General features: G+C 49.3%; 118 protein-coding genes, 1 tRNA gene and 2 pseudogenes (2 of these 121 running past the window's edge). 65 read left to right on the forward strand and 56 right to left on the reverse strand.

Going from position 1 to position 115,343, the window contains the following annotated elements; translation table 11 throughout:
* Positions 1-170, reverse strand: partial view of a 16S rRNA (cytosine(967)-C(5))-methyltransferase RsmB gene (gene rsmB / locus HZB31_10355; GenBank protein ID MBI5848328.1) — the start only. Its footprint begins 1,135 nt before the window's first position; only the first 170 of its 1,305 coding nucleotides appear in the window; the start codon lies at positions 168-170; its stop codon lies off the left edge, out of view.
* Positions 171-306: 136 nt separating this feature from the next.
* Here rsmB and def point away from each other — a divergent pair, with 136 nt between their 5' ends.
* From def to HZB31_10410, 11 genes are all read left to right on the forward strand, one after another.
* Positions 307-816, forward strand: a complete 510-nt coding sequence (def, locus tag HZB31_10360; GenBank protein ID MBI5848329.1) for a peptide deformylase — start codon at positions 307-309, stop codon at positions 814-816.
* 6 nt (positions 817-822) lie between these two features.
* Positions 823-1,755 (forward strand): methionyl-tRNA formyltransferase, encoded by a 933-nt coding sequence (locus tag HZB31_10365; protein MBI5848330.1) that lies wholly within the window; start codon positions 823-825, stop codon positions 1,753-1,755.
* A complete protein-coding gene (locus tag HZB31_10370) occupies positions 1,742-2,269 on the forward strand; it encodes a DUF116 domain-containing protein (GenBank protein ID MBI5848331.1) in 528 nt (175 codons plus the stop codon). Before HZB31_10365 ends, HZB31_10370 begins: the two co-directional genes overlap by 14 nt.
* Positions 2,203-3,135, forward strand: a complete 933-nt coding sequence (lipA, locus tag HZB31_10375; protein ID MBI5848332.1) for a lipoyl synthase — start codon at positions 2,203-2,205, stop codon at positions 3,133-3,135. Before HZB31_10370 ends, lipA begins: the two co-directional genes overlap by 67 nt.
* A gap of 16 nt (positions 3,136-3,151) precedes the next feature.
* Positions 3,152-4,450 carry a homoserine dehydrogenase gene (locus HZB31_10380; protein ID MBI5848333.1) on the forward strand — a complete coding sequence of 433 codons (1,299 nt, stop codon included), beginning with the start codon at positions 3,152-3,154 and terminating at the stop codon, positions 4,448-4,450.
* Positions 4,451-4,466: 16 nt separating this feature from the next.
* Positions 4,467-4,712: a sulfurtransferase TusA family protein gene (locus tag HZB31_10385; GenBank protein ID MBI5848334.1), complete on the forward strand. Its 246-nt coding sequence runs from the start codon at positions 4,467-4,469 to the stop codon at positions 4,710-4,712.
* A complete protein-coding gene (gene moeB, locus HZB31_10390) occupies positions 4,712-5,515 on the forward strand; it encodes a molybdopterin-synthase adenylyltransferase MoeB (GenBank protein MBI5848335.1) in 804 nt (267 codons plus the stop codon). Before HZB31_10385 ends, moeB begins: the two co-directional genes overlap by 1 nt.
* A 4-nt stretch (positions 5,516-5,519) precedes the next feature.
* On the forward strand, positions 5,520-5,927 hold the full coding sequence (locus HZB31_10395) for a M67 family metallopeptidase (protein MBI5848336.1): 408 nt from the start codon (positions 5,520-5,522) through the stop codon (positions 5,925-5,927).
* 255 nt (positions 5,928-6,182) lie between these two features.
* Positions 6,183-7,025 (forward strand): zinc metalloprotease HtpX, encoded by an 843-nt coding sequence (gene htpX, locus HZB31_10400; GenBank protein ID MBI5848337.1) that lies wholly within the window; start codon positions 6,183-6,185, stop codon positions 7,023-7,025.
* A gap of 148 nt (positions 7,026-7,173) precedes the next feature.
* Complete coding sequence (locus HZB31_10405) at positions 7,174-8,052, forward strand: phosphoribosylaminoimidazolesuccinocarboxamide synthase (GenBank protein ID MBI5848338.1); 879 nt, start codon at positions 7,174-7,176, stop codon at positions 8,050-8,052.
* Between the two features lie 59 nt (positions 8,053-8,111).
* The gene (locus tag HZB31_10410; GenBank protein MBI5848339.1) at positions 8,112-9,029 is read left to right on the forward strand and encodes a radical SAM protein; all 918 of its coding nucleotides are present in this window, start codon (positions 8,112-8,114) and stop codon (positions 9,027-9,029) included.
* A gap of 127 nt (positions 9,030-9,156) precedes the next feature.
* On the opposite strand, the gene HZB31_10415 is transcribed toward HZB31_10410, so the two are convergent.
* From HZB31_10415 to ribD, 3 genes are all read right to left on the reverse strand, one after another.
* Positions 9,157-12,117, reverse strand: a complete 2,961-nt coding sequence (locus tag HZB31_10415; GenBank protein MBI5848340.1) for a PAS domain S-box protein — start codon at positions 12,115-12,117, stop codon at positions 9,157-9,159.
* A gap of 189 nt (positions 12,118-12,306) precedes the next feature.
* Complete coding sequence (locus HZB31_10420) at positions 12,307-13,059, reverse strand: hypothetical protein (GenBank protein ID MBI5848341.1); 753 nt, start codon at positions 13,057-13,059, stop codon at positions 12,307-12,309.
* 99 nt (positions 13,060-13,158) lie between these two features.
* Positions 13,159-14,244: a bifunctional diaminohydroxyphosphoribosylaminopyrimidine deaminase/5-amino-6-(5-phosphoribosylamino)uracil reductase RibD gene (ribD, locus tag HZB31_10425; GenBank protein ID MBI5848342.1), complete on the reverse strand. Its 1,086-nt coding sequence runs from the start codon at positions 14,242-14,244 to the stop codon at positions 13,159-13,161.
* Positions 14,245-14,359: 115 nt separating this feature from the next.
* Here ribD and HZB31_10430 point away from each other — a divergent pair, with 115 nt between their 5' ends.
* From HZB31_10430 to HZB31_10565, 28 genes are all read left to right on the forward strand, one after another.
* Positions 14,360-14,743 carry a DUF948 domain-containing protein gene (locus HZB31_10430; protein ID MBI5848343.1) on the forward strand — a complete coding sequence of 128 codons (384 nt, stop codon included), beginning with the start codon at positions 14,360-14,362 and terminating at the stop codon, positions 14,741-14,743.
* Positions 14,740-15,048 (forward strand): YtxH domain-containing protein, encoded by a 309-nt coding sequence (locus HZB31_10435; GenBank protein ID MBI5848344.1) that lies wholly within the window; start codon positions 14,740-14,742, stop codon positions 15,046-15,048. The genes HZB31_10430 and HZB31_10435 overlap by 4 nt, the downstream gene beginning before the upstream one ends.
* A gap of 1 nt (position 15,049) precedes the next feature.
* On the forward strand, positions 15,050-15,394 hold the full coding sequence (gene hypA / locus HZB31_10440; protein MBI5848345.1) for a hydrogenase maturation nickel metallochaperone HypA: 345 nt from the start codon (positions 15,050-15,052) through the stop codon (positions 15,392-15,394).
* Between the two features lie 2 nt (positions 15,395-15,396).
* Positions 15,397-16,044, forward strand: a complete 648-nt coding sequence (gene hypB / locus HZB31_10445; GenBank protein MBI5848346.1) for a hydrogenase nickel incorporation protein HypB — start codon at positions 15,397-15,399, stop codon at positions 16,042-16,044.
* 14 nt (positions 16,045-16,058) lie between these two features.
* Entirely contained in the window at positions 16,059-18,446 is a 2,388-nt protein-coding gene (gene hypF / locus HZB31_10450; protein ID MBI5848347.1) for a carbamoyltransferase HypF, read from the forward strand.
* Positions 18,443-19,516: a hydrogenase formation protein HypD gene (gene hypD, locus HZB31_10455; protein ID MBI5848348.1), complete on the forward strand. Its 1,074-nt coding sequence runs from the start codon at positions 18,443-18,445 to the stop codon at positions 19,514-19,516. The genes hypF and hypD overlap by 4 nt, the downstream gene beginning before the upstream one ends.
* Before the next feature lie 10 nt (positions 19,517-19,526).
* Positions 19,527-20,537, forward strand: a complete 1,011-nt coding sequence (gene hypE, locus HZB31_10460) for a hydrogenase expression/formation protein HypE (GenBank protein MBI5848349.1) — start codon at positions 19,527-19,529, stop codon at positions 20,535-20,537.
* Between the two features lie 10 nt (positions 20,538-20,547).
* Positions 20,548-21,447, forward strand: coding sequence for a SurA N-terminal domain-containing protein (locus tag HZB31_10465; protein ID MBI5848350.1), 900 nt, complete (start codon positions 20,548-20,550; stop codon positions 21,445-21,447).
* 18 nt (positions 21,448-21,465) lie between these two features.
* Entirely contained in the window at positions 21,466-21,900 is a 435-nt protein-coding gene (locus HZB31_10470; GenBank protein ID MBI5848351.1) for a hypothetical protein, read from the forward strand.
* Between the two features lie 24 nt (positions 21,901-21,924).
* Positions 21,925-22,650: a pyridoxine 5'-phosphate synthase gene (locus tag HZB31_10475; protein ID MBI5848352.1), complete on the forward strand. Its 726-nt coding sequence runs from the start codon at positions 21,925-21,927 to the stop codon at positions 22,648-22,650.
* Between the two features lie 15 nt (positions 22,651-22,665).
* Entirely contained in the window at positions 22,666-23,043 is a 378-nt protein-coding gene (acpS, locus tag HZB31_10480; protein MBI5848353.1) for a holo-ACP synthase, read from the forward strand.
* On the forward strand, positions 23,040-24,605 hold the full coding sequence (locus HZB31_10485; GenBank protein ID MBI5848354.1) for an NAD(P)H-hydrate dehydratase: 1,566 nt from the start codon (positions 23,040-23,042) through the stop codon (positions 24,603-24,605). Before acpS ends, HZB31_10485 begins: the two co-directional genes overlap by 4 nt.
* Entirely contained in the window at positions 24,598-25,275 is a 678-nt protein-coding gene (pgeF, locus tag HZB31_10490; protein MBI5848355.1) for a peptidoglycan editing factor PgeF, read from the forward strand. The genes HZB31_10485 and pgeF overlap by 8 nt, the downstream gene beginning before the upstream one ends.
* Before the next feature lie 92 nt (positions 25,276-25,367).
* Positions 25,368-25,841 (forward strand): CBS domain-containing protein, encoded by a 474-nt coding sequence (locus tag HZB31_10495; GenBank protein MBI5848356.1) that lies wholly within the window; start codon positions 25,368-25,370, stop codon positions 25,839-25,841.
* The gene (gene tsaE, locus HZB31_10500) at positions 25,813-26,253 is read left to right on the forward strand and encodes a tRNA (adenosine(37)-N6)-threonylcarbamoyltransferase complex ATPase subunit type 1 TsaE (protein ID MBI5848357.1); all 441 of its coding nucleotides are present in this window, start codon (positions 25,813-25,815) and stop codon (positions 26,251-26,253) included. Before HZB31_10495 ends, tsaE begins: the two co-directional genes overlap by 29 nt.
* The gene (locus HZB31_10505) at positions 26,228-27,079 is read left to right on the forward strand and encodes an NAD(+)/NADH kinase (GenBank protein ID MBI5848358.1); all 852 of its coding nucleotides are present in this window, start codon (positions 26,228-26,230) and stop codon (positions 27,077-27,079) included. Before tsaE ends, HZB31_10505 begins: the two co-directional genes overlap by 26 nt.
* Before the next feature lie 4 nt (positions 27,080-27,083).
* Complete coding sequence (locus HZB31_10510) at positions 27,084-27,806, forward strand: uracil-DNA glycosylase (GenBank protein ID MBI5848359.1); 723 nt, start codon at positions 27,084-27,086, stop codon at positions 27,804-27,806.
* Positions 27,807-27,851: 45 nt separating this feature from the next.
* Entirely contained in the window at positions 27,852-28,796 is a 945-nt protein-coding gene (locus HZB31_10515; GenBank protein MBI5848360.1) for a peptidylprolyl isomerase, read from the forward strand.
* An 80-nt stretch (positions 28,797-28,876) separates the two neighbouring features.
* The gene (locus HZB31_10520; GenBank protein MBI5848361.1) at positions 28,877-30,121 is read left to right on the forward strand and encodes a cobalamin B12-binding domain-containing protein; all 1,245 of its coding nucleotides are present in this window, start codon (positions 28,877-28,879) and stop codon (positions 30,119-30,121) included.
* Positions 30,122-30,222: 101 nt separating this feature from the next.
* Positions 30,223-30,444, forward strand: coding sequence for a NifU family protein (locus HZB31_10525; protein ID MBI5848362.1), 222 nt, complete (start codon positions 30,223-30,225; stop codon positions 30,442-30,444).
* A gap of 11 nt (positions 30,445-30,455) precedes the next feature.
* Positions 30,456-31,634: an N-acetylmuramoyl-L-alanine amidase gene (locus HZB31_10530; protein MBI5848363.1), complete on the forward strand. Its 1,179-nt coding sequence runs from the start codon at positions 30,456-30,458 to the stop codon at positions 31,632-31,634.
* Positions 31,624-32,235 carry a hypothetical protein gene (locus HZB31_10535; GenBank protein ID MBI5848364.1) on the forward strand — a complete coding sequence of 204 codons (612 nt, stop codon included), beginning with the start codon at positions 31,624-31,626 and terminating at the stop codon, positions 32,233-32,235. Before HZB31_10530 ends, HZB31_10535 begins: the two co-directional genes overlap by 11 nt.
* Positions 32,225-33,820: a D-aminoacylase gene (locus HZB31_10540; GenBank protein MBI5848365.1), complete on the forward strand. Its 1,596-nt coding sequence runs from the start codon at positions 32,225-32,227 to the stop codon at positions 33,818-33,820. Before HZB31_10535 ends, HZB31_10540 begins: the two co-directional genes overlap by 11 nt.
* Positions 33,784-34,482, forward strand: coding sequence for a gamma-glutamyl-gamma-aminobutyrate hydrolase family protein (locus HZB31_10545; GenBank protein MBI5848366.1), 699 nt, complete (start codon positions 33,784-33,786; stop codon positions 34,480-34,482). Before HZB31_10540 ends, HZB31_10545 begins: the two co-directional genes overlap by 37 nt.
* Positions 34,469-35,536 carry an AI-2E family transporter gene (locus HZB31_10550; protein ID MBI5848367.1) on the forward strand — a complete coding sequence of 356 codons (1,068 nt, stop codon included), beginning with the start codon at positions 34,469-34,471 and terminating at the stop codon, positions 35,534-35,536. Before HZB31_10545 ends, HZB31_10550 begins: the two co-directional genes overlap by 14 nt.
* The gene (locus tag HZB31_10555; GenBank protein ID MBI5848368.1) at positions 35,511-37,091 is read left to right on the forward strand and encodes an ABC transporter substrate-binding protein; all 1,581 of its coding nucleotides are present in this window, start codon (positions 35,511-35,513) and stop codon (positions 37,089-37,091) included. The genes HZB31_10550 and HZB31_10555 overlap by 26 nt, the downstream gene beginning before the upstream one ends.
* A 29-nt stretch (positions 37,092-37,120) precedes the next feature.
* Positions 37,121-38,020 carry an ABC transporter permease gene (locus HZB31_10560; protein MBI5848369.1) on the forward strand — a complete coding sequence of 300 codons (900 nt, stop codon included), beginning with the start codon at positions 37,121-37,123 and terminating at the stop codon, positions 38,018-38,020.
* Positions 38,004-38,816, forward strand: coding sequence for an ABC transporter permease (locus tag HZB31_10565; protein MBI5848370.1), 813 nt, complete (start codon positions 38,004-38,006; stop codon positions 38,814-38,816). Before HZB31_10560 ends, HZB31_10565 begins: the two co-directional genes overlap by 17 nt.
* Positions 38,817-38,991: 175 nt before the next feature.
* Here the strand turns inward: HZB31_10565 and HZB31_10570 are convergent, their stop codons facing one another.
* The 12 genes from HZB31_10570 to trxA form a co-directional block, all read right to left on the reverse strand.
* Positions 38,992-39,462, reverse strand: coding sequence for a hypothetical protein (locus HZB31_10570; GenBank protein MBI5848371.1), 471 nt, complete (start codon positions 39,460-39,462; stop codon positions 38,992-38,994).
* Positions 39,463-39,647: 185 nt separating this feature from the next.
* Positions 39,648-40,571, reverse strand: coding sequence for a potassium channel protein (locus HZB31_10575; protein MBI5848372.1), 924 nt, complete (start codon positions 40,569-40,571; stop codon positions 39,648-39,650).
* A 156-nt stretch (positions 40,572-40,727) separates the two neighbouring features.
* On the reverse strand, positions 40,728-41,567 hold the full coding sequence (locus tag HZB31_10580; protein MBI5848373.1) for a hypothetical protein: 840 nt from the start codon (positions 41,565-41,567) through the stop codon (positions 40,728-40,730).
* A 35-nt stretch (positions 41,568-41,602) separates the two neighbouring features.
* Positions 41,603-42,268: a metal-dependent transcriptional regulator gene (locus tag HZB31_10585; protein ID MBI5848374.1), complete on the reverse strand. Its 666-nt coding sequence runs from the start codon at positions 42,266-42,268 to the stop codon at positions 41,603-41,605.
* A 27-nt stretch (positions 42,269-42,295) separates the two neighbouring features.
* Positions 42,296-42,916 carry a ribonuclease HII gene (locus HZB31_10590; GenBank protein ID MBI5848375.1) on the reverse strand — a complete coding sequence of 207 codons (621 nt, stop codon included), beginning with the start codon at positions 42,914-42,916 and terminating at the stop codon, positions 42,296-42,298.
* Between the two features lie 6 nt (positions 42,917-42,922).
* Positions 42,923-43,273: a 50S ribosomal protein L19 gene (rplS, locus tag HZB31_10595; GenBank protein ID MBI5848376.1), complete on the reverse strand. Its 351-nt coding sequence runs from the start codon at positions 43,271-43,273 to the stop codon at positions 42,923-42,925.
* Positions 43,270-44,013: a tRNA (guanosine(37)-N1)-methyltransferase TrmD gene (trmD, locus tag HZB31_10600; GenBank protein ID MBI5848377.1), complete on the reverse strand. Its 744-nt coding sequence runs from the start codon at positions 44,011-44,013 to the stop codon at positions 43,270-43,272. Before trmD ends, rplS begins: the two co-directional genes overlap by 4 nt.
* 41 nt (positions 44,014-44,054) lie before the next feature.
* Positions 44,055-44,552, reverse strand: a complete 498-nt coding sequence (rimM, locus tag HZB31_10605) for a 16S rRNA processing protein RimM (GenBank protein ID MBI5848378.1) — start codon at positions 44,550-44,552, stop codon at positions 44,055-44,057.
* Positions 44,553-44,670: 118 nt separating this feature from the next.
* Entirely contained in the window at positions 44,671-44,907 is a 237-nt protein-coding gene (gene rpsP / locus HZB31_10610) for a 30S ribosomal protein S16 (protein MBI5848379.1), read from the reverse strand.
* A gap of 61 nt (positions 44,908-44,968) precedes the next feature.
* Positions 44,969-46,288: a signal recognition particle protein gene (gene ffh / locus HZB31_10615; GenBank protein ID MBI5848380.1), complete on the reverse strand. Its 1,320-nt coding sequence runs from the start codon at positions 46,286-46,288 to the stop codon at positions 44,969-44,971.
* A complete protein-coding gene (locus HZB31_10620; GenBank protein MBI5848381.1) occupies positions 46,288-46,812 on the reverse strand; it encodes a TlpA family protein disulfide reductase in 525 nt (174 codons plus the stop codon). Before HZB31_10620 ends, ffh begins: the two co-directional genes overlap by 1 nt.
* A 34-nt stretch (positions 46,813-46,846) precedes the next feature.
* A complete protein-coding gene (trxA, locus tag HZB31_10625; protein MBI5848382.1) occupies positions 46,847-47,176 on the reverse strand; it encodes a thioredoxin in 330 nt (109 codons plus the stop codon).
* A 140-nt stretch (positions 47,177-47,316) separates the two neighbouring features.
* On the opposite strand from trxA, the gene HZB31_10630 reads away from it, so the two are divergent.
* From HZB31_10630 to proB, 10 genes are all read left to right on the forward strand, one after another.
* Positions 47,317-48,096 (forward strand): hypothetical protein, encoded by a 780-nt coding sequence (locus HZB31_10630; GenBank protein MBI5848383.1) that lies wholly within the window; start codon positions 47,317-47,319, stop codon positions 48,094-48,096.
* A 19-nt stretch (positions 48,097-48,115) separates the two neighbouring features.
* Positions 48,116-48,394 (forward strand): twin-arginine translocase subunit TatB, encoded by a 279-nt coding sequence (gene tatB, locus HZB31_10635; protein ID MBI5848384.1) that lies wholly within the window; start codon positions 48,116-48,118, stop codon positions 48,392-48,394.
* Entirely contained in the window at positions 48,395-49,165 is a 771-nt protein-coding gene (gene tatC, locus HZB31_10640) for a twin-arginine translocase subunit TatC (GenBank protein MBI5848385.1), read from the forward strand.
* Positions 49,158-49,436 carry a hypothetical protein gene (locus HZB31_10645; GenBank protein MBI5848386.1) on the forward strand — a complete coding sequence of 93 codons (279 nt, stop codon included), beginning with the start codon at positions 49,158-49,160 and terminating at the stop codon, positions 49,434-49,436. Before tatC ends, HZB31_10645 begins: the two co-directional genes overlap by 8 nt.
* 41 nt (positions 49,437-49,477) lie before the next feature.
* Positions 49,478-51,127 (forward strand): HEAT repeat domain-containing protein, encoded by a 1,650-nt coding sequence (locus tag HZB31_10650; GenBank protein ID MBI5848387.1) that lies wholly within the window; start codon positions 49,478-49,480, stop codon positions 51,125-51,127.
* Positions 51,117-52,520 (forward strand): HD-GYP domain-containing protein, encoded by a 1,404-nt coding sequence (locus HZB31_10655; protein MBI5848388.1) that lies wholly within the window; start codon positions 51,117-51,119, stop codon positions 52,518-52,520. The genes HZB31_10650 and HZB31_10655 overlap by 11 nt, the downstream gene beginning before the upstream one ends.
* Positions 52,521-52,609: 89 nt before the next feature.
* Positions 52,610-52,927 (forward strand): 50S ribosomal protein L21, encoded by a 318-nt coding sequence (rplU, locus tag HZB31_10660; protein ID MBI5848389.1) that lies wholly within the window; start codon positions 52,610-52,612, stop codon positions 52,925-52,927.
* A 1-nt stretch (position 52,928) separates the two neighbouring features.
* The gene (gene rpmA / locus HZB31_10665) at positions 52,929-53,192 is read left to right on the forward strand and encodes a 50S ribosomal protein L27 (GenBank protein MBI5848390.1); all 264 of its coding nucleotides are present in this window, start codon (positions 52,929-52,931) and stop codon (positions 53,190-53,192) included.
* Positions 53,193-53,252: 60 nt separating this feature from the next.
* On the forward strand, positions 53,253-54,266 hold the full coding sequence (obgE, locus tag HZB31_10670; protein MBI5848391.1) for a GTPase ObgE: 1,014 nt from the start codon (positions 53,253-53,255) through the stop codon (positions 54,264-54,266).
* Positions 54,224-55,360, forward strand: a complete 1,137-nt coding sequence (gene proB / locus HZB31_10675) for a glutamate 5-kinase (GenBank protein ID MBI5848392.1) — start codon at positions 54,224-54,226, stop codon at positions 55,358-55,360. The genes obgE and proB overlap by 43 nt, the downstream gene beginning before the upstream one ends.
* On the opposite strand, the gene HZB31_10680 is transcribed toward proB, so the two are convergent.
* From HZB31_10680 to mdh, 5 genes are all read right to left on the reverse strand, one after another.
* Entirely contained in the window at positions 55,311-55,883 is a 573-nt protein-coding gene (locus tag HZB31_10680) for a DUF4416 family protein (protein MBI5848393.1), read from the reverse strand. The genes proB and HZB31_10680 overlap by 50 nt on opposite strands.
* Positions 55,883-56,404, reverse strand: a complete 522-nt coding sequence (locus HZB31_10685) for a TlpA family protein disulfide reductase (protein ID MBI5848394.1) — start codon at positions 56,402-56,404, stop codon at positions 55,883-55,885. The genes HZB31_10680 and HZB31_10685 overlap by 1 nt, the downstream gene beginning before the upstream one ends.
* A gap of 18 nt (positions 56,405-56,422) precedes the next feature.
* Positions 56,423-58,864, reverse strand: a complete 2,442-nt coding sequence (locus HZB31_10690; protein MBI5848395.1) for an ATP-dependent Clp protease ATP-binding subunit — start codon at positions 58,862-58,864, stop codon at positions 56,423-56,425.
* Between the two features lie 226 nt (positions 58,865-59,090).
* Positions 59,091-59,828 (reverse strand): nucleoside-diphosphate kinase, encoded by a 738-nt coding sequence (locus HZB31_10695; protein MBI5848396.1) that lies wholly within the window; start codon positions 59,826-59,828, stop codon positions 59,091-59,093.
* 43 nt (positions 59,829-59,871) lie between these two features.
* Positions 59,872-60,801 carry a malate dehydrogenase gene (mdh, locus tag HZB31_10700; GenBank protein MBI5848397.1) on the reverse strand — a complete coding sequence of 310 codons (930 nt, stop codon included), beginning with the start codon at positions 60,799-60,801 and terminating at the stop codon, positions 59,872-59,874.
* Positions 60,802-60,941: 140 nt separating this feature from the next.
* Between mdh and HZB31_10705 the strand changes: the two genes are divergently transcribed.
* On the forward strand, positions 60,942-62,039 hold the full coding sequence (locus HZB31_10705; GenBank protein ID MBI5848398.1) for an inositol-3-phosphate synthase: 1,098 nt from the start codon (positions 60,942-60,944) through the stop codon (positions 62,037-62,039).
* Positions 62,040-62,048: 9 nt separating this feature from the next.
* Complete coding sequence (locus tag HZB31_10710; protein MBI5848399.1) at positions 62,049-62,621, forward strand: CDP-alcohol phosphatidyltransferase family protein; 573 nt, start codon at positions 62,049-62,051, stop codon at positions 62,619-62,621.
* Between the two features lie 29 nt (positions 62,622-62,650).
* Here HZB31_10710 and HZB31_10715 read toward each other — a convergent pair.
* The 3 genes from HZB31_10715 to miaB form a co-directional block, all read right to left on the reverse strand.
* Positions 62,651-62,725: transfer RNA gene (locus HZB31_10715), tRNA-Gly, on the reverse strand.
* Positions 62,726-63,175: 450 nt separating this feature from the next.
* Complete coding sequence (gene mtaB, locus HZB31_10720) at positions 63,176-64,414, reverse strand: tRNA (N(6)-L-threonylcarbamoyladenosine(37)-C(2))-methylthiotransferase MtaB (GenBank protein MBI5848400.1); 1,239 nt, start codon at positions 64,412-64,414, stop codon at positions 63,176-63,178.
* Positions 64,415-64,430: 16 nt separating this feature from the next.
* Positions 64,431-65,732, reverse strand: a complete 1,302-nt coding sequence (gene miaB / locus HZB31_10725; GenBank protein MBI5848401.1) for a tRNA (N6-isopentenyl adenosine(37)-C2)-methylthiotransferase MiaB — start codon at positions 65,730-65,732, stop codon at positions 64,431-64,433.
* Positions 65,733-65,825: 93 nt separating this feature from the next.
* On the opposite strand from miaB, the gene secA reads away from it, so the two are divergent.
* The 5 genes from secA to HZB31_10750 all read left to right on the forward strand — a co-directional run bounded on the left by secA (position 65,826) and on the right by HZB31_10750 (position 72,205).
* Entirely contained in the window at positions 65,826-68,441 is a 2,616-nt protein-coding gene (gene secA / locus HZB31_10730; protein MBI5848402.1) for a preprotein translocase subunit SecA, read from the forward strand.
* Positions 68,442-69,842 carry a sensor domain-containing diguanylate cyclase gene (locus tag HZB31_10735; protein MBI5848403.1) on the forward strand — a complete coding sequence of 467 codons (1,401 nt, stop codon included), beginning with the start codon at positions 68,442-68,444 and terminating at the stop codon, positions 69,840-69,842.
* Between the two features lie 2 nt (positions 69,843-69,844).
* The gene (locus tag HZB31_10740; GenBank protein ID MBI5848404.1) at positions 69,845-71,206 is read left to right on the forward strand and encodes a GTPase domain-containing protein; all 1,362 of its coding nucleotides are present in this window, start codon (positions 69,845-69,847) and stop codon (positions 71,204-71,206) included.
* A 19-nt stretch (positions 71,207-71,225) separates the two neighbouring features.
* The gene (locus tag HZB31_10745) at positions 71,226-71,654 is read left to right on the forward strand and encodes a hypothetical protein (protein MBI5848405.1); all 429 of its coding nucleotides are present in this window, start codon (positions 71,226-71,228) and stop codon (positions 71,652-71,654) included.
* 125 nt (positions 71,655-71,779) lie between these two features.
* On the forward strand, positions 71,780-72,205 hold the full coding sequence (locus HZB31_10750; GenBank protein MBI5848406.1) for a hypothetical protein: 426 nt from the start codon (positions 71,780-71,782) through the stop codon (positions 72,203-72,205).
* Between the two features lie 117 nt (positions 72,206-72,322).
* On the opposite strand, the gene HZB31_10755 is transcribed toward HZB31_10750, so the two are convergent.
* The 16 genes and pseudogenes from HZB31_10755 to HZB31_10830 form a co-directional block, all read right to left on the reverse strand.
* Positions 72,323-73,318: a sodium:calcium antiporter gene (locus HZB31_10755; GenBank protein MBI5848407.1), complete on the reverse strand. Its 996-nt coding sequence runs from the start codon at positions 73,316-73,318 to the stop codon at positions 72,323-72,325.
* Between the two features lie 47 nt (positions 73,319-73,365).
* Positions 73,366-73,923, reverse strand: coding sequence for a hydrolase (locus tag HZB31_10760; GenBank protein ID MBI5848408.1), 558 nt, complete (start codon positions 73,921-73,923; stop codon positions 73,366-73,368).
* Positions 73,920-74,489, reverse strand: a complete 570-nt coding sequence (locus HZB31_10765; protein MBI5848409.1) for a hypothetical protein — start codon at positions 74,487-74,489, stop codon at positions 73,920-73,922. Before HZB31_10765 ends, HZB31_10760 begins: the two co-directional genes overlap by 4 nt.
* A 93-nt stretch (positions 74,490-74,582) precedes the next feature.
* Positions 74,583-76,576, reverse strand: a pseudogene (gene acs / locus HZB31_10770) (acetate--CoA ligase).
* A gap of 126 nt (positions 76,577-76,702) precedes the next feature.
* Positions 76,703-77,023, reverse strand: a complete 321-nt coding sequence (locus HZB31_10775; GenBank protein MBI5848410.1) for a YggT family protein — start codon at positions 77,021-77,023, stop codon at positions 76,703-76,705.
* 57 nt (positions 77,024-77,080) lie between these two features.
* Positions 77,081-78,990: pseudogene (locus tag HZB31_10780) on the reverse strand (cation acetate symporter).
* Positions 78,890-79,282, reverse strand: a complete 393-nt coding sequence (locus HZB31_10785) for a DUF4212 domain-containing protein (protein ID MBI5848411.1) — start codon at positions 79,280-79,282, stop codon at positions 78,890-78,892. The pseudogene HZB31_10780 and the gene HZB31_10785 overlap by 101 nt, the downstream one beginning before the upstream one ends.
* Positions 79,283-79,371: 89 nt before the next feature.
* Positions 79,372-80,040 carry a 3'-5' exonuclease gene (locus tag HZB31_10790; protein ID MBI5848412.1) on the reverse strand — a complete coding sequence of 223 codons (669 nt, stop codon included), beginning with the start codon at positions 80,038-80,040 and terminating at the stop codon, positions 79,372-79,374.
* Positions 80,040-81,947, reverse strand: a complete 1,908-nt coding sequence (locus HZB31_10795) for a cyclic nucleotide-binding/CBS domain-containing protein (GenBank protein MBI5848413.1) — start codon at positions 81,945-81,947, stop codon at positions 80,040-80,042. The genes HZB31_10790 and HZB31_10795 overlap by 1 nt, the downstream gene beginning before the upstream one ends.
* Positions 81,948-82,518: 571 nt before the next feature.
* Complete coding sequence (locus HZB31_10800) at positions 82,519-82,857, reverse strand: hypothetical protein (GenBank protein MBI5848414.1); 339 nt, start codon at positions 82,855-82,857, stop codon at positions 82,519-82,521.
* A 132-nt stretch (positions 82,858-82,989) separates the two neighbouring features.
* On the reverse strand, positions 82,990-84,336 hold the full coding sequence (locus HZB31_10805; protein MBI5848415.1) for a sigma-54-dependent Fis family transcriptional regulator: 1,347 nt from the start codon (positions 84,334-84,336) through the stop codon (positions 82,990-82,992).
* Between the two features lie 21 nt (positions 84,337-84,357).
* Positions 84,358-85,590: a sodium:proton antiporter gene (locus HZB31_10810; GenBank protein MBI5848416.1), complete on the reverse strand. Its 1,233-nt coding sequence runs from the start codon at positions 85,588-85,590 to the stop codon at positions 84,358-84,360.
* A gap of 35 nt (positions 85,591-85,625) precedes the next feature.
* Entirely contained in the window at positions 85,626-88,574 is a 2,949-nt protein-coding gene (locus HZB31_10815; protein ID MBI5848417.1) for a PAS domain-containing protein, read from the reverse strand.
* Entirely contained in the window at positions 88,567-88,752 is a 186-nt protein-coding gene (locus tag HZB31_10820) for a hypothetical protein (protein MBI5848418.1), read from the reverse strand. The genes HZB31_10815 and HZB31_10820 overlap by 8 nt, the downstream gene beginning before the upstream one ends.
* A gap of 119 nt (positions 88,753-88,871) precedes the next feature.
* Positions 88,872-89,108, reverse strand: coding sequence for a hypothetical protein (locus HZB31_10825; protein MBI5848419.1), 237 nt, complete (start codon positions 89,106-89,108; stop codon positions 88,872-88,874).
* A 6-nt stretch (positions 89,109-89,114) separates the two neighbouring features.
* Entirely contained in the window at positions 89,115-89,357 is a 243-nt protein-coding gene (locus HZB31_10830; GenBank protein ID MBI5848420.1) for a hypothetical protein, read from the reverse strand.
* Between the two features lie 63 nt (positions 89,358-89,420).
* Here HZB31_10830 and HZB31_10835 point away from each other — a divergent pair, with 63 nt between their 5' ends.
* The 8 genes from HZB31_10835 to HZB31_10870 are packed head-to-tail and all read left to right on the forward strand — an operon-like array spanning position 89,421 to position 97,801.
* Entirely contained in the window at positions 89,421-89,897 is a 477-nt protein-coding gene (locus HZB31_10835) for a phosphatidylglycerophosphatase A (protein ID MBI5848421.1), read from the forward strand.
* Between the two features lie 28 nt (positions 89,898-89,925).
* Complete coding sequence (gene thpR / locus HZB31_10840; protein MBI5848422.1) at positions 89,926-90,528, forward strand: RNA 2',3'-cyclic phosphodiesterase; 603 nt, start codon at positions 89,926-89,928, stop codon at positions 90,526-90,528.
* Positions 90,497-91,516 carry a recombinase RecA gene (recA, locus tag HZB31_10845; protein ID MBI5848423.1) on the forward strand — a complete coding sequence of 340 codons (1,020 nt, stop codon included), beginning with the start codon at positions 90,497-90,499 and terminating at the stop codon, positions 91,514-91,516. Before thpR ends, recA begins: the two co-directional genes overlap by 32 nt.
* 13 nt (positions 91,517-91,529) lie before the next feature.
* Positions 91,530-92,675: a type IV pilus twitching motility protein PilT gene (locus tag HZB31_10850; GenBank protein ID MBI5848424.1), complete on the forward strand. Its 1,146-nt coding sequence runs from the start codon at positions 91,530-91,532 to the stop codon at positions 92,673-92,675.
* On the forward strand, positions 92,656-93,132 hold the full coding sequence (locus tag HZB31_10855) for a RecX family transcriptional regulator (GenBank protein MBI5848425.1): 477 nt from the start codon (positions 92,656-92,658) through the stop codon (positions 93,130-93,132). Before HZB31_10850 ends, HZB31_10855 begins: the two co-directional genes overlap by 20 nt.
* Positions 93,132-95,765: an alanine--tRNA ligase gene (gene alaS, locus HZB31_10860; GenBank protein ID MBI5848426.1), complete on the forward strand. Its 2,634-nt coding sequence runs from the start codon at positions 93,132-93,134 to the stop codon at positions 95,763-95,765. The genes HZB31_10855 and alaS overlap by 1 nt, the downstream gene beginning before the upstream one ends.
* 15 nt (positions 95,766-95,780) lie before the next feature.
* Complete coding sequence (locus tag HZB31_10865; GenBank protein ID MBI5848427.1) at positions 95,781-96,089, forward strand: phasin family protein; 309 nt, start codon at positions 95,781-95,783, stop codon at positions 96,087-96,089.
* Between the two features lie 17 nt (positions 96,090-96,106).
* Complete coding sequence (locus HZB31_10870; GenBank protein ID MBI5848428.1) at positions 96,107-97,801, forward strand: AarF/ABC1/UbiB kinase family protein; 1,695 nt, start codon at positions 96,107-96,109, stop codon at positions 97,799-97,801.
* A 47-nt stretch (positions 97,802-97,848) separates the two neighbouring features.
* On the opposite strand, the gene HZB31_10875 is transcribed toward HZB31_10870, so the two are convergent.
* The 15 genes from HZB31_10875 to HZB31_10945 form a co-directional block, all read right to left on the reverse strand.
* Positions 97,849-99,375: a DHA2 family efflux MFS transporter permease subunit gene (locus HZB31_10875; GenBank protein ID MBI5848429.1), complete on the reverse strand. Its 1,527-nt coding sequence runs from the start codon at positions 99,373-99,375 to the stop codon at positions 97,849-97,851.
* Between the two features lie 79 nt (positions 99,376-99,454).
* On the reverse strand, positions 99,455-100,552 hold the full coding sequence (locus tag HZB31_10880; GenBank protein ID MBI5848430.1) for an HlyD family secretion protein: 1,098 nt from the start codon (positions 100,550-100,552) through the stop codon (positions 99,455-99,457).
* Positions 100,553-101,875 carry a TolC family protein gene (locus HZB31_10885; protein ID MBI5848431.1) on the reverse strand — a complete coding sequence of 441 codons (1,323 nt, stop codon included), beginning with the start codon at positions 101,873-101,875 and terminating at the stop codon, positions 100,553-100,555.
* An 82-nt stretch (positions 101,876-101,957) separates the two neighbouring features.
* Positions 101,958-102,890, reverse strand: a complete 933-nt coding sequence (locus tag HZB31_10890) for a hypothetical protein (GenBank protein MBI5848432.1) — start codon at positions 102,888-102,890, stop codon at positions 101,958-101,960.
* 86 nt (positions 102,891-102,976) lie between these two features.
* A complete protein-coding gene (locus HZB31_10895) occupies positions 102,977-103,954 on the reverse strand; it encodes a FecR domain-containing protein (protein MBI5848433.1) in 978 nt (325 codons plus the stop codon).
* A 2-nt stretch (positions 103,955-103,956) separates the two neighbouring features.
* Positions 103,957-104,418 (reverse strand): hypothetical protein, encoded by a 462-nt coding sequence (locus HZB31_10900; protein ID MBI5848434.1) that lies wholly within the window; start codon positions 104,416-104,418, stop codon positions 103,957-103,959.
* A complete protein-coding gene (locus HZB31_10905; GenBank protein ID MBI5848435.1) occupies positions 104,415-108,170 on the reverse strand; it encodes a PKD domain-containing protein in 3,756 nt (1,251 codons plus the stop codon). The genes HZB31_10900 and HZB31_10905 overlap by 4 nt, the downstream gene beginning before the upstream one ends.
* Before the next feature lie 44 nt (positions 108,171-108,214).
* A complete protein-coding gene (locus HZB31_10910) occupies positions 108,215-109,396 on the reverse strand; it encodes a flagellar assembly protein T N-terminal domain-containing protein (GenBank protein MBI5848436.1) in 1,182 nt (393 codons plus the stop codon).
* Positions 109,393-109,851: an LPP20 family lipoprotein gene (locus HZB31_10915; GenBank protein ID MBI5848437.1), complete on the reverse strand. Its 459-nt coding sequence runs from the start codon at positions 109,849-109,851 to the stop codon at positions 109,393-109,395. Before HZB31_10915 ends, HZB31_10910 begins: the two co-directional genes overlap by 4 nt.
* Before the next feature lie 24 nt (positions 109,852-109,875).
* Positions 109,876-110,652 carry an LPP20 family lipoprotein gene (locus HZB31_10920; protein ID MBI5848438.1) on the reverse strand — a complete coding sequence of 259 codons (777 nt, stop codon included), beginning with the start codon at positions 110,650-110,652 and terminating at the stop codon, positions 109,876-109,878.
* Positions 110,636-111,151 carry a hypothetical protein gene (locus HZB31_10925; GenBank protein MBI5848439.1) on the reverse strand — a complete coding sequence of 172 codons (516 nt, stop codon included), beginning with the start codon at positions 111,149-111,151 and terminating at the stop codon, positions 110,636-110,638. Before HZB31_10925 ends, HZB31_10920 begins: the two co-directional genes overlap by 17 nt.
* The gene (locus HZB31_10930) at positions 111,148-111,423 is read right to left on the reverse strand and encodes a hypothetical protein (GenBank protein MBI5848440.1); all 276 of its coding nucleotides are present in this window, start codon (positions 111,421-111,423) and stop codon (positions 111,148-111,150) included. Before HZB31_10930 ends, HZB31_10925 begins: the two co-directional genes overlap by 4 nt.
* Positions 111,424-111,530: 107 nt before the next feature.
* Positions 111,531-112,898, reverse strand: coding sequence for an anthranilate synthase component I family protein (locus HZB31_10935; protein MBI5848441.1), 1,368 nt, complete (start codon positions 112,896-112,898; stop codon positions 111,531-111,533).
* Between the two features lie 107 nt (positions 112,899-113,005).
* Positions 113,006-113,725 carry an orotidine-5'-phosphate decarboxylase gene (pyrF, locus tag HZB31_10940; GenBank protein ID MBI5848442.1) on the reverse strand — a complete coding sequence of 240 codons (720 nt, stop codon included), beginning with the start codon at positions 113,723-113,725 and terminating at the stop codon, positions 113,006-113,008.
* 5 nt (positions 113,726-113,730) lie between these two features.
* Positions 113,731-114,279, reverse strand: a complete 549-nt coding sequence (locus HZB31_10945) for a dCTP deaminase (protein ID MBI5848443.1) — start codon at positions 114,277-114,279, stop codon at positions 113,731-113,733.
* A 245-nt stretch (positions 114,280-114,524) separates the two neighbouring features.
* On the opposite strand from HZB31_10945, the gene HZB31_10950 reads away from it, so the two are divergent.
* The gene (locus tag HZB31_10950; GenBank protein ID MBI5848444.1) at positions 114,525-114,770 is read left to right on the forward strand and encodes a DUF520 family protein; all 246 of its coding nucleotides are present in this window, start codon (positions 114,525-114,527) and stop codon (positions 114,768-114,770) included.
* Here the strand turns inward: HZB31_10950 and rnc are convergent.
* A protein-coding gene (gene rnc / locus HZB31_10955; GenBank protein MBI5848445.1) for a ribonuclease III crosses the window boundary here: on the reverse strand, positions 114,720-115,343 show its 3' portion. The gene runs 132 nt beyond the window's last position; only the last 624 of its 756 coding nucleotides appear in the window; its start codon lies off the right edge, out of view; it ends in the stop codon at positions 114,720-114,722. The genes HZB31_10950 and rnc overlap by 51 nt on opposite strands.

The raw sequence follows: 115,343 nt of genomic DNA on the forward strand, positions 1-115,343 counted from the left end.
GCATCAAGTGCATAGAGGTTTCTCATCACGCCATAGACGATCTCCATCAAAAAGGCCCTGTCCCTGCGGTCAAGGGACTGAGAGAACTGCTCAAGGGTTTCTTTCGGTCTGCCCCTATGCTTGAGGATATCGATAAGGCCCGAGACAGCATAGCTGCGGGTTTTTGTCATGATGTAGTAATTGTTCTTCCTGAATAGGTGATTTGCAAAGAAATATTGTCTACATAATGCCACGCCCACGCTGAAAATTCAATGAAATAGAAGTGCTGGTATCGACCCTCATGAAAGAAATGTTTTATAATTAACCATGGCCATTCGTGAAATTAAAAAATACCCCGAGCCGGTGCTGAAGAAAAAGGCTGCACCTGTTACTGCCTTTGATGAAAACCTGCAGATACTGATAGACGACATGGTCGAGACCATGTACGCGGCTCCCGGGGTCGGTCTTGCCGCTCCCCAGGTCGGCGTCTCAAAGAGGCTTGCGGTAATAGACGTCAGTTCCCGGGAGGAGCAGTATCCACTTATCGTTCTTATAAACCCTTCTATTTTAAAGAGCGAGGGAGAAATAGAGTTCGAGGAGGGCTGCCTCAGCATCCCCGAATATACCGCCAAGGTTACGCGTGCCGAGCAGCTTATTGTGGGCTGCATTAACCGGGAGGGAAAAGAAGTAGAGATCGAGGCCGGCGGACTCCTTGCCATTGCCATTCAGCATGAGATAGACCATCTTGACGGGCTTCTTTTTATCGACAGGATCAGTCCGATCAAACGCGAATTTTTCAAGAAGCGCTACAAGAAAATTGCCAGAGCCGAGAAGTAATCGGAGATGAGGATCATCTTTTTCGGCACCCCTGACTTTGCCGTACCATCGCTGAATAAACTCATTTCATCAGGAGAGGATGTCGTCTCTGTCGTTACCCAGCCTGACAGGGTAAAGGGCAGGGGACATACACTTTCCCAGCCACCGGTAAAAGAATACGCTGTATCTCAATGCATCCCGGTGCTTCAGCCTGCAGGCATACGTTCTGAAGATTTCTTCGAGACCATTGCCGCGATGAAGCCTGATATGATTGTTGTGGTCGCATACGGCAGGATTATCCCGCCTGCCATGCTTGCATTGCCTCCTTATGGCTGTATTAATGTGCATGCCTCGCTTCTTCCGAAATATCGTGGAGCTGCTCCCATTCAGTGGTCGATTGTGCGCGGAGATTCAATGACGGGCGTTGCTACCATGCTTATGGATGAAGGACTTGACACCGGCGACGTTCTGCTTATGGAAGAGACAGATATACTGCCTGAGGACAATGCCGTGTCCCTGGGCAGCAGGCTCTCTGAAATGGGCGCTGATCTTTTGATACGGACCATCACGGGAATCTCCAGCGGGTCTCTCCATCCGGTATCCCAGGCAGGGGAATCACGCTATGCACCGATCATAAGAAAGGAAGACGGAAAGATTGATTGGTCCTCAACGGCAACAGAGATATTCAACCTGATAAGAGGTATGTACCCCTGGCCGGGCGGCCAGTGCGTATTTGAAAGGGAAAAGATCACGATCATAAAATCGAGGGTTGTTGATGCTGATTCCAGAGAAACGGCCGGCAGCATTCTGAAGATACAGGATGACGAACTCCATGTTGGCACCGGGAAGGGCATTCTCGCCCTGATGGAACTGAAGCCTGAAGGAAAGAAAACGATGACCGGGGCTGCCTTTGCCCGCGGCCGTCATATCAGGGAAGGGATGCGGTTTGACCATCCGTAAAATATCACGGGGCGTTGTCCTCAAGATATTCTATCCTATTCTCATGCTTATCGCTGCGTTTATGAAAAGCAGGAAAGAGGCATTCCAGCATGCGGTCATCCGCATGAACAACAGGCTGGTCAGGGCTGAGAAGACGCGGACAAAGAAGATACTTATCCTGCTGCCCCACTGTCTCCAGATCAGCGACTGTGAGATCCGGATCACGCATAATATTTATAACTGCAAACGGTGCGGCAGATGCGAGATCAAGGATCTCATCGAGATCAGTGATGCATTCAAACTCAACCTCTCCGTTGCGACAGGCGGCACCCTTGCGAGGAAGATCGTTCAGGAGGTCAGGCCTGAGGCGATTATTGCAGTGGCCTGCGAACGCGATCTTTCAAGCGGACTGGTGGACACTTACCCGATTCCTGTGCTTGGCATTCCTAACGAGCGGCCCTTTGGCCCCTGCTTCAATACCAGGGTCGACCTCCGCAAGGTAAAAGAGGCGATAGCCTTCTTCGGCCGGGACTAAGAAGAGGTTCCTTCCTGCGGCTCCCTGAATGGATCAAGACCCGGCCACATACCGGGCTCCATGACACAAAGCAGCTTCTGCGAAGACACGGGATTTCTACGGTATGCGAGGATGCACGCTGCCCTAACAGGGGCGAGTGCTTTTCTAAGCCTACTGCAACTTTTCTTATCCTCGGCCCGCACTGTACCCGCAACTGCGGTTTCTGTGCCGTGACATCAGCACCCCCCGTAGCCGTAAATGTTGATGAACCTGAACAGGTGGCTGGGGCGGCAGCAGAATTGAACCTGAAATATGTCGTGGTCACCTCGGTTACCCGCGATGATCTGACTGACGGCGGCGCCGGCCAGTTTGCAGAGACGATACGCGCGGTGAAAAGAAGACTGCCCAAAGCACGGATCGAGGTGCTTACCCCGGATTTCAGGGGTGATATCAATGCGCTCAAGATAGTTCTTGAGGCAGAGCCGAATGTCTTTAATCATAATATGGAGACCGTGCAGAGGCTCTATCCTGTGGTGAGACAACAGGCTGATTACCGGAGATCGCTTTCATTACTGAAGGCTGCAAAAGAGCTGTCGCCGGCAACGGCTATCAAGTCAGGATTTATGCTCGGGCTGGGAGAAACCATGGATGAGGTCGTTCAACTGCTTGCAGACCTTCGCAGAAGCAGCTGTGATTTTATTACGATCGGACAGTATCTGAGGCCCACCAAGAAAAATCTCCCTGTGGTAAAATATATTCCGCCTGACGTCTTTGATGATTTAAACGAAACGGCTCTCCGCATGGGATTCAGGCATGTTGCTTCCGGTCCGCTGGTGAGAAGCTCCATAAACGCAGAAGAGATGTATAACAAACAACTAAAAACATAAAGAGGGTGCTAAGCATATGATTAACGTTGGGATTATCGGTTTCGGGACAGTCGGCACAGGCACGGCAGGTATACTGCTGAAAAACAGGGATCTGCTGAAGCAGCGAACAGGTATTGATATCAATCTTCGGAAGATCGCTGACCTTGACATCAAACGGGACCGCGGTATCAGGATCCCGAAGGGCGTACTGACCTCAAATGCAGAGGAGCTTTTCAACGATCCGAAGATACATATCATTGTTGAACTCATAGGCGGCACGACAATCGCAAAAGAGATGATTCTTAAAGCTATTCGCGCAGGCAAACACGTTGTGACCGCAAACAAGGCACTGCTTGCCACCCATGGCATAGAGATATTCAAGGCTGCGGAAAAGGCGGGTGTCGAAGTGGGTTTCGAGGCTGCAGTGGCAGGAGGCATACCGATTATAAAGGTGCTTAGAGAAGGGCTTGTCGCAAACAGGATCAAGGCAGTGTATGGTATCATCAATGGCACCACAAACTATATCCTGTCTAAAATGTCAGCAGAGAAGGCCCAGTTTTCAGATGTGCTGAAAGAGGCCCAGAGACTTGGTTACGCAGAGGCAGACCCGACCTATGATATCGAAGGGATTGATTCGGCGCACAAACTTGCGATCCTCGCTTCAATCGCCTTTGGGAGACAGTTTACGATCAAAGACGTCTATCGAGAGGGCATCTCCTGGATTTCCCCCCTGGACATCGAGTTTGCACGGGAGTTGGGTTGCAAGATCAAACTGCTCGGTATTACGAAAGAAACGAACGGACAGGTTGAACTCAGAGTGCATCCTACTATGGTTCCTGAAGAGCTCCTGATCTCGAAGGTTGATGGTGTCTTCAATGCGGTCTATGTAGAAGGTGACGCTGTCGGCTCAACGCTCTATTATGGCCGTGGCGCCGGAGACCTTCCGACAGGCAGTGCGGTGGTGAGCGATATTGCAGACATTGCGCGGGATATTGCGGCCAATTCAGTCGGCAGAATTCGTGCATTCGCGAACACTCAAAAACCGATCCCTCTGATGAAAATGGAAGATGTGATGTCCATGTATTATTTCCGCTTCTCCGCGATCGACAAGCCAGGAGTGCTCTCAAAGATATCCGGCATTCTCGGCAAGCACAACATCAGCATCGCCTCGGTCATCCAGAGGGACCGCATGGAAGGCAAGGCTGTGCCTCTGGTCGTGCTGACGCATATGGCAAAAGAGAAAGGCGTTGTCAGCGCCATGAAGGAGATCAATAAGTTAACGATCGTAGCTGGCAAAACAGTCTTCATCCGCGTTGAGGGCAAAGGACACCATTAGTCTGGCAGGCGCTATCTTGAATACGATCAAGCAGGATAAAAGGATCGACATCAGAGGCCTTGTATGTCCTTATACCTTTGTTAAGGTAAAGCTTGCTATGGAATCCATGGAGACAGGACAGGTCCTTGAGGTCCTGCTTGATTATGAAGAGGCGACCAGGAGCATTCCCAGGTCCATGAAAGAGCATGGACAGAAGGTCCTGAATGTCGTAAAGATAAACGATACTGACTGGGTCTTATCCATAAGAAAGGACAACGATTAATGGAATTCACCGAGCAGCAGCTTCAGCGTTACAGCAGACATATCATCCTGCCCGAGGTCGGCGGCCGGGGTCAGGCAAAGATCATCGATGCAAAGGTGGTCATTGTCGGGGCCGGAGGACTTGGATGTCCTGTGGGGTACTACCTGACTGCCGCAGGTGTCGGCACCATAGGTCTGATCGACAATGACGTTGTCGAACTGAGCAACCTCCAGCGGCAGATCGCACATAACGTTCATACCATAGGCATGCTGAAGGTCGAATCGGCAGAAAAGACCTTTAAGGCGCTCAATCCAGACGTCAATATAATTGCCCATAAGGTCAGGATATCAAAAGACAACATCATTGACATTATCAGGGACTACGATATCGTGGTTGACGGCAGTGACAATTTCCCGACGAGGTATCTGGTCAATGACGCCTGTGTCATGGCAAAAAAACCGTTGGTGAGCGGCGCGATCCTGAAGTTCGAGGGCCAGGTCACGACAATAATTCCCGGAGAAGGTCATTGTTACCGCTGCCTTTTCGAAGAGCCTCCTCCTGCCGGGCTGGTGCCGTCATGCCAGGAAGCCGGCGTATTGGGCGTACTGACCGGAGTTGTCGGAAGTCTTCAGGCAACTGAGGTGCTGAAACTGATACTCGGAAAAGGAGATCCTTTAAAGAACTCTTTGCTCGTATATGACGCACTGAAGACGACCTTCAGAAAAGTGAAGGTGCCAAAAAATCCCAACTGCGCCATATGCGGTGAACATCCGACCATCACAGAACTGATCGATTATAACGAAGGGTATTGCTCTCTTCCGTAGTCCCATGCCTGAACTTCGTATGTCCGGAGAACTCGCTGCGCAGATGCTAAAGCATTGCAGGGCGGGCTATCCGAATGAGGCATGCGGTATCCTCGCAGGAAAAAGCGGCACGGTGGTAAAGGTCTATCTCATGCCCAATGCTGAGCCCTCGCCAGTCAGCTACGTTATGGAGCCGAAGGAACAATTCAGGGTGATGCAAGAAATGAGACAGGAAGAATTGTCCATGCTTGCCATATTCCATTCCCATCCCCAGTCGCCTGCATATCCTTCTGCAACAGATATCAGACTTGCCTTTTACCAGGATGTCGTCTATGTAATCATTGGACTGACGAATCCTGAATCGCCGGATATAAAGGCATATACCATTATTGAAGGTGAAGTAATTGATGCCGCGATAAGGATTTTGGACTGATCCGATCCCCCGCTTTTTCCCCTGCGCCGGCCTGCGACAGTATTGACGTTTGCCCGACCATTTGTATAAAATTAAGACTGATAGAGGGGAGTAGCTCCCTGATGGGTTGATTGAGTCGTCAACACGTTCGCTGCGGCGGGCCGGTTCAATCGGTTATGCAGAATAACAGGCAAGACCTTTATCTCGGCTCGTGAGTCAGTTGAATTCACCGGGGCGGGATAAGGGTTTTTTTCATGGTGCAATAAGGAGGCAACTATGAATGTAATGAAGACAGTGATGCTTATGGTGCTGCTTACAATGCTTCTGGTATTTGGAGGGGCAGCAGTCGGTGGTCAGTCAGGCATGACCATTGCCCTTGTTATGGCGGGTGTTATGAACTTTGTCTCTTATTTCTTTAGTGACAAGATCGTCCTGAAAATGTACAGGGCGCAGCAGGTGACTGAGTCTGAAGCCCCTGTGCTCTACAGGATCGTAAGGACCCTGTCACAGAAGGCAGGCATGCCGATGCCAAAGGTCTATATTATCCCTGATGATTCGCCGAATGCCTTTGCAACCGGCAGAAATCCCAACCATGCTGCAGTCGCCGCAACTGAGGGGATCATGCGCATTCTGAGCGAAGAGGAGCTTTCAGGCGTCATGGCCCATGAGCTTGCTCATGTAAAGCACCGGGATATTCTGATCGGGACTATCGCTGCGACCATGGCCGGTGCTATCAGTTATCTCGGCCATATGGCCATGTTTTTCGGCGGAAGGCACGATGACGATGAGGGAGGCAGCCCTATTGCAGGAATTGCCATGATGATCCTTGCTCCTATTGCGGCAATGCTGATACAGATGGCCATATCCAGGTCCCGGGAATATGCGGCAGATGCCGGAGGAGCGCAGCTGCAGGGCAATCCCATGTCACTTGCCAATGCACTCAGAAAGCTTGAGGCAGGCGCTCAGGCAATCCCGATGGATGCGACGCCTGCAACATCTCATATGATGATCGTAAGTCCTCTCACCGGAGGTTCCTTTATGAGGCTTTTCAGCACGCACCCTCCTGTTGAGGAACGGATAGCCCGCCTTCAGGCGATGAGGACAGGTTCCTCTCAATAAGTCGGACCCTGAAAGAAGTCTGAATAGAAAACCCTGCACCATAAACTGCAGGGTTTTTTATGGCCGGAATGCGTCGCCGCAGGTGAAGCGAAAAAGAGCCCGGTTGAGGTAAAATGTATTCTTCAAAAAATCGTTTAAGGAGAAAGCAATGAGCAATGTTCTATTGAAGACCGAGATGCCGGATATAACGTTCCTGAGAAAAGGAAAGGTGAGGGACATATATGAGGTTGGGGACTATCTCCTCCTGATCGCTTCTGACAGGATATCAGCCTTTGATGTGGTCCTCCCTAACGGCATACCGGGCAAGGGCAGGCTGCTTACCCAGATATCTTTGTATTGGTTCAGCCAGATGCAGGATATTATCAATAATCACATAGTAGCGACCGAGGTGAAGGACTACCCTTCAGTATGTCATAAATATGCGGAACAGCTTGAAGGCAGGAGCATGCTGGTAAAAAAGGCAAAGCCGATGCCTGTGGAATGTATTGTGAGAGGATATCTTTCCGGGTCAGGCTGGAAGGAATACAAAAAAAGCGGCACCGTCTGCTCCATGAAACTGCCGGAAGGACTGGTAGAGTCGTCGAAACTTGCTGAACCAATCTTTACGCCAAGCACCAAGGCAGATGAAGGGCATGATATGAATATCTCCTTTGAGGAGATGATCAAGATAGTAGGCAAGGATATGGGAGAAAAGCTGAGGGATGTGAGTCTGCAGGTCTACACCAAGGCGCGTGATCTCGCAGAAAAAAAAGGCATCATCATAGCTGACACCAAGTTCGAGTTCGGCATGTTCAATGACGAACTGATTCTGATCGACGAGGTGCTTACCCCTGATTCTTCCCGCTTCTGGTCTGCCAAAAACTATCAGCCCGGCAAGGGACAGGACAGCTATGACAAGCAGATCATCAGGGACTATCTCCTGAGCCTGGACTGGGACCAGACCTATCCCGGCCCTGTGCTGCCTGATGAGATCATCGATAAGGCAATTGCACGATATAAGGAGATCTACGAGATCATTACGGGGTAGGGCACACAGTGCCAAACCTGAGTATCCCCAACAATACCTAATTGCAGATGAGTAGAACGCTGACCGATCAACTGTCCCATTGTGAATGCTGTCCGCGCAGATGCGGAGTGGACCGGATTATCGGAAAGACCGGTTTTTGCGGTGTCAGTTCAGACATTCTGGTTTCACATGCAGGCCTGCATTTTGGAGAAGAACCGCCCATCTCAGGAACAAGAGGTTCAGGCACCATTTTTTTCAGCGGCTGCAATCTTCGCTGCGTGTTCTGCCAGAATTATCAGATAAGCCAGGATTTTCAGCAGGGACATTCCAGGACTCACTCTGAAGATGAACTGGTATCTGAAATGCTGTTCCTTCAGGATGCCGGCGCACATAATATCAATTTTGTCTCGCCTTCTCATATGATCTTTCAGATGGCTGATGCGATAAAAAGCGCCAGGCAAAAAGGTCTCTTTGTCCCTGTTGTCTATAATTCCAACGGGTATGATTCAGTAGAAGCACTCCGGCAGATACGGGGTCTTGTTGATATTTATCTTCCGGATATCAACTATCTGGACAACAGCCTTGGAAAGCAGTTTTCTTCGGTGGATGACTATGCAGATATTGTTCCCGATGTGCTCTGGGAAATGCTGGATCAGACAGGCAGCCTGAAAATGGATGGTGGCGGCATAGCCATGCGTGGGTTGCTGGTACGGCATCTGGTATTGCCCGGGCAATTGGACAACAGCCGGAACTGTCTCAGGTCCCTGGCGGATTTGTCGCCGGATATTCATGTCAGCATTATGTCGCAGTATTCTCCTCAATATAAGGTAGGCGCTTATCCCGGAATAGACCGTACATTGACAGAAGATGAATATGATGAGATTACGGACTATGCGCTCGGCCTTGGTCTGAAGAATTCCTTTATACAAGAGCTCAGCAGCCAGGATCATTACCTGCCTGATTTTGATCGGGGAAGTCCTTTCGACCCTGCTTCCTAAGGAGTTGCCCGATTTAGCCCTTGCGAGCAGGCTGCAGTAATCTTTTGTGTGCTCATAGCAATCATTACAGAAATGTTCCGGATCCAGCGCATCATTTTCCAGTGCTTTCACGAAAGACGACAAACCCCTACGAAAGGAAGAGACTCAGGCAGTGCTTCAGTTCATCGAGCTTATACGGTTTGTTCAGAACCGCTGAAAAACCATAGGCACGATAATCTGCGATCACCGCACTGTCCGCATATCCGCTTGATACCACTGCCTTGATAGTAGGCTCAATTTCCCGGAGCATGGCTATCGCCTCCTGTCCGCCCATTCCACCCTTTACCGTCAGATCAAGGATCACCAGATCAAATGGCCTGCCTGCCTCCCTGGCCTGCCCGAATAGCTCTATTGCCCGTCTGCCGTCCTCTGCTCCCTCCACCTCATGGCCAAGCGCTCCGATCATCTCTCTTGCAACGTTTCTCACAATATCCTCATCGTCCATCAGAAGCACCCGGCCCTTTTTTGACGACAGCGTCGTCGATGCAGGTGACTCGGTCTCGACCGCTGCCCCCATCGACGCAGGAAGATAGATCGAAAATACCGTACCCCGGTCTACCTCCGAGCTAACCTCGATTAACCCGCCGTGGTTCTTTATGATCGAATACGATGTTGCCAGACCAAGGCCGCTTCCCTTCTGCTTCGTCGTAAAGTAAGGATCAAAGATCTTCGTCACGTTCTGAGCGGATATCCCTGTGCCCGTATCCTGTATGTCAATGCATACGAACCTTCCCCCTTCCGGCAGCCTTGCGTTGTCTTTTGCCCTGATATCCATATTCCTGGCCGAGATCGTTACCGTGCCTCTCCCTGCCATAGCCTCATTTGCATTCAGCACAATGTTCTGCAGCACCTGCGCAAGCTGCCCGGCATCAGCCTCCACTGCCCAAAGATCAGAAACAATATTCAGGCGATAGTCTGTATGGGAACCGCTCAGGGCAAATTTTACAGCGTTTTCGATCGTCGGTTCGAGCCGGATCAACTTCTTCAGCGGCTTACCGCCCTTGGAGAACGTCAGAAGCTGCGTTGTCAGATTTACCGACATATGGAGCGCTTCTTCAGCCTGCGCCAGCATGGCCAGAGACTTTTCCTTCTCGTCATGGGTGATCTTTGCCATCGAAATATACCCAAATACCCCCTGAAGCAGGTTGTTAAAGTCATGGGCTATGCCGCCGGCAAGCGTCCCGATCGATTCGAGTTTCTGCGTCTTGAGCCGCTCTTCTTCAAGAAGATGCTTCTCCGTGATGTTGTTGATCACCTCGATAACAGAAGTCACAACACCTGAATCATCCTTGATCGGAAAGGCCTTGGTCTCTACATACAGGATATTACCGCTCATATCCTTATGGCGGTGCAGCGCCGTATGGAGCGTGCCTGTCTCAAATGCCCGGCGTGTTGCGCATTCTTCCCCCGCCTCAAAACAGGGTTTGTCAGACTTATGGGATATCTCATAGCAGTGTTTACCAATGACGATATGGTCACTGCCTCCTACCTGGCTGCAATACGCCTTGTTGGCCGTCAGTATACGGTAGTCCCGGTCTATCACGATAAACCCCTCGTCTACCGTATCAAGTATGCTCCGGATGAACTGCTCGCTCTGTCGCAACGCCTCTTCGGATAGCCTGCGGTCCGTGATGTCCTGCCAGATTGCATACAAAACCGTTTCACCGTCCATGACAATCGGACGGGTGATGACATGGTGATACCTGATCTCGCCCAGTTTGGTTTTATGTCTGACGTCAAAGGTCGCCCCTCCGGCCTCAATTACCTGCTCGGTGCGGTCCAGTATTTCTGTGGGACTTTTATCAGGGTCTATGTCGGAGATGCTTAGCCGAGAAAACTCTTCCCGGGTATAACCCAGCTGGCCACAGGCCACGTCATTGAACTGTATGATCTTATTGGAGAGGTCAACAATAACTATGCCGTCCGGAGACTGTTCGAAAAGAGTGCGATAGCGTTGTTCACTCTGTCGTAGCGCCGCTTCCCTTGCGGCAATATCATCAGCCATGCGGTCAACCGTTAAAGCCAATTCTCCCAATTCCCCGCCTTTAATCAGGTCGGAAACTCTGCCCTTCACAATGCCTTTAGACAGACGCCCGGAATGCGTCTTTAAAAGTGCAACGCGGTCTGCAATCGAACGTTTGCCAATGATCCAGGCCACATAAAGCATACAAGAAAAAATTATCAGGATTAACATAAAGTGTTTGAGAAGTGTTCTGTTTACATTTGCCATGACCAGATCATAGGGTATCCCGACCCGTACATACATATACGGTTTATCTTCTCCCTTCAGGATCAGCTTGCGATAGGCTATTATCCGTTTTGTCCCGTCATGCGAAATGCTTATTAACGTATCTGCTATAGCACCTCTCTTCATTTGTTCGATGGCCTTTTCTTCAAAATGCTCACCGATATATTTGTCAAAGCCCATTCCGAGCACCACCCCGTTATGGTCCAGCAATACATAACTGGTATCTTTCGGCCATTCAATATGCTCCATAAGCTTTTTGTGATACCCGAGGTCTACGCCAAGGATGATAACCCCGCTTATTTCGTCTTTGCTGTTTTTATAAGGATAGTAGAATGAGAGGACCTGCTTGCCGGAATACTGCCCCTTCTTATATTGGCCTGCGGTAAAATGTCCGAGTGCAAGGGCTTTATTAAAGGATTCCCGGTCGGTTATGGTCATGCCTTTTGTCGGAATGGCCGACGCCCAGATATCTCCGTTTCGATCTGTTATGAATATGGTGGTATACTGCGGGTTCAGCTTTATTGCCTCGGCAAGAGCGGTCTGGACCTTGGGTATATTCCGCCGGTCTACCTCCGGCATACTGCTAAGCGCATACAACAGTTGCTCCGCGGACGCAACAAGAGACTGCTGCTGGACTTCAACTAATACGGCAAGCGCCTTAACCTCCTGTTTGGCATGGTTTATTTCTTCAGCTCTCTGCTGTATTCCGGAATATGCGATTATGGAAAAGGCCAACAAAACAATGATGGATACCATGAGCAGCAACTGTACCCTGATCGGCAGTTCAACAAGTTTAATCATGAGATCCTCGACCACTCACAAAAGTAATTCTCCTGATCACAAGAAACGTTCGATACTTTGCACGCTCTCCGTACTGCATTATGATGATTATGATAGCACATACAAAAATGATGGCGGTACCTGATGATCAATCGGGGGTCAATGGTTCGGGTCAACGGCAGTTCAGGAAGGAAATACCCGGGAGCAGGGCTACTTCCCGGATTTGCCCAGGAGCAGACCGATATATTTATTGATCGGGTTGCCTCTTTTGAGAAACGGCACAGGCGGTTTTTTTCTTGAGCCGAGCTTCTTCATCTCCCACAATATATCGTTATTCTCCGGGTCACTCTTGAGGCCCTGCTGAAAGGCCTTGATCGTTTCAGACTTGCGGCCGGCCTTCAGATAAGCCCTTCCAAGGTTCAGGTAAAAGACCGGATAGAAGAATTCGCTGCCAAAAGGCATGGCGGTATTGAGCGCTTTTATGGCGTTTTCGCAGATGGCAATGCCCTCTCTGGTATTGTTTTCGACAATGGCAATGAGACAGCCATAGTAGGACAGGAGAAAGGCGTCGGTGGGATAGCTTTCAAGGCCTTCCCGCAGCATATCGAGGGCCTGCCTCCCTTTTCCGCGCCGCAGCAGTTGCTGCACCTCGGAGAAGTATTCGGCCTTAAGCTTCTGCTTTTTCGATTGATCGGCGATAAAACTGGCAATAGCAGCCTTATGATGCTTATCCATTAAGTCGGTCAGCCGTGCATCAAGGTCTTTGATCTTTAAGAGATGGGCATAATCGGATTTTCTCGACGCGAGAATTTCACCCTTGAGAAAGACATTCGTTATGATCTTGCAGGACTTTCTTCCCATATCCTCAGTCTGGACGTGATAGGTCACATCGTCCACCGAGATATTGCTGCTGAGTTCATGCGCATGTCTCGACGTGATTGCGATCTTTGTCTTGTCAGTCATGATCTCATTGTATCAAAATTCAGAAAATAAAATAGCATTTCTCATCAGTTGCAGAGCTTTATTGCGGGATCATTGTCTGTGGCAGGAGGCAGCAATGAGCTAGGAGTTGTTCAGATACCCTTCGATAACAAAATCATCTCCAACACTGCGGATAGCAGTCCTTGTCAGAACGTGTGCATGCTGGAGGCTCCTGAAGACCTTTCCCCCCACCGCGGGAAACGACTTTTCTCCCCCGATGATCTTTGGTGCGATATAACATATGACCTTATCGACGATAGCTGTTTCAAGACAGGACGATGCAAGGGAAGAGCCTCCCTCGATAAGCACCGAAACGATCCCTTCAGCCCCCAGCCTCTTCATAAGCCACTGCAGGTCAACCCTGCTTCCGGCATGTTCAATCAATGAGATGCCCTTGTCCTGAAGCTGAGCCCGTTTTTTCTTTGACGATCGGTTGCTGCAGACCAGGACCGTCCTGGGAGGGCAGTTCAGCACGTTTGCATGCTCCCCGATCTGAAGATCGGGGTCGAGGATGATACGCATCGGGCTCCTCAGCCCGCCTGTTCTGCAAGTCAGCATTGGATCGTCTGCCCTGATCGTGCCTATGGCTGTCATGATTGCATCGACCTTTCCCCTCAGCCCATGAACTTCTTTACGGGCTTTTTCGCCTGTGATCCATTTCGATTCACCCTCCGGGGTCGCGATCTTGCCGTCAAGGGTCATCGCCATCTTGAGGATTACAAAAGGAAGACGGGTGATAATATGTTTGGTGTAGAATTCATTCAAATGCCGGGCTTTTTCCTCCAGGATTCCTGATACGACTTCAATTCCGGCCTTTCCGAGTTCTTCGGTGCCCTTGCCAGAAACCTTCGGGTTGGGGTCTTCCATGGCGATAACAACTCTTTTTATTCCAGCCATAATTATCGTTTCGGTGCAGGGGGGCGTTCTCTTGTCTTTATGACAGCAGGGTTCAAGGCTGACATAGAGTGTTGAACCGGTTGCATCCGGGCCGGCTTTTCCGATCGCAATAACCTCGGCATGTGCGGTGCCTGCCTTCCTGTGATAGCCCTCGGCTATGATCCTGCCGTGTTTCACGAGCACTGCACCCACCATCGGATTGGGGCTTGTCATGCCCTCTGCGCGCCTGGCAAGGGCCAGTGTTCGTCTGATACAGGCTTCATCGGTCATGCTTTTTAGCTTACCATAAACTTCTTTTCAGGCAACAGCACCGCAAAGGCTGCCGGGCGCAGAAAAGTAATGAGGAAATGTCCTGAAGATATGATATAATTTGTCTGGAGGAACGATGAATACAATACTATTAGCCGTTATAGCTGCCGTTTTTGCTGTCGTCGCTGTGGTAATGATACCGCTGCTTCTTGAGCTGAGGCGCACGGTGGCTGCATTGCGCCAGACAACTGAGCAGAGCCTTAACCCGGCTCTTCAGGAGCTTCAGGAAACACTGAAAAGTGTCCGGCAGATAACGGATAATGTGAATGTGATCACCGACGATGTCAAACAGTTTTCAGGGGCAATTCAGCAGATCGGCGGCAAGGTCAATGCAGTCAATGCGCTCGTGGACAGTGTCACCTCAGCAATGACCATAAAGACCTTAAGCCTGAATGCAGGCATAAGGGCAGCTTTATCATATTTTATTGCCAATTTACGCAGAAAAGGAGACAGATTATGAAAGACGAAGGTTTTGGATCAGGTTCGCTGCTGTTATCATTTCTTCTGGGAGGTGTTGTCGGAGCAGGTCTGGCATTGCTCGTAGCGCCGCAGTCAGGAGAGGTGACCCGCAAAAAAATAAAGGAATTGGCCGATGATATCAAGGACAAAACAAACGAGTATATCAATGAGGCCAAGGAGAAGGTGAGCGCAGTTACTGATGAAGGCAAGGGCTATTACGACGAGAAAAAGTCCCTGATCAAAGCTGCGATCGATGCCGGAAAAGACGCATACGACAAGGAAAAAGAGAAATTCGCAAAGGGGTAAGATGCATGAGCTTTCGATCGCTCAGAATGTTCTTGATATAGTCTCTGAGCAGTGTACCAGGAGTGGACACACAAAAATAGATTCAGTTAATCTGCGGATAGGAAGGGCGTCAGGGATCATGCCTGACGCCCTCATTTTTGCGTTCAACGCGATCAAACCTGACTCGATCGCCCGGGACGCCCTGCTGAATATTGAAGAGGTTCCGGTGACCGGGCTCTGTAATGATTGCGCAAGCAGTTTTATCGTGCAGGAGGAATACATCCTGAACTGCCCGGTCTGCAAGGGCAGCTCGTTTCAGATAACATCAGGAAGAGAACTGGATATTATAGACATGGAGGTCTCATAATCGTGAAAGTCAAGGTTGTAACCAGGATACTTGAGGCAAACGAGCGCATAGCTCTCGAAAACCGCAGGCTTTTTGATAATGCAGGACTGTATGTGATCAACCTCATGAGCGGGCCGGGAGCAGGCAAGACATCTGTTCTCGAAAAGACTCTTGCCCTGAAGACAGGTCTGAGGATAGGCGTTATCGAAGGAGACATCGCAGGCAGTGACGATGCCGAGCGCATCGAAAAACATGGCGCTCCGGTTATCCAGATCAATACCGGAGGCGCCTGTCATCTGGATGCTAACATGATCTATGAGGTACTTCAGGACCTCCCGCTTCAGGACCTTGATCTGCTCTTTATCGAGAATGTCGGAAACCTTGTCTGTCCTGCTGAATTCAAGGTCGGCGAGGATATCAAGGTGATGGTCTTAAGCATTGCCGAGGGGCACGACAAGCCGCTCAAGTATCCCCTGATGTTCCAGGAGTCGTCTGCCCTGCTTCTGAACAAGATCGACCTGGCCCCGTATCTTGATGTTGATATGAACAAGATCAAAAAAGACGCCCTGTCCCTTAATCCGGATCTTAAAATATTCGAGGTCTCCTGCAAGACGGGTGAAGGCCTTTCTGCGTGGACTGACTGGCTCAAGGAGAAAGCGCTGAGAAGCTGATCAGCAGGCTGCCTATGCCTGACCGGAAAGACTGTCGTATCATATCTATTCAGGGAATCGTTCAGGGTGTCGGCTTCAGACCCTTTGTGTATAATCTTGCCACTGAACTGAAGATCACCGGTTTTGTCTCAAATACCTCTGAGGGCGTTGTTATTACCGCAGAGGGCAGCAACCTCTCTCATTTTATCGAGAGGCTCAGGCAGGAAGCGCCGCCTCTTTCACGGATCATGAAAATAGATATTGCCCCTGCTGCACCAGAGGGTTTTACTGAATTTCTGATCAGGCAAAGTTCAGAAACTGGCAGTTTTACGCTTCTATCCCCCGACATCGCCGTCTGCGATGACTGCTGCAGGGAGCTGTTTGACCGCAAAGACAGAAGGTATCTCTACCCTTTCATCAACTGCACGAACTGCGGCCCCCGGTATTCGATCACCAGGGAAGTACCCTATGACCGGAAGAATACCACGATGCAGACCTTTACGCTCTGTGAGAACTGCTCCACTGAATATCACAGCCCGCGCGACAGAAGGTTCCATGCCCAGCCAATTGCCTGCCCAGCCTGCGGGCCAGAGGTAACGCTGCTCGACAAGAGAGGGAAAAAGATCGAATCTGCCGAGCCGATAAAAGCGGCTGTCAACCTTCTGAAAGAGGGGAAGATCGTTGTGGTTAAGGGACTCGGCGGGTTTCATATTATATGCGATGCATTGAATGCCGGTGCTGTAGTTCGGTTGCGCACAGTAAAGAGAAGGAATAATAAGCCCTTTGCCCTGATGGCCCCTGATATGGAGTCGATCAGGATGCATTGCGTCGTATCCGTGGCAGAAGAAGAACTCCTCAGTTCCATACAGCGGCCCATCGTGCTTCTCAGGAAGAAAGAAGAAAGTATTCTACCTTCTGCCGTTTCACCGGGCAATGCCAATCTTGGGTTCATGCTGCCCTATACGCCGCTCCATCATCTTTTATTCCATTATCCGCTAAACGGCCGGGGCCTTCCTGAGGAGCCGCATTTCAGTGCACTTGTGATGACAAGCGGCAACATCAGCGAAGAGCCGATTATCATATCCAATGAGGAGGCTGTTGAAAAGCTCTCATCAGTTGCAGATGCCTTTGTTGTCTATAACAGGAATATCTTCATGAGAGTCGATGATTCTGTGATACGAGTAAGGGAGAAGTTAACAGGCGGAGGCAGCATTAGTGCCGATACCGCATCGTTGCCCCTCACCCCCGACGCAATACCGTGCATCATGCGCCGTTCGCGCGGATATGTTCCTGAACCCATCCCTCTGATGACTGACGGCCCTGACATCCTGGGTTGCGGTGCTGACATGAAAAACACGTTTACGCTGCTTAGGGGTACCTACGCTATTGTAAGCCAGCACATGGGCGACATGGAGGACTATGCAACGGTCCGTTTTTTTGAAGAGACCCTCGATAACCTGAAGACTGTCTATAGAGCTGAACCGGCTGCAGTGGTCCATGACCTTCATCCCAATTATTTTTCAACAAACTGGGCAAGAGCGTATGGAATTAAACAGAACCTCAGGACAATCGCCATTCAGCATCATTATGCCCATATCGGCTCGGTAATGGCAGAGCACGGCCTGAGCAGAGTTATCGGCGTTGCCTTTGACGGCAGCGGGTATGGGGAGGACGGAACGCTCTGGGGCGGTGAATTCCTTGTCGCTGACCCCAGGGGCTTTAACCGTTCAGGCCATCTGAAGCAGGTGGCACTTCCGGGCGGGGAACAGGCAGTAAAGGAACCCTGGCGGGTGGCATTGAGCTATCTGAAGAACGCCTTTGGCAGCGATCTGAAGCGGTTCATTGGACCGACAGGATTCCTTCGGAAGTATGGCGAAAAGAAGATCACAGATATCGTTCAGGTGGCAGACAATAGACATTTCTCTCCCCTTTCATCCGGCGCAGGAAGACTTTTCGATGCGGTATCAGCGCTCATCGGTATCTGCGACATCAATACCTTCGAGGGGGAGGCTTCTATCGCGCTTGAATCATCCGTACTAAAAGGCATTTGCGAAGACTACCCTGTGGACATTCATTTTGATGACATCATCGAAGTTGATTTTTCGCACACATTTATCTCAATAATCGACGACCTGGCCAAAGGTCTTGATAGATGCATCATTGCGACGAAATTCCATAATACGGTTGCCATGTCGGTCATCAGGGTTGTCTTAAAGCTTTCTTTGATGAATAATATAAAGATAGTTGCCCTAAGCGGCGGCGTCTTTCAGAACCTCTACCTCTACGGGAAAGTTGCTGAGAGTCTCCGCGGAGAAGGGCTGAATGTGTATACGAACGAAATAGTCCCCTGCAATGATGCAGGAATCTCATTAGGCCAGGTATTTCTGGCCCGGGAAATGATGAAAGCAGAAGGACACGTGTGAAGCAGATCATTGAAGCGATCAATGAACTTATGGTTTCTATCAACCGGCCGGTAAAACTGATGGAGGTATGCGGTACGCATACGGTAGCCATATTCAGACATGGCATCCGCGAGCTGCTGCCAAAGGAGATAAAACTATTGAGTGGACCGGGATGCCCTGTCTGCGTTACGTCGATCAGGGATGTTGATACGGTCATCGAAATAGCCAGGCATCAGGATGCAAGCGTAACTACCTTTGGCGATATGATGCGCGTACCCGGCAGCAGGCAAACGCTCTCACAGGCAAAGGCAGAAGGAGGGGATATCAGGATAGTGTATTCGCCCCTTGATGCGCTGAAGCTGGCCGAACATATGCCGCAGCGTACCGTCGTATTCTTTGCAACAGGCTTTGAGACAACATCGCCCCTTGTAGCAGCAACCCTGGCCGAGGCTGAATCGAGAGGCATCAGAAATTTCTTTATCTATTCTGTCCATAAAACCGTTCCGCCGGCACTGAAGGCTTTGCTCAGCGCACCTGAAGTGCAGATCAACGGGTTTATCCTGCCGGGTCATGTCAGCACGGTGATTGGGTTGAGGCCGTACGCATTTCTTGCGGCCGAATATCATAAGCCATCGGTTGTGACCGGTTTTGATGCAGGGGATATCCTCAGCGGTGTGCTGATGCTTCTTAAGCAGATAGCCTGTAACAGGCCGGCAGTCGAAAACGAATATGCCAAGGTCGTAAAAGAAGAGGGGAACCCCCGTGCGGTTGCCCTGTTAGATGAATTCTTTGAACCTGAAGATTCATACTGGAGAGGGCTTGGCATACTGCCGGACAGCGGCCTGAAGCTGAGGGACAAGTATAGCCATCGCGACATCATGAATACGTATACGATCAGCGTCCCTGACGGTCAGGAACCAAAGGCCTGCTCATGCGGTGACGTACTGAAGGGCATCAAGATACCGACTGACTGCACACTCTTTGGAAAGGCCTGCACCCCTGACAAGCCTGTCGGAGCCTGTATGGTCAGCACAGAAGGCAGTTGTGCCGCATATTTCAAATATGCCGGCGCGGACTTTAGCCGGCGATAGCATCCGATAAATGGAAAATAGCGTAGAACGAATTCAGTTGAGTCATGGAGGCGGAGGACGGCTGATGCACCAGCTCGTCAGGGACTACTTTGTCCCCACCTTTGATCTTCAGACCCTGAATGATTCAGCTGTGGTTGAAGGATTTTCCGGAGGGAAGATTGCGCTTACGACCGACTCCTATGTAATATCTCCCTATTTCTTCCCGGGCGGGGACATCGGCATGCTCTCTGTCTGCGGGACGGTTAATGACCTCTCGATGGCAGGGGCAAAACCGCTCTATCTCACCACGGGGTTCATCCTCGAAGAGGGGATGCCCATTGAAGACTTGAAGAAGATTCTGGCGTCCATGAAGACTGCGGCTTACAAGGCTGGAATTAACATCGTGGCGGGTGACACCAAAGTTGTAGAAAAGGGAAAAGGCGATGGCATCTATATCAACACCGCAGGCATCGGGATTGTGGATGAAGGCATAGACCTTTCCCCAAACAGGATCAGACCCGGTGATAAGATCATCCTGAGCGGCTCGATCGGAAACCATGGCATGGCAGTTATGGCAGAAAGAAACGGTATCAGCTTTGAGCCTCCCCTTTTAAGCGATGTCTGTGCACTCAACCGCCTGGTTGAGACGATGCTTGCAACAACCAGAGAGATCCGTGTCCTGCGCGATCCGACCCGTGGCGGCGTTGCCACGACGCTCAAGGAATTTGCGGCCGACTCGGCATGTTGTATGATGATAGACGAGGAGGCTGTTTGCGTGAGGCCCGGTGTGCAGGGTGCATGCGATCTGCTCGGTCTTGATCCGCTGTATGTGGCAAATGAGGGAATTCTTCTTGCGGTTGTCGATGCCCGGGTAGCAGATGAGTTGGTCCGGGCGATGAAAAAGACAAAAGAAGGAGCGGAAGCATCCGTAATCGGTGAAGTGTCCGGGCAGCCCAGTCAGATGGTGCTTCTCAGGACAAAAATAGGCGGCACCAGAATTATTGATATGATTACCGGCGAGCAATTGCCGAGGATATGTTAAAGGAGGATGTATGGTTATTCGGTATGGCCTTATAGTGACAATGTTAGGTATGGCAGTATTCATAGGAGGGTGTGCTAAACCGGCCGCCACCGTTGACGGCAAAGGTATAAGCAGAGAAAAGATTGAGATGCATATGAAAGACCGTCTGCAGCAGCATAAACTTCAGAATGCGTCGGTTGATGAAAAAAAGATGAAGGAAGCCATTTTACAGGAACTGATTGGCGAACAGCTTGCGCTGAACGAAGCAGCAGCAAAGGGCATCTCCGTTACCGATGCCGAGGTTAACGGTGAATTGGATCAACTCCGCAAGAAACTCGGCGAGGAGCCGTATCAAAAAGCCCTCAAAGACAAGGGCCTGACCAATGAAACGTATCGCAGCAGACTCAGGGAACGTATGACCTTGACACGGTTCATGGAAGGCTTTCTGAAACCTGATGCGATAACCGAACAGGAAATAATGGATTACTATAAGAACAGCCCCAAACCGTTTCTGAAGCCTGCGCGGGTCAATATGAAGATCGTAGAGTTCCAGACCGAAGACGCTGCTCATGCTGCGGCAGAAGAGATAAAGAAGACCAGGGCTGATTTTGACGAATATGCAAAAAAACTTGATCTTGAGAAAAAAGCTTCCGTAACAGACTATGGGTGGGTGTCGCCTGATTACTTTTCATCTTCCATGGCCTCGTCCATTAAAATGCTTAAGGAAGGCCAGCAGGGTGGTCCTTATAAAGGCCAGGCCGCATTTTATCTTGTGCGGGTAAAAGAGAAGCAGAACGAAGGCATTGCCCCCTACGATGAAGTGAAAGAGAGCATCCGCACGACCCTGCTGCAGCAGAAGAGAGGCAACGCCTATATGCTGTGGCTTGAGCAGAAGCGGAAGTCTGCAAAGATCGTTATCAACCTGAAATAGAACAGACACAGAGTAGCCATGAACGACGAAAAAGTTATCTTGCGGTTTTTGGACGGAACGGTTCTCAAAGGGCATATCAGGGATTTTTCTGAGAAGTCTGATGAGCTGATCCTGCAGGAACTCGGCTCCGACATTGCCCGCGTAATGAAGAATGATGTTTTGAAGGCGATCTTCTTTGTACGGACCTTTGAAGGCAACAGGGAGTATAATGAAAAAAAATCCTACGGCATACGAAAGCCCCACGGTCATCGCACCTTCATCAAGTTCATTGACGGCGAGGATATGGTGGGGTTTCTGGAGAGCGAACTGCCCTGGGATAAGGGGTTTTTCCTCAGCCATCATACGGTCAACAACCTCAAGGGATTTTTCCTGCTTCCTGCTGATGAGGGCTCCAATAACCTCAGGGTGTTTATCTTTGTCCATGCCGTACAGGACGTGACGGTTGTTCCATAATAAAAAGGAGAATTCAATCATACGATGATACTCGGTATAAATATAGACCATATTGCAACGCTTCGTCAGGCGCGTCTGGGCGCAGAGCCTGATCCGGTCATGGCAGCGACACTTGCCGTCCTTGGCGGGGCAGACGGCATTACACTGCATCTGCGTGAAGACCGCCGCCATGTCAACGACCGTGACCTGGAGATGCTCAAAGGGTTTATCACGGTCGAGCTTAACCTGGAAATGGCCGCGACGGATGAGATGATCCGCATCGCTTCAAAGAAACTTCCTGATCTTGTTACGCTCGTCCCGGAAAAGAGACAGGAGCTTACGACTGAGGGAGGCCTGAACCTGAAGACAGGGAAGGGCGGCCTAAAGAAAGCGGTAAGAATACTGAAGGACAAAGGCATCAGGACGAGTCTTTTTATTAATCCTGATAACGAAGATGTTGACCTGACAAAAGAAATAGGTGCTGATATGGTCGAGATCCATACCGGTACCTATGCCAATGCGAGGGGAGAAGCCCAGGAGCGGCTGCGTGCGAAGGTCGCCAGCTCGATTTCTCATGCCTCAGCGATTGGGCTCAAGGCCAATGCCGGCCACGGCCTGAATTATCATAATGTCACCGGGATTGCCGAAATAGAGGGCCTCAGGGGTTTATATATCGGCCATAGCGTCATAGCGCGGGCAGTGCTGGTCGGCATGGAAAAGGCGGTCAGGGATATGAAAGAACTGATAATGATGTCCTGTCCGGTGCAGTAGTCAGACTGCTCTGAAATGATCTACGGCACCGGCATTGATATCGTAAAGACAGACCGGATTCGTGAAGCAGTCGAACGCGGAGGAAACAAGTTCCTGTCACGCGTTTTTACCGAGGCGGAAATAGCGTATGCCTATAAAAAAAAGGATCCGGCCCTGTCACTGTCGGTCCGCTTTGCTGCAAAGGAGGCTTTTATCAAGGCCCTTTCGCACGAACAGAATGTCCCCCTTATCGATATCGAGGTGTGCAGTGCGGATAACGGCAGGCCGGTGCTGCAGCTGCACGGCAGAACCGGAGAATTTATAAAACAAAAGGATATCAGGACAATTCATCTGAGCCTCAGCCATGAAAAAGATTATGGTGTCGCCTGCGTCGTGATCGAGGGAATACGATGAAGGTAGTTACTGCAGAGCAGATGCGGAACATCGACCGCCTCACGATCGAGAGATATGGCATCCCCGGCACAGTGCTGATGGAAAGGGCCGGTCTTTCGCTTGCTGAGAAGGTGCGGCTGCTTTTTGATAAAAAAAAGGCGGTCGTGCTCGCTGGGGGTGGTAATAATGGCGGCGACGGTATTGCCGCGGCCCGCAATCTGCATAACTGGGGATGGCATGTCAGGGTTCTCCTCATGCTCAGGGAAGACAGACTAAGTCCTGACTGTCTCGCCCAATACCGCATGGCAAAGCATTCCGGGGTTGCCATTGAGTTCAGAAAAGGGGTGACAGAAAAAGACCTTCATGGCGCCCTTGTCATCGATGCCCTTCTTGGCACCGGTATCAACAAGGACGTTACTTCTTATATGGCAGAGGCGATCCGGTTCCTCAACGCTGCGGATGTAAAGGTGGTTGCTGTTGATATCCCTTCCGGCATCTCCTCCGACAGCGGTCAGATCATGGGTGCGGCTGTGCAGGCGGATTATACGGTCACCTTTGGGCTTCCAAAGATTGGGCATATCCTCTATCCCGGAGCACAGTATTGTGGTCAGCTCGCTATCGAAGATATCGGATTTCCGGAAGAACTCCTCTCTGTTGACAGCCTTGGTTGCGAGACTATTGAAAAGAAGGCGGCTTCTCTGCTCGTGCCCGACCGGCCGGGAAATTCCCATAAGGGCGATTATGGACATATTTTGGTAATTGCAGGTTCGCGGGGCAAAACGGGCGCCGCGCTTATGACAGCAAAGGCCTGTCTTCGTGCAGGCGCCGGGCTTGTAACACTCGGCGTTCCTGAAACACTTCTTGACGTTTTCCAGGCCCGGGTAACAGAGGAGATGCTGCTGCCGCTTCCAGACTCCGGCAACGGTACGTTTTCTTCTCAGGCCTTTGATCTGATACGGCATTTCCTCGATACGCGTGCAGACGTCCTTGCTATAGGCCCAGGCATCACGGCCAGCGATGAAACAGCGGGACTTTTGAAATTAATTCTCGAAACCGTGACCGTGCCTATGGTACTCGATGCCGATGCGATTAATCTCCTTTCCGGCAGAAAAGACCTGCTGAAAACGGTGAAGGCCCCGGTCATATTGACTCCTCATACAGGTGAAATGGCAAGGTTCCTTGCATCCGCGACGGGTGGCGGCCATAAAGAGAAGGACCGCAACGGGCCTGAGATCGAGATTAAGCGTGACAGGATCGGATTATCCCGGACCACGGCAATGGAGACTGGTGCCTATTTTGTTTTAAAGGGCGCACCGACGATTATCGCAGACCCTGAGGGCAGGATATTTATCAATACAACCGGCAACCCCGGCATGGCGACGGCCGGGGCAGGCGATGTCCTGACCGGCATGTTAGCAGGCCTGCTCGGCCAGGGTATGCATCCGGTCGATGCCTGCAGACTTGCGGTCTATCTGCATGGGCTGGCAGGTGATGCAGCTGCTGAAGCGCAGGGCATGCATTCTCTTATTGCCTCTGACATCATTGAGACGATACCCAGGGCATTTCTTTCTCTTCGTGAATAACATCATTTACCCTGATAATTTGAAGTCAGTTGCCTCTGCCTGTTTTACCGGCAAGGACCCTGGGGCTGATCTTGAACGTATCGCGGAGCTGTTCGAGATAACGAGTGATCAGATATATCTTCCGATTCAGAAACATACTGATAGGGTCGTGGTCATTGATGCTTCACGTGAGCCCGTAATCGCTGATGCTGTCATAACAAGGCAGAAGGGACTCCTGATCGGTGTGCAGGTGGCTGACTGCGTGCCGATACTGCTCTGCGATCCAAAGAGGAAGGTTATTGGCGCTGTTCATGCCGGCTGGAGGGGAACTGCGGAGGCCCTACTGAAAAAGACCATACAGGTCTTTTCTGAACATTTCTTCAGCGATCCGGACGATATCCTTGTGGCTATCGGCCCTTCGGTCAGGCAGTGCTGCTATGAAGTGGACGGAGAGGTGATCAGGGCGGTTTCTCAGGCCACAGGGAAGGGCGCCTATTTCAAAACCAAAGGTGATAAATTTCATCTTGATCTTGCCTCTGCAAATCAAGTCCAGGCATTACACATGGGTGTGCCTGAGAATAATATTTGGATTTCCGATGACTGCACCTTCTGCAGCCCTGAGAAGTTCTTTTCCTATCGGTATTCCAAAGGAACAACAGGAAGACAGGCGGCCTTTATCGGAATCATCTGATCAGCGAAACACTAATCGTCGCAATTCCTCAGAATTACCTTCACAATCAATCTCTAACATGTTAAAATTATTGAAAAATTAGAAGGTGAACCATGCTTAAAGCAAAGGATGTAATGACCTGCGACGTCATCACGGTAACTGAGGGAATGACGGTTGACGAACTGGGAAGACTTTTTATTGAAAAAAAGATTAGCGGCGCTCCGGTTGCCGATTCCAAAGGCGCTCTTATCGGCATTGTCACCGAGAACGATCTTATACGGAAAAATACGCGCCTTCATATCCCGACAGTGCTGAGGATTTTCGATGCCTTTATTCCTCTTGGCAGGCGGGACAGTGTCGAAGATGAAATCAAACGGATGTCTGCTTCAACCGTGGGTGAGATCTGCACGAAAGAGGTGATAACTGTCTCGCCAGAGGCAAGCATTCAGGATGTATCATCCATCATGTTCGAAAAGGGCGTACATCTCGTGCCTGTTCTTGAAGCGGGAAGGGTTGTCGGTATTATCGGCAAGATGGATATCATCAGGAGCATGATCAATGAAACTGCAGAGCAAAAGCCCGGCTGATACCGAGGCGATTGGCTTCAGGCTCGGCAGACTGCTCAGGGCCGGCATGCTGGTCAAGCTGTATGGCGAACTCGGGGCAGGAAAGACGACCATGGTAAAGGGAATAGCGCTGGCTTTCGGCATTGAAAAAGACGATGTAATCAGTCCGAGCTTCACGATCATCACGGAGTATGAAAGTTCTCCCCGATTTTATCATCTGGATTTATACCGCATTGCAGGGAGCAGCGACCTGGAAAGCACCGGGATCTGGGACTGCGTAGGAGAAGACTCGGTCACCGTCGTTGAATGGCCGGAGCATGCCGAAGATGAGCTTCCGGCAGATGCACTGTCGGTAAGAATTTCGCACAAAGGTCCTGATGAGAGAGAAATAGAGCTGGAAGGTATCGATGAAAAAGATTGGCATAATCTGTAAACTTAGCAGGAAAGAGCCTCAGGATATCCTGAAGGATCTCCTGCCGTGGCTTGGCAAGAGGGGCTGCGAGGTCTTTCTTGATCAGGAGACGGCTGCACAAATGAACATAAAGGGATATGACAGGACAGATATCCCCTCTTTTGTCGAGGTCGTTCTTGTGCTGGGAGGTGACGGGACGATGCTGAGCGTAACCCGTCTTGTTGCCTGTGCCGGAATCCCTGTTTTGGGCATCAATCTCGGCAGCCTCGGATTCCTGACCGAGGTACACAAGGAAGACATCTACGCTGCGGTCGAAGAGATGCTCTCCGGCAGATGTGTGATGGAAGAGCGTCTTATGCTGAAGACCACCCTGCGCAGGGGCGCGGAGGTGATGGATCAGGTCCTGGTATTAAACGACGTGGTCATTAACAAGGGGGCACTTGCACGGATCATAGACCTTGAGGTGAGCATCGATCAGTCTTATGTGACGACCTACAAGGCAGACGGTCTGATCATCTCTACGCCGACCGGTTCCACTGCCTATTCCCTCTCTGCCGGAGGACCGATTCTTTATCCTACGATCGAAAATATTGTTCTGACGCCGATCTGCTCGCATACGCTTACCAACAGGCCTATCGTCCTGTCAGACAAGGTGTCGATCTCAATCAAACTCAGGTCATCAAGTGAAGACGTCTTCCTTACCCTCGACGGACAGGTGGGTTGCGCACTGAAAACCGGAGATATTATCGAGGTGGTCAAGGCAGACTGCAAGGCGCGGCTTCTCGTTGCAGGGGGAAGAGGCTACTTCGACGTCCTCCGCACTAAGCTGAAATGGGGAGAGCGCTAGTCAGATGAGCGTTGCGGTTGAAGAGATAAAAAGTCTGCTTGCTTTCTATCAGGCGCTCGGATTTGAGAGTCTACCGATTACCGTCAGTCCGCGGATTAAAGCCGCTTCTGCGGGACTCATCCGGAACAGCGGAGAACTGCCTTCCTCGGACAAGCCGGGCGATAAGGAGTCGCAACTCGGGGGATTACGGGAGCAGATCGGTGATTGCCAAAGGTGCAAACTTTCAAAACAGAGAAAGAATATTGTTTTTGGAGCGGGTAATCCTGGCGCAAAACTTATGTTTATCGGGGAGGCGCCCGGGAAGGAAGAAGATCTGCAGGGTCTCCCTTTTGTAGGAGATGCAGGCCTGTTGCTGACGCGCCTGATCGAAAAGATGGGGATGAAGCGCAACGAGGTATATATCGCAAATATCATCAAGTGCAGACCCCCCATGAACCGTGATCCTGAAGATGACGAGGTTGCTGCATGCAGGGGATTCATCGAAAAGCAGATATCGGTCATCAGACCGGCTGTCATTATGACCCTCGGGCGGATAGCCTTACAGTCCCTTATGAACGCCCCAAAACTGAAGATTACCGCGGCGCGCGGACATTTTCTTGACTATGAGGGCATTGCCGTTATGCCGACCTTTCATCCGGCGTACCTTCTCAGAAATCCGCAGGATAAGATGCTCACCTGGTCGGATGCCCAAAAAGTTCTGGCCCGCCTGGCAGGTCAGTCGCAATAGCGAAAAGGCTATGGACATGCTGATGGTGCCCAGCGGATACTGCAGATGCAGAGACTGAGACGTTACTTCGCCGTATTGTTCCCTGTCGTTGCGCTGCTCTGTGTGGTCACCCCTGCTTTTGGACTGACGGTAGACATGGTCCTTGCCGTAGTCAACGGCGAGGTGATTACCCTCACCGACTATGGCCGTTTCGTTATGAGGACGGCTCAGACCGTCGAAAAGGATACGGTCAACGAACAGCGACTGAAGGCACTGATAGAGGAAAGGCTGATCATTCAGGAGGCAAAACGGAAGGGGTATGATGTAACGGAGGAAGAGATCAGGCAGGGTATTGCCGCTTTTCTCCTTCAGTCGGGCATTCAGGAAAAGGAGTTTGAAACAAAAATCACTGCCGAGAATTTGACTATGGCCGATTACCGGACACTGTTCAGAGAGAACATTGTATCGTTAAAGTGCATCGAAAAAGAGGTCAATGCAAAAGTGATGGTCAACAGCAGCGACCTGGCACGCTACTACGAGACTCACCGGGCCAGTTTTATGGAAAGCCCGGAAAAGGTCCTTGTTATGGCAATTATTATAAAACTTGGCAATGCCCCAAGCCTTACAGAGATAACCGACCTGAAGATCAGGGCGCTCAAGGTCTATTCAGAGATAATAAACGGCGAGACGTTTGAACGGCAGGTACATAAGTATGCAGAGGAAACCATAAAAAATCGCGGAGGCATGTTGGGAGAATTCGAGCGGGGTGCCCTGATCCCTGTTCTTGATAAAAAGATCTTTTCCCTGAAGGAAGGTGAGGTGAGCGGGCCGGTCTGGACAAAGGATGGCGTATATATCCTCAAAATAGCCAGAAAGACCGAAGCGGTCTATGCTCCATTTGAGAAGGTTAAAAATGAACTGCAGACAAAGGCATACGAGGAGAAGCGTGAGGAAGCGTTTGGCGTCTGGATGAAGACACTATGGGAAAAATCTTCAGTAGAAATGCGGTAATCACCTGCCTGCACGTCCGTGAAACAGAGAGAGGACTGCCAAACCATATGGGCACGCTGAGGGTTCTTCCTGTATAACAGATGAAAATATTGCTAATTAATCCGAACCGCTTTCAATCTCCGCCCGTGCCTCCTATCGGTCTGGAGTACCTTTCAGGGAGCCTTGTCAGGGGAGGGCATGAGATCAAACTTCTTGATCTCACCTTTCACGAAAATGCCGAAGCGTTCATCGATCGCACAATCTCTGAGTTCCTTCCTGACATTGCCGGGGTAACGGTAAGGAATATTGACAGTGTCCTGTTTCATGACAATGAATTTTATCTGGACGACATAGCCGCAATCGTTCACCGGCTGAAGGCAAAACATGGGCTAAAAGTCATTATCGGCGGTGCCGGCATCATGGTCAACCCGGAAGGTGTGCTTGCATACCTCGGAGCTGATTATGCCGTTGCCGGTCCGGCTGAAGACATAATCAATGATCTTCTCGGCGCGTTACGCAGCGGCGAGGCGGTGAAGAAGGTATGGAAAGGCGTTTTTTGCCCATACTCTTCATGTTCGAGAATTACAACTGCAATCGATTATCAAAGATACGGCGCCTCAGGCGGGATAGCAGGCTTTGAGACGCATAAGGGGTGCAGTTCTTCCTGTGTTTACTGCATTGAGGCCCAGAGTCCGGTCGCATTCAAACGACCGGAGGATGTCATCCGGGAGATCAGGGGATTTATCGAAAAAGGGCAGAGCGATTTCCATCTCTGCGATCCTGAGTTCAATGAAGACCTGGACCACGCCATTGAGTTCTGCACTGCGCTGCGGCAGGAGCATATGAATATGCAGTGGGCTGTCTATATGAAGCCTGCAAACTATAATCAGAAGCTTTTCAGGCTTATGAAAGAAACAGGGGTCAATCTTATTACGCTTACCGTCGATTCTTTCAGAAAGTGTCCTCTTTACTGGACAGATGCGGAAAAGGTCATTTTCAATGCCCAATCCAACGGGATTCGTATTGCCATTGATTTTCTGACCGGGTTTCCTTACGAAGACAGCGAACTTCTGAAGTGGTGTCTTGATTTTTTCAGGAGGCTGCAGCCCAACCGGGTAACTATCAATACATTTATCCGCCTTTATCGGCCCCTGATGATTACGAAGATCATTGAACGGGATGACGCGCTTAAGGTCCATATTCTCGGTAATCGTGAGAACAAGGAGATGATATTGCCGGTTTTCTATAATCAGACAGATCCCCAACGGCTCAGGGAACTCATTGCGGGTGACAGAATTTTTAAAATCGAAGGAGAGGAGAAAGGAGTAAATTATACGAGGGCCTGAACCCGATTATCTCTTTTACAATGGGGGGAAAGGGCTCCAAGGGTGATTAAATACTTGAATATTTTATAGCATATTACTGATACTAAGTACAAGGAGCAATAATGTTACGGGAAAAGGTTGAACGTGTTTTGGATAAGGTCAGAGTCAGTCTCAAGGCAGAAGGCGGCGATATTGAGCTTCTGGATGTAAAAAATGATGTTGTGTACGTGAAGCTCAAGGGTGCATGCGGAACCTGCCCTATGTCTGCGCTTACGATGAAGAGTCTCGTTGAAACAAGCATTAAGAATGAGATTCCGGAGATTAAAGCAGTACAGGCGATCTGAAGCAATAGGCGATGGAGAATACAATAAAGTTATTCAGAACAATAAGGTTTTTTTCTGCAGTGCTTTTCTTTCTGTTCCCCACGATCTGGATTTCCCTGTCCGGATCTTCTTACGCCAGCGGAAAGATTGACGTTACCGATATTCGTTACTGGTCATATCCGGATTATACCCGGGTGGTAATCAGCCTTACCGAAAATCCGGATTATGCCGGCAACAGGCTCTCAAATCCTGACAGACTGTATTTTGATATAAAAAACAGCCTGCTAAAGAAGGACCTCCAGAAGACCATATCCGTGGGTAACGGCATGCTGAAGACCGTCAGGGCCGGGCAGTTTAATGACAGCACTGTCCGCGTAGTCCTGGATCTCGGCAAAATGACCAATTATAAGGTCCTGACCATGGAAGATCCCAATCGCCTTGTCATTGACATTTACGGTGAAAAACAGACCGCATCGGTCAAAAAAAGGATTGTGCTCGATCCGGGACACGGGGGGCATGACCCGGGTGCGGTCGGGCAGAAGAACCTGTATGAAAAAGATGTTGTGCTCGATATCGCACTGAAATTGAAGAAGATCCTTGCTGACGATCCAAATCTGGAGATCTTTCTGACCAGGGAAACCGATGTTTTTATTCCGCTTGAGCAGCGGACCACGATTGCGATCAGCAAGAACGCCGATCTTTTTCTGTCAATCCATGCCAATACGAGCCCTCGCAGGGATGCCAGGGGAATTGAGACCTATTTTCTGAACTGGACGAACGATGAAGAAGCGATGAAGGTGGCGGCCCGCGAAAATGCGATTTCACTGAAAAAGATGAAAAAGATGAATGAGGGCAAGGATGTGCTCGACGTCATGCTCAGTTCGCTCCGAAGAGACAACAAGCGCGACGAGTCACTCAAACTCGCAAACATTGTTCAGCAGAATATGGTCAATGGCCTGAACAGGAATTATAATCACATCGTCGATCATGGCGTAAAGCAGGCGCTCTTCTACGTACTATTCGGTGCGGATATGCCTTCTGTCCTTGTGGAGGTATCATTCATCAGCAACCCCCTTGAAGAGAAACTTCTCTCAAAAGACGCATACCGGTCGGAACTTGCGAAATCTCTGGCAACGGGAATCAATAAATATATGACTGCTGTGCCTGAGGGCCAGTCTGTTGCGCGGAACGGCAGGACCGTTGTCCCCTGAATTTCGCATCGTTTCGTATCTGCTGTTTGTCATCGTTCTTTTTCTGCTGCCTGATCTGACCGTCTATGCAGGGCTTATGGCCGCATTGAGTCTCTGCCTGATGACCGTTCCCTTCAGATCGCTTAAGGCAGGGTGGATGCCGATTATCATGTTTCTGACCTTTACCTTTATCAGCAATACCGTTTATCATTCCGGCAGGATTATCTATGCCGCCGGCCCGGTGATGATTACGGCCGAAGGCCTGCACCTTGCTGCTCTGCGAACACTGCGGGTCCTCCTGATGATCGGGGGCGTTAAGTTCCTCATGGCAAAGACCAAAACTGACCAGGTTGTAAAGGCGATGACAAATTTGCTGCAACCATTTGAAAAAGCCGGTCTGCCGGTAAACGATTTCTTTCATACCATGGGTCTCACCCTGAAATGCTTTCCGCTCCTGAAAGACGCTCTGGCGGGCCACTATGCGGCAACCATGCAAAAGGGCGGCGTAAGGGGCATCCTGAGCAGGGCAAAGCTTATGGCGCTCTTTATGCTGCCGCTTTTTGTCGAAAGCATCCACAGCCCTGAACTTTTTTTCCCGGAGTCCGACCTGCATGAAAAATAAGTTCGATCTCATCATTAAGCATGGGAGCATCTTTGACGGAAAAGGCGGGGACCCTGTTATCGCTGACATAGCGGTGCTGGATGGCAATATTTTCGGTATCGGGACCTACCGCGACGATGAGGCAGAAGCGATAGTCGAGGCCAGGGGGATGGCTGTTGCGCCGGGGTTTATCGACAGCCATGCCCATTCTGATTTTACCCTTATTGCCGATAGGCGGGCGGTAGGGAAGATACTGCAGGGTGTAACCACCGAGATAAACGGCAATTGCGGCATGTCAGCCGCGCCTCTCTATGGGAAGGCGGCAGAGCGGCGAGAGGACGATCTCAAAGAACTCGGTATAATCGAACGATGGAATTCGGTGCGTCAGTACCGTGAACTTATTGAGAAAAAAGGCTTGGCCCTGAATACTGCCATGCTGATCGGCCATGGCAATATCAGGGGATCAGTTATTGGATATGATAACAGAAGGCCTTCTGAGGCCGAGCTTCTGCAGATGAAACAGCTCCTCGATAGATCTATTCAGGAGGGCGGCATAGGCCTTTCTACCGGCCTGATCTATCCCCCCGGCATTTACAGCGAAACGGATGAGCTTGTTGCCCTGTCAGAGGTCTTAAAGCCCTACGGGCTGATCTATACAAGCCACATGAGAAGTGAGGGGGCGGCGCTTCTTGAGTCTGTTCAGGAGGTCATCTCGATCGGCCAGGCAGCTGACATCAAAACACACATTTCGCATATCAAGACTGCAGGGCAGCAAAACTGGCATAAAGCAGACGCAGCTATCGCCTTACTCATGGCGGCACGGGAACAGGGGGTGGAGATCAGCTGTGACCGCTATCCTTACACTGCCTCGAGCACGGACCTTGACTCCCTTTTGCCTGCCTGGGTATTTGAAGGCGGCAATGAGGAAGAACTGCAGAGACTCCACTCAAAGGAGCTGCTCGTCACGATAAGACGCGAGCTGCTTGATCAGGTCAAAGACAGGGCCTACTGGCAGCGGGTCATCGTATCTTCAGTCGTCTCGCCCTCCAGGTCATGGATGGAGGGAATGACCATAGCGGACATAAGTCAACGCCTTGGCTGCGATGAGATCAATGCGGTCTTCACCCTTCTTCGTGAGGAGAAATTGCGGGTCGGAGCCATATTTCTCTCGATGAGCGGGGAGAACCTCAAAACATTTCTTTCACTCCCATTCTGTACCATAGGCTCCGACAGCTCTGCCCGCTGCTTTGATGGTCCTACCAGACTGGGCAAACCCCATCCCCGAACGTTTGGAACATTCCCGAGATTATTCGGCACGTATGTAAGGGATGAAAAGCTGATGCCCTTGAAAGAAGCGGTCCGACGGGCGACCATGCTCCCTGCCGCACTATTTGGACTGAGGGGCAGGGGACAGATCAAGGAAGGCTTCGCGGCTGATATCGTTATCTTTGACCCTGACACGATAACAGACAAGGCAACCTTTGAGGATCCCTATCTGAAGCCCTCAGGTATACCGTATGTCCTGGTCAATGGGATACCGGCCGTTTGGGCGGGCAAGCCAACAGGCAAATGTGCAGGTCGGATGCTGAAGGCAACAGGACGGTGAGTTCACCGCCGCTTATCGCTGTCACCACAGGCAGCAGGGATAATTTTCCAAACGAGCCGCACCGGTATTTCGAAGCGGTTCGGAAGGCAGGAGGCATAGCCGAGTTTGTCTATTCCGGAACCGCAAAGAAAAGCCTGATGGACCATTTTGACGGTTTTCTCATTCCCGGCGGCAAAGATATTGATCCTCTGCGGTATAATGAGAAGCAGAAGTATGAAATCAGCCGCGAAGAACAGAAAAGGATCGTTTTTGAACTCTTTCTGTTACGGGAAGCAACAAAGAGACGAAGACCTGTTCTCGGTATTTGCTACGGCATGCAGGTTATCAATATTTTCTTTAAGGGCTCTCTGTATCAGGATATCCAGTCACAGAAGGAAGATTCGCTCGACCACCGCAAGGGCAGGCATTCACTTGCCGTGCATCTAAATCCTTTTCTGCCAAACGGATCGTTTGAGGTGAACAGCAGTCACCACCAGGCCGTCAAAGAGATAGGGAAGGGGCTTATCCCGTTTGCCTATGCGGATGATGCCATTGTTGAAGGGATCTATCTCGAGGACTATCCATTTCTTCTTGGCATTCAGTGGCACCCCGAGAGAATGGAGCATGCATTATCAGAAGCAATTTTTCGTGCTTTTGTGAAGGAGTCTTATGAGCTCAAATAGATTCACAACCCCCATGCTTCTTTTTATCATTGCCGTACTCGGCTACCTTGCATACCAGATCATAAGCCCGTTTCTTACGGCAGCAGCCTGGGCAATGGTCTTTGCTATTGTATTTTATCCTGTGTACGCCTTTATCTGCAGATATGTGAGATTCAAGTCAGTTGCCTCGTTGATCACGATAGTCTTTATTCTGATCATTATTATCGGTCCGATCTCGTATCTCACCTCGCTCCTGATCAATGAAACACAGGCATTTCTGGCCAGTATCGATCAGGACCGGCTTGAGTCGATACAGAAGTTCTATAAAGGACTGCGTTCCTCACCTATCTACCAGAAGATGAGTTCGTATATGGGAGAGCTCCCCTCGGAAAAAGTCATTCTGGAGGGCATCAGAAAGGCCGGAGGGACGCTTCTTCAGAACCTCTCGATTCAAATTACCAACGTGCTGGCCATTGCGGCAAACTTCCTCTTTATGATTTTTACGATCTTCTTCTTTTTCAAAGACGGCCCCGGATTTCTCTCAAAGGCGCGCGACTTTATGCCCTTCAGCGAAAAGCATAAGGACAGGCTGGCAACACAGGTCAAGGACATGATCGTCTCAACCGTATATGGGGGCGCAACGGTTGCGCTCATTCAGGGCATCCTTGGCGGTCTTGCCTATTATATTATCGGCATGGAATCTCCTGTCATGTGGGGTGTTGCCATGGCTGTCATGTCCTTTGTCCCGCTCCTCGGCACATTTTCAGTCTGGGGCCCGGGAGCGATCTTTCTCCTTCTGAGCGGAAGCTACGCCAAGGGTATAGGACTTTTCCTCTTCGGCATCTTTGTCATCAGCATGGTCGATAACATTCTGAGGCCCCTGATCATCGGATCCCGCACCAAAATGCCTACCGTACTTATTTTGTTCAGTGTCCTTGGCGGCATTAAACTTTTTGGCATGATCGGTTTTGTGATGGGGCCGCTCATCATGGCGGCCTTTATCTCCGTCTTTGAAATATTCCGCCATATAGAGGACGACAAGGAAGAGGATGTCGGGACTGGCCAACAGAGCTGAGACAAGACGTATAGTTCTGACGATTTCCTTTATTCTTGTGCTAAGCCTTGCGGCCTGCACTTCAAATGACAGAATCGCAGGATATATCCATTACCGTATTAATTACAATCCTACAACCCTTGACCCTGCGCTTATCGTTGATGTTACCGGAGGATTGATTGCTGCCAAAATTTTTAATGGTCTCGTCAGACTGAATGAAAAACTGGAAGTTATGCCGGACCTCGCAGAATCATGGAGCCTCAGTCCTGATGCTACCACCTATACGTTTTATCTGAGGAAAGATGCAAGGTTTTCAAACGGTCGGTCGCTATCTGCTGCTGACGTCAAATACTCCTTTGAGCGCATCCTTGATCCCGGGGGCAAATCGCCCCATACCTGGATTCTGGACAAAATATCAGGCGCAAGGGAGTTTATGAATGGCAAGAGCGATGAAGTCAGCGGCATACGGGTTTCAGGCCCTTATACTATCCAGCTGGTCCTCGAAAGACCTTTTTCTCCTTTTCTGAATCTGCTCACCATGACCGCTGCGTATGTTGTGCCAAAAGAGGATGTCAGGAAATGGGGAGACGACTTTGGGACACACCCGGTCGGTTCCGGCCCTTTTTGCCTGACACAGTGGAAGCATAACAACCATCTCCTGCTGGCTAGAAATGCAGACTATTTCGGCGGCATTGCAAAGAACATGGGGATTCGGTACAGAATAATTCCAGAGGATCTGACCGCAATAACTGAGTTCGAGCTTGGCAATCTTGATGTCATCTCTGTTCCGGCATCAGAATATCGCAGGATCAAAAATACGGTTGCATATGAGAACCTTGTCGCATCAATAGAAGGCATTAATACCTATTACCTCGGATTTAATTGCTCCCGTCCTCCCTTTGACAATATCAGAGCGAGAAGGGCTGTCTCCAGCGCCATTGACAGAAAGAGAATACTTGAAACGTTCTACGAGGGCAGGGGAAGGCTGGCTCATGGACCAATCCCTGATATCCTGAGACGGTGGGAGGCGCCTGCCCCTCCTGATTATGATCCTGTAACGGCAAAAAAACTCATAGACGCGGCCGGCTTGAAGGGAAAGAAAATACAGTTCTATATTACGGCAGACCCGGAGGTCGTCGACATTGCCGAGATCGTTCAGTTCTATCTTCAGAGCGCAGGTCTTTCGGTTACGATAAAGCAGCTTGAATGGAGTTCGTACAAGGCAGCTATCAACAATGGCGAGGCTGACATGTTCTGGATCAGCTGGTGGGCCGACTACCCTGACCCGGAGAACTTTCTCTTTCCGCTGTTTCATTCCTCAAATCATGGGCCAAGCGGCAACCGGACACGCTATACAAACAAGTCGGTCGATGACCTGATAGAGGCAGGGCAGAAGAGTGCCGACATGAAGAAGCGCGATCATTATTATCTCCTTGCGGAAAGGGCGATCGTTGAAGATATGCCATGGGTTTTCTTCTGGCACAAGACTGACATTACCGTCAGACAGGCAGCGCTTCGCAACTACCGCTTATATCCGATTTACAGTATGGACAAAGGCCTGGAGGTTTCTTTTTGAGATCGTTCATATTCACAAGATTATATCTCATGATACCGCTTCTTTTCGGCATAACCTTCATAACCTTCTCGCTGACCAAGGCACTGCCGGGAGACCCTGTCTACAGCATCGTGGGTGAACGTTCCAGCCCCGAGATCATTGAAAAGATACGCAGGGAGATCGGCGCCGATAAAAGCATGTTCAGGCAGTATGCCGGATATATCAGCCTTCTTTTGCAGGGAGAACTCGGACGGTCGTATTATACAAACAGAAAAGTGGCTGATGACGTTGGCCTCAAGTTTCCCAATACCCTGCTTCTGGCCTTTGCTGCAATGGTTATTGCTGTGCCAATTGGCGTGTTGCTTGGATTCATTGCAGCATTGCATAAGGGCAGGGCTGCTGACAGAATCATCACCATGCTATCGGTTTTCAGCATCAGCATGCCGGTATTCTGGAGCGGCCTCCTGCTTATGCTTCTTTTCAGTCTCAGACTTAAAGTTCTGCCTCCATCCGGAACAGGCGGACTGCAATACCTCGTACTGCCTGCGATAACCCTTTCGCTTCCCGCCCTTGCAACGCTCATCAGGATTACCCGAATCACGGTCCTTGATGTGATCGATATGCAGTTCATCAGAACCGCAAGGGCCAAGGGCTTAACGGAACGTGCCATTAATGCGATTCATATCATGAAAAACGCCCTGATACCGGTCATTACCGTTATCGGGCTTGAGTTTGGGAGCTACCTCAACGGTGCAGTTCTTACCGAGACTATCTTCGGATGGGACGGAATAGGTCGATATGCCATGGAAGGCATTATCAAGCGGGACTATCCTGTCATTATGGGATGTCTTTTGGTAGGAACGATCATCTTTGTGATAATGAATCTTATAGTTGACATCATTTACCATTATGCAGATCCGAGGGTGAGGGTGCATGGGACTGACCGGTAAGTTATCAGCAGCAATCCTTGTCCTGATTTTCATCCTCTCATTTTTTTCTTTCCTTATTGTACCCTATGAACCGGATGCAATAGACCTGAACAGCCTCAGAGAACCTCCATCACTAAGGCATATCCTCGGCACAGACAACAAGGGCAGAGACATTCTTGCGCGGATACTGTATGGGGGAAAGATTTCGGTCGGCGTTTCCGTGCTCGCAGCACTCCTGAGCATGACTATCGGCATGGCTGTCGGCCTGGTTTCCGGATATGCAGGCGGTAAGACTGACATTACCCTGATGGCGCTGGTAGATCTCATACTCTCTTTTCCGGCTTTTTTGCTTGCCATAGGGATATCTCTTGTCCTCGGTGAGGGGATCTATACGGTGATGATCGCACTGTCCGCAGTGGGCTGGACATCCTTTGCACGGCTGATCAGGGGGCATGTGTTATCACTAAAGGAGTCTGCCTTTATCGAGGCAGCCCGCGCCTTGGGCTGCAGCCCTGCTCGAGTTGTCCTTGTGCATCTGCTGCCCCAGTGCATTCCTCTGGCCTTTGTGATGGCAGGGTTGAAGGCAGGAGGATATATTCTGACTGAGGCAGGGCTCAGCTTCCTCGGTCTTGGCGCTCAGCCGCCCACTGCCACCTGGGGCTCGATGATCAGCGCAAGCAGGGTTTTTATCAATTCAGCTCCCTGGATGGTCTTCTTCCCCGGCATCATGATCGCAGTCACTGCCATCAGTTTTAATCTTTTAGGGGATTCATTGAAAGAGATGTACGATTTCAGAAAAGAAAAAGGATTACGATAAAATTCGCTGATGCCTTTGTCCCGAACATTTGCGGTCATAGCCCCAAGAACATTCCGGCACAGAAATACCGGACAGTCAACTGACAGCGCATTAGATACTGCCAGCATCACATTAGGACCACCTAATCGCCAAGTCTTAAAGACTATCTATTTCTTTTGTGAGAAGCTAACGTTTACTACTGCTTATCGTAGATCAGCTGCATTTTGCGGACGCCGTTAGGTGTCTTAATTGTGGTATCTATCGTCATTACCCTGCCGTCGGCGCTGAGGGATTGGACAAACGTAGACTCTCCTGTGCCGTGTTCCGTAGACATGACGCTTTTTGTGATCAGGGTTGAGCCTTCCCACCGGCAGGTGCTCCTGATCTCCTTGCCACCGGCCATGTTTACACTCTCGCCGCCATCCAGTTTGTGCGTAGCAGTCTCGGAGCGCTCGCCCACAATACGCGTTGTGGCAAGAACGGCCGGGGTCTGTTTGATCACTATGGTCACTTTCGCTGTTGATAAAGTGCTGGACTGATTTTTCCCCATATCGCTCTTGGCCATGTTCAGGGTCCATGTGCCCGAAAAATCGGGTCTGCCGAGTGCGAAAGCTGATCCGGAGAATAACAGCGAGACAAACAGGATAAAAGCCGCAACGCGTTTCATAACAGCCTCCAGATCGAAAGAATTGAGAAAATATAACCGATAGAACTATTCATGTCAACGGGTTGAATTAATTCAAGGAAAAAAGAAATGACGCTGAACCGACACCACGTTGGAGACCTGATAAATTGGCTGCTTATCCCCTCGGCGGGCAATTGAAACAGAAAGCCAGTGAAGATACCGCAGGATTAACTCACTGCACCCTTAATCCCGTTAATGGCATTAATATCGCCCATAAGGATAACCACATCACCAGGCTTTAAAACCGCATTTTCAGGAGGGTTAAATTCATACGACTTTCCTGACCGTCTGCTGAGCGCAACGACGGTCACATCTGTTTTGGACAATATACCTGTTGCCTGAAGAGTCTTGTCCTTATACGGCGACTGATCGTCAATTGCAAGTTCATCTACCCGGATAGTCTTCTCCTGCGATCTGAGCATCAGGTCAAGGAAGGATACGACTGAGGGTCTTATCAGTTCCGATGCCATCCTGAGCCCTCCGATATAATTAGGCATTACCACGCTGTCAGCCCCTGCCATCCGTATCTTCTGTTCAGACTCTTCCTCAACTGCCTTTGAAATAACCCTGATGTCTGGATTGAGTCTTTTTGTCGTAAAAACCACAAGAAGATTTTCAGCATCTGACTGGAGTGCCGAGACGATCCCCCGCGCCCTCTCAATGCCAGCTGCCTGCAGTACGGTATTATGGGTCGCATCGCCCTGCACATAGCATATCTCCTGCTCGTCAAGCTGCCTGATCGTTGCGGGATCCCTTTCTATGGCAACAACGTCCTTCCGCGTTCTGACCATCTCTTCGAGGGCATGCTTGCCGGTCTGTCCGACACCGCATACGATAAAATGACCTTTCATTGCAGCTATTTTCTTTTGCATCTTTCTCCTCCTGAGCGCATCTGTCAACTCTCCCTCAACGATAAAGGCAATGATGGTGGAAACGCCATAGACAAGAACACCTGTCCCTCCCAGTATAAGGACTATGGTAAATATCCTGCCCTGCCCGGTAAGCGGGTGTACTTCCATGAAGCCCACGGAAGCGATGGTAATAACGGTCATGTAGAGCGAATCAAGCAGGGGCCACTGTTCGATAAACATATATCCGCAGACCCCTGAAGAGAAAACGAAGAGTAGGGCGAAACTTATGTGCAGCAATCTTCTTAACAGCATAGGTAGAAGATACCAGAACTCTCAGGATAAGATAAAGTCATCAGGAGACATGGTGAATCCAGAGCAGCTCTATGCTGCCTCATATCAGAGAAAATCATCGCAGGTATCCAGGTCATCGTTATCAGATAACTCATAGGTCTCCTCCTCAGGAATTTGAGCGGTCTCTCCGCGCTCTCTCAGTTCCGAAAAAATGAACGGCCGTGTCGCTTTCGGAAGACTCTCTGTGCGGTAGAGTTCTCTGAGGTCATTGGTCTTCATATCTGGTATAAATCGAGTCACATCAAGCATGGGAGTATTGAAGTTCCTGATAAGTCCGTATTTTACCGCATAGCGCAAAGACCATTTCGGGTGTCCGGATATCATATGAATTATCGCGGGCTTTACTGAGGGCCTGTTGATGATTTCACAGAGATGCGTTTCGGTAATGACCGGGCTGTCCAGGCATGCAGTAACGGTATTGCTGTCTCCACGAGCCATAAGTGCCATGACAATGGTGCTATTGGACCTTTTGGCAAGCGCTATGCTCACTCCTGAAGGCATGGACGGGATTTTTTCCGTAAGTATCAGTTCTATTTTCTGGCGCAGGGTTACGGGAACTTTCTGGTCTCTTGTCAGATCGCCGAGATCAAAAATGCGAAGGAATTTCAGCAGCGAAAAAGCGACCCTCTGGGGTGTTCGGGGATTTCTGCAGAGGGCCAGTTTAAGTTTGTAGCTGTCCTTGAATCGCACATCGCCGGCAAGAAAACCCAACGCCTCGGCAGGCGTGCTTCTGGTTTTTACGAGAAAAAGAACCATTTCTTCATTCAGGTATCTGTTGAGCGTCACATTCAGAATAACCTGGGGATGCGTATCACGAACCAGTGTCCAGAGTTCTTCGCCCTGGGCAATAAGGGCCTGCCCCAGTCTCTGCTCCAGCGAAGTCATGGTCTCTGCACGCAGAAGGAATTGATCCGAATGGATCAGGCTATGGCCTTTCTGAGATAAATCTCTTTGGCAATCTCCGGATCCAGGGCAACCGTAGTTTCGTCTATGCTCAGGACAAAAGAGGGTGTTTTCTGGATCAGCCTGATTACACTGCCGGCAGCGATGCCAAGAGAGTTCAGCTTGCTGATCCTTGAAGGGTCAGAAGGTACGATAAAGGTAATCCTTCCTTTGGCGCCGACTTCGAATTCAGAAAGGCGCGTCACTACCGGCGTCACCTCGATCTTGAATTTTCTGCAGCACTCACCCCTCGGAATCGGCTTGCCGTGAGGGCAGGTTGGCGGATGACCAAGAAAGGTGCAGACGCTTTCCGTCAGTTCCTCGCTGAGGATATGCTCCATCTTACAGGCATCGCTTACGACCGTATCGTCAGGCATTTCAAATACATCGGTGAAAAGGCGTTCAGCAAGGCGCTGTCTTCGTATAAGACCGCGCGCCTCCTTCTGTCCCCTGTCGGTAAGGGTGATGTCAGTGCCGGCAACAGATGCGAGGCCGAGATGAAGAAGGGTTTTGATCATGGTATCAGTATCGGCATCGTCAGAACTTAATGTAAAATGGTTCATTCCTCTGTGCTTGTCCTCATCGAGCACCCAGAGCAGTTCAAGGGCTTCGTCAATACGTTCCTGGTCAGTAATAAAATCCATAGACTAATTATATGCCAAGAAAAGATTTTATGACAACGCAAAAGGAAGTTCTGCTGGCATGACCCGTCTGAATGATTTTCTATGAATAGGACAGGGGCCCAGCAGTTCTATCATTTTCAGGTGGTCCTTCGTGCCATATCCCTTGTGCCGTTTGAAATGGTATTCAGGATACATGCTGTCATAGTGAAGCATCAATGTGTCTCTGACATATTTTGCAATAATTGATGCTGCCGCTACGGAGGCGCTCTTGGCATCAGCCTTGATGATCGGAAACTGTCTGAACGCTATGTCTGGAATCGTTACCGCATCGACAAGCAGAGCGTCTGGGAACAGGGCAAGGTCCTCGACTGCCTGCTTCATTGCTGATTTCGTTGCTCTGAGGATATTTGTCCTGTCTATTTCCAGGCTGTCAACAATGCCTACACCAACAGAAGAGGCAGAGATAAGAACCTCCCAGAACAGGCGGGTTCGTTCTTTTTCAGGGACCATTTTTGAATCACGGAGACCGGCTATTCTGATATGCGGTGGGAGGATAACGGCAGCGGCTACAACGGGGCCCGCCAGGGGACCCCGTCCTGCTTCGTCTATGCCGGCAACGACCGGGAATCCTTCATCTCTGAAAGAATCGTCATGCCGGTAAATGTCCATGAAATACTACTTTGCGGCGAAGTCTTTCTCTTTGATCTTTGCGGCCTTGCCCTTCTTCTCCCTGATGTAATACAGCTTGGCCCTCTTAACTTTTCCCTGCTTGATGATCTCAACTCTGTCCACGGTGGGAGAGCAGACAGGGAAGATCCTCTCTACGCCGACACCAAAAGAGATCTTTCTGACCGTGAAAGATTCGCGCGTACCGCAACCCTTTCTGCCGATGACAAGGCCCTGGAAGGGCTGTATCCTTTCCTTGTCACCCTCGACTACTTTCACATAGACCTTAACGGTATCGCCGACATTAAAGACTCCAAGATCTCTCTTGAACCCTTCCTCGATTGCATTGATGATGTTCATGATGCTTCCTCCTTTATCTGTTCCAAAAGTAATTTCTCTTCAACCGAGAGACTGTATGATTCCAGCAGATCCGGCCTCTTTTGCATCGTGGCCTTCAACGACTGTTTTATTCTCCATTTCCGTATCTCTTCATGGTTGCCCGAAAGCAATACCCTGGGCACACTCATATCCCTGAACTGTTCAGGCCGCGTGTAGTGCGGATAGTCAAGTAATCCATGACTGAACGACTCAGCATCAGCCGACTGGCTATCGCCAAGTACATTTGGCAAGAGCCGCGAAACGGCATCTATTATAACCAAAGCAGGCAGTTCTCCGCCAGTCAAAACGTAATCACCAACAGAAATTTCATCATCGACAAGATGATCTCTCACCCTTTCGTCAATAGCTTCGTATCTGCCGCAGAGAAAAAGCAGCTCTTTTGAGTCGTCTGCGAGCTCCCGGGCAACGCGCTGAGTAAAAACCCGGCCGCCAGGGGAAAGCATGATGACCCGGAGATTATCCCTTTTCGGCCACTGCTCCTCCATAATCCTGAAGAACGTTTCCGGTTTCATTACCATACCAGGGCCGCCGCCATATGAATAATCATCAACCGTATGGTGCTTGTCTGTGCTGTAATCCCGAAGATTATGCACCGCCACACTGATAAGCTGCCTGTCAATGGCACGCTTCAGGATACTGCAACCCAGATAGGCGTTAACCATTTCGGGGAAAATCGTTATGATGCTGAAACGCTTATGCATGGAAGACCGTCACAGAGACGCGCGTATCGGCGATAGGCAGATCAATCCAGAAGTCCTTCAATGGGCGTTATCGTCATTATGCCCGTCTCCAGATTTATGTCTGCAATGAGTGGCTTTACGGCAGGCAGCAGATATTCCTTCTCATTTCCCTGAACAACATACAGTTCATTGCCGGGAGATTCCAGGATATCCGTAACCCTCCCTATCGTTTCACCCCCGGCCGTAACAACAGTAAGGCCAATTATCTGATGATAATAGTATTCGTTGCTCCCTAATTCAGGCAGCAGCGATGCGTCCACCTCAATCATGGCATTCCTGAGCTTCGATGCCTCTTGCCGGTCGGATATCCCATCAAATGAGATGAGGAGGAACTCCCGGTCAGTCCTTACGGAATGGATTGTTACTTTCTGTACGGTTCCTGCAGACGTGACAACCTGAGCTTCAGTCAGAGGGGGAAGTGATTGGGCTGCTTTAGAAAGGGGGAAGGCCTTAACTTCTCCTTTGATCCCCCGTTCCTTTATGATGCGTGCTACGGCAATATGCTTTAAGACAGAATCTCCTTACCCGATGATTTCATGAACGCAATTCCAGCAGAGCTTAGACACGTTTCAAGCAACTCCTTCATCATCGTCTGCCGAAAACCGGACGATGATGAAATTATGCGCCGGCTTTCTCAATAAGCTTTTTTGCAATATCCGTCGGCTGAGCTCCCTTTTCTATCCAGTGCTTTGCCCTTGCAACATCGATCTTAATCTCTGACGGCTCCTTCAGAGGATCATACGTGCCCAAAATTTCGATAAACGGTCCGTTTCTGCGTGTGCGGGAATCAGTTACGAGCATCCGGTAAAACGGCTTCTTATGCGACCCTAATCTTGTAAGTCTGATCTTGACCAAAAAAACACCTCCAGTTGTAATCTGAAATTTTAATATAAATTAGTAAAAAAAGTAAAGGTGATCAGAGGCAAAAGAACCGCGGCAACTTGATGTTTTTCTTGCCCTTGAACATCTTGAGCATCTTTTTCAGTTCAACATACTGCTTGACCACCCGGTTGACATCTGCCACTGTTGTTCCGCTGCCCATGGCAATGCGCTTTCTTCTGCTTCCGTTGAGAATGTTATGATTCAGGCGTTCTTTTTTTGCCATGGAACTGATAATCGCCTCGATCTTTGCAAATTCCCGTTCGTCAACCTGCATGTTCTTCACCTTGTTCATTCCCGGGATCATGCCCAGAATGCTTTCCAGCGGGCCCATACCCCGTATCTTTTTGAGCTGTTCCCTCAGGTCGTCAAACGTAAAGGAGTCCTCAAGAATCCGTTTCTGAAGCGTCTCTGCCTCTTTTTGATCAAAGGACTTCTGGGCATGCTCGATCAGGCTGAGGACATCACCCATCCCAAGGATCCGGGAGGCGATACGGTCAGGATGAAAGGGCTCAAGCATATCGATCTTTTCGCCGACGCCGATAAACTTGATGGGTTTCTGCGTAATTTCTCTCACCGAAAGGGCTGCGCCCCCACGGGCATCGCCATCCATTTTTGTAAGGACAATACCGTCTATTCCTATTTGGTCATTGAACTGCTTCGCTATGTTTACGGCATCCTGACCGGTCATGGCATCAGCCACAAAGAGTGTCTCTCTGGGCTCAACGCTCTTTTTGACATTCTTGAGCTCTGTCATAAGCGATTCATCAACATGAAGTCGCCCGGCAGTGTCAATAATAAGGATATCATGGGCTTCTGTCCGCGCCTTCTTTAATGCCTCAAGGGAAACGGCGACAGGGTCTTTGGTATCGCGCGAAGCAAATACCGGAACGCCTATCTGCGCACCGAGGGCCAGGAGCTGATCAATGGCAGCCGGCCGCTGAAGGTCGCAGGCAGCCAGAAGAGGACGTCTGCCCTCCTTCTTGAAATGCTTCGCAAGCTTTGCTGCGGATGTAGTCTTGCCAGAGCCCTGCAGACCGACCATCATAATAATTGTCGGCGGATTCGGTGAAAGCATGATTTTGACATTGGCACTCCCAAGAAGAGTGCACAATTCGTCATGAACGATCTTGACGACCTGTTGTCCGGGAGTCAGGCTCTCAAGAACTTCCTTGCCAAGAGCTTTTTCTTTGACTCTCTGAACAAAGTCTTTCACAACTTTGAAATTCACATCAGCTTCGAGCAGAGCGAGCCTTACTTCCTTCAGAGCGGCATCGATGTCCTCTTCTTTAATGAGGCCTCTGCCTTTGAGTTTCTTGAAAATCGACTCGAGCTTATCGCTAATGTTTTCGAACATTACAGTAGTGCCTCTATTTGAGCTGACAGTCTCTTGTCGAAATCTTCAGAATAGCCCTTATTGATATCGACAATTTTGCCGTCTTTGCCGATCAGAAAACTGGTCGGAATGCTAACGACGTTGTATTGTTTAGGCATCGATTCATCAGCAAGCAGAACGGGATAGGAAATACTATGGGAAGCAGCGAACCGGCGAACCTGTTCCAGAGCATCGGAATCGGTATCTATAGATACCCCAAGTATGATAAAACCCTTCTGCTCAAATTTTTTATGAAGTGCTATCAGTCCAGGTATTGATGCCTTGCAGGGCGGACACCATGTAGCCCAGAATTCAAGGAGCACCACTTTTCCCTTATAATCAGAAAGCGTAATGCTCTTGCCGGAGAGGTCCTTACGCGTAAAATCAGGTGCCGCGCCGTTGATTTCTGCTGATAACACGACCACAGACGTGCTGTCCGTCCTGTTGCAGGCCGTCATAGCCAGACCTAACACAAAAATGAGAAGAAGGAGAAAGGCTTTATTCATGGGGATTCAGAGCGTTAGCGCAGGCAACGCAGGCTTAGGAGAGCAGGCTGTCAATCTTTGCCTTGAGCTGTGGCTTGGGAACAGCGCCGACAATTCGATCTGCTTCCTGGCCATTCTTGAAGAAGATAATACTGGGGATGCCCATGATTTTGTATCTGCTTGCTACTTCAGGATTTTCGTCGGTATTAAGCTTCATCACCTTAATTTTATCTGCATATTCCTTTGCAAGTTCCTCAACGGTAGGAGCGATCATACGGCAGGGGCCACACCAGACAGCCCAAAAATCTACCATAACGACACCGTTGTGGCCCAAAACCTCTTTATCCCATGCTGCCGATGTTGCTTCCAATACATTTTCAGACATGACTGACCTCCTTGAAATATTTTTTAATTATATGGTCAGCACGATTTATTTGTCAACGAAGCACCAAAAGAACTGTAGTCTGCCGAAGAAAAACAACTGTGCATTGACAGTAATTAGCGGTATCTGGTATGTTTCAAGCAGTGAAAGAACTCCTCATTATTATTGCTTTTTTTCTCTGTCCCTGCGAGATTTTCGCCTTTGATATTTCTGGGCTGCAGCCTGTTGCATCCGACGGTGTTTTTTCGACATTCAGCGCAGAAAGTCTTCAGAAAAACAAGTCATCGATCGAACTGTCATTTGAACGCTCAAAGGAGCCGGATTTCTATAGAGTTCAGCTTAAGGGAGCCTATGGGATTAGTGATCATCTTGAAGTCATGGTCACCATTCCTTATGTTTATGACTATCTTGGGTCAGTTGACGGGCTTGAGGATGTAGCCCTCGGCTTCAAGCACCGCTTTTATGACGAGGGCAAATACGGTCCTTCTCTGGCTTATATTGTTACCGCATCGCTTCCTGCTGGGAATGATCGGCTTTCGAGCGGAGGCCGCACAGGCATAGGACTTATTCTGAGTAAGCGGCTCGGGCCCTTCCGCGGGAATTTCAATATCTTTTATGAAAAACCTGGCAAAGGCAGCCTTCAAAGTGAGATATTGTTTGCTTCCGGCGTTGAATTTTCGGCAACGCATAAGTCGGATATTCTCGCCGAATTCCTTGCGAGAAAGGTACATTTTTCAAAAGAATATGATCAATTGGAAGCACGCTTCGGCTATCGGCTTAAGACCTCTGATTTCATTTATACCACAATCGGAGTGGGCGCAGACTTTAAGGCCAGATCACCGGAATTCAGACTTATGGTATCGTTCAGTTTTACGAATGCCAAAGGGGAGAAGAAGATCAGGAAAATTTATGAGGAAGAGTAGGGAGGACTGAGGCCGGATTATGTTTGATATAGGATTCCAGGAGCTGGTAATCATCTTTGTTGTTGCACTTCTTGTCTTTGGACCGGAAAAGCTGCCGGAACTTGCCAGGACTATCGGCAAATGGATGACAGAGATTAAAAGAGGTGTTTATATCGCAAAAGGTCAGATTGAAAGTGAACTCAATGTTGACTATAAGCTGCCTGATGAGGACCTTATCAAAAACCTTCCGAAGGATACCGTTCACGAAAATAACGTTCTTCCAGAAGCTGACGCAACCAAAAAAGAGGATAAGGCGTAAATGGAAGAGCATAAAATGCCTCTTACCGAACATCTTACCGAACTCAGAAAGCGGATATTCGTCTCGCTTGGTTCAGTCCTTCTTATTTTTCTTGTTTCTTTCAATTTTTCGGGCGAAATCTTCGGTGCCCTTACACTTCCCCTGAAGGCAGAGATGAAACTGTCGATGACAGCACCCTATATTCAGTTAATAGAAAAACCGTCGACACCGCTGGTTTTTCTTGCCCCTGCAGAGGCCTTCTGGATGCATTTCAAGGTCGCCTTTATGGCCGCGCTTGTTCTGTCTCTGCCGGTTATTTTTCTTCAATTCTGGAAATTTATTTCACCCGGTCTCTTGCCGAAAGAAAAAAAGTATTTCCTGCCTTTTCTTTTTTTTGCTACTCTGTTATTTTCGGTCGGCGCAGTTTTCTGCTTTCTGGTAGTCCTTCCCTTTGCCATGACCTTTCTGCTTGGGTATAAGACCGCGCAGTTGACTCCGATGCTCTCGGTGGGCAGCTATATTGATTTCTGCCTGAAGTTCATTCTTGCCTTTGGTGCAATTTTTGAACTGCCGCTCGTGATTATTTTTCTCACCAGATTTGGCATTGTCACGCCTTCAGCGCTTGCACGCAACAGAAAGTATGCGGTTCTTGCGGCCTTTATTGTTGCGGCAGTGCTTACGCCTACGCCTGACGCATTTAATCAGACCCTCATGGCCGTCCCCATCGTTCTTCTTTACGAGGTCGGTATCCTGCTGTCAAGGATCATGATTAGAAAGGAATTGCGTGGCTAATATCAGGGGAAAAAGCAATAAGGCGCTTACGATGGACGTGGCCGAAGGATATGTTGCGGTAAATCCGATTTTCTTGAAGCCTTTCGATCCCGAAACCCTGAAAGAGTTCTATCACGAGATCGATAAAACCCAGAAATTTCTCCGCTCGGAAAAATTTCCGGCAAATGATATTGAGGCGATACGGATGAGAAACCTTAAACTCCAGCGGTTGTACCTCGCAACGGTCGTCATCAGAACGTTTGCGCGGGAACGCAGGTTAACGCTTGTTTAGCCGTCATTGACATCCCCCTATGCCTGTGATAAGTATTTAACATGGAAATACACGACGATCTGAAGGCAGCGAAAGATATCATTCAGGCGCTGCTCAAATCAAAAAAGATGATACGCATGTATCCATCGAACAACCCTATTTACGTTAAAACCATTGAGGATACCTATGCCCGTTTCAAGGATTACTTTGACTATCGCGACGACCTGCTGCTAAAGATACGCCAGAATGACATCACGTGGGAAAATGAACAGCTTTATTACAATGCAGAGAAAGATGACAATCTCGCTCTCTTCCTGTTTAAGGATGGCCTGAGAGAACTCACCTTCAAGAAGGGCCTGACCGCCGATGAAATGGAAGAGTTTCTGAAAATCACCGCTATGGACTTTGAGCGGGAGGTTCTGGACGACGATATTGTCACGCTCTTGTGGGAAAAGGATTTTCAGAATATACAGCATGTTGCTGACGACGTGATCCTTGCCGATGAGGACAATTACGAGATGAATGCGGTGGAGCAGATTACCGAGGCAAGCAATGATTCGGATAATGTATTAAAGGCGTATCAGGATGCCTTCAAGGAGGATGATGTCCTTAAAGATGTGGATGTCATACCTCTTAGCGACAAGGATCTGCAGCACCTTATGCAGGAACTTGAGAGAGACGCGCAGGATAAATCCACTAAATTGGTTGATATACTCTTTGAGCTCATGTATCTCGCCGAATCGCGCAGTGATTTTGACGAACTCTCCGTCTACTTCATGAATGCGATCGAATATTCGATGACGCGGGGCGATATACCCATGGTCACAAACATCCTGTCGCGGCTGCAGGATGTCCTGAATGACAAAAACGTTGACGAGGAGATCAAAAAATATTTCAGAAAGATCATATCGTTTGCAGGAAGTGATCCCATCATTAAGCTCCTCGGTGAAATTCTTGACGCAGGGCAGGAGTTGGAAGATAAGATCATCGAGGACCTTGTAGCGCGTCTGGACAAAAATGCGGTAACGCCCTTAATGAACATTTTGGGAGAGCTCAAGAGCATCCATGCCCGAAAAGTCGTGATAGACGCACTCATCCATATCGGCCCGAAGGATATTATGACCCTTTCCAAGGGGTTGAATGATTCCCGCTGGTATGTGGTAAGAAATATTATTTTCATACTCAGAAAGATTTCCGACAAGAGGGCTGTAGAATTCCTGCTTAAAACGGTGCGGCATGCAGACATCAGGGTTCGAAAAGAAGTAATCAGGGCATTGGGCGAACTTGGCGGCGGAGGTGTGTTTCAGACTCTGAGGGAGTGCCTTGAAGACCCGGAGATTCAGGTGCGGTCGGCTGCTCTCAGGGCACTGGGAACGGTAGCCTCAGAAGCGGCTAAAAGAATTATCATGGACCGCATTAGTGATAAGACGTTCAGGGACAAGGACTTCGAAGAGAAGAAGGAATACTTTGAAGTCATTTCACACTGGAAAGATAAGGAAGTATCAGCGTTTCTTTCAGAAATCCTCAGGAAGAAATCGTTCTTCTTCGGAAGCGCCAAGATCGATGAGACCAGGGCCTGTGCCGCCTATGGACTCGGCCTTCTGGGAAATAGGGACGCGGTCGATCTGCTGCAGAAGTTCAAGGGAGAAAACAATAAGCTGGTCAGGGAGTTCTGCTATACTGCCATCAAGAGGCTCGACCATGGACAATAAGCAGGAGCGTGAGCTGCATAAACATGCCAAGGAGCTCATCAATCAGCTCTCTGTGGTGCTGCGCACATCCCAGATACATGATGCAAATAATATTGCCCTCGTCTCTTCGATGAGCCGTCTTGTGGCGATGCTCAATACGTTCATTGAGCAGGAAAAGATCATTACGCTCGAACTGCGAGGGGAGTTCTTCTACATCAACGAATATCGCATACGCTATTCGCTTGAATATCTGCTCAATTTCGATTTTCTGATACGGGAATTCAAGAAGCGCGAACTCGGGAGCGTTTCATTTAAAAATCAGATCAAATCGGAGGATATGAAGGCACTTATACGTGCCTGCATTGCAGCTTCATTCTCGCAGGAACCCTTTGAAGCTCTTGAAGAAAAAATGGCAGACGTACGAACGATCAGCGTCGGACGCTTGCAAAAAGTTGTCGAAGAGGATTCCTATGATGTAAGAAAAATGGTAAAAAAGACTTACTTCAATGCCGTGTCATTTACGCAGGGCGTCATGAACAAGATGAAGAGCGGCGAAAAGGTGAATATCAAGAAGGCAAAAAGGGTTGTCGAATCAATGGTAGACCAAATCCTCGAGGAAGAGCAGATGCTGCTCGGCATGACAGCCATCAAGGATTATGACGAATACACGTATCATCATTCTGTAAATGTCAGCATTCTGTCGGTAGCCCTTGGACAGCGTTTGGGACTCAATCGCCGAATGCTGACGGAACTCGGCATGGTCGCATTGTTCCATGACCTGGGCAAGATGGAGATCCCCAATGAGGTCCTCAATAAACCGACCAATTTTACGGATGATGAGTGGAAAATCATCAGAAAGCATCCTGTCTGGGGCCTCAAGGCGGTATTGAAACTCAAAAAATTTGATGACCTTACCATAAAATCGGCCATCGTTGCATTTGAGCATCATATGAACTTCGACCTTTCGGGATATCCGAAGGTGCGCAAACCTCTTGAGCTTGAACTGTACAGCCGTATCGTCAGCCTCTCCGATCAGTATGATGCGATGACGTCGGCACGAGTCTATTCGCGGACACCCATGTCCCCTGACAAGGCGCTCAGTATTATGATGGAGCGTGCAGGAACGCAGCTCGACCCGCTTTTATTTAAATTCTTTACCAATATGGTCGGCATCTATCCCATCGGGACCCTTGTCATGCTTGACACAAAGGAGCTTGGTCTGGTCTGCGAGAGTAATCAGGTCTTTCCGGCGCGTCCCCGCGTTATGGTTATTGTCGACAGCAAGGGCAACAGGATAAAGGGTTCAACGGTCGATCTGACCGAAAAAAATGAACAGGAAGTCTTTCTGCGTTCAATCAGCAAAACCATGGATCCCAACAAATACAAAATAAACCTCGCTGAATATCTGCTGTAATAAAGACGCATTCTGCAGCGTTGTGCCATGAAAATATTGACTTTTTCTATGCTTATCGTATTTAATATCTGATCGGAGGTGAGTTAACTATGTACGCGATTATTGATGCAGCAGGTTTTCAGATTAAGGTAGCACCGGGCGATACCGTTAAGGTCCAAAAACTAACGACTTCGGGTGACATGAATGTCACCTTTGACAAGGTTTTACTCGTTTCAAAAGACGAAACGACCGTAATCGGCAGTCCTTATGTGAAGAACGCATCGGTCAGGGCTGAGATTTTGAAGGACGATAAGGCCAGGAAAGTAATTATCTTCAAGAAAAAGCCCCGCAAGGGCCACAAGAAGCTGAGGGGGCACCGTCAACCGTACTCTCTCGTAAAAATTCAGGATATTGTAGTCGGAGGATAGCATGGCACACAAAAAAGGAGTCGGAAGTTCAAGGAACGGGCGTGATAGTCAGTCACAACGCCTCGGGATAAAAAGGTTTGGCGGCCAGATCGTCAGGGCGGGAAATATCCTCGTCAGACAGAGAGGGACCAAGTTTCATCCGGGGAATAATGTTGGGAAAGGTTCTGACGATACACTTTTTTCACTGATCGATGGAGTGGTCCAGTTCGAGAGAAAAGACAGCGTTAGACTAAAGATAAGCGTTTATCCTGCAGTTCAGCAATAAACCTGTTTTTCAGGAGGAGCACAAAAAGGCAGATTTTGCATCTGCCTTTTTTATTTTTTGATGAAGTTCGTCGATTATGCAGAAATCTTCGTACAAGCCGGAAGAGGAGGGCGTGGATGCGTCAGCTTTCGGAGAGAGAAATACGTTCCCCGCGGAGGTCCTGACGGAGGTGACGGTGGCAGGGGCGGCCATGTCATCTTTCGTGCAGACAAGAATCTGAACACACTGTTGGATTTCAGATACCGACGTGAGTATCGGGCAGTAAAGGGCCAGCACGGCATGGGGCAGAAGATGCACGGGAGGGATGGAGATGATCTTGTCATTCCCTTACCGCTGGGGACCGTTATCAGGGATAAGGAAACCGGTGCCGTAGTCGCTGATCTTGTGGTGGATGCACAGGAGTTTGTTTCTGCGCGCGGAGGAAGAGGCGGGCAGGGCAATCAACATTTTGCAACCGCTACACGGCAGGTGCCGCGCTTTGCGCAACCGGGGGAGGAAGGCGAAGAGAAGCAGCTCATTCTGGAACTGAAGCTGCTTGCAGACGTCGGGCTTGTAGGACTCCCCAACGCAGGCAAATCAACGCTCATATCTGTCATCTCGTCGGCTCGCCCCAAAATAGCTGACTATCCTTTTACCACCCTTGTTCCCAATCTCGGCGTCGTAAAGTTCGGTGACTATAGAAGCTTTGTTGTTGCTGATATACCAGGGCTCATTGAAGGCGCACACAAGGGAACAGGCCTTGGATTTCAGTTTTTGCGCCATATTGAACGGACAAGAATATGTCTTCATCTCGTTGATGTCTCCGACATGTCTGAAGGAAATCCGGCTGAGCAATACCGCATGATCCGGCAGGAACTGCAGCGTTACAGTGATGAACTCTATACAAAGAAGCACGCCGTTGTTGCCACGAAACTTGATGCAGCCTCAGATTCCTCAAGACTTGACTTGCTCAGGGAATATTGCAAAACTAATCATATCGATTTTCTGGCCATCTCCTCGGTTACGAGAGAAGGAACGAGGAAACTGCTCAGATATCTTGGGAATCTCCTCATCAAAGAGGGGGAAAACGGTTGAATCGGATCGTCGTTAAAATAGGAAGCAATATTATCGCGTCTGCTCATGAGGGACTCGATACAACCATGATCGACCGAATCTCGGGCGATATATCGATCATTGCATCTGAAGGCAGCGAAGTGGTCATTGTTTCATCCGGTGCTGTTGCAGCCGGCATGAAAAAACTCGGCATGAAGACAAAACCGACCGATATCAGGTTTAAGCAGGCTGCCGCCGCTGTCGGACAGAGCAGTCTGATGTGGGCGTATGAAAAGGCCTTTGCAGGCAACGGCAAGAAGGTCGCCCAGGTGCTCCTGACACGTGAGGATTTTGCGGACAGGAAAAAATACATTAATTCCAAGAATACGCTCATGACACTGTTGTCCTACGGCATCATACCGGTTATCAACGAAAATGACACGGTCACGACCGACGAGATAAAATTTGGTGATAACGACAACCTTGCATCACTTGTTTCCATCATGATAGAGGCAGATCATCTGTACATCCTTTCTGATGTCGACGGTCTTTATGAGGCAGATCCGCGAAACAATCCTGCTGCAGAAATCATCACCTACGTTGAAGAGATAACGCCCGCCATTGTGCAGTTGGCGGGAGACGCAGGAAGCGGTGTCGGAACCGGTGGGATGTATTCAAAAGTGCTTGCGGCCAAGAAGGCGACATCCCACGGGATCGCCGTGAATATTATCAATGGAAAGAAACCGGGATTGCTTATACCTGCGGTCAGAGGACAGCATTACGGCACCTGCTTCAGGGCGCGAGAAGAAAGACTGTCTCAGCGAAAAGGATGGATTGCCTACAGCAGCCGCTCGAAGGGGAGCGTTATCCTGGATGAAGGAGCAGTCAGTGCTGTCAGGGACGGCAGCAAGAGTCTCCTTCCTTCCGGCATTGTTTCTGTTGAAGGGACTTTTGAAGTCGGCGATTCAGTCTATTGCGTATCTGCCAGGGGCAAAAGGATAGCCAAAGGTCTGATCAATTATTCATCAGTTGATCTGAAGAAGATCATGGGAAGAAAGACGAGTGAAATAGAAGAGCTTCTGGGCTTCAAATATTCTGATGAGGCAATACACCGGGATAACCTGGTGCTGGTCTGACGCTTCCCGTTAATTTTTTCAGTTCCTTTCTCGCTTTTTCGAACATATCCAGCCCTTTCGGCTCTTTGTAATCCTGGTAAGTATAGGGCATCGGATTGAATCTATTACCCTGAAAGTAAAGTGCAACCTCCCCGTAGATCCCCTTCCCAAGATAGAGCCTGTGAGAATAATCCTTGGCCGATGCAAGAACTACCTTTGAAGAAGTAATATACCCAGGATCGACATTGATCCTTCTTTTCCCGTTATGAGAGAACGCATCTTCCAGGCGGTTTGTCTCCAGTTTGATTTCCGGCAGCGTCGACGCGTCAAAAAGACTGCTAAAAAAAATGAAGCGCCGCAAAACGGGAGTCCCGAGTTCTTTATCGTAATAATGCGAGTGGCTCCAGAGGGCTTCGGGGCTTTCCAAAAGGGTGTCGCCAAAACGCTCCTTAAATATCGGAAGCGATGCCTCTAAGACCTCTTTGGATACAAAGAGCAGCGCCAAAAAGAGAAGTGCCTTCTCGGGAGGATGCGGCGTTCCCATTATTCAGAAAGCAGTGAATTGATAAAAGCCTTTGCCTCGGATGAATTCCAGTCAGCGGGCCCGATTACCCGTTTTCTCAGTGCTCCCTTCTTGTCGATCAGATATGTTTCCGGCACGCCTGTTACCCCATACTGTTTAGCCGAGATGCCATTAGTATCAGTGAAGAGCGGGAACGTGTAGCCGTTTGCCTGCATATAGGCGGCTGCAGTCCTTACGTCGTCCTTATAAAGAATCGTTACCATGAGGAACGTGTCGTTCTTCTGTAATTCCCGGTGAAGTGCTTCTATTGAAGGCATCTCCTCTTTGCAGGGCATACACCATGATGCCCAGAAATTGACAAATACAACTTTGCCTTTTAGCTGGGCCATGTCCAGTGCCCGGTCTGTCCTGGCATCCCTGACATCGAGCTTCGGGGCGCGTACCCCCTCGGCCACTTCAGTTTTTTTCTCAGAGCAGGAAGTAGCGAAAACTATTATACCGGCAAGAAATACCCGGCCAAGGATACCGAAAAAGTGTTTCATCTGATTGGACATTCCTTTCTAATTGACACCGGACAGGACTGACGCCTCGTCAGCAATAACAAATACCGGCGTTCCTGCCTCCAGCAACACTCTAATCTTATGGCCACCCTTGAAATTGCCCTTCAGTATCTCTTCCGAAAGGGTGTCCTCAATCTCCCTCTGGATTGCTCTTCTCATCGGTCGAGCCCCATACGCAGGTTTAAAATGCTTATCCAGCAACCATTCTTTGACTTCGTGAGACAACTCAACAACGAGTTCCTGGTCAATAAGCTCCTTGTTCATTTCGTCTACGAGCAGATCGATAACGGAAAGGAGATGACTCTTGTCCAGCGGATGGAATACCACAATCTCATCGACGCGGTTCAGAAACTCCGGATTAAAGGTCTTTTTCAGCTCACTCAGGACATTTTCCTTGATGTTTTCGTAGATCTCTCCCGATTCATGCCGCTGGAATCCCAGCGGTGTAGCCTTCTCGATAATTCGCGCGCCGAGGTTGGACGTCATGATAATCAGCGTATTTCTGAAATCGACTTTTCTGCCAAAATTGTCCGTCAGGACACCTTCGTCGAGGACCTGCAACAGCATATTAAAGACATCCGGATGAGCTTTTTCGATTTCATCGAACAGGATGACCGCATACGGTTTTTTTCTGACCCGCTCGGTGAGCATTCCTCCCTCTTCATATCCGACATAGCCGGGGGGTGCACCGGTCAATTTCGAAACATTGAACCGCTCCATATACTCGGACATGTCGATTTTTATAAGTGCACTTTCATCATTGAACATGAACTCGGCAAGCGCTTTTGCAAGTTCAGTCTTTCCGACGCCTGTCGGGCCGAGAAAAAAGAATGAACCGATTGGACGTTTGGCACTTTTCAGGCCGGCCCTGGAACGGCGGATAGCCCGTGACACGGCCCTGATTGCTTCTTCCTGCGCAATGATGCGATGATGAAGTTCATCTTCCATCCTGATAAGCTTGTCTGATTCGCGCTCTTCTATCTTGACAATCGGGATGCCCGTCATCTTCGCAACCGTATAGGCAACGTCATCTTCATTCATGACCGGTATTTCTCTGCTCAGGCGCTCCTTCCATGAATTCTGCATCTGCTCAAACAGTTTCTTAAGCTTGTCTTCCTCCATACGAACAGCAGAAGCTTTTTCCAGATCATGAAGTTTGATATACAGGTTCTTTTCCTTTGAGAGTCTGTTCAGTTTGAACTCCATATCCTTAAGCTCAAAAGGAGGGGTCTGTCGCTTCAATTTGATGCGAGCTCCAGTTTCATCAATCACGTCAATGGCCTTGTCAGGAAGAAATCTGTCCGGGATATAACGGTCAGACAGTTTGGCTGATGAACTCAGCGCCTCAGGAGCAATTTTGACCTTATGGTGTGATTCATACCGGGATTTTAATCCTGCAAGAATATCTACGGTTGTAGATACATCAGGCGGCTGGACATAGATAGGCTGGAATCTCCGCTCCAGTGCCCTGTCTTTCTGGATATATTTTCTGTATTCGTCAGGCGTTGTCGCCCCGATACACTGGATCTCTCCGCGCGACAGAGCAGGCTTCAGCATGCTGGAGGCATCAATTGAGCCCTCTGCCGCACCGGCTCCGATCAGCGTATGAAGTTCGTCGATAAAGAGGATGATATTATCAGCCTGAACGATCTCCTTCATGACAATCTTAAGTCGTTCTTCAAACTGGCCGCGATATTTTGTACCGGCGATCAGCGCACCCAGATCAAGGGAAATGATCCTTTTGCCGATAAGGGTCTCCGGAATGTCACCGGACACAATACGCTGGCAGAGCCCCTCAACAATTGCGGTTTTCCCGACCCCGGGTTCTCCGATGACCACAGGGTTATTCTTCATTCTTCTGCCGAGCACCTGAAGCAGACGCTCTATCTCATCTTCCCTGCCAATCACCGGGTCCAGACGGTTCTCTTTTGCGAGCATGGTGAGGTCCCTGCCGAATTCATCAAGGGCAGGGGTGCTGCTTTTCTTCTCCCTCGCCTGAACATAAGACTTCATCGAGAGATTGATGGTAAGCTGACGGGCGCCAAGAAGATTTGCTCCCAAATTGCGAAGGATCTTGCCTGCTATCCCTTCGTCCTCACGAATGAGGCCGAGCAGCAGATGTTCACTGCCAATGTAGTTATGGCCGAGCAGTCTCGCTTCTTCGACTGCCAGTTCAAGTACTTTTTTCGCTCTTGGGGTAAAGGGGATATCACCAAAGCTGAGAAGATTCATCCCTGCAGGGAGATTTCTTTCAACTTCCATACGAAGTTCCTCTATGGTCAGGCCCATTTTCTTCAATATCGCAACGGGCAGTCCATCTTCCTCTCTCAGTATTGCCAGGAGAAGGTGCTCGGTTCCAAGATAATCATTCTGCCTTTTTTCTGCTTCTTCTTTGGCAAAGATGATGACCTTTCTTCCACGTTCTGTAAATTTCTCAAACATTCTTAACTCCTTTTGAGAGCCTTTTTCTCTTAGATAAATTTTACTGTGTTCATCCGTGGATTGTCAATAAATGCTTTATTTCGCAAGGGGTTATGAGAAGAGCATTATAGAGCAGAACCAAGTGTACAGCATAGGCGCAGGTCGGCTCCGAGATTTACCGATATCCGCAGACGCATGAGAAATTACGCAGAGTCAGCTGTTCGCAGAAGAAGAAAAACCGCTGCTGCTAAGTATTTTCTTCGGTGTTCATGACATACTTCGCTGCAATGGATCCCAGGGAAACCGCTGCCGGCAATCCCTGCTCCAGGGCTCGGAGAGCGTCAAGATCACTTTTCCATGCAATATCGCCAGGGGCAAGAAGGCAGATACTCCCTGGTTCATGCTTCAGCAGGAGTCTGTTATTGGAGAAATAATAAAATGCCTCGTTTGTTTCAGCAGGATACGCCCGCATAAAAGGAGGGATATCGGTAGGCCTAAACCAGAGCTTGATTTCCCGTTCGGCGTCCAGCGCTACGGCAGAAGCATGGATCAGATTATCCATCCGTTCGCCGACCACGTTGCCCGCTTCATCTTTAAGCGGAACGAGCGTTCCCAGGGACCTGATGCATCCCGGCTTTTTTTCCCGCGCTATATGAGGGTTTGTGGGACCGCAAATATCGCGAATCTTCTGCACGGCATCCTGCCCCTGATATACCAATGCGATTACACGTCTCTTCCAGGGCTCTTCAGGATAATGAAGCTGTCCCATGATATACTCAAGAAGAGAGGGGAAAAATACCTTCCCTCGATGCTCAGCATAATGCTCCTCAGCAAGCAAATTATTGACATAGACTATCTTGGTCCCGGCAAAACGAAGGCCGGTATGAAATTCTGAAAGTTGAGAGAGCACGTAACCTGTCAATGAATTCTTCAGCGCATCCGGCTTTATGAGTACCAGGGTCTGTTCAACTTCTTCATTTTTCACTAGAGTATCCTCCCTAAAGATATTAAATATCGCCCAATAACCATCAGGCCGGCTTCAGTGTTTCGATCATGGACTTGACCGCTGAAGCCGATTTATGAAACATGGCCAACTCTTCTTCCGTAAGATGAAGGTCTACTATTTTTTCAATACCGCTCTTTCCCAGTATTGCAGGAACACCCAGAAAAATTCCGGAAATACCGTATTGGCCATCGAGGTGCGCAGAGCAGGGCAGCAATCTCTTTTCATCAAAAAGGATTGATTTTGCCATCTGGACCGCTGAAGCGGCAGGAGCGTAATAGGCACTGCCGGTCTTGAGGAGCCCAACGATTTCCGCTCCGCCATTACGGGTGCGTTCGATGAGTTGCGCAATCCTGTCATTGCCGATCAGTTCTGGTATTGGAATCCCCTTCACGGTCGTAAAACGGGGAAGGGGGACCATCTGGTCTCCGTGACCACCAAGAACAAGCGCCTCCACGTCTTCAGCAGAAACACCGAACTCCTTTGCTACAAATGTCCGGAACCGTGAAGAATCGAGCACTCCTCCCATGCCAATCACCCGCTGACCAGGGAATCCCGACACTTTCATGGCGGCATATGCCATAACATCCATCGGATTAGTAACAACGATAATTATGCTGCCGGGAGAATATGCTACGGTGCCCTCTGTTACAGATGTAATAACCTCGGCATTGGCATGAAGCAGATCATCTCTGCTCATCCCCGGCTTACGGGGGAATCCGGCTGTAATTATAATGATGTCAGATTCTGCCGTCTCTTCAAATATATTCGTACCGGTTACGGTTGATGGTGAATTCCAGAGCGGGCAGGCCTCCGTCATATCAAGTGCCTTGCCCTTGGCAATGCCCTCGTGAATATCAAAGAGGACAACATCAGCCAGCCCATCCCGTGCGATAAGCTCTGCAGTTGTTGCTCCGACGTTTCCTGCACCAATAATGGTTATCCTGGTTTTCATCGAACAGCTAGTATAGAGCATCAAAAATAAGAATGGCAAGGAGAAACTGGAAGACATTATTTCTTGACTTCATATGAATCTTTAATATATAAAATTTCGTTACCGATAAAAAATAGCGCTAAAGGGGAACCCGCTTCAACATGAAAGAAATCCGTATTGCGATAGCAGGCGTAGGTAACTGCGCGAGTTCGCTTGTCCAGGGCATAGAGTTTTACAAAAAAAATAAAAAAAGCGTATCGGCCTCGGGCCTGATGCATTATAATCTCGGCGGGTACCTGCCCGGAGATATTACGGTTGTCGCAGCCTTTGATATCGACAGACGCAAGGTCGGCAGGCCGCTTCATGAAGCAATCTTCGCTAAGCCGAATTGCACGAAAGCTTTTCAGAAAATGGGTTCGAAATCGCCTGCAGCCGTGAGCATGGGCAATATTCTCGACGGTGTTGCGTGCCACATGGAGCAGTATCCTGATGACCATCGTTTCATGCCTGCGAACAAAAAGCCGTCTGATATTGTCAAAGTCCTGAAGTCTACAGGAGCTGAAATCCTGCTGAACTATCTTCCTGTCGGCTCTGAAAAAGCAACCGCATTTTATGCCGAGGCATGTCTGAAGGCTGGCGTCAGTTTTATAAATTGTATCCCGGTATTTATCGCTTCGCAGAAATCATGGGCAGACCGTTTTACAGAAAGAGGTATTCCCGTTATCGGTGATGATATAAAAAGTCAGGTCGGCGCAACCATTATCCATCGCAGTCTTACGAAGCTTTTCGAAGACCGCGGCGTAACGATCGATCATACCTATCAGTTGAACGTCGGCGGCAACACCGACTTTCTCAATATGCTGAATGCCGAGCGCCTTGCCATGAAAAAGATTTCTAAGACCGAGGCGGTCCAGTCCCAGATGCAGTCGCCGCTTTCTCATGAACATATCCACATTGGGCCATCGGATTATATCCCCTGGCTTAATGACAACAAGGTCTGCTTTTTGAGAATTGAGGGAAGGGGGTTTGGAAATATCCCGCTTCATCTTGAAATGAGACTTTCCGTTGAAGACTCCCCAAACAGTTCCGGCGTTGTTATTGATGCAATCCGGTGCTGCCGTATCGCAAGAGACAGAAAGGCGGCCGGTCCGCTTATTTCACCATCTGCGTATTTCATGAAGCATCCTCCCAGGCAGTTCTCTGACGACATTGCACGGGAAATGGTCGAAGAGTTTATCAGGTCAGATCGCAGCAGCTGACCTTCGGCGATGCTGAGCAACATATTAGGTCATGCCCTGGACAAACCCCTTAAAGCTTTTGCCTTAAGAATTCCCCTCAGTCCCAATTCAATAACAATCATGGGCTTCTGCCTTACCGTGGCATCCAGCTTTTTGCTTGCCCATAGCCTGACATGGGGCGCGTTATGTCTGTTGCCTGCCGGATTGTGTGATATGTTCGACGGTATCGTTGCCAGAAGCAAGGGGGAAAGTTCTGTGTTTGGGGCATTCCTTGATTCAGTGCTCGACCGGTATTCAGACTCTGCCATTCTTCTTGCTATCGCGTGGAACCTTGGAAGCGCTGGGCAGATGACAGGGGTCTGCCTTGCAATCACCGCTCTTGTTGGCTCCCTTATCATCAGCTATGCCAGGGCTCGGGCAGAGGCACTCGGTGTGTCTTGCAGCCACGGGCTGATGGAAAGAACGGAACGGTTAATTTTACTTTTCGCAGGTGCTGTCAGCGGCTATATGGTTCCGGTGTTGTGGTTACTCGCCGCACTGACCCATTTTACCGTTTTACAGCGAATTCTCTACACAAGGAAACAGCTCAGAGGGACGAATTAGAATTCATTTCCCTTTAGCAGGGAGTTTACTGGAGCGGGCGATGGGATTCGAACCCACGACCTCCAGCTTGGGAAGCTGACACTCTACCACTGAGTTACGCCCGCGCTTGTCTTTTATAAATCAGGATATAGTCAAATGTCAAGAAAGCTATTCTACTTTACGCAAATGATTCAGAAGGTCATCCTAATTCGCTTCGAAAAATGAATGCATATCAAACAAGTAATGCTTTATTATCGATTCAATACGCAATCTTGTTGAAGTATAACATTAAGAATATCGCTCTTGTTAAAATGCACATTAAATCTAAATCTTTAACTTGGGCCAATTAAATCATCAGGGCGTGAACCAACCTGTAATTTATTCCGATCGCCAGCGCATCAAGATATGTTATTTAACATAATATATCTTATCAGACATTACATATAAACAGTTTCTGTTCATATGTTGTTAATATCGATGTGAAAAAAGATGCTGCAGGGTTATTGATACGGCTCGCGGCTATGTTGTCTATGTATTAGGCAGATAATTATGCCTTTGAATTCAACACGTTACGACTAACTAATCATAACTCCAGTCAATATATCGCTGTCGCCAGCCACAGACCTAACAAATACCACGCTTCCCCTGCTGAGTCTGATGTTCTTCATCACTACCTTAAGGTAATTACTGGTTGTGCAGGTCGTGTAACCTCGCTCATCTGCCTCTTCTGCAATAGCATCAAGGATTTTATCTGTCTGCGTAGACATGAAGGTCTGTTTTTTGGCTCTGCCAAGCTCTTTCACCGCATCAGCGCGATCAGCGATTATATTACCTGATATTTGTGGCTTTAATTTTGACGCAGATGTGCCGTTCCTCGGAGAATATGGGAAGGTATGAACATAGGAAAATGGAAGCTCTTTTATCAATTCATAGGTCATCATGAATTCCTTATGCTCTTCAGCAGGAAAGCCGACGATAATGTCTGTGCCCAGCGCAATCTCTGAAGATATGTCCGACAGGCGCAGGAGTTTCTTTCGATACGTTTCGACCGAATAATTCCTGTTCATGCGCTTGAGGGTCAGGTCGCTGCCACTCTGAAGCGGCAGATGAAGATGTCGACAGACTCTCGCATCACCCAATAGCTCAATCAGCTCATCATCAATTTCGTTGATTTCGATTGAGCTGAGCCTGATTCTGAAAATTGAGGTTGACGTGAGAATATTCCTGATTAGCGCGGCAAGACTGGTCTTCCGGGAGAGGTCCTGCCCATAACTTCCGAGATGGATTCCGGTCAGGACAATTTCCTGATATCCCTGCGAAACGATATCTGATGCCCTCCTCACCGCCTCCTCTATCGACAAGCTTCTGGAATTCCCCCGGGCAAGTGGCACAGCGCAATAGGTACAGCGGAAGTTGCATCCGTCCTGCACCTTGAGGTAGGGTCGAGCCCGATCATGCAGACTATAGACCGGGGCAACCTCATAGCCAAGCACCTGAGATATGATCTTGTCCTTGTCATCGATCGGCACGACGTCGCTAACACCCGGAAGGGCAGAAACCGAATTACGCTGCAACTGTGAGAAACATCCCGTCACTATGACCCGGGCGCCATTTCCTGCAGCTCTGCGAATAAGGTAACGGGAACTGACGTCGCTTTTATTTGTTACCGTGCAGGTATTAACGATGCAGATATCAGGGTGATCCTCCAGGCGAACAATTGAAACACCATGCTTTTTCAGAGTCCCTTCGATTACAGAACTCTCAGATTGATTCACTCTGCACCCCAAGGTCAAAACAGCGACCTTCTTGTTCATGTTCTCCATGCCGTGGCTATGAAAGTATTTTCCCGTGCAGGGAGTGGTGTCTGGCTTTTTCTATGAATACGGTATAGACGGTTCCTTCTGACGCCCCGTTGTTTTCAACCGTAACAATTTTATTGGACCTGGTCCTTCCCATAAGCATTGACAAATCGGTCGCTGAAAGCCCCTCAACCAGTATTTCCTGAACAGATCCCTCAAGGGCCCTGTTTCTTTTGAGTGCAATATCCTCCTGGACAGTAAGCAGCCTGTTAAGCCTCTCAGCCTTGACACTATCGGAAACCTGGCCAGGCAGGTCATATGCCCTGGTGCCCTTTCTCCTGGAAAACTTAAATGCGAACATGCCGTCATATTCTATTTCTGTTACAGCCCTCACGGTCTGCTCGAAGTCATTTTCGCTCTCACCGGGGAACCCGATAATGATATCCGTAGATATGGTGACAGAAGAAACCTTTCTGCGTATCAACTCGATCTTTTCACGATATTGCGCATAAGAATATTTTCTGTTCATAGCCTGAAGGATGCCATCCGATCCGGACTGCAGAGGAAGATGAATATTATTACAAAGACTTGGCAGTTCGACCAGGGCATCCACCAGCTCAGAAGAAAGATCTCTCGGATGCGATGTCACAAAACGCACCCGCTCAATACCAGTTTTGTCTATCTCACGAAGCAGCCCGACAAAGTCCAGATCACTGTGGTATGAGTTAACGTTCTGGCCAAGCAGCGTAACCTCCTTGTATCCCCTCTCCTTCAATACCCTGATTTCAGCGAGAATACCTGAACTCGGGCGAGATACCTCTCTTCCCCGCGTGTAAGGGACGATGCAGTAACTGCAATAATTATTGCAGCCATACATAATGGAAACCCACGCCCTCGTAGCGCTGTCCCGGTTCATCTCATATTCCTGATTCGCAATATCCGGATTATCGTCAATGTAGAGATTCTGCTCTGCATTATGGAGATTTCTGACAACATGCAGGTTCTGGGGGCCAATCACAAAATCAACATAAGGAGCCCTTTTCATGACCTTTTGCCGTGAATCCTGGGCAACACAGCCGGCAACTGCAATTTTCAGCAGCGGATTGCTTTTCTTAAGATGCTTTATCCTGCCGAGCTGGCTGTAAAATTTGTGCTCTGCCTTTTCACGGATTGCACAGGTATTGAAAATAATTAAGTCTGCTTTTTCCGGCACTGCAGTAGTACTGTATCCTTCCAGTGCAAGGGTGCCAAGCATCTTCTCCGTGTCATGCACGTTCATCTGACATCCATACGTATAAATATAGACGAATTTTTCCATCTTAAATTCTACCATGACCTTGACATTTACATCAAATTTCCTTGATTTTCAAGTGTTTAGTCAGTCGCCCATCTTGAAATATTACCCCTGTTCATTTAATATGTATCTATGTTTGGAATATTGAAAAAAATCATAGGCACCAAAAATGAGCGTGAAATCAGCAGGATTTCTGCGATCGTGGACAAAATAAATGCCCTTGAACAAGGCATTTCACCGCTTTCAGATATCCAGCTGCAGGCCAAGACCGTAGAGTTCAGAAACCGTATCAGCAAAGGAGCAACCCTTGACGAACTTCTGCCTGAAGCATTTGCTGTCTGCAGAGAGGCTTCGAGGCGTGTGCTCAAAATGCGGCATTTTGATGTTCAGCTCCTCGGCGGAATCGTTCTTCATGAGGGCGCAATTGCCGAGATGAAAACCGGTGAAGGAAAGACTCTCGTGGCCACCCTTCCCGTGTATCTTAACGGCCTCGAAGGAAAAGGCGTCCATGTCGTTACGGTAAACGACTATCTTGCGCGCAGAGATGCGCAATGGATGAACCCCCTTTACAACTTTTTGGGGCTGAGCACCGGCATCATAGTCCACGGACTTACTGATGAGCAGCGCCAGGAATCATACGCTGCAGATATCACCTACGGGACGAATAATGAGTTCGGCTTTGACTATCTCAGAGACAATATGAAGTATGACAGCGCCCAGTTCGTTCAGCGGCCCCTCAATTATGCGATTGTTGACGAGGTGGACAGTATCCTCATTGATGAGGCAAGAACACCGCTGATCATATCAGGGCCTTCAGAAGATTCGACAGACAAGTATTACAGGATAGACAAGATCATTCCGAAGCTCCAGAAGGATCTGGATTATACGATTGATGAAAAAGCCCGGACCGTTATCCTGACTGAGGAAGGCAATATTAAGGCAGAGAAGCTCCTCGGGGCAGGAAATCTCTATGACCCGGAGAATATCGACCTGGTCCATCACATCCTGCAGGCGCTTAAGGGGCACAACCTCTTTAAACGCGATGTTGATTATGTGGTCACGGACGGAGAGGTGATCATTGTTGATGAGTTCACCGGAAGGCTTATGCCGGGCAGACGGTGGTCAGACGGCCTCCATCAGGCAGTCGAAGCCAAAGAAGGGGTAAAGATTGAGAACGAAAATCAGACCCTTGCCACGATCACGTTCCAGAATTTCTTCCGTATGTACAATAAACTTTCCGGCATGACAGGAACCGCATTGACCGAGGCAGAGGAGTTCGCCAAAATTTATAACCTTGATGTGACCGTCATCCCTACCAACAGGCCCATGGTCAGAAAAGATCACGCTGATATGATTTACAAGACCGAAAAAGGCAAATTTGATGCGGTGATCAATGAGATTGAGGAATGCAACAAAAAAGGACAGCCGGTGCTTGTCGGCACAATATCAATCGAAAGGTCAGAACTGTTAGGCAGCCTGCTTAAGAAACGCGGAATCAGGCATTCTGTCCTGAATGCCAAATACCATGACAAGGAAGCGGAAATTATCGTACAGGCAGGCAGAAGCCATGCAGTGACCATTGCCACCAATATGGCAGGCAGAGGAACGGACATCGTCCTTGGCGGCAACCCGGTTGCTGTAGCCCGCGACTTGCTAAGGGATAAACCTGACCATACCGAAGAGGAATGGAACGCTGCGTTTGCCGAGGCCGAGCTGAGATGTGAAGAGGACAAGAAGAAAGTCCTTGAAGCCGGAGGTCTCTTCATCCTCGGCACTGAGCGGCATGAGGCAAGAAGGATAGACAATCAGCTCAGGGGCCGTTCAGGCAGGCAGGGAGATCCGGGCGCGTCCCGCTTTTATCTCTCGCTTGAAGATGATCTTATGAGGATTTTCTATTCTGACCGGGTCTCCGGTCTTATGGGTAAACTCGGCATGGACGACAGCATGCCGATTGAGAACAAGATGGTATCCAAAGCCATTGAGAATGCCCAGAAGCGTGTGGAGGCTCAGAATTTTGACATCAGGAAGCATCTGCTTGAATACGACGATGTCATGAACAAACAGAGGACCGAAATCTACGCATTCAGACGTGAACTCCTTCAGGAGGCCGATGTGAAAGAGCGGGTCCTGGACATGGCTGATGAGAACATCGACGAGATTCTCGCAATTCACTGCCCTGAGGACAAACACAAAGAAGATTGGGACCTCAAGGGTTTAAAGGATTCCGTATACGGGCTTCTCGATTTTACGGTGCAGGAGATTCCTGATACTATTGACGCGCTCAGAGACAGTCTGTCCGCAGAAGCAAGGAACTTCTACGACGCCAAAGAATCTGAAATCGGCGCTGACATGATGCGGTACATGGAAAAGTGGATACTGCTTCAGGTCGTTGATTCCCAGTGGAAGGACCACCTCCTGGCCATGGACCATCTCAAAGAAGGCATAGGGCTGAGAGGATATGCGCAACGGGACCCTCTCGTAGAATACAAGAAAGAGGCCTTTTCCATGTTCGGAGAACTGTCAGGCAGAATTGCGACGGATGTTGTTATGCGGCTCTTTAAAGTCAGGGTCCAGCGAAATCAGGAAGAGCGCATAAAGGCACGCAATGAAAAAGCTTCGTTGAACTACAACCGCGGTGAAAGCAGCAGTTCCCAGACCGTTACCAAAGGGAAAAAAGTCGGACGCAATGATTCCTGCCCCTGCGGCAGCGGCAAGAAATACAAGAAATGCTGCGGCGTAAATGAATAGATGAATAAGGTTTTCTATATTGGCTCCGTCGGCATCAAGAGGGTTCTTGAAGAACTCCTTCTTGACCAGGGGTCAATTCTTTTTCGTTTTCGTTCGATCGGCACCATACGCTATCGTGCAGAAGACAGTCCTGATCTGCTGATTATCGAGGCAGCGCAGCGCAGGGAGCCGTCTTTCAAAGAGTTTCTTTTGAGGTTCAGGGAGACACCCAAGATCGTCCTTTCGGAGACCCCTACTTTTTCCGGCATCTCTGTCTGGCTGAAGTCTGATCTTGTCTGTCCTCTTTACTCTCCCACGGCAAAGGAGCTTGAATTCGCACTGAAGAAGATTCTGCACGAAAAAGAGCTGCTGACGGAAAACCGAAATCTCAAACAAAGACTTTCGACCACAAAGAAAGAGCTGGATTTTTTTGAAGAGGTGAGCAAGACGCTTACTTCAGCAGTTGAACTCAATGAAGTGCTCGGCATGATCATGAAAAAGGCCAAACCACTTATCAAGGCAGAGGCGTGGTCAATCCTCCTCCTTGATGACGAAACCGGCGAACTCGTCTTTGAGAAGACGGCAGGGAAGAAGGAAGGCAGAAAAAAGATCAAAAAGGAACGACTCAAGAGGGGAGAAGGCATTGCCGGTTGGGTCGCTCAGGAAAAGGTACCGGTTGTGGTGCCCGATGTGTCAAAAGACCCCCGTTTCAGCCGGAGAATCGACAAGGAAACCGATTTCAAAACGAAATCCATCATGTGCGTGCCCATCATGAATAAGGGTGTCATTCTCGGCGTGCTGGAAGTAGTAAACAAGACGACCAGCGACCCGTTTACCAAAGAAGATCTTGATCTTGTGCTGCGCATTGTTGACCATGCTGCTATTGCGATTGAACGGTCTGCCCTCTATCAGAAAATGACAGAGATGTCCATAACGGATGATCTTACAAAACTCTTTAATACGCGCTATCTCAACCGCTCCCTCGACCTTGAAATATCACGGGCGACCCGCCACCATACGTCTCTTTCCCTTATTTTTATGGACGTTGACCACTTCAAGCTGATCAATGACAGCTATGGCCATCTGGTCGGCAGCAAGCTCCTTGTGGAGATGGGCCAGCTGCTTCTGAAAAGCCTGAGGACCGTGGATATCGTTGCCCGCTACGGAGGGGATGAATTCGTTATGGTCCTTCCCCAGACAGCGCCCAAAAATGCGAGTCAGATAGCAGAAAGGATACGAAGGTCTATTGAACATAATGTTTTTCTCAAAAGAGACGGTTACTCATTCAAGATGACGGCAAGCTTTGGCGTGGCCTCTTACCCTGAAAGTGCAAAATCAAAGGAAGAGCTATTAAAGCTCGCCGATGACGCGATGTACAGGGTCAAAAATCAGACAAGAAATGGCGTTTATGCTATAGTATAGCAATGGCACTGTTTAACTATGCAACCAAGGAAATCACCCTCAAAATTGTCTATTATGGTCCTGGATTAAGCGGCAAAACAACAAATCTTCAGCACCTTCATGCAGTCCTTAACCCAGAGACAAAGGGTAAGCTGCTGTCCCTTTCAACAGAGTCAGACCGCACCCTCTTTTTCGATTTTCTTCCGATAGAACTTGGCAAAATCCGGGATTTTTCTATTCGTTTCCAGCTCTATACGGTCCCGGGACAGGTCAGATACAATGCTACCCGTAAAGTTGTTCTGAAAGGAGCAGATGCGGTCGTTTTTGTTGCCGACTCCCAGAAGGAGATGAAGGACCAAAATATCGAAAGTTTCGATAATATGATGGAAAATCTCGTATCGAACAATATTGATCCTGATACAATTCCAATTATTCTGCAATACAACAAGAGAGATCTCAAGAATTTACTTTCGATAGAGGAACTCAATCAGGATCTGAATAAGAACAATGCACATGAAGTCCTTGAGGCCACTGCCATAAACGGCGGAGGAGTAGAAGAAGCTTTCAAGAGGATTACGAAACTCGTACTTAAGGATATTTCAAGAAAACATAAAATTGAGATACAGCCTGTTGAATCAAAAAAAGAGGCACCCGTATCGCCAAAACCGGAGCCTGAAGCCGTGCCTGAACAAAAGAAACAGGAAGTTCGGCCGGAGCCGCAAAAAATCGAATTAAAGGCAGATTCCTCATCAATCGAGCCGGTATTCGAGGTCGATACCTTTGAAATTGAATTAGAAGATGAACTGGAGATTTTTCCTGATCACGAAACCGCGGCAATCGAGGTATTACCGGAGGCTGAACCACTCGAACCTGCATATGAACCTGAACTCATGAGCGGCTCGGCGCATGCCTCTATCGGCGAACCCAAAGAAGATATCGCAGCTCTGAAGCCTGTTGTTGAAGAGCCTGCTGCTGCCGCAGCAGCCGATTCATGGCCCGAGCGCCTCCAGGAAAAACCTGAAGAAGAAGAAGAAGAAGTGCTGATATCCGGAGATGAGAGCCCCAAAATTGACCTGCAGCCCTTCCCTGTCGAAAAGATAGAAAATCTTGCTGATGAGTTGGCAAGGGTCACTGGGACGCTCAGCAGGATTTCGGATGCCATAGCCATGCTGCAGAAGACCGTATCGGGCCTTAATGAAGAAGTTGGAGTAATGAAAAAGGATATTGCACTTTTCAGGGAAAAGCCGGCCGATGAACCCGGGATAAAAGAGATGGCAGAACTTAAGGAACTGAGGCGCGCACAGAAAGAGATTTTAGATTTAATCAGATATGTTTCAGACACTGTTGGCTCAATGAAAGAAAAGAAGAGCTGGTTCAGGCTGTAAGTTTCGCAACAGAGACTGCATGATCGGGACAAATCTATATATCAGGAAAAAACAGGTGTATCTCTTCCTTCTGCTGTATGGCATACTGGCAGCCGCAGGAGGTTTGCTTATTGCCCGGTCTTTTTCCCATAATGAATCGACTTCCAGCGCGTCCGGCTTTCTGGTGATCTTCGGCACAGGCATGTGCATCATGACTCTGGTCAAGAGCAGACAGCCTCAGGTATCTGTGCATAAGGATTTTCTTGAGGTGCGTCAGTCCCGCGTAAAGCAGCTTATTCGATACCGTAATATTATTGGTATTGCCCGGCCTGATAAGAGACGGCTCGTTGTCACGCTTCATGAGGACCGCTCACGAAAAGATGTAACGATCTGGACTAAGGAGCTCGAACAGCGCGAAATTGATTCTTTGGCTGAATTCCTGTCTCAGGAAAAAGGCAAATCACGTTAGCAGTTTTATTGTATGTACACCGATTTTATCGGTCTTATCATAGGTGGAGACTGTCAGAAAGGATAACTCAGAAAGGTCGCAGTAGGTTATTTCAACAAAAACCAACGATTTCAAAGGAGGTTACTGTGGGCTTATTCGGGAAACTTTTTGGTAAGGAAAAAGAGCTGCCTCAGCTCGATCCATCGAGTCAGGCAGCGTCAAGACTGAGCGAGTTTAAATCATCGTTAGAACCCTTTGTGGGCAAAATCCATGACCATATGGAATTTGTGCCATCCGCCAAAACAGTCTATGTGTACATCGGAAAACCACCCAGCATGTTCGGTCTGGCCTGGTTTGAAAACGGCCAGGAGATCAATTTCAAAACCTTTACCGCGAGCAAAGGCCTTAAGCAGAAGCAGGTCCAGAGCATCTACGGAAAACTGGGTGAGGCTTATGAGGCAAGCATGGCAGCAGCACGGTTTGAAACGGCTATAGCCGGGAAAAAAGTTGTGGTGATCCCTGCCGAGGATCTGGCCAACAAGATAGATGAAATTGTACATACGGTAGCTTGATCGCTGAGATGAACGTTGCGCCCTGTCCCGACAAATATCAGGACAGGGCGCTTTTCTTTATCTGTTCCCCATTCGGCAATGCATCTTGTTCAGTGCTAGCCCTCGCCCTAAGAATGCCTATCTCAGCATATAGAGGATCAAAAGATTCGCTGTATAACAGACCAAAATTGCCAGAGAATCCCATGATACAAACAATCTCTTCTTCTCTGCACGATAGGTCAGTCCGATAATTGCAATTGCTGTCATTGCCATAGCAGACAATGCCGATATGATATGGTCAGCGCTTGCATAGGAGAGCAGAGGACCATGGAAAAAGAAGATGTCGTCAACTGCAAGGATACATATATTGAAAATATTACTGCCGAAGAGATTGCCGATTGCCAGGTCAATAGCCCCCATCCTGACAGCAGCGATGGAGACAACGACCTCAGGCAGCGATGTAGAAACAGCAATAAAAATATTGCCGACAAAGGTCTGGCCCAATCCGGTGGACACTGCTATGGCTTCGCCGATTGTCGGGAGAAACATGGCTGCAATGATAACGATAAGGGCATTTATCGTATAGTGAAGCACGGCTGTCTTTATGCTGATATCTTTGTACCGCAATTCCTCTGCCATTTCTTTCAGGAATTCGGCGATCTTGCGTTTTTCGTAGCTAAAGACAAGTCTCATGCCGATAAAATATATCACTATGAAAAGGAAGCTGTATGGACCGAGCCAGCCGATGGGCGATAACTGCTCCCTTAAAAACATACTAATACATACAATACTCAAAAGAAGAAGTCCGAAAGCCGCTGAGAGCACGTGACCCTGATGGGCCTTGGTGGAAATTGGTGCGGGGCGATACAAAGTATCAAGAATCGCAAAAATAAGCATATTAAAAACACAGCTTCCGAGCACATCACCTACTGCAATGTCAGGAACTCCGGCAAACGTCACAGACCCTACTCCTGTTACCAGTTCAGGGAGCGACGTAATGGAGGCCATGAGAACAATACCAATCCATGCCCTGCCAAGGCCTGTCTTTTCGGCGATTATGTCGCCGTATTTCGACAGGCGCGTGCCTGAATAGACAATTGCAGCCGTACAGATAAGAAATCCCAGCCAGAGCATGAATCTCCCCTAGTTAATGGTATGCTGATCTCAACTGACAAATTGTCCTACTTGATCCTCTTTGATATGGCCTTGAATTCCTCGGTCCCGGCCTTCACCAGCAACTGAAACAGAACCGTTTCAGTGCAGGTTATCACTGCTCCTGCATCGCGCATAAGTTCAAGCGCAGTCCGGTAGTTTGCATCGGTCCTCGAACAGATGGCGTCCGCAACAACATGGACATTATAATCAGCCTGCAGAAGGTCTATGCAGGTCTGCAGGACACAGACATGGGTTTCCATACCGACAAGAATAATCTGCTTTCTGCCAGTTTCCTCCACCGCCTCGGTAAAGAACCCTTCTCCGCAGCAGCTGAAGGTAATCTTCTCAATCGGCGCGTATGACTGCACAGAATCCTTGATCTCCGAAACAGTCGGGCCAAGTCCTTTGGGGTACTGTTCTGTTATCAGGAGGGGAATATCCATGCGCTTTGCCGCATCCAGAAGATGCAGGGTATTGATGATCACCCTATCCTTTTCGGACATGGCAACTGCGAGGCGCTCCTGGATGTCTACAATGACCAGCAAAGCATTATCCCGTTTCAGTATGAACTTGTCCATGATCATTCTCCTTTTTGGATCAGGCCGGCTTCAAGGCACTGTGCTCTCAATTTTCTATATTTTTTTATGCTGTCGTCAGCATACGTAATTATCCAGAAGGAGACGTTTTTTTCAGGGTAAACCGCTTCTTTCCCAAAGAGGACCTCTCCGACCCTCAGCCCAAACTCATCATGGTGTCCGGTATACTCATCCCAGCAGAGATAGTAGGCCTTGAACTTGGGAGCCAGGGCAGTTTTCCTCTCTTCAATATCCGAAAGAGATCCGAAGTAGTGCGCATGCATATTTTCCGCAAGGTCCTTCATATATTTTGAAAAAACTTTATCCATCATCCAGAAGTTTATGATAAGCATCTCATGAAAAAAGGCATTTCTCTCAAGGACGCTGAACGGCGATTCAGGTCTCCGTAATCCGTCATACACAAACGCAGCAGCATCCTTAAAGGCAAGTTCATAGCATATGGACAGGAGCTCTTTTTCTCTCTCTTCAGACTGCAACCCGGACAGACGCGCGATATCAGCCTTCTTTATGATTGGTCCTTTGCCTATCATTGTTTTCAACCGCTCAATAACCATAGATCTCCTTTGATACGTTTCATGTCAAAAAAAGGAGCAGGCTTTCACCTGCTCCCGTATGATACCTTAAATCATACCAATTAATTAATGCTATTAGAGTCTTTCCTTCACCAGATTTTCGACCACAGAAGGATCGGCAAGCGTTGAAGTATCTCCAAGCTCATCGACCTGATTATGCGCTATTTTGCGAAGGATCCTTCTCATGATCTTGCCTGAGCGCGTCTTGGGAAGCCCAGGAGCAAACTGGAGCTTGTCAGGTGTCGCAATCGGGCCGATCATGGTCCTGACATGACCCACGAGGATCTTTTTTAGGGCATCAGTGGGCTCAATTCCCTGTTTGAGCGTCACATACACATAAATGCCTTCACCCTTGATATCATGCGGATATCCGACAACCGCAGCCTCGGCAACCGCCTCGCCTCGGCAACCGCCTCATGGCTGACAAGCGCTGATTCAACTTCCGCTGTTCCGAGACGGTGACCGGAGATGTTGATGACGTCATCAATACGTCCCATCAGCCAGTAGTCGCCGTCTTCGTCAACCCTGGCGCCATCGCCCGTAAAGTATTTGCCTGCATACTGCGAGAAGTAGACTTCCTTTATCCTCTTGTTCTCTGGGTCTCCATACGTTCCACGCAGCATCCCGGGCCAGGGCTTTTCAATAACAAGCTTGCCGCCCTCGTTGGCTCCTGCCGGGGTACCGTCATCTTTAAGGACTCTCGGAACAACACCAAAAAACGGCCTGCATGCAGAACCCGGTTTAAGGGTCATGGCGCCCGGAAGTGGGGTTATGAGAATGCCGCCGGTCTCTGTCTGCCACCACGTATCTACAATAGGAAGCTTTTCCTTGCCGACATTACGGTGATACCACATCCATGCCTCGGGATTGATCGGCTCGCCAACAGAACCAAGGACTCTCAGGGATGAAAGGTCGTGGTTTGAAACCCACTGCTCACCCTCTCTCATCAGCGCCCTGATGGCAGTAGGCGCGGTATAAAAAATATTTACCCTGTGCTTCTCCACGATACTCCAGAACCTCCCGGGATTGGGGTATGTAGGAACACCCTCGAACATCAGGCTTGTAGCGCCGTTGGAAAGCGGCCCATATACGATGTAGCTATGGCCGGTTACCCAGCCTATATCAGCGGTGCAGAAGTGGATATCCTCTTCATGGTAGTCAAAGATATACCGGAAAGAGAGATTCGTATAGAGGCAGTAGCCGCCTGTGGTATGGAGCACGCCTTTCGGCTTTCCGGTTGAGCCCGATGTATAAAGGATGAAGAGCGGGTCTTCAGCGTCCATCTGCTCCGGCTCACAGTAGTTTCTGATATCTGCCGAGGCCATTTCATCGTGCCACCAGATATCTCTGCCGGGCTTCATGGCCACTTCGCCATCGCCGCGCTTTACCACGATAACCTTTTCAACTCCCGGACATTCTTCGACAGCCTCGTCATTATTCGTCTTGAGCGGCACGAATTTGCCGCCGCGCACTCCCTTGTCCGAGGTGATCACAAGTTTTGACTGGCAGTCCTGGATTCGATCACGAAGAGCGGTTGCACTGAAGCCGCCAAATACGATGCTATGGATAGCCCCGATCCTTGCGCAGGCCAACATCGCAATAGCCAGTTCAGGGATCATCGGAAGGTAAATAGTGACCCGGTCACCCTTCCTGATTCCCTGCTTCTTCAGAACATTGGCAAACCTGTTGACTTCCATGAAAAGCTGCTGGTACGTGTAGGTCTTGTATGAACCATCATCAGCTTCCCAAATAATAGCTGCCTTGTTCCGGGTCGAGGTGTTGATAAAACGGTCAAGGCAGTTATAAGACGCATTTAGCTTGCCACCCGCAAACCATTTGATGTAGGGCTTATTGAAATCATAATCAAGAACCTTGTCCCATTTCTTGAACCAGGTGAGGTTCTTCTCTGCCATCTCGGCCCAGAAGCCCTCAGGGTCATCTACTGACCGTTTGTAGAGCGTCTCATACTCTGCCATGCTCTTGATATGAGCCTTGGCGCTGAATTCCTTTGACGGCGAAAAGGTCCTCTTTTCATCCATCAAAACGTCCATCTGCTTGGCATCTGACATGCTGTAACTCCTCCTTTATGAATATGGTTTACTGCAGAATACAGGCCTATAACGGCAAATAAGTATAATATAAACAAGAGCTATAAGCAATATATAATTGCTTATAAGCATTCGTAATAACCATGTTTATTTGTAGTTCACGAGAATGATGTTGACACCTATCCAAATCAGCTTTCGAAAGATATAAATACCGACGATCCAGATAATAGGGACGAAACCGTCAAGCGCTCCCCAGGTGGTCTGTTTTTTTTCTTCTGAAACGCGGGAAAAGGGTAAGATCTTTTTAATGAGGTTATAAAGCGGTTCGGTGAAACGTATGAACATACTTAGTATGAAATTATTTGCATCTCGAATAACCAACTGGGCGGCTACCCTACCGATCACGAGCCATAAGAAAAACTGGAGCGTATAATCAAAATAATAATAAACCTGTTTTAGTATTTCCATATTTTTAGGTGTCAGCCCCCTGATAGCAGGGGGCTGACTTTTGAACCTTCCTTTGTCTTAATGACCTGTGGACATTCCTTCTTCATGCTCCTTTGCAGCGCCCCTCGGAATACGGACGGACTCTACAAAGTCCTGCAGCTCCTGTGACGGAGGAGCAGTCATTCTCGATACAACATAGGTAGCGATAAAGCCCATCGGAATACCGAAGAGGCCTGAGGAGATCGTCTTAATGCCCCAGATATCAAAGCCATAGAAACGGCTTGCGATCATGTAGCTGACGCATGAGAAGAAGCCGATGTACATACCGGCGAGTGCGCCCCACTTGTTCGACCTTTTGTCCCAGATGCCCATAACGAGCGCAGGGAAGAACGAAGCAGCAGCAATCGAAAACGCCCAGGCAACAAGCTCAACGATGATCGTCAGCTTAAAGGTTGCAACATATGCAGAGATAAGTGCAACGATCACGAGCAGGGTCCGCGACACTGCCAATTTCATATTGATGGATGCCTTGGGGTTGATCATCTTGTAATACAGGTCATGCTCGAGATGGTCAGCAGCAGACCGTCTGCAGACGACAGCGCTGCAGCAAGACCGCCGGCTGCTACAAGGCCGGAGATGGTATACGGAAGCCCTGCGATCTCAGGCATCGCAAGCACGATGGCATCCGGGCCGATCGTAAGTTCATAGAACTGGAGTATTCCATCACCATTAATATCCTTAAACGATACCAGCCCTACCTTGCCCCAGTTTGCCATCCACTGAGGCAACGAAGCTATCGGCAGGCCGATAACGCTATTTAAGACCTCGTTCCTTGCAAAGGCTGCAACAGACGGGGCCGTAAAATAGAGCAGGAAGATGAAGAACAAAGACCAACCCACTGATTTACGGGCGTCCTGAACTGACGGGGTCGTATAGTACCTCATCAGGATATGCGGCAGTCCTGCGGTTCCGACCATCAGGCAGAAGGTAAGAGCCAGCATGTTCTTCATATCGAGCCTTGCGAACGGCTGGAGATACGGCTTGATCGGTTTCGACAGACCAGCAGACTTCTTCTTTGCAGCTTCCCATTTCTCTTTTGCCTCTTCAGGAGTCTTTGGGAGTCCTGCAATAGACTTTTCAATCTTCTCCTTGTCAGCAGCAGTTGCTTCAGGAGGAAGCGCTGCAAGCTTTGCCTGAAGATCTGCCTTCTTTGCATCGAGTGATGCAGGAAGGCCCTTTATGTCAGCATCAATCTTTGCGGCATCAGCCTTCCAGAGATCCCTAACCTCGGTCTCCTTGGGATCTACATTGATCGCCTTTTCCTTGGCATCGATCTTCTGGAGCACCATACCGTATGTTAACTCAGGGATTGGGATTCCGGTAACCTTCTGTGACATGGTAATGGGCGGAATCAAATACGCGATGATCAGGATGATGTACTGGGCAACCTGGGTCCAGGTAACTGCCTTCATACCGCCAAGCATGGAGCAGACCAGAATACCGCCCAGACCGACGAACACGCCGGTTGCAAAATCAAGCCCAAGGAACCGGCCCATGATGATACCGACGCCTGTAACCTGTGCGATAAGATAGGTAAATGAAGCAGTAATAGCTGCAACGATACCGATCGACCGGGCAGCTTGACCGCCGAACCGAGCGCCGAGAAAGTCAGGGATCGTGTACTGACCGAACTTTCTGAGGTATGGGCCGAGGAAGACGGCAAGCAACACATACCCGCCTGTCCAACCCATGATGTATGCAAGGCCGTCATAACCGAGGCCGAAGATCGTGCCTGCCATACCGATGAAGGAGGCTGCAGACATCCAGTCTGAACCGGTCGCCATGCCGTTAAAGAGCGGCGGCACAGAACGGCCGGCAACATAATACTCAGAGACCTTGGCAGTCCTTGAGGATATGCCGATAAAGGCGTACAGAGCAATGGTTAGACCCATAAAGGTGTAACCGATCATCTTGTTCGAAAGACCCATCTGCTCTGCAATGGCAAGACCGATAACAAAGATGATGAAACCGCCGGTATAGATCGCATATGTTTGAGTAGTTAAAGATAAGAATAACGAAGACGATCAGCGAGCCCTGAGCACCCATGTAGTAACCCATAGGAAAACCAAAAATAACGATCTTGTCCAGTTCAGGGGCAAAGAAAATTGCTACGTACGTGACCACAAACCAGATAATCATGGTTATGGTCGTGAGTTTGATGTTGTAGCTCCAGTATTCCTGAAGCTTTTTTTTGTCTAATCCTGCTAATTCTTTTGCCATTGTTCCTCCTTTGTAATTTGCTTAATGTTACATTCTCCCCTAAGCATGTTTCTAAAACACGTTCCCTGAACCACCTCCTTTTATTGCTGTTAAGGTTTTCCGATTCTCAGAAGGTCTCTGAGTGTCCTGACTCCAAGCTTTATAAGCATGGTAATAAAACGTTGAAAAAGCTGCGCCGTAACATAGGCGTCCATCAACGCATTGTGAGCTCCCTGAACCGGCACATGGAATTTTTTTGCAAGAGAAAAAAGGTCCTTGCTCTCCATGCCGTTAAAATAACTATTGCTTAAGTCACCCCTGTTCTGGCTCATCCATTCATGCATAACGCAGGTATCAACCGCAGGGTTCTTTAGAGGAGCGAAACCGATCCTCTTCATCTCCTTTGCAAGGAACCTCAGATCAAGGGATATGAAATGTCCCACGATCATCGCTCCTTCACAAAAACTCAGAAAACCCTCCATGATCCCCTCAATGCCCGGTTTCTGCTCGGTCTCTGAGGGTGTGATCTCATGGATCACAATGCTTTTTGTGGTAAGCGCAGTACTGGGCCTTACCACTTCATAGAAAGGCCTGCTCAGTTCTATTTTGGTTCCGGTCATCCGTAAGGCCCCGACAGAGACAATAGAATCTCTGCGGAAATCCAGACCGGTCAGCTCCGTATCCATCACCACATAGGGCGCAACATCAAGCGGCATGGACATATCCACTCCGGATGAGGCCAATAGACCTCCACCGAATTTTCTGAACAGGTTCAACATCAGCCGCCCACCATCCCGGCCCGGTATATCTCTTCTATGCCGTCCTGTATCTTAAGGATGAGCTGGAAAGACTCCTTTAAGGACTTTTTCTCAAGATTGGAGAGGTTCAATGGATTAATGAAGTTGTCCAGCGGGACTTTCCTCTCCATCTGGTCAAGCTGATGATGTATCCTCAGCAGGTTAATAAATTCAAAGGCCTGCTCTATCTCCTCGCCAAGTTCGATCGCAATGGGATGCGATTCCATCATGGCATGAAGGCGCTCCATGCTTGAGGTTTCGTGGATGCCTGACTCAAGGGCGAACAGACGAATGAGATCGACAAGCGGTCCTATACCGCTCATTTTGAGATTCAGCTGGTCCTTATGTTCACCGTCCTTATTTACCGTAAAAGACCTGAAGAAGCCCAGAGGAGGCCTGTTCTTCAGAATAAGACTTGCAATACGCGCAAGGAACAGGTTCTGGTCCTTCAGATTATTGATAAGATATTCCCTCAATTCACCGGCAAGACTAAGATTGCCGTAAAGCCCCCTGAAGTCAAAAAAGATAACAGAGCGGAGCAGGGCTTCAGGGTTCGGGTGCTGTATCCAGTTCAGAAAATATTTTTTCCATATGCTGATCGGCTGGCACCACTGGGGATTTGACGCCATATAATTGGCCTCACAGGGAGGAAAACCGCATTTTATCAGGCCATCACGCACAAAGACCGTAAATTCGGCGAAATACCTTTTTGCGGCCTCCTCCTGCTCAGGGGTCTTTGGGTCGGCATAAATGATCGCATTGTCCTGGTCTGTCTTAAAGGTCTGCTCTTTCCTGCCTTCGCTGCCGTAGGCAATCCAGCAGTAGGAGACGGGCGGGGCGCCGAACTTCTTTTCTGCGATCTCGAGCACTTTTTTCACAAGCCGGTCGTTCAGTTCACTGATGATCTTCGTGATGTTGCTGGCCTTTGCGCCTTCCTTCAGGAGAAGACCGATAATCCTGTTGAGCTTGTTGGCAAGGGGCTCAAGACCGTCAAGCGTATGCTGGTTTTCAATGTCCTTTGCAAAAGAGAGCGGGGAGGTCCCCTGAAGCAGCATAAGGTCGTGGTTCGTGATAACGCCCCTGAGCACGCCGTCCCTGACTACAAGGACATGATGGATATTGTATTTGATCATCTTGAGCACTGCCTCAAAACAATAATCAGTAGCATCCACCCGTATGAGAGGCAGGCTCATGATATTCTTTACCCCATCAGTAATCGACCGGCCCTTTGCAACGACCTTTTCCCGCAGGTCACGGTCTGTAACAACCCCCCGGGGAAAATCGTTCTCATCGTAAATTACAAGAGAGCTCACCTTGTTCTGGCACATGACCTGGGCAGCCTCCTGTATGGTCGCGGTCTCCTTTACGGAAACGACATCCCTGATAGCAATGTCGCCGACCTGAGAAGTGAAGAGGATGCGGTCTGTGCCGCCATACATCATGCTCTTGTTATGCATTTCGCTGTATGTGCGGTCTATGTATTTGGTGAGGTGAGACTTAAGAAAGTATTCCGTAAAAACAGGCTGGCTGTTCATGATCTTCAGCGCAGTCTCTTTGTCGAGCAGGTAACAGATCGTATCGTCGACTGCCACGATATTCGCCCTGACCTTGTCCTTGCCGATGAGTGAGAGAAAACCAAAGGTATCACCCTCACCCCGGTAATCGATCACCACCTCTTCACCTTCCTCGGACGCGATAAAGACCTTGACCCCGCCCTTCTTAATAATCCTGAGATGTTCGCTGGCAGGTTCGTTCTGTTTCATGATGACCATACCCTTCGGGTAATAGTCCATTGAGACATTTTGGGCAATGATTTTCAGTGAAACCTCATCGATAAATTGAAAAGGCGGCACCTTGCCGAGGAACTCCATTATCTCTTCGTGTATCATCTATGGCAATCAGTGCAACTTGCATGCCTGTTAAGCGCATATGAGTGCAACTAAATGTTTTTAAATACTTTTTAAGGATATAGCAGATAAAGATAACGAACAAAAATAAAACAATACGCTACCAAAAGTATCATTACATTAATTAATTTTAATTATACTTTTAAATCAATTAGTTAAATGGCAATACTTAAATTACTTAATGTAACATAATTAATTACATACGGTGACCATCTCACTTTAATCGTTTAACATCAATAAGTTATATTATATTCACGGCAAAGCAATTGCCAATTAATTGAATTTGCCTGATAAGGCTGATTTTAGGATATTGTCAAACAATAAATATAGGGCAGAACTGGCATATACGCAGGAGGATACATTACAGAACAGAGAGATAAAAACTCCCGCTCTTGGGTAAATCAAACAGGGTGAGCAAAATGCGATATGGCTTTGAGCTGCAGCAAATACATAGCGGCGAGGCAGTAGTCAGGAAGAGAGTTGTCGAAATAAAGAGGGGGTACGGAAAACCGGACCCCCTCTTTATTTCGATCGTTTGTCTAGTAATTCAGTATTACTTTGCTACGGTAGCCAACCACGTATTCGCGCCCATATCATTTACGGTAGGTGAAAGCTTGTAGGTAACAACCTCTTTTTTCACACTGCCGTCAGCAGCAGTGACGGAATACTCGACCTTGATCGGCCACTCGCCTGTTGACAGCTTTGCGCCCTTCTCTAAAATCACGATGGGCAACTTCAGTGTTGCACCTTTCAGATCAGCTTCAACCGTTGCCTGAATAACCTTGATAGCATCTTCCTCTTTGGGCCCTTCCTGTTTCGCACAGCCAAACAGGGTAAAAGCAAAAACCGTTACAACCAAGAGCATCAATACTGCATACATTCTGTTTCTCATATCCGACTCCTTCTATTGGATTAATAAAATTTCAAACTCTTAATAATAGTATAATTAATTATTATTTGTCAAAAAGGGTCAGACAGAAAGGAAAAGAACGACTTATGCTGCGGAAGGGCAAAAAAACCGCCTCTACTTTCTGGATATTTCCCAGCGCTTTCTTTTTTCCCAAAGCGATTTCCTGGTTATTCCAAGCATAGAGGCAAGCTCCTGCTCATTATGCCTGCTCTGGTACACCGTTATAAATTCTTTCGTGTAATCTTCAATGGAGAGAGCCTTGTCGAGGGAACTCAAGATAAAATGATGGACATTTTTTACGCTCTCAGGCAGGTGCTCAGCGAGAAGTGCAGGCCCATCGGTGATCAGGACCGCCCTTTCGATGATATTCTGCAGCTCGCGAACATTGCCCGGCCAGTGATATTCAACGAGAATCTTTGCAGCAGCATCGTCGATCCTGCGCACTTCCCTCCCAATTTCCTGGGCATATTTTTCTAAAAAGTGGCGGGCCAGGACAAGAATATCATCTTTCCGCTCCCTCAGCGGAGGCAGTTCCAGTCTGATAACGTTGATCCGGTAGAAAAGGTCCTCCCGAAACGACCCCTCAGCAACCGTCTTTGCCAGATCGCGGTTTGTTGCGGTAATGAGTCTGATGTCGACTCTTTTGCTCTGAACACCGCCAAGCGGCCTGATCTCCCGGTCATCGATAACCCTCAGAAGCTTTGCCTGCAGCTGCTGACTAAGGTCTCCGATCTCATCCAGAAAGATCGTGCCGCCGTCAGCCTCTTCAAAAAGCCCCCGTTTATTCGATACCGCCCCGGTAAAAGCACCCTTCATATATCCAAAGAGTTCCGACTCAAGCAGGTTGTCAGGGATGGCACTGCAGTTGATAGGGATGAACGGTTTATCCTTGCGGGAACTGCTGTAATGGATCGACCGGGCGAACAGTTCTTTGCCGGTTCCGGTATCGCCTAACAGAAGGACATTGCTTTTCGCATCGGCAAGTTTTTTAATCTCTTCGATCAGGGATAAGACAGTCTTGCTCTGACCGATTATATGTTCGAAATCATACCGCTGCCCGATCTGTTTTTTAAGGATGACGTTTTCCGTTCTGAGCGCCCGCTCCCGCAGGGCATTTTTCGATATGCGTTTAATCTCTTCATGGATAATAGGCTTAATAATATAGTCATATGCCCCACCCCGTAAGGCTTCAACCGCAGTTTCAAGGGAAGCAAAGGCGGTCATGACGATGATCAGCTGCTCAGGGTTCTGCTCCCTGCAGCGCTTCAGCAGTTCGATACCGTCGATTCCGGGCAGAATAATATCGGTAATGATAAGATCATAGGAGCGGTCCTCGAGAAAGCCGAGCGCTGACTCGGCATCAGGAGCCGCCTCAACATCATAACCCTCACGGATAAAGACGCGTTTAAGAGACTCGCGAAGCGTTTCCTCGTCTTCAACAAGCAGCAGCCGCTCAGCCATTATTGATCACCAAACTCAGGACTAAGCCAGAAGACCGAGTTTTTTTGCAAGAAGCTTGGTTGTCGAAGCCTGTATCAGTATTGTCATCATAATTGCAATAAACGTGACAGAGGCGATCATCTCGGAGCCGGGGGCTTTCATGCCGACCAGCATGCCTGCAAGCGCAGCAGGTATGACTCCCGTTTCGCGCGTCCAGCACATAAAGAGCATCTCGTTCATGCTCCATTTCGCCCTTCTGTCAGGAACCGCGCAGAGAAAGACCGTCACCGGCCTTGCAATAAGCATGAATACCGTAATGACAACAGCTCCTCCTGCCAGATATTTGTTCATCAGGGCGAAGTTGACCTGGCTGCCAAGAAGGATAAAGATGAACATCCTCATGATAAACGCCGTGGTAAGGATGTATTCCTCCAGTTTCTCGTCCTCGCCCTCTTCAATCCTGAAACCGAAGGCATCCTTGTTCCCAAGAACAATGCCAAAGACAAAGACAGCCATAAAACCGCTGGCATGAAGACCGTCAGCACCGAGATAAGAACCGATGACTGCCATCAGGGTTACCACCGGCGCATATTCTTCAAGGAATGCATATTTCTCATGCGCAATAAGCCAGGCAGCAGCATAGCCGAGAATACCGCCGGTCAGAATGCCGAGGACCGATTCCTTGACGAGAGAAATCAGGGACCGCTGGAGCGAGAATTCCGAGGTACCCATGGCCACAGCAAGCACCGCAAACGTTACGATCGCGCCCATCGCGTCGTTAAAGGCAGACTCTGACATGACGGTCTGGGCCACACGATCTTTTATCTTTACCTGCTTGAAGATCGGGACCAGGGTTGCAGGGTCTGTTGAGGCAATGGTGGCGCCCAGAAGCAGTGCAACGATGACCGGTACGCCAAAGGCATAATATGCGGCAACCGCAGTTATGCCGCCGGTAATAATGACGCCGACCGTTGCAATCACGACAATCGTGATCCAGACCTCTTTCAGCACCCTGAGCCTCAGCGATGCACCCCCGTCAAAAAGGATGTAGCAGGAGCCGAAGATGAGGATGATCTGGTTCAGGACCGAATCGGCCTTGATGTCGATCACGCTGGTCATTTCAGGGCCAAGCACAATGCCGACCAGCAGAAAAATAACAATATCCGGCACTTTGATTTTCTGGGCAAGAAAACCACAGAATGCTCCAACGGCAAGAATAATACCGATTGACATAAGCGTCTGTTTTGCAATTTCAATTGTTGAAACTGGTTCCATCGTTACCCTCCTGGCAATACTATTTATCTATTTTTTTATGGGTCCACAGGAAGCGAGATGGTGATGCTTGTGCCCTCACCCTTCCTGCTCTTTACGTCAATCGTTCCGTTATGCTCCCTGATTATACCATAGCAGATACTGAGACCTAGGCCGGTCCCTCTGCCAAGTCGCTTTGTCGAAAAGAAGGGATCAAAGATCTTTTCCATGACAGACTCGTCTATACCATGGCCAGAATCCGAGATCACAATACCAATACATTTCCCTTCCGTCTTCATCTGAATCCGGAGCTTGCCGCCATCAGGCATGGCATCAAGGGCATTGATGATCAGGTTCATAAAGACCTGCTGTATCTGATCAGGATTGACTTTTATCAGCGGGACCGGTTCTATCTCCATGGACAGGTCTATGCCTCTGAAGCGATTATCATACCGCACAAGGTTCAATGTTCTGTCCAGTATCTCGCTGATACTGCTTGAAACCTTTTCCTTGGTAGAAATGCGGGCAAAATCCCCAAGGCTTCTCACGATCCTGGCGATCCGTTCGATATGGTTGTTAATGGTAGAGAGACTATCGCTGATAAATACGTCTTCGCTATGGGAATCTGCGGGAATGGACCTCAGTTCCTGCACCAAAGAGGATATGGAGGCAAGGGGGTTGCCGATCTCATGGGATATGCCGGCAGTCAGCTTGCCGATGCTGGCGAGCTTCAAGGCCTGCAGAAGTTGCTCCTCCATCTTTCTCTTTTCGGTAATATCCTCAAATATTACAACAAATCCTCCTGAAGGGTCAGTAAAGGGGTTAATGTCGATCTTGAAGAACTGCTGGGAAGGGGTCTGGAGCGTAACTTCCCTTTTTCCGCTCTTTTCAAAGGTGTTGATGCTGATCCATGACAGCAGAGTGGTAATTCGTCGGTTCGATGCGTCAGCCCTCCTGATCCCGGTAATCGCCTCCATCTCCCTGTTCCAGTAGGTCACACGCTTTGCTGCATCGATCGTTACAATGCCTGCCGGAGCACTTTCGATAATATTTTCGCTAAACTCTTTGAGATAGGCCAGACTCCGGTTGGCTTCCTGAAGCTCCTGCCTCGAAAGTCTGAGCGTATCGGTCATCTGTTTGATCGAGTAAGACAGGTCCCCCCTCTCCTTCTCTGTCATGAGGAGCTTGTCCTCGAGAATGATCGTCGCAATGGCAGAACCGAGGGAGCCCGAGAGGATCCGCATCGCCTCATCCCTGAGCCTGCTGAGATCAAGAGGGGACAGATTCTCACGCTGGACCTGATTTCTGAAAAGAAAACCGTCAACAATCTCGGCTGCGTCACGCCTGCCCAAATACTGCTCAAGCACTGTCTCAATCTCCTGCAGTGAATAGTCTGCCCGGCCGGGCAACGCCTGCGGCGCATAGGACTCCACAAATATCAGGGCCTGGCGCTCTTCTTCAGGAGTCTGCTTCGTAAGAATAGAAAGACCTACATAGAAAAAAAGATTGAAGAATAGACCCCAAAAAAGGGAATGGCTCCATTTATCAAGACCCCTGAGGCCAAAAAGTTCGTTCGGGTTTAAAATGGAAGAGTTAAGCATCATGGAGAGCAGCCCCTGCTGGTCAATTATTCCGGCCTTGAGCAATGCAGGCATAAGAAGTGTATAGAACCAGATAACAAAACCGGCTGCTATGCCAGAGAGCGCTCCGATCCTGTTTCCGCGCTTCCAGTAAAGACCTATGCTTATAGAGGGAGCGAATATCGTCATCGCCTCGAAGGATTTCAACCCGATATCGACAAGGGAATAGAACTCTCCGATCGAAACGGAAAAGATATAGCCAAAAAAAACACAGGCAAGAATAACAATCCGCTTAAGGTTCAGGATGACCAAAGGAAAGCCCTTCATCTCGTTAAAGCGGAAAATGGCAGGCATCACAAGACTGTTCATCACCATAGTACTCAGCGCAAGCGATTCGACGATGATCATTCCCGTTGCTGCAGAAAAACCGCCAATAAACGTAAGGAGCGCAATCATCGAATTCCCCTGCCCCATCGGTATTGTCAGCATAAACATATCGGCATCAGCCTGGGTTCCGCCAAGCAGGAGTCCGCCAAAGGCCACAGGCATGACAAAGATATTGATGATCAGCAGATACAGTGGAAAGAGCCACATCGCCTTTGACAGATGGCGTATATCGGAATTTTCGACGACTGCCACATGAAACTGCCGTGGCAGAAACATGATTGCGGTCATCGAGAGAAAAAGGAGCGATGCCCACTCCATGTAGGACACCTGAGTGCCCCCTCCGAGGTACAGGAGGTCACCATATGCCGATCCTTTTATCCTGTCGAAAATATCTCCGATACCTCCGAAAAGAAAATACGTGACATAGAATCCGACAACCAGAAATGCAATAAGCTTGATGATCGACTCGAAGGCGATCGCAAAAATAAGGCCTTCGTGACGCTCGGAAGCGTCAAGCCTGCGGGCGCCAAAAATGATGGCAAAGATACCCAGAAGAAAGGTTATATACCACCCGGCAGCAGCCATACCCTGCGTCTGACCCGAAAGAATCGTAAGCGTGCTGATGATGGCCTTGATCTGGAGTCCAAGGTAGGGGGTGATACCAACGACCGCCACAAGGGTCACAAAGGCAGAGAGAAAGAGCGAATTGCCATAGCGTGAGCCGATAAAGTCTGCAATGGTCGTGATCCTGTTTTCTTTTGCGATGCGGATGATCTTCTGCAGCAGTATCATCCAGAGCGCTGCCATCAATGTCGGGCCGAGATAGATGGTCAGGAAAGAGAATCCGGATGTGGCTGCCTTGCCGACGCTTCCATAGAACGTCCAGGAGGTGCAATAAACCGCAAGTGAAAGGGAATAAACATAGGGGTTCGAGACAATGCTCTTTCCAATCCTCTCCCGACGCTCGGCAAAGTAGGCAATGAGAAAAAGGAGGCAGAGATAGCCGAGAATCAGGCCAAAGACAATCCAGCCCTTAAACATCCGTATCCCTGCCTTTATTCCCTTTCAGTGATGCGACAATGCATACTACGAGGATGAAAAGACTCCAGACGCCAAAAAAATAGTAGGGCAAAACCAGACTGAAGATATCAAGAAAAGGCCAGTTAAAAAGAAGCGCTCCAAGAATAAAGAGAAAGACCCAGAATTCCTTGTTCTTCATAAGGAAATGTATCACGAGACTCGTGATAATATCAATGAACTTCCCCAGCGAGGCGGCCCTTATCTCCGTAAATCCGCACGTCCACGCATGAATGACAGCAGTCTGCAGAAAAACTTATGTTACGCGTTCTTCTGCTGTTTCTGTTTGTGACATTTCAGACATTCGAACTTTGGGGGATGCGCAGGCTTCCGTGCATACTGCTTGCCCGCGTCGTGACACTCCTGGCAAGCCGCTATGTCTGTCACGCCCAGATGGTTCGCATCAGCAGGCATCTGGGAATACTGTTTGCCGGAAACGGCATACAGGAATCCGAGCACGGCAAGGACAAAAACCATGAAGATGAGCGTACTTTTCATACGCTGCTACTTTTTTATTCTGGATGTATCATCACTATCTCTGCCTTCAAGAGGGACCTTCTTGTCCCTGCCAGGGTGACCTTCTTTCTTGACGCAGCACTCCTCCTTATCCGAACAGTCAAGGAATGCACCTTTCTCGATCGTCTCATCCGCAGCGCAGACTTCACGACAGATACCATTTAGCATTGAACAGTCCTCGCCTGCAGAGGCAAGCGCAGGCAGCAATAGCACGAACCATAACCATCTCATAAGCACCCTCTCCTCCTTTTATCAGGGATAGTTCATTTATTACTTTAACCAAGATTTGCAAATATGTATAGTGTTACAATACGCGCGGTTATGCAGGTATTGTTAAAGAATATTGCGACACTTGGTCCCATCGGATATATACCATTTGGACCCGGAACATTCGGCAGCCTGGCCGGACTGATATGCCTTTGGTTCTTCCCCCTTTCCCTCCGATGGCATTTTTTGCTGATTATTATCGGTTCGATCATCGGGGCGATAGCTGCCACTTCAGCTGAAAAGCAGTTTGGGCAGAAGGACAGCGGGAAGATCATTGTTGATGAATTTATCGGTTTCTATGTAACAACCTTGTATGTTCCCCATACTTCATCCCTTCTTGTGGCAGGCTTTATACTATTCAGACTTTTCGATATATTTAAGCCACTTATGATAAAAAAACTAGAAAAGACTTTAACCCATGGAAAAGGGGTAATGGCAGATGATATCCTTGCCGGCATATATGCAAATGCTCTCCTGCAGGTCTGGATGCTGCTTAATCCTTAAGACTGGCAGACACCCTTAAGAGACCCCTGTGACTATTCGATCCTTTATCGCGATTAAGCTGCCTGAGGGCCTCAAGCGATCAATCGCTGATCTGATCACTGAACTCAGAAATGCCGGAAGTGATGTCTCTTGGGTGCAGGCAGGCAATATCCACCTTACCCTCAGGTTTCTTGGCAGCACTGACAATGCGTTGATTCCGGCAATAAAGGAACGCATCAGCAAAAAACTCTTACATTACAGCACTTTTTATATTAAAATAGGCGGTGTTGGATGTTTCCCTTCACAGAGACGGCCAAGGGTGCTCTGGATCGGCATAGAAAACTCTGATGCCCTGAAAAACATGCAGAAAGAAGTGGATCTTGTTGTCAGTGAGTTTGGTTTTGAAGCAGAGGAGAGACCTTTTTCCCCTCATCTGACGATCGGGAGAGTACGATCACAGCGGGGCATCGCTGAAACGATAAGAAGGTTTACCGAATTCAGGACTGCTGATTTCGGCACCTTTGAAGTGGAGCGCATCCATATTATGAAGAGTGAACTTAAGCCGGCAGGTGCGCAGCATACGAGCATTGCCGAGATACCAATAGGCAGAGGGAGGAACAATGTCGAAGGAATCGAACAAAGAACCGAATAAGGAGAAGCTGAAGGCCCTTGAAATGGCCATTTCCCAGATCGAGAAGAATTTTGGCAGGGGCTCTATCATGCGGCTCGGCGAGGTTGTAATCCCGGAGGGAATCCAGTCCATCCCAACCGGTTCGCTCGGTCTTGACATTGCAACCGGTATCGGCGGACTGCCAAAGGGAAGAGTGGTCGAGATCTACGGCCCTGAATCATCCGGAAAAACGACACTGGCGCTGAACGCTATCGCACAGGCACAGGCTGCAGGCGGTTCTGCTGCATTCGTTGATGCAGAGCATGCACTTGACGTGGCTTATGCAAAGAAGATCGGCGTGCAGGTTGACGATCTCCTTGTTTCCCAGCCTGATACCGGTGAGCAGGCCCTCGAAGTTACTGAAGCGCTTGTGCGCAGCGGAGCCCTTGATATTATCGTCGTAGATTCCGTTGCAGCGCTTGTTCCCAAGGCAGAGATCGCGGGCGATATGGGGGATTCCCTGCCTGGCCTTCAGGCGCGGCTTATGAGCCAGGCCCTGCGGAAACTGACGGCATCGATATCAAAATCAAACACTACCGTCGTCTTTATCAACCAGATCAGGATGAAGATCGGCGTCATGTTCGGCAGTCCGGAGACAACGACGGGAGGAAATGCGCTCAAATTCTATGCATCCATGAGGCTCGATATCAGGAAGATCGAGAAGCTGAAGGACAACCAGGAGATCATCGGCGGTCGGGTAAGGGTCAAGATCGTGAAGAACAAGATGGCTCCTCCCTTCAGACAGGCCGAATTCGATATCTATTTCAATGAGGGCGTCTCCCGCATGGGAGAGATCGTTGATCTTGGCGTGGAGAGAAACATTATCGAGAAGGCCGGGGCCTGGTACAGCTACTCAGGCAACAGGATCGGTCAGGGACGGGAGAATTCAAAGGAATTCCTGAAGAACAATCCCGAGATGGCCAAAGAGATCGAGGCAAAAATCATCGAGGCAGTCCACCTCAAGAAATAACAGGAGATGAACGATGGATGTCAATGAATTATTAAGGGAAGCTCATGGCCAGGGAGCATCTGACCTTCATCTTAAGGTAGGCTCCTACCCTATCCTCAGGATCAACGGGGAGCTCGCCCCGCTTTCTACCGAGAAGCGCCTGAGTCAGGAAGATACGCTGAAAATGGCATTTGCGGTCATGAGCCCCGGTCAGCGGGAAATATTTAAAAAACGCAACGATATCGACCTCGCCTACAGCGTTCCCGGTCTTGGCCGCTTCCGGTGCAATATCTTTATCCAAAGAGGCACCGTTGGACTTGTTTTCAGAGTAATCCCCATGAGAATACCGACGATCGAAGAACTCCTGCTTCCGGACATAATCAAAAAGATCGCCATGGAAGCGCGTGGACTTATCCTCGTTACCGGGACGACCGGAAGCGGCAAGTCAACGACCCTTGCTGCCATGATCGATCATATCAATACCGGCAAGACCGATCATATCATGACCATTGAGGACCCGATCGAATACCTGCACCGGGACAAGCGGTCGATCATCAACCAGAGGGAGATCGGCAGCGATACGGAATCCTTCAGCAAGGCCATGAGGGCGGCAATGAGACAGGACCCTGACGTCATCCTTGTCGGCGAAATGCGCGACTTTGAGACGATCCAGACAGCACTGACTGCGGCAGAGACAGGACATCTTGTTCTCAGCACGCTCCATACGAGCGATGCAGCAGAAACGGTAAACCGTATCATCTCCGTATTCCCGCCCTATCAGCACAAGCAGGTGAGAATACAGCTGGCATCAGTGCTCAAGGGCATTATTTCGATGCGGCTGGTTCCCAAAGCAGACGGCAAAGGCAGAGTGCCTGCAGTTGAAATACTGATCGCTACGGCAACCATCAAGGACTGCATCCTTGATGCAGACAAGACAAAATCCATAAATGATGCGATATCCCAGGGCACGCTTCATTATGGCATGCAGACCTTTGACCACTCGCTCTTCAATCTCTTCAAGTCCGGACTGATATCCTATGAGGAAGCTCTGAGACGGGCCACCAACCCGGATGACTTTGCGCTTAAGGTGAAGGGCATTCAGTCAACAAGCGATATATCACTGGAGGACCAGCATCAATCCGACAAGGACGAGATGAAGATTGACCGCTTCAGCAGGTAACGCGCGCAGATATGCACTGCTTCTGCTCAGATACCGGGGCAGAAGCGAAAAAGAGCTGCGCGAGCGGCTCAAAAAGAAAGGATACCTCGCAGAGGAAATTGAGACCACGGTAGCCTATCTCCTTGAGTCCGGCTTCCTTGACGACAGGGCTCTGGCAGAGAATCTGAAGCGCCAGGCCATGACCAATAAACTTCTGGGGTTTGAAGGTGCGCGGCGGTTCATGCAGCAGCGGGGTCTGCCGAAAGAGATCATTGGGGAGGCCCTTGCGTATGACGAAGATGATGAGTTGCGCAATATCAGGAAGTTGATAGAAAAGAAACAGAGAAGCATAAGCAGATATCCGGAACCGAAAAGAACACAAAGCCTCATGGGCTCTCTGATGCGAAAGGGCTATTCAACGGCCCTGATCAGGAAAGCCCTGAAAAATACCATCACAGACGAGGAAACTGAAGAATGATGAATAGCAGTGAGATTAGAAAGACGTTTCTTGAATATTTCCGGTCAAAAGGCCATGAGGTCGTGCGAAGCTCGTCTGTTGTCCCCGGCAATGACGCTACCCTGCTTTTCACCAATGCAGGCATGGTCCAGTTCAAAGGAGTTTTTCAGGGCGAGGAGAAGAGACCCTACAGCCGCGCCACAACAAGCCAGAAATGCATGCGGGCCGGCGGCAAGCATAACGACCTCGAGAATGTGGGACATACTGCCCGGCATCATACGTTTTTTGAGATGTTAGGGAACTTCTCCTTCGGCGATTATTTCAAGAAAGACGCCATACTCTTTGCATGGGAGCTTCTGACAGAACACTATGGACTGCCGAAGGACAGGCTTTGGGCAACGGTATATGAAGATGACGATGAGGCAGAACAGTTATGGAAGGAGCTTACGGGCATCCCGGCAAACAGGATCGTCCGCCTCGGGGCAAAAGATAACTTCTGGCAGATGGGAGACACCGGCCCCTGCGGCCCCTGCTCTGAGATCCTTATCGACCAGGGCGAGCATATCGGCTGCAGACGGCCTGAATGTGCAGTGGGTTGTGACTGCGACCGTTTCCTCGAAATATGGAATCTGGTCTTCATGCAGTTTGACAGGCAAAAGGATGGAACGCTCAATCCGCTTCCTAAGCCGAGCATTGATACCGGCATGGGTCTTGAGAGGCTTGCTGCGGTGCTGCAGGGCAAATACAATAATTTCGATACTGATCTTTTTGCACCGATCATAGCCGCGATCTGCAAACATTCCGGCAAAGCCTACAATACAGACAGACTTACGGATATCGCGATCCGTGTCATCGCTGACCACATTCGTTCTATCACCTTTCTTCTTTCTGAGGGATGTGTGCCCTCCAACGAAGGCCGCGGGTACGTGCTCAGGCGTATCATCAGGAGGGCCTCGCGTTATGCCAAGAGCCTCGATATCAGCGAACCGGTTCTTTACCTGCTTTCTGATGCCGTGGCAGAGGCAATGGGAGATATCTATCCGGAACTCAACGAGGAGAAGTCGCGTGTGCAGAAGATGCTCCGCCTTGAAGAGGAGCGCTTCATGAAAACGCTGGAGCAGGGCCTGCTTATTCTGAACGATGTAATTGCACAGACTCGAAAAAAAGGACTGAGCAGCATCCCCGGAGGCGAACTCTTCAGACTGTATGACACCTATGGATTTCCGCTGGATATCGCGCGTGACGTCGCATCAGAGCATGATCTTCTCATCGATGAGCCCGGTTTTCACCGGGAGATGGAACAGCAGAGGACAAAGGCACGCGCCTCTTGGGTCGGCGAAGAAGCGCCGGCATCAGCAGCACTCTATAAGGAACTTCTCCGTATACATAAAGCAACGGAGTTCGTCGGGTATGATACGTTCGACGCAGATGCAGCGGTAATGGCCATTATCTGCGATGGCAACAACGTCGGGGAACTGCCGGCAGGATCTGAGGGAGAGGTGCTTCTGGACAAGACGCCGTTTTACGCCGAATCGGGCGGGCAGATCGGCGACACAGGTCAGTTAAGCGCCGACCATGTCCGCGTGCTTGTGTTTGACACCCGGAAACCGGTTGAAGGCATGCATATGCACAGGATAATGGTTGCGGAAGGGTCGCTCAAGACAGGTATGACCGTCAAGGCTTCCGTTGACAGGCAGAGGCGTTTGTCGATCATGAGAAACCATACCGCGACTCACCTGCTTCATGCCTCACTCAGAAATATTGCCGGAGCACATGTGAAGCAGGCAGGATCATTTGTCTCTGACGAACGAATTCGTTTTGACTTCACCCACTTCCAGTCTCTTGATGCCGCAATGATCGAGGCGGTCGAAGATGAGGTAAACGACAGCATCCTCGGCAACATCACGCTTGACATTCAGACCATGGAGACAAAGACGGCAATAGAGTCAGGCGTTACCGCCCTTTTCGGTGAAAAATACGGTGATGTGGTGCGCGTGATCTCTGTGCCTGAGGTAAGTTCGGAACTCTGCGGCGGCACCCATGCCCACGCCACCGGCGACATCGGGCTTTTCAAGATTATATCCGAGGGAAGCGTGGCAGCTGGTATACGAAGGATTGAGGCAGTTACCGGCAGGGCAGCGGTCTCATTTTTCCGTGAAGAAGAGGCCGAACTCAGAACGGTCTGCGAAAGCCTGAAAGTTTCCGAGAGACCTTCAGAAAAGATTTCAAGGCTTCTGAGCGAGATGAAGGAGCTTGAAAAAGAACTTGAATCCCTCAAAGGCAAGAACGCGGCAGCGAGTTCCGGAGAGCTCGTCAAAGCTGCCCGCGATATCAATGGCATCAAGGCATTGGCATGCAGACTTGAGGGGATCGATGCAAAGGATCTTCGTATCCTTGCTGATAACGTCAGGGACGCACTCGGTTCAGGTATCCTGGTAATGACATCGGTCAAAGATCAACAGGCGTCCATGGTCGCCATGGTCACCGCAGACCTTACATCCAAATTCAACGCCGGCAACATCCTCAGGGAAATTGCTGCAGCTGCTGGCGGCAAAGGCGGCGGCAAGGCTGACACTGCCCAGGGTGGGACCAAGGAAATAGCCCTGCTGGACAAAGCACTCGAATCATTATACGATATCCTTAAGAGAACATAACAAGGAGGCTTTATTATGGCTATTTTCGACATTATCAGGAATGCAATGCTCCTGGGATTTGGAGTACAGGAAAAAGTTAAGGAGTTCGTTGATGAAGTTGTAAAAAAGGGTGAACTGAGCGAGTCTCAGGGCGCCAAGCTTGTCAAGGAATGGACAGAAAAGGCCGAGAAAAACACGGAGGATATCTCCAACAGCCTGAATGACCTGCTCAAAAAGACCATCGATAAAATGAAGCTTCCTTCAAAAGAAGACCTTGACAAAATGAACGAGCAGATCTCGGCGCTTACGGAAAGGATCAAGAAGCTTGAGGAGCCTAAAAGTTGAGTTGTTAAGGTTGCCGTATGCCTTTTAGCTTCTTCAGGCTCCGCCGGAGCGCAAACAGAGTTCGGCAGATTGTTAATGTCTTTCTGAAATACGGATTCGGCAAGGTCATAGACCAGATCCACCTGAGCAGGTTCGTACCGTTTAGGAAAAGGATCAGGTCTTTCGGTCAGTGGCCGTCCGTAAAAGAACCTGCTGTTGCCGAGCGCCTCAGAATGGCCTTTGCCGAACTTGGCCCCAGCTTTATCAAGCTTGCCCAGATACTCTCATCCCGTCCAGACCTTATAACCAAAAGGTTCGCGGATGAGTTCAAGAAACTGCAGGACCGGGTCCCCTCATTTTCAAGCGATGAGGCTGTGCTGATCATTGAGAATGAGACAGGAAAAAGAATCGATCAACTTTTTTTGGAATTTGATCATACCCCAATCGCCGCAGCTTCCATTGCACAGGTACATTTTGCCAGACTGCTGGATGGCAGCAAGGTCATTATAAAGGTCCAGCGGCCCCGTATCAGCGATCAGATCGAAACTGACATCGGCATACTGAATTTCGCTGCCGGCCTGATGGAAAAATATTTTCCGGAAAGCTCTTTTTTTAATCCCTCGGGTATCGTTGATGAGTTCAGCCGTACCGTAAGAAAGGAGCTGGATTTTCTCGAAGAGGCAAGGAACTGCATCAGGTTCAAAAAGAACTTCGAGCAGATTCCAGATGTCCACATACCGACGGTGTATACGGAATTTTCTACGGATAAGATCATTGTTATGGAGCGGATCGAGGGAGTCAGGCTTGACGATATTGAAGGTATTACGAAGCTCGGACTTGATCGGACAAAGCTTGCGAAGATAGGCATTAACGCCTATTTCAAACAGATCCTTGAGGACGGGTTCTTTCATGCTGATCCTCACGCAGGGAACATCTTCGCAATGCCCACAGGACAGATCGGTTTCATGGACTTCGGCATTGTCGGCAGGGTAACCCCTGAAATGAGAGAAACCATGGCCAATACGTTTCTGGCTCTTATCCAGAAGAATTTTGACAGTCTTATTGATCAGTATATTGAGCTCGGTCTTGTGCCTGAACACGTTGATCTGGATATCTTCAGGAAAGAGTTCAAGGCCGACCTCACCGATTTTCTCGAACCCCTGTATGGACTGACGATCAAGGAGATCAACTTTGCCGAATACCTTGATACCGTGATGCATCTCGCCATCAAACACAAGATGAAAATACCGTCGGACCTTCTGCTTGTCAACAAGGCAATGCTTATTCTGGAGAGCATTGGACGTGAACTCGACCCTGATTTTGATTTTATCTCGGCAGCGGAACCGTATGCCTCAAAGATCGTAAAAGAGCGGATGAGTCCGGGAAAAATATTCGAAAAAGCCCGCAAGAACGTCTCTGATCTTGGCGACTTTGCCGTGATCTTCCCGAAGCAGCTCAGACAGGTGGTACAGAAGGTTCTGCGGGACGACTTTCATATTAAAATGACTCACATAGGTATAGACCGCTTTATTCGCGATATGGACCGTTCGAGCAACAGGATCTCTTTCAGCATGATCATCAGCGCAATACTGCTGAGTTCAGCGATCATGCATGCGACCGGCGTCGGCCCTACCTATAAAGGCATTTCTCTTCTCGGCCTTTCTGCCTTCTTCTTCGCTCTACTCCTTGGGGTCTGGCTGATTATATCGATTATCCGTTCCGGCAGGCTTTAATTACTGCGCATCCTTGGCTACCCTGGGATATACCACCCAATTCATTTTCAGTGCATGCCTGCCGGGACTTCTGATCTGCCCTTTTTCATTATGAATATCAGCGGCAGAATCAGGATCATAAAAAGACTGAGCAGAAGAAACGCGTCATTAAACGAGAGCATTGCCGCCTGTTTCAGAAGCTGCCCGTAGATTGTTGCCTGGGCTGCACCGGGCGCGGCAGTTCCTGCTCCCTGCAGGCTTAGCGCCTGCTCTGCACTCTGCACGGCTATTTGATAGTTACGGTCAAAGGGTGTAAGATTGGCCACAAGATGATTCTGCTGAAACTGGGCGCCGCGCGCTATCATGGTCGTCACAAACGCCACGCCAAAGCTCCCTCCAAGGTTTCTGAGCAGGTTATAGATCGCTGAGGCATTCGCCATATCCTCCTTCCTGATACTCGCCATAGTCAGCGTCGTAAGCGGGATAAAGAGGAATCCCATGCCAATGCCAAGGACTATCCTGGGCCAGATTATGGTATTGAAATCGGCCGCAAGCGTGAACTGGGACATCAGATACGTTGAATAGGCAGAGACGATAATGCCGAACGCAAGCAATCCTCTTGGATTAACTTTTGTTATGAGCCGTCCGGCAATGGGCATCGCAATAAGGGTAGCAATCCCTCCTGGACCAAGCACCATACCGGCAAGCGTCGCGTTATAACCCATGAGGGTCTGGAGAAATATGGGCAGAAGCACGATGCTGCCAAACAGATTGAAGAAGGCAAAGAACATGACGATATTGCCTGTGCTGAAGGAGACATTCCTGAATGTTTTCAGATTCACGATAGGATGCTCAACAAAATGTTCGTTGATAATAAAGAGGACAAGCGACACGACAGAGATAATCGTCAGCCAGGTAATGAAACTCGATGAAAACCAGTCGTCTGCCTGGCCCTTGTCGAGCACAATCTGAAGACAGCCAAGACCTGCAGCAAGCAGTACAAGTCCCCAGTAATCGATCTTCGTCTTCATGCGTTTCATGTAGGGCGGGTCTGTTATAAAGAATATGACCATCAGTATGGATACAATACCGATCGGTATATTGATAAAGAATATCCAGTGCCATGACCAATTGTCTGTGATCCAGCCACCAAGGAGCGGCCCGATAATCGGCCCGAACATGATGCCGATACCGAAGATAGCCATTGCCATACCGTGCTGCTTTTGGGGGAATGTCTCAAGGAGTATTGACTGGGAAATGGGCTGGAGCGCCCCTCCCCCGATGCCCTGGAGGACCCGGAAAACAACCAGACTCTGAAGACTCCAGGAAATTCCGCAGAGCAGAGAACTGAGCGTAAAGAGCGAAATCGAAAAGATAAGATACCGCTTCCTCCCAAAAAACCGGCTAAGCCATCCGGTCATCGGAATAATAATGGCATTTGAAACAAGGTATGAGGTGATCGTCCAGGTAGATTCGTCTATGCCTGCAGAGAGGCTTCCCCTGATATGGTCAAGTGCAACGTTTACGACGGACGTATCGACGATCTCGATCAGCGTCGGCAGCATGACCGTAAGCGCTATAATCCATTTAGTCATATCAGCGACCAGATAAAACAGATCGTGTGATTCAGAGCTCTCAAGTCCTGAAAACCCATGCTATACTACGAACCGGGTTCTACTTCCCGACAAGAATTGTCGGCTCCACCGACATGCCGACCCTGAGAATATGCTCCACATCCGCGTTCTTATCCAGAACAATCTTTACCGGTATTCTCTGCACCACCTTCACATAGTTTCCGGTGGCATTTTCCGGAGGGAAAAGTGAAAACGCTGCACCCGTGCCGGCCATGATACTTTCGACTTTTCCATCAAATATCCTTCCAGGGTATGTATCCACTGAAATCTTCACTGTCTGGCCCGCCCTGACCTTTTCAAGCTGAGTTTCCTTGAAGTTGGCCGTAATCCAGATATCATCAAGAGGGACTACTGCCATGAGCGGCTGGCCCGGCTGTATCTGGTTGCCTGCCTGAACCGATTTCTTCGTAATATACCCATCCGCAGGCGCATATATCTTTGCATAACCGACGCTTAACTCCGAAGCCGTGAGCTGTGCTTCGCCCTTTTTTATTGACGAATCCTGTGACGTTCGCGCAGACACTGCCTGCCTTATCAGCGCTTTCTGGATTTCAACGGCAACCTCTGCCTGCTGTACCTGGTCCCTCGCCGATTTCACCTGGGCAACGGAAATATCATAACCCGTTTTGGTCTTCTCATAACGCTCCCGGGATATGGCATCCTTTTTAATAAGACTCTCTGCCCTGCTGACGTCCAGTTCAGCCTGCCTCAGGTTCGCATTCTGAAGTTCAAGCTGGGCCTTTGCGGTCCCCACCCTATGGCCGAGTTCCGTAAGTTGCATCTTTGCGGCCTCGATTTTTGTCTCTGCCTCAACAAGACGGGACCGCTCTGTGCTCAGTCCTGAGGCAGCCTCCTTCACTTTTACCTCGAAATCGGCAGCGTCAATATCGAGAATGAGTTCACCCTTTTTAACTAATTGGTTGTCGGATACATGGACCTTCTTCACCGTGCCGGAAACTTTGGAAGCAACAACATGGACTCTGCCCTCAATATATGCGTCATCAGTCGTTATACGTGTCTTCTTGTACTGCAAATACATAACCACAACAATAATGCCGATGACCGCAATGGCGGCAAACATAAGCAGTGCAGCAACCTTTTGTCTCTTGCCGCCTCCCCGCGGCTTTTCTTCATCCATTTATCGGTATACCTCCAGCAGATCTTTTCCCGTTGCATAATACACGGCAGCCTCGGCCTTTCTCAGATCGTAGAGCGCCCTAAAATAATTCGTGCGGGCGCTGCTCAGGAGCGCTACCGCATCAAGGACATCAGTCCCGGTGCCGATACCCTCTTCATACTGGACCCGGTTGATCCTGAGGTTTTCTTCAGCCTGCCTCACCGCATCCTTTGTTACATGCAGCCGTTCTCTTGCCGTGACCGACTGAAGCAGATACTGCTGCACCTCAAGGTGTATCTCGTCAAGGAGCTTTGCTCTCTGCTCAGCAAGCTTTTCTGCCTGAAATTCGAGTTTTCTGATCTCAGCCCGGGTCAAGCCGCCTGAAAAAAGGTTCATGTTAAGGCCAAGCGTTACGGACCAGTTATCCTCATGGACCTGATACCGGTTTTCGGTAAAGTCGAATCCGCCTCTTACAAACATTCTGGGAAAAAACTCCGATTTTTTTGCTGCTTTTTCCAGTCCGAGGGCCCTGAGTGTTTCATCCGCTATTTTGAGTTCAGCTCTCTGTTGTTCCGCAAGCTCCCAGGCAGTCTCCACCGCGATAGCCTGCCCCCTTTCCCCCTGAGGTTCTTCGATATCCTGCAGACTGACCAGGGTCTTCAACGGCCTCAGGAGGATATTGTTAAGGCGTGAGGCCTGTATTTCCCTGAGCGTTCTGACGCTCAGCAGCCGCTGGCGGGAATCCGAGATTTTCACCTCTGCCTGCAGAAGATCATTTCTGGTGATAACCCCTTCATCATACAGATTCTGCGTCTTCTTTCTGTGTGCCTCAAGCGCCTCGACCTCGTTTTCAGAGACCGAAATCATTTTCTCGGCCTCAAGGAGATCGAGATATGCCAGGACAAATTCAATGGCAGCAAAGTTCCTTATGCGCTGAGTCTCATATTTTCTTGCAGATAAAAGTGCCTTGCTCGCATTATATCGAGAGGCATTTCCACTGAAATCAAAAAGCGTCTGTTGCACGCTGAGACTGCAGGAGAGATAATTACGCTCTGACAGGGGGACCGGCCGGGGACCGAACAGTGCAGCCGGCTGATGCGCCAATGACATCCAGGCAGCTGAAGCCTGTACCGTCGGCAAAAGGCGTGACATGGCTGTCTGGACATCGATCTCGGCTATCTGCTCATCGCTCCTGCCAATGCTGACCTGTCTGCTCTTTTCCGCAACGATCCCGAGCCCCTCAGGCAGCGAGAGTATTTGAGCCTTGACTGCGGAACCCGACAGGGGCAATACAATAAGGCAGGCCAGCAGACTATGCCGGCATATACGATCGAAATATGTCATGCCTCGTCCCTAAAGCGAATATTTCAGCAAGCTCCCCAGCGGCAAACCCGTAATCCATGCCGCAGAGGACCCTGATAACAGACTATTGGAGCTTTAAAACGTCACCGCGCTTAAGGTGTCCGTTTCCTGAACTCATGTACCCGATAGAAAATTTTTCCTGAACGTCACGCACCTCAACCGTGCCCAGAAGTTTTTCATCAGCGCCGAGTCTGAGACCCGAGTCAGGGTCTACGAGGTCTTCGCCCAATGAATAAGCATACATCTTCGTGCCAGATCTGATATTCATATTAGAACCGATATTGATATAGATTTTTTTGCCGTCGATCTTGATAACCTTCGCGGTAAAAGGGACGGTCTCCATGGTGCCGACAATAAAATTCACCGCGTCTTCAATGGCCTGTCGTGTAGCCTGGCCTATCGGCGCATTCTTGAACGAATCCGCACCAAAGTCGACCATGCCTCGGGAGACGCCAACCGCTATCCCTGAGGATTCGGCCTTGCCCACTGCATTGTGGGACGTCAAAACCTGGCCGCTGGTAGAATCGATAAGGCGGATATCAATTCCAACGTGGGCGTTCGATGATTTTCCCCCGATACTGAAACCCCTGAAGCCGATACCGGCACCGCCGCCCGATTCTTCCTGCTCGAATTCCGTGACAGCACCACGTATGAGAATCTGCGCTCCAAGCACCTGACCGACTTTTGCCGAGGTCTCTTTTTTGATGACACCTGTCTGGCCAAGTTCCTGCTCGCCGAGGACTTCATTCAGTGCCTGGCGCTCGACGACCACAAAACGGCCGCTTTTAATCAGCGCCGTAGCCAACTGGTCAGCCATGCCTTCGCCAATATTCCAGCTGCCATAGGTTCCCTTTACCTTATTGTCGAACTTGGTGACCGCGATACGTTTTTTTGGCCCGGTATAAGAACCACCGGTTACCGGATCGGATGCGTATGAAACCAGAGCAAAACTGAACATAAACACCATCGCTGCACATAATAAAGCAATTCTCTTCATTCTCTTCCTCCTGGTTATTATGATGTTATCGTGATCATATAAACGTATGTACGGTTATATAGCCCCTCAGTCCCTCGTAACATACGCTAATTCCTCTCGGTCTGTTCGAGAAACATTCTTCTGAATCCGATCCCCAGGCCGAGTTCCATATCAACTTCCATCGTGCCGTCTGCAAGTTCCCTCTCCTCGGAAATCCAGGCGCCCTTGATAAAGGAATCCACACGGGCCTTTATCGTATCATTTTTTGTCACAAAATCCTGTATACGCGTATCAGAAATAATAGCAACGCCGGAGATCTGTTCCGCAAGGTTTCTCATGGCATCAACTTTTGCCGCTCGCATCGCCATGAGTCTAGCCTGTGCCGGATTTACTGAACCGGGCGGTGCTATGCCGCTTCCGGTTGCCTTGAGCAGTATCGGCCCCCAGCGCTCCTGCGGATCGAGCGTCTCATCATAAAACTTTTTAACAAGATCAGGATTGGTCCTGGTCGCAACAACCGGCGGCTTGCCGATTTCAACATAGCTCGTTCTTCCTGCCGGGACGATAAGCTTCTTATCAGGGGCAGCATTGATTTCGCTGAGATCAACTCTGCCCTCAGTCACCGCAAGACCGGTTTTTCTGCCCTCCACCCATACGAGATAGGACGTGCCACGGGCAGCAGTGACCGCAGTCGGGGTCCTCACCTCGAACTTTGACTTGCCGACGATAACATTCATCACCCCATCGATCAGATTAAATACCGATACGTTTTTGCTGTCCCTGATATACTCGGATATGACAAAGCGTGTATTTTCTCCAACCATGACCGCAGAATCATCAATAAAGAGAAGTTTGGCCCTCGATTTCCCTCCGGTATGAACCGTATCTGATGCAAAAACAGGCTCATTTTTCTGTGCCCCATTTTTCTGCTTTTCTCTCAGTATATACGCGTCCCCTCTCAGTTCACGGATATTGCCGACCTCTTTCTGGGCTGCACCAGCCGTTTCCGCATGATATGCAGGCAGAATGAATACGGCAAAGAAGAAAATGCACAGACTTGTTCTTTTTGGTATGAAACGACGCATATTCAATTTCGGTAACAACCTTTCGCCGGCATAAAATAGTACCCGGGAGGACAGACCCTTCCTCTCAATCCTGACCGGAAACCTGGAGACCGGAATCCTGAACGATAATACGCAGATTCCCTCGGATAACAATATTGATATTCATCGGTAACAGAATTATAACAGAGGGGATAGTGCGTTATATCAGGTCCGAATTCAGCTTCAGGCATATTCCTGCCGGGAGTGGACTGATAATTATCAGGTTGCGGAATCCCGTAAAAACCGCTGTCCCGGGATTCCTGCCTGGACCATGGCCCCAGTTGCTGAAAGTCTTCGCCAAGTTTGTCAGCTTTTTCAATATGCTCAGAAGCCCTTTTCTGCAATGTCCCTGTTTCGCCATGGCTAACACCGGGAAGGCAGAAAAAAAAGACCGCTATGGCAACGGCAGGAAGGAACACCTTCTCATTACCCTCCAGCAATGTCATCTCAACCCCACCGTGCAGGTCAGGCTCTTAGGGGCCGAGAATTTAACAACCGGAACCCTGCTCCAGGAATCAGGAGTGTAATCCCATTTGCACTCTGCAAGCTTCTGCCCGTTTCTGCCGGCTATGAATTTAACAGATCCTCCGCCCTTGGGAACCTTGATGCCGACCTTTTTCTTTTCCCCGGGAGCCAGTTTATTCTGGGGGCCAAAATTATCCTGGCCTTCTGCAAATATATGAACATTTTCTCCCGCTCTGTTTTCCAGTTCAGCCATGACATCACCACCCCCTCCTGCTGTCGTGCCAAGCCCGGCGCGGTAGCCTTCATCAAAGCCGCTGTATAAACATGAACCCCATCCCATCTGCGTATCCGTGTTCATATACCCTTGGGATGCTGTTTTGCATTCGGAGGACATCGTCCCATTATTTTGTTTTGCCTTCTGCCCGCAGGTGACCCCATCCTGATAAGCAGCCTGTTTTCTTGAAGGATCACAGTTCGCTTTTGGAGCACTGCTGTTATTACTGTTGTCCCATCTACTGCTGCTATCCCCCCTGTCTCCCCTGCTCTTTGTCCAGTCAGTCCAATTCGTCCTTGGGTTGCTGCTGCTAACCGGCGGGTAAAAGGGCTGTGTGTTGCTGTTAGGATCTCCACCGGGATCAGGCTCTTTCTTATTATTTCTATAGGTATCCGGCTGCACAACAGGCGATTGCCTGCTGTCTGTTTTTGTGTCAGATTGCTTCGGCCCTTTTGGTCCGTCACGAAAATCATTACCTAACTGGTCAACCTGGGCAATATTAATATTTTTGGTGTTCGTACTGCCGATATTGGGGTCCTTAGTCGGATCATAGACCGGAGTCGTGGGTGACTTGGATACATCAGAACCAGAGGTTCGTACAGGAGATTTTGATGCCTTCTCACCAATAACCGTCAAGGTAATGCTTCCGGCGGCGCTTCTTCCGGCAGCATCTGTAACCTCCGCAGTAATCGCATAGGTGCCAGGCGAGGCTGCGCCTACAAAAGGCACTTTGCCACCGTGGTCTCCGAGCCCCTGCGCATGGCCACCCCACCTTACGGTGTAGGGAGGCTTATGATTCTGCACTGAAATATGGACAAAGGTCTGCTCATTTACCTTAAGCCGGGTCTTGTCCGCCCTGAGCGCCACCGTTAATTTCTGCTCGACCTTGGGCGTTTTATCAGAGGTGACGTCCCTGCCCGGTTTGACAGCAACATAAACCTTCCTTGAGTCGCTTTCCCCGCATGAATCCACGACGGTTACAAAAAAGGTATTTGTTCCTGCTTTCTCTGTCTGATAGTTTATGCTAAATCCCCTTGCCTCTGACTGCTGGGTATAGATATAGTCGCCAATCATATCAGCCGAAAAAGGCGGCACGCCACCTTTTATGGAGAGGTTTAATAGTACCCTTTCACCGACTGAAAGCTCTCTTTTGTCTGCATTAAATTCAATCTCAAGAGGTCGCTCATCCTTCTTTGCCGCATCGAGGATGCCTTTGATCTTTTCCTGCTGACAATCGCACAACCCAGGCGAAGACAGCAGCTTTTCAGCAGTTTTGACCGCGCGGGTATCACAGATAACCGGTGCTGAATTCTTTTTCAGTTCCTCCTGATTGATGTAAGGAGACTTCTGCAGGAACTTTCCGGTTTCATAATCCGTCAGGGCTTTCATCTCCTTGGTGTTCATTACCGGATTATTAGCGCACTCATTTTTTGCTCTTGACAGACTGTCCTTGAACTCTTTGTACATCCTGTCCTTTTCAGGAAGTGGGCGGGGCGCTCCGGTAGCGGTACTGATAGACCACTTCTCAGAAGAAGCAGATTCGTAAATAGTCAGAGAGTTGGCCGCAGGGGTAATCTTCTCGCTATTAAGCCTGTCGCACTCACAGACCCTCTTGTCTTTGATTAGGGACTGGCATACCGGTATCTGACTCTTCAGGGTCTGCCAGTCTTCCTTCCATTTCTCAAAAGCACGTATCAGCCGCTGTATCTCTTCTCCAAGGGGATTGGATTTGCCTACCGAGTAGAATTCCGCGGCCTTGCTCAGGAGATAAAGACCCTCATCAAATTCAAATTCCGTTACGATATTGAGGCTTGCCTTGGACATGATAATGGCAAATTCCGCCAGGATATTAGTGGTCTCGCCAGAGGCCTTTCTGTCCGGCATTACAGACTCAGCAGCCCGGACAAGCCCCAGTGCCCGGTCCGGGTCTCCACGTCTGTTCTTCTGCCTGACCTTCTCGGCATAGGATGATGGCGCACTGGCAGGAGCGGCTGCCGCAAAAAGAATCTGGCCCAGCGAAGCATCGTCAGGGAAATTTCCGGCCAGTTGGACAAAGTCCTCCTTTATTGCAGGGTGCGGCGTTGTTTGTGAAAACCTGGCCTTATAGGTAAGGTATTCCTCAATAATACCCCGGGCCTCGCCAAGGAAATCATTGTATGCTTTAAACCGCGTCTGATATATCTCGGCCTTGACCTCCTGTGGCTTCGCACCGGCTGCGGCAACACACTGTTCAAAGCACTCTCCATCATTTCGCATATGCTCTCTCCAGCAGCCGAGGCCAAAGCCCACGCAAGGCCCGTATCTTGCGTCATCGCAGCTGGGAGAAGCGTTTTTCCAGGCCTTGGGGTCATATGTGGCGCCCACACCAACCGTAGGATTTATGGTACAGCGGCAGAGACAACCGTTAAGTTCATCCTTTGACTTATTCACCGCAGATCGGTCTTTGTCACTGGGGTCTTTGGCCCCCTTCGGTCTGTTTTTTTCTTCTTCACATTGTGATACGATCTCATCCGCTTTCTTTTTTATGTTTTGGGCAAGCTCAGATATATCTTTCCTTGTCAGCTGTTTTCCTTTTTCATCGGTCCATACAAAACTGCCCGCATCAAAAACAAAATCTTCCTTGAATCTTTTCTCATAGTATTTCAGCTTATTCTCACATTGTTGAATTTCCGTTTCAAGTTCAACATATTTCGTGGAGTGAGGATCGTGCCAATGCAATTCCTTTTTCGCTTTGTCCCTCTTCAGGTAAAGAGATTCCGCTTCTTTCTGAAGCTGGCTTCGTCTCTCTGGTGACATCTCGTTCAACGACGATTCATTCGTTCCTAACGATCCGATTACACCCAGAATTTTTTTTGCAATAATCGCCTGGTCACAAATTGGCTCCTGAGATTTGGAGAGGAGCTCCTTCTGGAGATGTTGCATCCAGTCAGCCAACATGGAATGAATCCCCGTATACGCTGTCTTCTCACCACTGGTCGTCGTTCCCATGGAACTAAACCACTCCTGTGAGTGAGCATGTTCATGTAATATGCTTGTGGCCAGATCTAACAGTGCGCCATAGTCAAGCTCTTCCCCTTTATACACATTGGCTCTTCCAACGTTTATTTCGATAGCGTTATTGTCAGGTTCGTATCCGTTGCCTCCATCACCAAATATGATTTTTGGCGTATTATCGGGGTTCCCCGTGCCCTTGGCCTGCCATTCTTTTCCATTTTTATACCACTCCCTGATCCATCCTTCTTCGTCTCCCTTGCCGAGATCTTTTAAAATCTTAATAACCTCTTCAATAGCCTTGTCTTTTCCTTCCCCTTCTTTCTTATGCTTTTCTGCTATTCTCTTCTTATAATCGTCATGCGCCGCAGATTGAGAATCAGCAGACCAGACTGGCTCTATCCATGCACACACGGCAAAGACAATAACGCTTAACGCTATAAAGACAACAAAGAATTTATTTGTCATGTCCATCTGCTTTAAGAATCTTCGGCCAAGTCCTCACCTGCAGATCATTTCTCCAATATTGCTTTAACATCAATCCGGTGGGGAGTTACGTTTGTCGGCTCCAGCCTGAAACCGGTAAATTTTCTTGCGGCCAATTCATCGGCGATATTGGTGGATTTTCCGCCATAATCAAGCGCCAATTCGGCAATACCTCCGGTAAAACTTCTCTGATGAACAGCTTTAACGCCCTGGGTCTCTTTTTCCAGGATCTTTTTGACTGCAGCAAGATGCCGGTAGGAGACCAGACCATTTATCATAACCGTAATCTCCTGGGAGCGGCCATAGACCTCACCGCTCCATTGTTTGACGATCATGTCGATCAGTTCGTCCGTAAGTTTCTCGCTTGCTTCCTTGATCGCAAGGGCACCTCCCTGCATTTCATCTATATGCACCTGCGCGCCCTGGGCACTTTTTGACGCTATTACCTTGCCGGTATCAGTCCTGACAACCCGTGCCTGCAGGGTTGCCTGAATCGACTGCATGTTGGTCCCATACAGCTTGCCGCCCGCATTTTTCGAAAAAGCCTTACCAGTGATAACAACCTGCGCACCGTATTTCAGACCCTCAGCCGCAGCTGCCTTGTTGTCTCCTTCAAGTATCCGCAGTGCCTTGTCCCGCGAGATATTCGCTCTGACGGTATCAGCGTCGACCACATTAAACCCTGAATTCAGCAGCTTTTCGATGATCGTCGATTCGGCCTGCCCAACGCTCTCTGCTGCAGTCGTTCCATACAACCCGCCGACCTTCTCATCGATGATCACCATCACTTTTGGTTTTTCAACCATAACGTGCAGCAGTCCCAGTGCATTGAGGTCACTGGTCAGATCAGATCTGCCTATCTCGGCCTGCACCCTTACCCGGTAGAGATTACCTTCCGGCCCTTCAGAGAGGATTTTATATTTTTCGACATAGCCTGATGTGCGCGCCAGGATCTTATCATGAATCACCTTATAACTTTCGGTCATGGTATCGGAAGAGACCATCGTGCCGACCGCCTGTTCAACCGCCTTTCTCAGAGCGTCATCAACGGCCTTGTCCCTGGCGATAACCGTGTTGCCACCGGTTATCGCAGCAAAACCGTCTGCAACAATCATCTCTCCCGCCATAGTGGGAGAGATGATCAAGAACAAAGAAACGGTCATGATGCAAAAAAGAATGCCGGACGTTTTGCAGAAGCGTCTGTTCATGGGAACATTCTCCTGAACTGATAGTCTAAAATGATCTCCATCTCGATTTCGACGCTGCCGTCACTAAGATACCTCGTATCAATGACCTTCGCTCCCTTTATATACGCATCGACTCTCGCCTTTATCGTATCATTCTGGGTAATAAAGTCCTTGACCGTTGTACGTGACTTGATGGTCACGCCATAGGCCTGCTCAAGCAGGTTTCTCATCGCGTCAATCTTTGCTGCTCGCTCTGCCATAAGCCTTGCCTGCGCCTGATTGACCGCATTTTGAGGAGGAGCGCCGCCGCCCTTTGCCGTTATCCTGTAAGGGACCCATTCCTCCCGCACAGGCGGTGCATCATACGCAGGTCCAACCTCTCCGAGGGGTCTGCTTTCCCTCACTTCAGCGGTCTGACATCCAGCCACTGCAAATACAATCACAATAAGGATCACGGCAAATACTCTCATTTTCATAATACGACTCCTCTTTGGTTTATTTTATCTGCCCGAAATGATACCCATGAGTGGATCCAGTTCTAACTCGACTTCGACCTCATAACTGCCATCGCCAAGAGACCGCTCGGCAACTACCCTCGCACCGCGCACAAATGCACTGACCCGAGCCTTCATGTCATCGCTTTGGGTCACAAAATCCCTGACCGTCGTCTTTGATTTGACTGTAACGCCATAGACCTGCTCCAGGAGATTCCGCAATGCATCGATCTTTGCCGCACGTTTACCCATAAGAGTTTTTTCCGGCGGAGACATTGAGGGATCGTTCGGCTCGACCCCATTGCCTTTTGCCCTGATAACATTGTTCATCGGAGCAGCCGGTGCAGGTTCATAAGCGCGCGCCGGTTCCCCGCCAGGTGCTCCGTAGCCCACAGCCGTAAAGACCTGCTGGTCATAGATCAGCCGGCGGCCGAGAATATCTTCAACCCGCCCAAGATTTATTTCGACGGTAACCTCTGCAGTTCCATCGGGCCTCTCAACATAGTCCACCTCGCGGGCGCCCTGTATCACCGTGGCAAGTCTCGCCCGAATGGTATCTGACTCGGTGATAAAATCTTTCACCTTGGTCTGGGAATTAATCTGAACACCGTAGATTATTTCCGCAAGATTTCTTAAGGCGTCCACCTTGGCGGCACGTTTCGCCATCAACCTCTGTTGCGGCCCCAGCTGCGCCTCTGCTGCCGGTGCTGTTATTGTCGTAATCAGCAGGGCGAGCAAAACATACAGGCTGCTCAGCGTGAGATATTTAATGGTTTTTTTCATGTTGACCTCCATTTTGATTGTTTTCATACCTGACCAGTCTATTAACGATAGAATACCACTCATCCAGCGTAACAGCCTGAGGGCCTCCTCCGGAGTCTGCTCTTCTTCTTTCCGGGCCGGCAGACGGCACGATAGCATTACTTGGGACGTTTGCCGTAATCCGGATTCCCCCGTCTTTCAGATACTCCTCCCTGATAATCGTCATGCCGCTGACAAAACCCGAGAGCTCCTGATACTGTATGTCGGATCCCTGTCCCTGCGCGGTCTTAGCCGCAAGGGAATTCCGGTAGGCATCGACAACCGCTGCACGCTTTGCCATCAGATGGGCCTGAGCAGGACTCTCAGCCTTGATTGGAGGATACCCGAGTCCCTGCACCGTTATCATCTCCGGGGCATCCTGCGAAAGAGAGCCTGCAGCAAACAGAAATACCGTGCAGATGACAAGGACGACACGGATGCCCCTTGTATCCCACGCTGCAAAAAAGATATGCCGGTTCATCGGGCAGGACCAACTTCGCCACCCGCCGGAGAATCATCATACCCCTGAGGATCATCGGTGCGGTAATGTCTGTGATGGTGCCTCGGTGCAGGGCCGACAGCGCCAGAAGGCTGATCATCATATGACGGAGCAGCCCCTCCAATCGCTCCGGCAGGCTGATAATACTCGCGGGCAGGTCCAACTTCACCATAGGGACGGGAATGCTCATGACAGCCCGACAAAAGAACAAATAAAGAACAAAGGATCAAAAGCCCCAACAGCGGTATTCTCATAGCATCCCTCCTGGTAACGGTCTGTTGTGTATTCTGTATATCCGTTATTTTACTGAAGTCCGCGTCCTTTTGAAAGCACCTCCTGAGCAGCCCGGTCACAATTCCGGTCAAAGCATTTTCAGGGTATTGATCAGGGCCTCAGCCTTCTTTAGACTCTCATAATGTTCGCGTTCAGGGTCTGAATCGGCGACAATACCGGCACCGGCCTGTACGTAGGCTGTCCCGTCCTTGATCAAAAAAGTCCTGATAATGATATTGAGATCCATATTGCCGTTGTACCCGATATAGCCTATGGAACCGGTATAGGGCCCTCTCCTTGTCGGCTCCAGTTCATCGATGATCTCCATGCAGCGCACTTTGGGCACTCCGGTAATCGTGCCGCCAGGGAACGTTGCCCTGATCACATCAAAGCAGTCCATTCCTTTGGCAAGTAATCCCCTGATATTGGATACGATATGGATAACATGAGAGTATTGTTCCGTTGTCATCAACTCATCCACATGCAGACTGCCATAGTCACAGACCTTGCCCATATCATTACGCTCAAGGTCAATGAGCATGATATGCTCTGCCCTTTCTTTCTCGCTCAGCAGCAGCTCAGCCCTCATCTCATCGTCTCCCTGAAGGTCCCTGCCCCTGGGCCGTGTACCGGCAATAGGCCGCGTATCCACTACCCTGCCCCTTACACGAACAAGTCTTTCGGGTGAGGAACTGACAATCTGATAGTCGCCAAATTCAAGGTATGCAGCAAAAGGTGAGGGATTGACCTTTCGCAGAATCTCATAAACAACCAGCGGAGCAATGTCCCCGATATTCGCAGACAGCCTGAGAGAAAGATTTGCCTGGAAAATATCACCTGCCGCTATATATTCCTTGGCCCGGCGCACCATGGCCAAATACTGATCTTTATCCGTCTCTGCTGAAATGGTAATGGTCTGCTGACCGCTTTCTCTCTGAATTACTTCCGGGCTTTGCTCAATCAGCAAAGCTATTCTCTCACCATGCTTCCGTGCTTCTTCGGAAAGTTCCATCCGTGATCCGGTGATTTCGGGAGAGCCCGGCACGGCTTCACGCACTCCTGGACAGATGATTATCCAGCTCTTTTTCTCCTTTAGGTCAAAAGCGACAACACGGTCGAACATAAAAAAGTGCGCATCCGGAATATGCAGGTCATCCTCAGCAGTTGCGGGAAGGTTTTCGAAATAGCGGACAAAATCATAACTGAACATGCCGGCTGCTCCTCCCTGAAAGGGGGGAAGCCCTTCCAGAGGTTCCTGGCTGACAGACCTGACAAGCTCCCGTAAGTGCTGCAGCGGTTTTCCCTTCGATACGGTTTTATTTCCAAGCCAGTCGATCTCAATAAGGCCGTCTTTTGACCTGAATTCCAGGAATGGCTCAATTCCTATAAAGGAATACCGCGATATCTGCTCAGGTCCCTTCAGGCTCTCAAAAAGCAGGCTTCTTTCGGAACGCACCTTTCTATAAACCTCAAAAGGGTTCTGAAAAGAGATCTCTCTGAAAATTGGCTGACAACAGACAGCGGACTGTTTTTTTTGTGAGGACATCAATACTGCAGATGGCTTCAAGCCAGAGCCATCTCTTCCTGTATGCGTTTAATCGCCTGCCCGGGATTGGCGTGATTCAGGATCGCCCTTCCCATGACAAGGTAATCAGCGCCCTGCTGAAGAGCCTTTTTCGGCGTCATCATCCGGTGCTGATCATCAGCCGCTGCCCACGACGGTCTGATCCCAGGTGTCACAATAAGAAAACCCCTGCCGCAATGGCTTCTGATCAAGGCCGCCTCCAATGCAGAAGCGACGACACCGTCAAGACCTGCCTTAAGTGACAGCCCGGCCAGATGTCTCACCTGCGTTTTAAGGCTGTGCTGAATGCCGATCTCGTGCTTCATTACCTCCTGAGACATACTGGTCAGCACCGTCACCGCAATGATCTTAGGTCTGGCAATATTCTCCGTCAGGCAGACATTTACCACCTCGTCCCTGCATTTTTGCATCATATCCAGGCCGCCTGAAGCATGGACATTGAACATAAACACTCCGGCCCGGGCAGCAGCAATGCCTGCCTTTGCGACCGTAGTGGGAATATCATGAAATTTGAGATCAAGAAATACCTTCTTACCCCTTTTATGAATTGCTTCGACAATTTTTGATCCGGCAACGGTATGCAGTTCAAGCCCCACCTTGAAAATCTCCACATGCGGAGAAAACTGGTCAACCAGCTCAACGGCATAGGAGTAATCAGCGACATCGAGGGCAAGAATCAGTTTTTCTTTTATATCCATAACGGCTATACCTTTGGCAGCACGATATCTTTCTGTGCCTGATATTTGCCTTTTTTATCCGCATACGACGTCACACAGACCTCATCAGCCCGGAGGAATACCAGTTGTGCAAGCCCTTCATTGGCATAAAGCCTGACAGGAAAAGGCGACGTATTTGAAACCGAGATGGTTATATATCCCTCCCACTCAGGCTCCAGGGGCGTAATATTTACGATAACGCCGCTCCGGGCATAGGTCGATTTTCCAAAACAGATCACGAGCACGTCACGCGGAATCCTGAGATATTCATAAGAGCGGCATATGACGTATGAATTGGCAGGGATCTCGCACACATCGCCCGTGAAATGCTCGAAGTTGCCTTCATCGAAATTCTTGGGATCGATCACTTTGCCTGGCTGAGGTTTTGGGAGTTTGAAGTCATTGGCAATCCTGATGTCGTAACCGTAAGCGCTCACGCCATAGGATATGACTCCCTGCCTCACCTGTGCATTTTCAAAGGGCTCTATCATACCCTTCTGTGCCGTTTCTATAATCCAGCGATCGTTCTTTACCATATCATTCACTACCCCCTGTAAGCGTGATATTATATCATGAGCACGCTGTTTTTATTGAAGAAGACGATTTTGAAAGAGTATAATTCAGCTCATGGATATATGCCTGATATGCGGTAATTCTCCGGATAAATGCACCTGTTTTTTGGGATGAGGGCATGACTGCCTCCTGGATCTGGGGGAACTGTTCTGTCCGGTATGCAGGCGGGAACCAATAACAATGAAGTTGAAATCGAAAGGAGAAACAGATGGCAGATGAACATTCTTTTGACATAGCAAGCAAAATAGACCTGCAGGAGGTCCTGAACGCTGAGCAGCAGGCCACAAAGGAGATATCGCAGCGGTTTGATTTCAAGGGAAGCAGGAGCTCGATTGAGCTGAACAAGGAAAAGGTAAGAGTAAAGGCGAAGAAGATAGACGACCTTCAGGCTCTGATAGCCCTGTTACGGGGAAAGGACCTCGGAATCCATATCGACTGCATTAATTTCCGCTGATTCTGATAAACGTTTAAGGGCCTTTTTTGCAGCAAGCGTCTCCGCTTCTTTCTTTCTGCGGCCTGAAGCAGTTCCGAGCATTTTATCATTGAGGTATACGGCCATGGTAAAGATTCGTTCGTGCTCATCACCTTCCTGGCTGATAACCTTATACTCAGGCAGCTTCCCGAAGAGCATCTGACTTTTCTCCTGAAGTTCTGTCTTGTAGTCAAAAAAATCTCCGTTTTCCATGGCGCGAACGAGCCGCTCTCTAAAGAGGCGCCGGACTATTTCTTTGGCCGTCTCAAATCCGCCGTCAAGATAGAGGGCGCCGATGACCGACTCAAGCGTATTGGCAAGAATGGACTTCTTTGTTGTTCCGCCTGTTGATTTCTCACCCTTTCCCAAAAGAAGAGAATCCCCGAGGGAAAGCTCCTGTGCAATACCGGCAAATACCGGCTCGCTCACGATATAGGACTTGATCTTCGCCAGGACTGCTTCACTATAGGACTCGTCATGAAGGAAGAGAAATTCCACGATAACCAGGCCTATGACCGAATCGCCCAAAAATTCAAGCCGCTCATTATGGACATC

The organism is Nitrospirota bacterium, from assembly GCA_016235245.1.
Classification (GTDB): Bacteria; Nitrospirota; Thermodesulfovibrionia; order Thermodesulfovibrionales; family UBA6898; genus UBA6898.

Excerpts from the sequence above, each read along its gene's own strand:
- def (MBI5848329.1), top strand. The coding sequence starts at position 307 with ATGGCCATTCGTGAAATTAAAAAATACCCCGAGCCGGTGCTGAAGAAA.
- HZB31_10365 (MBI5848330.1), top strand. The coding sequence starts at position 823 with ATGAGGATCATCTTTTTCGGCACCCCTGACTTTGCCGTACCATCGCTG.
- HZB31_10380 (MBI5848333.1), top strand. The coding sequence starts at position 3,152 with ATGATTAACGTTGGGATTATCGGTTTCGGGACAGTCGGCACAGGCACG.
- moeB (MBI5848335.1), top strand. The coding sequence starts at position 4,712 with ATGGAATTCACCGAGCAGCAGCTTCAGCGTTACAGCAGACATATCATC.
- HZB31_10395 (MBI5848336.1), top strand. The coding sequence starts at position 5,520 with ATGCCTGAACTTCGTATGTCCGGAGAACTCGCTGCGCAGATGCTAAAG.
- htpX (MBI5848337.1), top strand. The coding sequence starts at position 6,183 with ATGAATGTAATGAAGACAGTGATGCTTATGGTGCTGCTTACAATGCTT.
- HZB31_10405 (MBI5848338.1), top strand. The coding sequence starts at position 7,174 with ATGAGCAATGTTCTATTGAAGACCGAGATGCCGGATATAACGTTCCTG.
- HZB31_10415 (MBI5848340.1), bottom strand. The coding sequence starts at position 12,117 with ATGATTAAACTTGTTGAACTGCCGATCAGGGTACAGTTGCTGCTCATG.
- HZB31_10420 (MBI5848341.1), bottom strand. The coding sequence starts at position 13,059 with ATGACTGACAAGACAAAGATCGCAATCACGTCGAGACATGCGCATGAA.
- ribD (MBI5848342.1), bottom strand. The coding sequence starts at position 14,244 with ATGACCGATGAAGCCTGTATCAGACGAACACTGGCCCTTGCCAGGCGC.
- HZB31_10430 (MBI5848343.1), top strand. The coding sequence starts at position 14,360 with ATGAATACAATACTATTAGCCGTTATAGCTGCCGTTTTTGCTGTCGTC.
- HZB31_10435 (MBI5848344.1), top strand. The coding sequence starts at position 14,740 with ATGAAAGACGAAGGTTTTGGATCAGGTTCGCTGCTGTTATCATTTCTT.
- hypA (MBI5848345.1), top strand. The coding sequence starts at position 15,050 with ATGCATGAGCTTTCGATCGCTCAGAATGTTCTTGATATAGTCTCTGAG.
- hypF (MBI5848347.1), top strand. The coding sequence starts at position 16,059 with ATGCCTGACCGGAAAGACTGTCGTATCATATCTATTCAGGGAATCGTT.
- hypE (MBI5848349.1), top strand. The coding sequence starts at position 19,527 with ATGGAAAATAGCGTAGAACGAATTCAGTTGAGTCATGGAGGCGGAGGA.
- HZB31_10465 (MBI5848350.1), top strand. The coding sequence starts at position 20,548 with ATGGTTATTCGGTATGGCCTTATAGTGACAATGTTAGGTATGGCAGTA.
- HZB31_10470 (MBI5848351.1), top strand. The coding sequence starts at position 21,466 with ATGAACGACGAAAAAGTTATCTTGCGGTTTTTGGACGGAACGGTTCTC.
- HZB31_10475 (MBI5848352.1), top strand. The coding sequence starts at position 21,925 with ATGATACTCGGTATAAATATAGACCATATTGCAACGCTTCGTCAGGCG.
- acpS (MBI5848353.1), top strand. The coding sequence starts at position 22,666 with ATGATCTACGGCACCGGCATTGATATCGTAAAGACAGACCGGATTCGT.
- HZB31_10485 (MBI5848354.1), top strand. The coding sequence starts at position 23,040 with ATGAAGGTAGTTACTGCAGAGCAGATGCGGAACATCGACCGCCTCACG.
- HZB31_10495 (MBI5848356.1), top strand. The coding sequence starts at position 25,368 with ATGCTTAAAGCAAAGGATGTAATGACCTGCGACGTCATCACGGTAACT.
- tsaE (MBI5848357.1), top strand. The coding sequence starts at position 25,813 with ATGAAACTGCAGAGCAAAAGCCCGGCTGATACCGAGGCGATTGGCTTC.
- HZB31_10505 (MBI5848358.1), top strand. The coding sequence starts at position 26,228 with ATGAAAAAGATTGGCATAATCTGTAAACTTAGCAGGAAAGAGCCTCAG.
- HZB31_10510 (MBI5848359.1), top strand. The coding sequence starts at position 27,084 with ATGAGCGTTGCGGTTGAAGAGATAAAAAGTCTGCTTGCTTTCTATCAG.
- HZB31_10515 (MBI5848360.1), top strand. The coding sequence starts at position 27,852 with ATGCAGAGACTGAGACGTTACTTCGCCGTATTGTTCCCTGTCGTTGCG.
- HZB31_10520 (MBI5848361.1), top strand. The coding sequence starts at position 28,877 with ATGAAAATATTGCTAATTAATCCGAACCGCTTTCAATCTCCGCCCGTG.
- HZB31_10525 (MBI5848362.1), top strand. The coding sequence starts at position 30,223 with ATGTTACGGGAAAAGGTTGAACGTGTTTTGGATAAGGTCAGAGTCAGT.
- HZB31_10530 (MBI5848363.1), top strand. The coding sequence starts at position 30,456 with ATGGAGAATACAATAAAGTTATTCAGAACAATAAGGTTTTTTTCTGCA.
- HZB31_10540 (MBI5848365.1), top strand. The coding sequence starts at position 32,225 with ATGAAAAATAAGTTCGATCTCATCATTAAGCATGGGAGCATCTTTGAC.
- HZB31_10545 (MBI5848366.1), top strand. The coding sequence starts at position 33,784 with ATGTGCAGGTCGGATGCTGAAGGCAACAGGACGGTGAGTTCACCGCCG.
- HZB31_10550 (MBI5848367.1), top strand. The coding sequence starts at position 34,469 with ATGAGCTCAAATAGATTCACAACCCCCATGCTTCTTTTTATCATTGCC.
- HZB31_10555 (MBI5848368.1), top strand. The coding sequence starts at position 35,511 with ATGTCGGGACTGGCCAACAGAGCTGAGACAAGACGTATAGTTCTGACG.
- HZB31_10560 (MBI5848369.1), top strand. The coding sequence starts at position 37,121 with ATGATACCGCTTCTTTTCGGCATAACCTTCATAACCTTCTCGCTGACC.
- HZB31_10565 (MBI5848370.1), top strand. The coding sequence starts at position 38,004 with ATGGGACTGACCGGTAAGTTATCAGCAGCAATCCTTGTCCTGATTTTC.
- HZB31_10570 (MBI5848371.1), bottom strand. The coding sequence starts at position 39,462 with ATGAAACGCGTTGCGGCTTTTATCCTGTTTGTCTCGCTGTTATTCTCC.
- HZB31_10575 (MBI5848372.1), bottom strand. The coding sequence starts at position 40,571 with ATGTTTATCGAACAGTGGCCCCTGCTTGATTCGCTCTACATGACCGTT.
- HZB31_10580 (MBI5848373.1), bottom strand. The coding sequence starts at position 41,567 with ATGACTTCGCTGGAGCAGAGACTGGGGCAGGCCCTTATTGCCCAGGGC.
- HZB31_10585 (MBI5848374.1), bottom strand. The coding sequence starts at position 42,268 with ATGGATTTTATTACTGACCAGGAACGTATTGACGAAGCCCTTGAACTG.
- HZB31_10590 (MBI5848375.1), bottom strand. The coding sequence starts at position 42,916 with ATGGACATTTACCGGCATGACGATTCTTTCAGAGATGAAGGATTCCCG.
- rplS (MBI5848376.1), bottom strand. The coding sequence starts at position 43,273 with ATGAACATCATCAATGCAATCGAGGAAGGGTTCAAGAGAGATCTTGGA.
- trmD (MBI5848377.1), bottom strand. The coding sequence starts at position 44,013 with ATGCATAAGCGTTTCAGCATCATAACGATTTTCCCCGAAATGGTTAAC.
- ffh (MBI5848380.1), bottom strand. The coding sequence starts at position 46,288 with ATGTTCGAAAACATTAGCGATAAGCTCGAGTCGATTTTCAAGAAACTC.
- HZB31_10620 (MBI5848381.1), bottom strand. The coding sequence starts at position 46,812 with ATGAATAAAGCCTTTCTCCTTCTTCTCATTTTTGTGTTAGGTCTGGCT.
- trxA (MBI5848382.1), bottom strand. The coding sequence starts at position 47,176 with ATGTCTGAAAATGTATTGGAAGCAACATCGGCAGCATGGGATAAAGAG.
- tatB (MBI5848384.1), top strand. The coding sequence starts at position 48,116 with ATGTTTGATATAGGATTCCAGGAGCTGGTAATCATCTTTGTTGTTGCA.
- tatC (MBI5848385.1), top strand. The coding sequence starts at position 48,395 with ATGGAAGAGCATAAAATGCCTCTTACCGAACATCTTACCGAACTCAGA.
- HZB31_10650 (MBI5848387.1), top strand. The coding sequence starts at position 49,478 with ATGGAAATACACGACGATCTGAAGGCAGCGAAAGATATCATTCAGGCG.
- HZB31_10655 (MBI5848388.1), top strand. The coding sequence starts at position 51,117 with ATGGACAATAAGCAGGAGCGTGAGCTGCATAAACATGCCAAGGAGCTC.
- rplU (MBI5848389.1), top strand. The coding sequence starts at position 52,610 with ATGTACGCGATTATTGATGCAGCAGGTTTTCAGATTAAGGTAGCACCG.
- rpmA (MBI5848390.1), top strand. The coding sequence starts at position 52,929 with ATGGCACACAAAAAAGGAGTCGGAAGTTCAAGGAACGGGCGTGATAGT.
- obgE (MBI5848391.1), top strand. The coding sequence starts at position 53,253 with ATGAAGTTCGTCGATTATGCAGAAATCTTCGTACAAGCCGGAAGAGGA.
- HZB31_10680 (MBI5848393.1), bottom strand. The coding sequence starts at position 55,883 with ATGGGAACGCCGCATCCTCCCGAGAAGGCACTTCTCTTTTTGGCGCTG.
- HZB31_10685 (MBI5848394.1), bottom strand. The coding sequence starts at position 56,404 with ATGAAACACTTTTTCGGTATCCTTGGCCGGGTATTTCTTGCCGGTATA.
- HZB31_10690 (MBI5848395.1), bottom strand. The coding sequence starts at position 58,864 with ATGTTTGAGAAATTTACAGAACGTGGAAGAAAGGTCATCATCTTTGCC.
- mdh (MBI5848397.1), bottom strand. The coding sequence starts at position 60,801 with ATGAAAACCAGGATAACCATTATTGGTGCAGGAAACGTCGGAGCAACA.
- HZB31_10705 (MBI5848398.1), top strand. The coding sequence starts at position 60,942 with ATGAAAGAAATCCGTATTGCGATAGCAGGCGTAGGTAACTGCGCGAGT.
- HZB31_10710 (MBI5848399.1), top strand. The coding sequence starts at position 62,049 with ATGCTGAGCAACATATTAGGTCATGCCCTGGACAAACCCCTTAAAGCT.
- mtaB (MBI5848400.1), bottom strand. The coding sequence starts at position 64,414 with ATGAACAAGAAGGTCGCTGTTTTGACCTTGGGGTGCAGAGTGAATCAA.
- miaB (MBI5848401.1), bottom strand. The coding sequence starts at position 65,732 with ATGGTAGAATTTAAGATGGAAAAATTCGTCTATATTTATACGTATGGA.
- secA (MBI5848402.1), top strand. The coding sequence starts at position 65,826 with ATGTTTGGAATATTGAAAAAAATCATAGGCACCAAAAATGAGCGTGAA.
- HZB31_10735 (MBI5848403.1), top strand. The coding sequence starts at position 68,442 with ATGAATAAGGTTTTCTATATTGGCTCCGTCGGCATCAAGAGGGTTCTT.
- HZB31_10740 (MBI5848404.1), top strand. The coding sequence starts at position 69,845 with ATGGCACTGTTTAACTATGCAACCAAGGAAATCACCCTCAAAATTGTC.
- HZB31_10745 (MBI5848405.1), top strand. The coding sequence starts at position 71,226 with ATGATCGGGACAAATCTATATATCAGGAAAAAACAGGTGTATCTCTTC.
- HZB31_10755 (MBI5848407.1), bottom strand. The coding sequence starts at position 73,318 with ATGCTCTGGCTGGGATTTCTTATCTGTACGGCTGCAATTGTCTATTCA.
- HZB31_10760 (MBI5848408.1), bottom strand. The coding sequence starts at position 73,923 with ATGATCATGGACAAGTTCATACTGAAACGGGATAATGCTTTGCTGGTC.
- HZB31_10765 (MBI5848409.1), bottom strand. The coding sequence starts at position 74,489 with ATGGTTATTGAGCGGTTGAAAACAATGATAGGCAAAGGACCAATCATA.
- HZB31_10775 (MBI5848410.1), bottom strand. The coding sequence starts at position 77,023 with ATGGAAATACTAAAACAGGTTTATTATTATTTTGATTATACGCTCCAG.
- HZB31_10785 (MBI5848411.1), bottom strand. The coding sequence starts at position 79,282 with ATGGCAAAAGAATTAGCAGGATTAGACAAAAAAAAGCTTCAGGAATAC.
- HZB31_10790 (MBI5848412.1), bottom strand. The coding sequence starts at position 80,040 with ATGTTGAACCTGTTCAGAAAATTCGGTGGAGGTCTATTGGCCTCATCC.
- HZB31_10795 (MBI5848413.1), bottom strand. The coding sequence starts at position 81,947 with ATGATACACGAAGAGATAATGGAGTTCCTCGGCAAGGTGCCGCCTTTT.
- HZB31_10800 (MBI5848414.1), bottom strand. The coding sequence starts at position 82,857 with ATGAGAAACAGAATGTATGCAGTATTGATGCTCTTGGTTGTAACGGTT.
- HZB31_10805 (MBI5848415.1), bottom strand. The coding sequence starts at position 84,336 with ATGGCTGAGCGGCTGCTGCTTGTTGAAGACGAGGAAACGCTTCGCGAG.
- HZB31_10810 (MBI5848416.1), bottom strand. The coding sequence starts at position 85,590 with ATGGAACCAGTTTCAACAATTGAAATTGCAAAACAGACGCTTATGTCA.
- HZB31_10815 (MBI5848417.1), bottom strand. The coding sequence starts at position 88,574 with ATGTTTAAGGGCTGGATTGTCTTTGGCCTGATTCTCGGCTATCTCTGC.
- HZB31_10820 (MBI5848418.1), bottom strand. The coding sequence starts at position 88,752 with ATGAAGAACAAGGAATTCTGGGTCTTTCTCTTTATTCTTGGAGCGCTT.
- HZB31_10825 (MBI5848419.1), bottom strand. The coding sequence starts at position 89,108 with ATGAAAAGTACGCTCATCTTCATGGTTTTTGTCCTTGCCGTGCTCGGA.
- HZB31_10830 (MBI5848420.1), bottom strand. The coding sequence starts at position 89,357 with ATGAGATGGTTATGGTTCGTGCTATTGCTGCCTGCGCTTGCCTCTGCA.
- HZB31_10835 (MBI5848421.1), top strand. The coding sequence starts at position 89,421 with ATGTATAGTGTTACAATACGCGCGGTTATGCAGGTATTGTTAAAGAAT.
- recA (MBI5848423.1), top strand. The coding sequence starts at position 90,497 with ATGTCGAAGGAATCGAACAAAGAACCGAATAAGGAGAAGCTGAAGGCC.
- HZB31_10850 (MBI5848424.1), top strand. The coding sequence starts at position 91,530 with ATGGATGTCAATGAATTATTAAGGGAAGCTCATGGCCAGGGAGCATCT.
- alaS (MBI5848426.1), top strand. The coding sequence starts at position 93,132 with ATGAATAGCAGTGAGATTAGAAAGACGTTTCTTGAATATTTCCGGTCA.
- HZB31_10865 (MBI5848427.1), top strand. The coding sequence starts at position 95,781 with ATGGCTATTTTCGACATTATCAGGAATGCAATGCTCCTGGGATTTGGA.
- HZB31_10870 (MBI5848428.1), top strand. The coding sequence starts at position 96,107 with ATGCCTTTTAGCTTCTTCAGGCTCCGCCGGAGCGCAAACAGAGTTCGG.
- HZB31_10875 (MBI5848429.1), bottom strand. The coding sequence starts at position 99,375 with ATGACTAAATGGATTATAGCGCTTACGGTCATGCTGCCGACGCTGATC.
- HZB31_10880 (MBI5848430.1), bottom strand. The coding sequence starts at position 100,552 with ATGGATGAAGAAAAGCCGCGGGGAGGCGGCAAGAGACAAAAGGTTGCT.
- HZB31_10885 (MBI5848431.1), bottom strand. The coding sequence starts at position 101,875 with ATGACATATTTCGATCGTATATGCCGGCATAGTCTGCTGGCCTGCCTT.
- HZB31_10890 (MBI5848432.1), bottom strand. The coding sequence starts at position 102,890 with ATGAAGAGAATTGCTTTATTATGTGCAGCGATGGTGTTTATGTTCAGT.
- HZB31_10895 (MBI5848433.1), bottom strand. The coding sequence starts at position 103,954 with ATGCGTCGTTTCATACCAAAAAGAACAAGTCTGTGCATTTTCTTCTTT.
- HZB31_10900 (MBI5848434.1), bottom strand. The coding sequence starts at position 104,418 with ATGACATTGCTGGAGGGTAATGAGAAGGTGTTCCTTCCTGCCGTTGCC.
- HZB31_10905 (MBI5848435.1), bottom strand. The coding sequence starts at position 108,170 with ATGACAAATAAATTCTTTGTTGTCTTTATAGCGTTAAGCGTTATTGTC.
- HZB31_10910 (MBI5848436.1), bottom strand. The coding sequence starts at position 109,396 with ATGAACAGACGCTTCTGCAAAACGTCCGGCATTCTTTTTTGCATCATG.
- HZB31_10915 (MBI5848437.1), bottom strand. The coding sequence starts at position 109,851 with ATGAAAATGAGAGTATTTGCCGTGATCCTTATTGTGATTGTATTTGCA.
- HZB31_10920 (MBI5848438.1), bottom strand. The coding sequence starts at position 110,652 with ATGAAAAAAACCATTAAATATCTCACGCTGAGCAGCCTGTATGTTTTG.
- HZB31_10925 (MBI5848439.1), bottom strand. The coding sequence starts at position 111,151 with ATGAACCGGCATATCTTTTTTGCAGCGTGGGATACAAGGGGCATCCGT.
- HZB31_10930 (MBI5848440.1), bottom strand. The coding sequence starts at position 111,423 with ATGAGAATACCGCTGTTGGGGCTTTTGATCCTTTGTTCTTTATTTGTT.
- pyrF (MBI5848442.1), bottom strand. The coding sequence starts at position 113,725 with ATGGATATAAAAGAAAAACTGATTCTTGCCCTCGATGTCGCTGATTAC.
- HZB31_10945 (MBI5848443.1), bottom strand. The coding sequence starts at position 114,279 with ATGGTAAAGAACGATCGCTGGATTATAGAAACGGCACAGAAGGGTATG.
- HZB31_10950 (MBI5848444.1), top strand. The coding sequence starts at position 114,525 with ATGGCAGATGAACATTCTTTTGACATAGCAAGCAAAATAGACCTGCAG.